99 protein-coding genes and 1 tRNA gene (2 of these 100 cut by a window edge) are annotated in these 115,343 nt (G+C 45.0%); 65 read left to right on the top strand and 35 right to left on the bottom strand.

The features are described from left to right. The 4 genes in view from BEL05_RS07700 to BEL05_RS07685 are tightly spaced (each overlapping or abutting the next) and all read right to left on the bottom strand, a layout consistent with a single transcriptional unit that may run on beyond the window. A protein-coding gene (locus BEL05_RS07700) for a hotdog fold thioesterase (protein WP_069670811.1) crosses the window boundary here: on the bottom strand, positions 1-1,949 show its beginning. Its footprint begins 3,826 nt before the window's first position; only the first 1,949 of its 5,775 coding nucleotides appear in the window; its start codon is at positions 1,947-1,949; its stop codon lies beyond the left edge, outside the window. Beyond that, the gene (locus BEL05_RS07695; RefSeq protein WP_051413151.1) at positions 1,949-4,048 is read right to left on the bottom strand and encodes a PfaB family protein; all 2,100 of its coding nucleotides are present in this window, start codon (positions 4,046-4,048) and stop codon (positions 1,949-1,951) included. Before BEL05_RS07695 ends, BEL05_RS07700 begins: the two co-directional genes overlap by 1 nt. Next, complete coding sequence (locus BEL05_RS07690; RefSeq protein WP_069670810.1) at positions 4,045-11,826, bottom strand: type I polyketide synthase; 7,782 nt, start codon at positions 11,824-11,826, stop codon at positions 4,045-4,047. The genes BEL05_RS07695 and BEL05_RS07690 overlap by 4 nt, the downstream gene beginning before the upstream one ends. Then, positions 11,826-12,689 (bottom strand): helix-turn-helix domain-containing protein, encoded by an 864-nt coding sequence (locus tag BEL05_RS07685; RefSeq protein ID WP_069670809.1) that lies wholly within the window; start codon positions 12,687-12,689, stop codon positions 11,826-11,828. The genes BEL05_RS07690 and BEL05_RS07685 overlap by 1 nt, the downstream gene beginning before the upstream one ends. A gap of 413 nt (positions 12,690-13,102) precedes the next feature. Here BEL05_RS07685 and fusA point away from each other — a divergent pair, with 413 nt between their 5' ends. Then, a complete protein-coding gene (gene fusA / locus BEL05_RS07680) occupies positions 13,103-15,151 on the top strand; it encodes an elongation factor G (protein ID WP_028765272.1) in 2,049 nt (682 codons plus the stop codon). A gap of 115 nt (positions 15,152-15,266) precedes the next feature. Here the strand turns inward: fusA and BEL05_RS07675 are convergent, their stop codons facing one another. Then, complete coding sequence (locus tag BEL05_RS07675; RefSeq protein ID WP_069670808.1) at positions 15,267-16,085, bottom strand: GGDEF domain-containing protein; 819 nt, start codon at positions 16,083-16,085, stop codon at positions 15,267-15,269. A gap of 287 nt (positions 16,086-16,372) precedes the next feature. After that, positions 16,373-17,227 (bottom strand): PA4780 family RIO1-like protein kinase, encoded by an 855-nt coding sequence (locus tag BEL05_RS07670; protein ID WP_028765270.1) that lies wholly within the window; start codon positions 17,225-17,227, stop codon positions 16,373-16,375. A gap of 377 nt (positions 17,228-17,604) precedes the next feature. Here BEL05_RS07670 and BEL05_RS07665 point away from each other — a divergent pair, with 377 nt between their 5' ends. From BEL05_RS07665 to BEL05_RS07645, 5 genes are all read left to right on the top strand, one after another. After that, positions 17,605-19,761: a TonB-dependent siderophore receptor gene (locus BEL05_RS07665; protein ID WP_069670807.1), complete on the top strand. Its 2,157-nt coding sequence runs from the start codon at positions 17,605-17,607 to the stop codon at positions 19,759-19,761. A gap of 104 nt (positions 19,762-19,865) precedes the next feature. Further along, positions 19,866-20,978 (top strand): PepSY-associated TM helix domain-containing protein, encoded by a 1,113-nt coding sequence (locus BEL05_RS07660; RefSeq protein ID WP_069670806.1) that lies wholly within the window; start codon positions 19,866-19,868, stop codon positions 20,976-20,978. 1,042 nt (positions 20,979-22,020) lie between these two features. Next, positions 22,021-23,649 carry a malate synthase A gene (gene aceB / locus BEL05_RS07655; RefSeq protein ID WP_069670805.1) on the top strand — a complete coding sequence of 543 codons (1,629 nt, stop codon included), beginning with the start codon at positions 22,021-22,023 and terminating at the stop codon, positions 23,647-23,649. 127 nt (positions 23,650-23,776) lie between these two features. After that, a complete protein-coding gene (gene aceA / locus BEL05_RS07650) occupies positions 23,777-25,102 on the top strand; it encodes an isocitrate lyase (protein ID WP_028765266.1) in 1,326 nt (441 codons plus the stop codon). A gap of 405 nt (positions 25,103-25,507) precedes the next feature. Further along, positions 25,508-26,962 carry an HDOD domain-containing protein gene (locus BEL05_RS07645; protein ID WP_069670804.1) on the top strand — a complete coding sequence of 485 codons (1,455 nt, stop codon included), beginning with the start codon at positions 25,508-25,510 and terminating at the stop codon, positions 26,960-26,962. A 20-nt stretch (positions 26,963-26,982) separates the two neighbouring features. Here the strand turns inward: BEL05_RS07645 and BEL05_RS07640 are convergent, their stop codons facing one another. From BEL05_RS07640 to BEL05_RS07625, 4 genes are all read right to left on the bottom strand, one after another. Continuing rightward, positions 26,983-27,462, bottom strand: coding sequence for a nuclear transport factor 2 family protein (locus tag BEL05_RS07640; RefSeq protein ID WP_069670803.1), 480 nt, complete (start codon positions 27,460-27,462; stop codon positions 26,983-26,985). 14 nt (positions 27,463-27,476) lie between these two features. Beyond that, on the bottom strand, positions 27,477-28,301 hold the full coding sequence (locus BEL05_RS07635) for a M90 family metallopeptidase (RefSeq protein WP_069670802.1): 825 nt from the start codon (positions 28,299-28,301) through the stop codon (positions 27,477-27,479). Between the two features lie 220 nt (positions 28,302-28,521). Continuing rightward, a complete protein-coding gene (locus BEL05_RS07630; protein ID WP_069670801.1) occupies positions 28,522-28,950 on the bottom strand; it encodes a CopG family transcriptional regulator in 429 nt (142 codons plus the stop codon). Next, positions 28,910-29,653 (bottom strand): AAA family ATPase, encoded by a 744-nt coding sequence (locus BEL05_RS07625; protein WP_069670800.1) that lies wholly within the window; start codon positions 29,651-29,653, stop codon positions 28,910-28,912. The genes BEL05_RS07630 and BEL05_RS07625 overlap by 41 nt, the downstream gene beginning before the upstream one ends. Before the next feature lie 515 nt (positions 29,654-30,168). Between BEL05_RS07625 and BEL05_RS07620 the strand changes: the two genes are divergently transcribed. From BEL05_RS07620 to BEL05_RS07610, 3 genes are all read left to right on the top strand, one after another. Further along, a complete protein-coding gene (locus tag BEL05_RS07620; RefSeq protein WP_028765260.1) occupies positions 30,169-30,387 on the top strand; it encodes a DUF3820 family protein in 219 nt (72 codons plus the stop codon). A 132-nt stretch (positions 30,388-30,519) separates the two neighbouring features. Beyond that, positions 30,520-30,822, top strand: coding sequence for a hypothetical protein (locus BEL05_RS07615; protein ID WP_028765259.1), 303 nt, complete (start codon positions 30,520-30,522; stop codon positions 30,820-30,822). A 220-nt stretch (positions 30,823-31,042) separates the two neighbouring features. Then, positions 31,043-31,459: a GNAT family N-acetyltransferase gene (locus tag BEL05_RS07610; protein WP_342671957.1), complete on the top strand. Its 417-nt coding sequence runs from the start codon at positions 31,043-31,045 to the stop codon at positions 31,457-31,459. Positions 31,460-31,489: 30 nt separating this feature from the next. Here the strand turns inward: BEL05_RS07610 and BEL05_RS07605 are convergent, their stop codons facing one another. After that, positions 31,490-33,229: a bifunctional metallophosphatase/5'-nucleotidase gene (locus BEL05_RS07605; RefSeq protein WP_069670798.1), complete on the bottom strand. Its 1,740-nt coding sequence runs from the start codon at positions 33,227-33,229 to the stop codon at positions 31,490-31,492. Between the two features lie 92 nt (positions 33,230-33,321). After that, complete coding sequence (locus tag BEL05_RS07600) at positions 33,322-34,440, bottom strand: CNNM domain-containing protein (protein WP_069670797.1); 1,119 nt, start codon at positions 34,438-34,440, stop codon at positions 33,322-33,324. Between the two features lie 145 nt (positions 34,441-34,585). Between BEL05_RS07600 and rlmN the strand changes: the two genes are divergently transcribed. The 8 genes from rlmN to der all read left to right on the top strand — a co-directional run bounded on the left by rlmN (position 34,586) and on the right by der (position 43,466). Next, a complete protein-coding gene (gene rlmN, locus BEL05_RS07595) occupies positions 34,586-35,707 on the top strand; it encodes a dual-specificity RNA methyltransferase RlmN (RefSeq protein ID WP_069670796.1) in 1,122 nt (373 codons plus the stop codon). Between the two features lie 31 nt (positions 35,708-35,738). Further along, positions 35,739-36,527 carry a type IV pilus biogenesis/stability protein PilW gene (gene pilW / locus BEL05_RS07590; RefSeq protein WP_028765255.1) on the top strand — a complete coding sequence of 263 codons (789 nt, stop codon included), beginning with the start codon at positions 35,739-35,741 and terminating at the stop codon, positions 36,525-36,527. Then, positions 36,527-37,504 carry a RodZ domain-containing protein gene (locus BEL05_RS07585; RefSeq protein ID WP_069670795.1) on the top strand — a complete coding sequence of 326 codons (978 nt, stop codon included), beginning with the start codon at positions 36,527-36,529 and terminating at the stop codon, positions 37,502-37,504. Before pilW ends, BEL05_RS07585 begins: the two co-directional genes overlap by 1 nt. A gap of 19 nt (positions 37,505-37,523) precedes the next feature. After that, on the top strand, positions 37,524-38,639 hold the full coding sequence (gene ispG, locus BEL05_RS07580) for a flavodoxin-dependent (E)-4-hydroxy-3-methylbut-2-enyl-diphosphate synthase (RefSeq protein WP_028765253.1): 1,116 nt from the start codon (positions 37,524-37,526) through the stop codon (positions 38,637-38,639). A 153-nt stretch (positions 38,640-38,792) separates the two neighbouring features. After that, on the top strand, positions 38,793-40,064 hold the full coding sequence (hisS, locus tag BEL05_RS07575) for a histidine--tRNA ligase (RefSeq protein WP_028765252.1): 1,272 nt from the start codon (positions 38,793-38,795) through the stop codon (positions 40,062-40,064). Positions 40,065-40,079: 15 nt separating this feature from the next. Further along, positions 40,080-40,703, top strand: a complete 624-nt coding sequence (locus BEL05_RS07570) for a tetratricopeptide repeat protein (RefSeq protein WP_028765251.1) — start codon at positions 40,080-40,082, stop codon at positions 40,701-40,703. A gap of 11 nt (positions 40,704-40,714) precedes the next feature. After that, positions 40,715-41,902: an outer membrane protein assembly factor BamB gene (bamB, locus tag BEL05_RS07565; protein WP_028765250.1), complete on the top strand. Its 1,188-nt coding sequence runs from the start codon at positions 40,715-40,717 to the stop codon at positions 41,900-41,902. 94 nt (positions 41,903-41,996) lie between these two features. Continuing rightward, the gene (gene der / locus BEL05_RS07560) at positions 41,997-43,466 is read left to right on the top strand and encodes a ribosome biogenesis GTPase Der (protein WP_028765249.1); all 1,470 of its coding nucleotides are present in this window, start codon (positions 41,997-41,999) and stop codon (positions 43,464-43,466) included. A gap of 89 nt (positions 43,467-43,555) precedes the next feature. Here the strand turns inward: der and BEL05_RS07555 are convergent, their stop codons facing one another. The 3 genes from BEL05_RS07555 to BEL05_RS07545 all read right to left on the bottom strand — a co-directional run bounded on the left by BEL05_RS07555 (position 43,556) and on the right by BEL05_RS07545 (position 49,922). Beyond that, a complete protein-coding gene (locus BEL05_RS07555) occupies positions 43,556-45,559 on the bottom strand; it encodes a methyl-accepting chemotaxis protein (RefSeq protein ID WP_069670794.1) in 2,004 nt (667 codons plus the stop codon). 170 nt (positions 45,560-45,729) lie between these two features. Continuing rightward, positions 45,730-48,807 carry an efflux RND transporter permease subunit gene (locus tag BEL05_RS07550; protein WP_069670829.1) on the bottom strand — a complete coding sequence of 1,026 codons (3,078 nt, stop codon included), beginning with the start codon at positions 48,805-48,807 and terminating at the stop codon, positions 45,730-45,732. A 2-nt stretch (positions 48,808-48,809) separates the two neighbouring features. Then, positions 48,810-49,922 carry an efflux RND transporter periplasmic adaptor subunit gene (locus BEL05_RS07545; protein ID WP_069670793.1) on the bottom strand — a complete coding sequence of 371 codons (1,113 nt, stop codon included), beginning with the start codon at positions 49,920-49,922 and terminating at the stop codon, positions 48,810-48,812. 143 nt (positions 49,923-50,065) lie between these two features. On the opposite strand from BEL05_RS07545, the gene BEL05_RS07540 reads away from it, so the two are divergent. Together BEL05_RS07540 and BEL05_RS07535 are read left to right on the top strand one after the other, a co-directional pair. Beyond that, positions 50,066-50,680 (top strand): TetR/AcrR family transcriptional regulator, encoded by a 615-nt coding sequence (locus BEL05_RS07540; RefSeq protein ID WP_028765245.1) that lies wholly within the window; start codon positions 50,066-50,068, stop codon positions 50,678-50,680. Between the two features lie 128 nt (positions 50,681-50,808). Next, on the top strand, positions 50,809-51,711 hold the full coding sequence (locus BEL05_RS07535) for a DUF6268 family outer membrane beta-barrel protein (protein WP_028765244.1): 903 nt from the start codon (positions 50,809-50,811) through the stop codon (positions 51,709-51,711). Between the two features lie 64 nt (positions 51,712-51,775). Here BEL05_RS07535 and BEL05_RS07530 read toward each other — a convergent pair whose 3' ends face one another. The 17 genes from BEL05_RS07530 to BEL05_RS07450 form a co-directional block, all read right to left on the bottom strand. Continuing rightward, positions 51,776-52,339, bottom strand: a complete 564-nt coding sequence (locus tag BEL05_RS07530; RefSeq protein WP_069670792.1) for a chalcone isomerase family protein — start codon at positions 52,337-52,339, stop codon at positions 51,776-51,778. 84 nt (positions 52,340-52,423) lie between these two features. Continuing rightward, a complete protein-coding gene (locus BEL05_RS07525) occupies positions 52,424-52,903 on the bottom strand; it encodes a DUF2947 domain-containing protein (RefSeq protein WP_028765242.1) in 480 nt (159 codons plus the stop codon). Between the two features lie 332 nt (positions 52,904-53,235). Further along, positions 53,236-54,411, bottom strand: coding sequence for a flagellin lysine-N-methylase (gene fliB, locus BEL05_RS07520; protein ID WP_069670791.1), 1,176 nt, complete (start codon positions 54,409-54,411; stop codon positions 53,236-53,238). Positions 54,412-54,528: 117 nt separating this feature from the next. After that, positions 54,529-57,024, bottom strand: coding sequence for a 6-hydroxymethylpterin diphosphokinase MptE-like protein (locus BEL05_RS07515; RefSeq protein WP_069670790.1), 2,496 nt, complete (start codon positions 57,022-57,024; stop codon positions 54,529-54,531). 91 nt (positions 57,025-57,115) lie between these two features. Then, positions 57,116-57,655: an acyltransferase gene (locus BEL05_RS07510; RefSeq protein ID WP_069670789.1), complete on the bottom strand. Its 540-nt coding sequence runs from the start codon at positions 57,653-57,655 to the stop codon at positions 57,116-57,118. Between the two features lie 3 nt (positions 57,656-57,658). Continuing rightward, entirely contained in the window at positions 57,659-58,417 is a 759-nt protein-coding gene (locus BEL05_RS07505; protein ID WP_069670788.1) for an oxidoreductase, read from the bottom strand. After that, positions 58,411-59,109 (bottom strand): acylneuraminate cytidylyltransferase family protein, encoded by a 699-nt coding sequence (locus BEL05_RS07500; RefSeq protein ID WP_139151845.1) that lies wholly within the window; start codon positions 59,107-59,109, stop codon positions 58,411-58,413. The genes BEL05_RS07505 and BEL05_RS07500 overlap by 7 nt, the downstream gene beginning before the upstream one ends. After that, entirely contained in the window at positions 59,106-60,086 is a 981-nt protein-coding gene (locus tag BEL05_RS07495) for a Gfo/Idh/MocA family protein (protein ID WP_069670786.1), read from the bottom strand. The genes BEL05_RS07500 and BEL05_RS07495 overlap by 4 nt, the downstream gene beginning before the upstream one ends. Beyond that, positions 60,083-61,141, bottom strand: a complete 1,059-nt coding sequence (locus BEL05_RS07490) for a nucleotidyltransferase family protein (protein ID WP_069670785.1) — start codon at positions 61,139-61,141, stop codon at positions 60,083-60,085. The genes BEL05_RS07495 and BEL05_RS07490 overlap by 4 nt, the downstream gene beginning before the upstream one ends. A gap of 4 nt (positions 61,142-61,145) precedes the next feature. Further along, positions 61,146-61,781, bottom strand: a complete 636-nt coding sequence (locus BEL05_RS07485; RefSeq protein ID WP_069670784.1) for an acetyltransferase — start codon at positions 61,779-61,781, stop codon at positions 61,146-61,148. Further along, the gene (gene neuB / locus BEL05_RS07480; RefSeq protein ID WP_069670783.1) at positions 61,774-62,847 is read right to left on the bottom strand and encodes an N-acetylneuraminate synthase; all 1,074 of its coding nucleotides are present in this window, start codon (positions 62,845-62,847) and stop codon (positions 61,774-61,776) included. Before neuB ends, BEL05_RS07485 begins: the two co-directional genes overlap by 8 nt. Beyond that, positions 62,844-64,010 carry a UDP-N-acetylglucosamine 2-epimerase gene (gene neuC / locus BEL05_RS07475; RefSeq protein ID WP_069670782.1) on the bottom strand — a complete coding sequence of 389 codons (1,167 nt, stop codon included), beginning with the start codon at positions 64,008-64,010 and terminating at the stop codon, positions 62,844-62,846. The genes neuB and neuC overlap by 4 nt, the downstream gene beginning before the upstream one ends. Further along, entirely contained in the window at positions 64,003-65,160 is a 1,158-nt protein-coding gene (locus BEL05_RS07470) for a LegC family aminotransferase (protein ID WP_069670781.1), read from the bottom strand. The genes neuC and BEL05_RS07470 overlap by 8 nt, the downstream gene beginning before the upstream one ends. 30 nt (positions 65,161-65,190) lie before the next feature. Further along, positions 65,191-66,381: a UDP-N-acetylglucosamine 4,6-dehydratase gene (locus tag BEL05_RS07465; protein ID WP_069670780.1), complete on the bottom strand. Its 1,191-nt coding sequence runs from the start codon at positions 66,379-66,381 to the stop codon at positions 65,191-65,193. Positions 66,382-66,774: 393 nt separating this feature from the next. Next, positions 66,775-66,850 (bottom strand) — tRNA-Arg (locus BEL05_RS07460). Positions 66,851-66,928: 78 nt separating this feature from the next. After that, positions 66,929-68,086 (bottom strand): flagellar assembly protein FlgT, encoded by a 1,158-nt coding sequence (locus tag BEL05_RS07455; protein ID WP_069670779.1) that lies wholly within the window; start codon positions 68,084-68,086, stop codon positions 66,929-66,931. A 169-nt stretch (positions 68,087-68,255) separates the two neighbouring features. Beyond that, complete coding sequence (locus BEL05_RS07450; RefSeq protein ID WP_069670778.1) at positions 68,256-70,043, bottom strand: GSCFA domain-containing protein; 1,788 nt, start codon at positions 70,041-70,043, stop codon at positions 68,256-68,258. A gap of 315 nt (positions 70,044-70,358) precedes the next feature. On the opposite strand from BEL05_RS07450, the gene BEL05_RS07445 reads away from it, so the two are divergent. Continuing rightward, on the top strand, positions 70,359-70,985 hold the full coding sequence (locus BEL05_RS07445; protein ID WP_069670777.1) for a FlgO family outer membrane protein: 627 nt from the start codon (positions 70,359-70,361) through the stop codon (positions 70,983-70,985). Further along, positions 70,982-71,428 (top strand): LPP20 family lipoprotein, encoded by a 447-nt coding sequence (locus BEL05_RS07440; RefSeq protein ID WP_028765238.1) that lies wholly within the window; start codon positions 70,982-70,984, stop codon positions 71,426-71,428. The genes BEL05_RS07445 and BEL05_RS07440 overlap by 4 nt, the downstream gene beginning before the upstream one ends. Positions 71,429-71,509: 81 nt before the next feature. Here the strand turns inward: BEL05_RS07440 and BEL05_RS07435 are convergent, their stop codons facing one another. The 3 genes from BEL05_RS07435 to flgA form a co-directional block, all read right to left on the bottom strand. Beyond that, a complete protein-coding gene (locus tag BEL05_RS07435) occupies positions 71,510-71,935 on the bottom strand; it encodes a flagella synthesis protein FlgN (protein WP_028765237.1) in 426 nt (141 codons plus the stop codon). Between the two features lie 6 nt (positions 71,936-71,941). After that, entirely contained in the window at positions 71,942-72,259 is a 318-nt protein-coding gene (gene flgM, locus BEL05_RS07430) for a flagellar biosynthesis anti-sigma factor FlgM (protein WP_028765236.1), read from the bottom strand. Between the two features lie 118 nt (positions 72,260-72,377). Continuing rightward, positions 72,378-73,085 (bottom strand): flagellar basal body P-ring formation chaperone FlgA, encoded by a 708-nt coding sequence (flgA, locus tag BEL05_RS07425; RefSeq protein ID WP_028765235.1) that lies wholly within the window; start codon positions 73,083-73,085, stop codon positions 72,378-72,380. Positions 73,086-73,294: 209 nt separating this feature from the next. Between flgA and BEL05_RS07420 the strand changes: the two genes are divergently transcribed. The 44 genes from BEL05_RS07420 to BEL05_RS07205 all read left to right on the top strand — a co-directional run. Next, on the top strand, positions 73,295-74,215 hold the full coding sequence (locus tag BEL05_RS07420) for a chemotaxis protein CheV (protein ID WP_028765234.1): 921 nt from the start codon (positions 73,295-73,297) through the stop codon (positions 74,213-74,215). Between the two features lie 135 nt (positions 74,216-74,350). Beyond that, the gene (locus BEL05_RS07415) at positions 74,351-75,190 is read left to right on the top strand and encodes a CheR family methyltransferase (RefSeq protein ID WP_028765233.1); all 840 of its coding nucleotides are present in this window, start codon (positions 74,351-74,353) and stop codon (positions 75,188-75,190) included. A 164-nt stretch (positions 75,191-75,354) separates the two neighbouring features. Further along, the gene (flgB, locus tag BEL05_RS07410) at positions 75,355-75,753 is read left to right on the top strand and encodes a flagellar basal body rod protein FlgB (RefSeq protein WP_028765232.1); all 399 of its coding nucleotides are present in this window, start codon (positions 75,355-75,357) and stop codon (positions 75,751-75,753) included. A gap of 2 nt (positions 75,754-75,755) precedes the next feature. Next, positions 75,756-76,175, top strand: a complete 420-nt coding sequence (flgC, locus tag BEL05_RS07405; RefSeq protein ID WP_069670776.1) for a flagellar basal body rod protein FlgC — start codon at positions 75,756-75,758, stop codon at positions 76,173-76,175. 10 nt (positions 76,176-76,185) lie between these two features. Continuing rightward, complete coding sequence (gene flgD / locus BEL05_RS07400; RefSeq protein WP_028765230.1) at positions 76,186-76,989, top strand: flagellar hook assembly protein FlgD; 804 nt, start codon at positions 76,186-76,188, stop codon at positions 76,987-76,989. Positions 76,990-77,049: 60 nt separating this feature from the next. Further along, positions 77,050-78,411: a flagellar hook protein FlgE gene (gene flgE / locus BEL05_RS07395; RefSeq protein WP_069670775.1), complete on the top strand. Its 1,362-nt coding sequence runs from the start codon at positions 77,050-77,052 to the stop codon at positions 78,409-78,411. A 185-nt stretch (positions 78,412-78,596) separates the two neighbouring features. Then, complete coding sequence (gene flgF / locus BEL05_RS07390) at positions 78,597-79,340, top strand: flagellar basal-body rod protein FlgF (RefSeq protein ID WP_028765228.1); 744 nt, start codon at positions 78,597-78,599, stop codon at positions 79,338-79,340. A 10-nt stretch (positions 79,341-79,350) separates the two neighbouring features. Then, positions 79,351-80,139 (top strand): flagellar basal-body rod protein FlgG, encoded by a 789-nt coding sequence (gene flgG / locus BEL05_RS07385; protein ID WP_028765227.1) that lies wholly within the window; start codon positions 79,351-79,353, stop codon positions 80,137-80,139. A 9-nt stretch (positions 80,140-80,148) separates the two neighbouring features. Continuing rightward, complete coding sequence (flgH, locus tag BEL05_RS07380; protein ID WP_028765226.1) at positions 80,149-80,823, top strand: flagellar basal body L-ring protein FlgH; 675 nt, start codon at positions 80,149-80,151, stop codon at positions 80,821-80,823. Positions 80,824-80,833: 10 nt separating this feature from the next. Beyond that, on the top strand, positions 80,834-81,925 hold the full coding sequence (locus BEL05_RS07375; RefSeq protein ID WP_069670774.1) for a flagellar basal body P-ring protein FlgI: 1,092 nt from the start codon (positions 80,834-80,836) through the stop codon (positions 81,923-81,925). A gap of 17 nt (positions 81,926-81,942) precedes the next feature. After that, positions 81,943-82,923, top strand: coding sequence for a flagellar assembly peptidoglycan hydrolase FlgJ (gene flgJ, locus BEL05_RS07370; RefSeq protein WP_069670773.1), 981 nt, complete (start codon positions 81,943-81,945; stop codon positions 82,921-82,923). Between the two features lie 43 nt (positions 82,924-82,966). Beyond that, on the top strand, positions 82,967-84,877 hold the full coding sequence (flgK, locus tag BEL05_RS07365; protein ID WP_069670772.1) for a flagellar hook-associated protein FlgK: 1,911 nt from the start codon (positions 82,967-82,969) through the stop codon (positions 84,875-84,877). 12 nt (positions 84,878-84,889) lie between these two features. Beyond that, on the top strand, positions 84,890-86,080 hold the full coding sequence (flgL, locus tag BEL05_RS07360; protein ID WP_069670771.1) for a flagellar hook-associated protein FlgL: 1,191 nt from the start codon (positions 84,890-84,892) through the stop codon (positions 86,078-86,080). An 87-nt stretch (positions 86,081-86,167) separates the two neighbouring features. Further along, entirely contained in the window at positions 86,168-86,989 is an 822-nt protein-coding gene (locus BEL05_RS07355) for a flagellin N-terminal helical domain-containing protein (RefSeq protein WP_069670770.1), read from the top strand. A 236-nt stretch (positions 86,990-87,225) separates the two neighbouring features. Next, positions 87,226-88,044, top strand: coding sequence for a flagellin N-terminal helical domain-containing protein (locus tag BEL05_RS07350; protein ID WP_069670769.1), 819 nt, complete (start codon positions 87,226-87,228; stop codon positions 88,042-88,044). A 107-nt stretch (positions 88,045-88,151) separates the two neighbouring features. Continuing rightward, a complete protein-coding gene (locus BEL05_RS07345; protein ID WP_069670768.1) occupies positions 88,152-88,550 on the top strand; it encodes a flagellar protein FlaG in 399 nt (132 codons plus the stop codon). A 33-nt stretch (positions 88,551-88,583) separates the two neighbouring features. Beyond that, positions 88,584-89,954, top strand: coding sequence for a flagellar filament capping protein FliD (fliD, locus tag BEL05_RS07340; protein WP_069670767.1), 1,371 nt, complete (start codon positions 88,584-88,586; stop codon positions 89,952-89,954). Positions 89,955-89,983: 29 nt separating this feature from the next. After that, entirely contained in the window at positions 89,984-90,304 is a 321-nt protein-coding gene (locus BEL05_RS07335; RefSeq protein WP_069670766.1) for a hypothetical protein, read from the top strand. 6 nt (positions 90,305-90,310) lie between these two features. Further along, entirely contained in the window at positions 90,311-90,721 is a 411-nt protein-coding gene (fliS, locus tag BEL05_RS07330; RefSeq protein WP_069670765.1) for a flagellar export chaperone FliS, read from the top strand. Between the two features lie 268 nt (positions 90,722-90,989). Next, on the top strand, positions 90,990-92,423 hold the full coding sequence (locus BEL05_RS07325; RefSeq protein WP_069670764.1) for a sigma-54 dependent transcriptional regulator: 1,434 nt from the start codon (positions 90,990-90,992) through the stop codon (positions 92,421-92,423). 144 nt (positions 92,424-92,567) lie between these two features. After that, positions 92,568-93,641: a sensor histidine kinase gene (locus tag BEL05_RS07320; protein ID WP_069670763.1), complete on the top strand. Its 1,074-nt coding sequence runs from the start codon at positions 92,568-92,570 to the stop codon at positions 93,639-93,641. After that, positions 93,634-94,980 (top strand): sigma-54-dependent transcriptional regulator, encoded by a 1,347-nt coding sequence (locus BEL05_RS07315; protein WP_069670762.1) that lies wholly within the window; start codon positions 93,634-93,636, stop codon positions 94,978-94,980. Before BEL05_RS07320 ends, BEL05_RS07315 begins: the two co-directional genes overlap by 8 nt. 192 nt (positions 94,981-95,172) lie before the next feature. Further along, positions 95,173-95,505 carry a flagellar hook-basal body complex protein FliE gene (fliE, locus tag BEL05_RS07310; RefSeq protein WP_028765214.1) on the top strand — a complete coding sequence of 111 codons (333 nt, stop codon included), beginning with the start codon at positions 95,173-95,175 and terminating at the stop codon, positions 95,503-95,505. Positions 95,506-95,576: 71 nt separating this feature from the next. Next, entirely contained in the window at positions 95,577-97,268 is a 1,692-nt protein-coding gene (gene fliF, locus BEL05_RS07305; protein WP_069670761.1) for a flagellar basal-body MS-ring/collar protein FliF, read from the top strand. Continuing rightward, positions 97,261-98,310, top strand: a complete 1,050-nt coding sequence (fliG, locus tag BEL05_RS07300; RefSeq protein WP_028765212.1) for a flagellar motor switch protein FliG — start codon at positions 97,261-97,263, stop codon at positions 98,308-98,310. The genes fliF and fliG overlap by 8 nt, the downstream gene beginning before the upstream one ends. Beyond that, entirely contained in the window at positions 98,310-99,293 is a 984-nt protein-coding gene (fliH, locus tag BEL05_RS07295) for a flagellar assembly protein FliH (protein ID WP_069670760.1), read from the top strand. The genes fliG and fliH overlap by 1 nt, the downstream gene beginning before the upstream one ends. After that, positions 99,262-100,602, top strand: a complete 1,341-nt coding sequence (gene fliI / locus BEL05_RS07290) for a flagellar protein export ATPase FliI (RefSeq protein WP_028765211.1) — start codon at positions 99,262-99,264, stop codon at positions 100,600-100,602. The genes fliH and fliI overlap by 32 nt, the downstream gene beginning before the upstream one ends. Positions 100,603-100,636: 34 nt before the next feature. After that, positions 100,637-101,083, top strand: a complete 447-nt coding sequence (fliJ, locus tag BEL05_RS07285) for a flagellar export protein FliJ (protein WP_069670759.1) — start codon at positions 100,637-100,639, stop codon at positions 101,081-101,083. 169 nt (positions 101,084-101,252) lie between these two features. Continuing rightward, positions 101,253-102,893 (top strand): flagellar hook-length control protein FliK, encoded by a 1,641-nt coding sequence (locus tag BEL05_RS07280; RefSeq protein WP_069670758.1) that lies wholly within the window; start codon positions 101,253-101,255, stop codon positions 102,891-102,893. An 88-nt stretch (positions 102,894-102,981) separates the two neighbouring features. Next, the gene (gene fliL, locus BEL05_RS07275) at positions 102,982-103,503 is read left to right on the top strand and encodes a flagellar basal body-associated protein FliL (RefSeq protein ID WP_069670757.1); all 522 of its coding nucleotides are present in this window, start codon (positions 102,982-102,984) and stop codon (positions 103,501-103,503) included. A 43-nt stretch (positions 103,504-103,546) separates the two neighbouring features. Further along, on the top strand, positions 103,547-104,575 hold the full coding sequence (gene fliM / locus BEL05_RS07270) for a flagellar motor switch protein FliM (protein WP_028765208.1): 1,029 nt from the start codon (positions 103,547-103,549) through the stop codon (positions 104,573-104,575). A gap of 32 nt (positions 104,576-104,607) precedes the next feature. Then, a complete protein-coding gene (gene fliN, locus BEL05_RS07265) occupies positions 104,608-104,991 on the top strand; it encodes a flagellar motor switch protein FliN (protein WP_028765207.1) in 384 nt (127 codons plus the stop codon). A 27-nt stretch (positions 104,992-105,018) separates the two neighbouring features. Next, complete coding sequence (gene fliO / locus BEL05_RS07260; protein WP_037429292.1) at positions 105,019-105,375, top strand: flagellar biosynthetic protein FliO; 357 nt, start codon at positions 105,019-105,021, stop codon at positions 105,373-105,375. Then, entirely contained in the window at positions 105,372-106,118 is a 747-nt protein-coding gene (gene fliP / locus BEL05_RS07255) for a flagellar type III secretion system pore protein FliP (RefSeq protein ID WP_028765205.1), read from the top strand. Before fliO ends, fliP begins: the two co-directional genes overlap by 4 nt. An 8-nt stretch (positions 106,119-106,126) precedes the next feature. Beyond that, on the top strand, positions 106,127-106,396 hold the full coding sequence (locus BEL05_RS07250) for a flagellar biosynthetic protein FliQ (RefSeq protein WP_028765204.1): 270 nt from the start codon (positions 106,127-106,129) through the stop codon (positions 106,394-106,396). A gap of 67 nt (positions 106,397-106,463) precedes the next feature. Beyond that, a complete protein-coding gene (fliR, locus tag BEL05_RS07245; RefSeq protein ID WP_069670755.1) occupies positions 106,464-107,261 on the top strand; it encodes a flagellar biosynthetic protein FliR in 798 nt (265 codons plus the stop codon). After that, positions 107,261-108,394, top strand: coding sequence for a flagellar biosynthesis protein FlhB (gene flhB, locus BEL05_RS07240; protein WP_069670754.1), 1,134 nt, complete (start codon positions 107,261-107,263; stop codon positions 108,392-108,394). Before fliR ends, flhB begins: the two co-directional genes overlap by 1 nt. Before the next feature lie 144 nt (positions 108,395-108,538). After that, entirely contained in the window at positions 108,539-110,638 is a 2,100-nt protein-coding gene (flhA, locus tag BEL05_RS07235; protein ID WP_069670753.1) for a flagellar biosynthesis protein FlhA, read from the top strand. Between the two features lie 11 nt (positions 110,639-110,649). Then, positions 110,650-112,038, top strand: a complete 1,389-nt coding sequence (gene flhF / locus BEL05_RS07230) for a flagellar biosynthesis GTPase FlhF (protein WP_069670752.1) — start codon at positions 110,650-110,652, stop codon at positions 112,036-112,038. Positions 112,039-112,042: 4 nt separating this feature from the next. Then, on the top strand, positions 112,043-112,924 hold the full coding sequence (locus tag BEL05_RS07225; RefSeq protein ID WP_028765199.1) for a MinD/ParA family protein: 882 nt from the start codon (positions 112,043-112,045) through the stop codon (positions 112,922-112,924). Beyond that, positions 112,917-113,636, top strand: coding sequence for an RNA polymerase sigma factor FliA (locus tag BEL05_RS07220; RefSeq protein WP_028765198.1), 720 nt, complete (start codon positions 112,917-112,919; stop codon positions 113,634-113,636). Before BEL05_RS07225 ends, BEL05_RS07220 begins: the two co-directional genes overlap by 8 nt. A gap of 42 nt (positions 113,637-113,678) precedes the next feature. Further along, positions 113,679-114,062, top strand: a complete 384-nt coding sequence (gene cheY / locus BEL05_RS07215; protein ID WP_081730747.1) for a chemotaxis response regulator CheY — start codon at positions 113,679-113,681, stop codon at positions 114,060-114,062. Positions 114,063-114,075: 13 nt separating this feature from the next. Next, on the top strand, positions 114,076-114,813 hold the full coding sequence (locus BEL05_RS07210) for a protein phosphatase CheZ (protein ID WP_028765196.1): 738 nt from the start codon (positions 114,076-114,078) through the stop codon (positions 114,811-114,813). Positions 114,814-114,828: 15 nt separating this feature from the next. Next, positions 114,829-115,343, top strand: partial view of a chemotaxis protein CheA gene (locus BEL05_RS07205; RefSeq protein WP_069670751.1) — the 5' end (the start) only. The gene runs 1,636 nt beyond the window's last position; the window shows 515 of its 2,151 coding nt (coding positions 1-515); the start codon lies at positions 114,829-114,831; the stop codon falls past the right edge of the window.

Raw genomic sequence — 115,343 nt, 5'->3', positions numbered from 1 at the left:
AGGACGCTATCCATGGCGATGGTTTCAAGGGCGTGATATTCACTGTCTGTGAGTGTCACGCCCATGGCTGCGAGGCTCTGTTTTAATTGGGTATGCAGATTGACGCGGCCGCGGAACTGGTGCAGTTCTAGTTCAGTTTCCATCGCCACTAACACCGCGACTTTTTGGCCGGGTTTTAGCTTGGCATCGCGAATGGCTTCGTCGGTCACCTTCATTAACATCAGTTGCTGACAGATCAAGCGATCATCTTCATTAGGTGGGAGTTTAAAGCGTAAAAAATCCAGCTCAAAACTGTCTACATAAGCCCCTTGGGGAATGGTGCTTATACCAAACTTGGCTAATAGCTCTGGGTGCTTGTCGAGTCCTTTCCAGCGCTTCGCAGGAAGGGAAATAAAGGCATTTTCGCCCTGCTGTAGCGCGGTATCGAGTTGATTAATGGTGCTTAACGGACCAATGTGGCTGGCGATACCGCTAATGGCAAATGCGGGAGTTGAGCCGTTACTGCAGGCCTGTGAAGGTGCGCTTGCAGCGCTTGGCTGTTTAGCGGTGTAAGACTCTAATAATAGGTGAGCATTACACCCGCCAAAGCCAAACACCGATACCCCAGCAAGACGCTCTTGGTTACCTGATTTTACAGGCCAAGGAGTGACTTGGTTAGGCAGGGTGTTAGCGCCAAACAGACCATTTGGCGAGCCAATGGCGTCGCTGATATTGATACTTGGGGGGAGTATGCCCTCCTGCATCGCGAAGATCATTTTCATGATCCCCGGCATACCAGCAGCGGTTAACAGATGACCCAAGTTAGATTTGGCCGAACCAATCAGAGGGGCGGCCGAGCCATTGAGACGTGGGGTGAAAAACTGCTCCATTGAGGCCAGTTCAACTTTATCCCCTAACGGTGTGCCGGTGGCATGACATTCGATAACTTCGATGTTTTCAGGGGCAATGTCGCTGCCTCGGTAAGCTCGCTCAAAAGCTTTTACCTGTCCTTTGCTGTTTGGGCTCAGTACAAACTGGCCTTTACCGTCGTTAGACAGACCGATCCCGCTGACTACTGCGTAGATCTTATCACCGTCGCGCTCGGCATCGTCGAGACGTTTGAGCGCTAATACGCCAGCGCCTTCACCGGCAAACAAGCCTTTGCTGTTTTTATCAAAGGGTGCAGAGAATCCATGATCTGGGTAGGCATGGAAAATGGAAAAACCCATATTGATAAAGAATGGATCGGCACCCGATACGGCGCCCGCCAACATTAAATCGGCTTTGCCCGTTGCTAGGTAATCACAGGCTAATTTAAGTGAATAAACTGAGCTGGCGCACGCGGCATCCAGGCTTAACTGGACGCGACCTAGACCCAGTGCGTCGGCCACAATCTTTGAGGCGTTATGGGCGATAGTCCCGTTGGCACAATCAATCGATGCAGTGTGTTGGGTTTGCGCGTTAAAGGATTGCAGGCGGAAATCGCGGCTACCTAATTTGGTTTGCAGCGCCTTCTCTACCACATTGTGATAAAGCGGCAAAAACAGCTCATTTGATTTAGCCGTGGGGAATGACAGCGCGCCCATGATGATGCCAGTGCGTTCAAGCAGCGGCGAGTCAAGAGTTACCCCCGCATCAAGCAGCGCATTGCGGCTGGTGTCCAGTGCCCATAAGAAACTGTCATCGAGACCATTAAGCTGATCCGCGGCAATACGGTAGCCATTAGCGTTGAAGTTAAAATCTTCAATATAGCCACCTTTATCGCAGTAGAAACGGTCAGATTGTCCCTGCACACCTTGATAGTCAGCGCTGTTAGCACCGAGTTTGGCGTCGCTTAATGTGGTGCGTGAGTCGCGTTTATCGAGCAAGTTTTGCCAAAACTGTTTAGGTGTTTTGGCGTCGGGATAGAGGGTGGCTAATCCGACAATTGCTATTTTGCATGGTTGAGAAGGCGCTTCGTTCGAAGGCATTATGCTTCTCCTTGTAATAATGGGTTAGCGTGGTGGCTCGGCGCGCTGTCGTTGGGCAGTTTGTCTAGCTCACGTTTAAGACCAAGTTGCAGCACCGTTAGGCTTACGGGAACTCGGTGACTGATTAACTGGCCAATCGCCTTTAGCAGAGTGCTTGTATCGCTGCCCCCTTTGGCATTGACTGGTACGGTGCAGCAGTGGGTCGTTTGACTGTCGTCTTTGAGGATCTTATCGATCAAGGTGCAGTTCTGGCGGTCGGCGCCAACTTCAACAAACAGCTTGGCACCTTGGCGCTTGGCGCTATGGATAAGCCCTGTAAAATCTAAGGTATTGCAGAACGTATCGGCAATCGACTCGGCAATGCATTGGCTATCCAACTGGCCTGATGTTGCTGCAACGCAGCAATCCTTGCCTTTTCCCGTATCGGCAGCACTGATAAATTTCACTTCATGACTGGTGGCTTCATCGAGCAATGGCTGCCGATAAAATTCGATAACCGCTTGATGTTGCGTTAAGGCGGGGGGAGTGTGCATGGCGGTGACGCGGTTGGCGGCAATGCCGCGCTTACCTAGCTCTTTTAACAGGGCTTGGCAGCTGTGCTGGCATCCGGCGATGACGCAAGTGTCGCCTTGGGTAATGGCTAAGTAGACCCTTGGGTAACGGTCGAGCAGAGCTGTTATCGGCTCTGGTGTGCTACGAACAACAAAACTGTTCCACTCTATAGACTCGTCGTTCGAGAGCTGCCAGGCTTGACGCACTGCGGTTAGGTCACCAGATATGACAGAGGTAAATAGCGGATCGGTTTGTGTTTTGGTGATCAGCTGATGTGGATCACGCCAAACATCTAAGCTCGCCCACATGGCGGCTTCACCCATGGAGTAACCCAAAGCAAACTTCGGTTTAATATCAAACTCATCAACTAACAGTTTTGTCAGCAAATAGCTGGCACCAACGCCTGCGATAGCTAAGGCATCGAGTGACATATTGGCTGCCACTGATTTATCGCTGTGGTAGATAGCATGACTTTGCAACATTGCCTGCAGCTCCCCTTGCTGTTCTAGACGGGCATAGAGCGCTGGGAAGTAGAGGTGAAGCTCGCTGAGCATACCTTGATAAACCGTTCCCACCCCTGGGTAGACAAATGCTAACTGAGACTGTCCCAGTGGGGCGGCACTAAAATAGCTCCCTGCGGGGGTTTTATATTGGCCTTGAGTGCTAAATAGTTTGCTTAACGCATCGCTCATGGCGGCAATCTCTTGCTGCATCGCTGCGATGCCATTGGCTTGTAATACCATGGCAAAACGACCTGCGCGATTTTCAGCAAAATGATTGAGGTTAGTTTGCATCAAGGTGAGCAGTTGCTGAACAGAACTGATGGCATCGAGCTTTGCCGCTAAGGTCCACAGCTGTTGATTGAGCTCTGCTTCACTGGTGCCGGTCAGTGGGAAAAATAGTTGGCTGGCATTTAACAGTGAGCGTGCCTTAATTCGTCCCGTCCCTTGGGTCAGTACCAAGGTCATGTTGGTAACCGCGTCGCGTTGCTGCTCGTCGGTTAGACTCAATGCTGCGACACGCGCTTGGTGAGGAGGATTAAACCAATAATGCTGCTTGTAAGTGTTGTCACCCGATAGGCGACGTAGGTTACGCCGGCCTATGTCATGCACCAGTTGAAATAGTGCGGTAAATTGCGCTTGGCTATCATTGTTGTCAACAGTTAAGTGTTGACCTAATGCAGCAACAGCGCGTTTTGCTTGTGCCATCGCCATGTTGAGTGACGTCTGTGCCGTACTGGCAAATTGCAGCCCCGCCATGTAAGCATGAGGGTGCAATTTGCGCTTAGCCGCATCGATAGCGGGTAACAGTAATAGTGAGTCTGAGGGTGACTTTAGCCAAACCATCTCGCCAATGGTGACCAGATCGATGGCTTTTTCAAGGGTTGGACCAAACTGCTCCAGCAAGAGCTCAATGGGCTGCTCTTGAGCTAACTCAAGCGGCAAGCCCTCGCCATGATGCAGTGCCAAGGTGGCGATGCGCAGTGGCATCGCTCCCTTGTTTTGTGCTGGAGTGTTGGTTACCGACAATGAAGAGGGGCTATTCACACATTGCCCTCTTTAATTTGGTCGGCAACAAATGCACTGTTTAGGTTTTTACTAATGGTCACTTTTGCTGATGTCATCGAGCAGCTGAGCTCACCATTTTGATGATACAGGGCGACATCAGCGACGAGCTGTCGACCACTGGCTTTTACAACGGTTAGTTCGATATAGCCCTGCTCGCCAAAGCCCATAGGTAGCACACTGACGAACTCGCCAATGGTGGAGGGTAGGCTGGCCACGCCATAGGTTAATCTTGCCCAAACTAGCATCGCTTGCAGTAGCAGATCTTCCGCAAAAGGCTGACACCCTTTAGCCGTTAAGCTTGGGGTAAAGTCACCACAATCTTGCTTGGCCACATTAGGCAGCTGACAGCTAACCACTAAGCCGTGCTCATTAAAGCGCAGCACCTTATCTAAGCCTTGTAAACGCGGACCATGGAACAGGGTGCCGTCGCTGTAAAGCCTGGATTTATCAGTTACAGGCACGACTTGGCTGAGCTCATCAAACTGCTTAGTGCTATGTTGCACGTCGCCTGCTTTGACTAATAGTGCCTGATACTGAGGCCGACCTTCACAGCTGATCAACGCCTTAATGCCTTTGAGTGCCCCCGCTTCATATTGCGGGGTTAAGATCATCATTAAGGTTTGGCTCTCGCCTGAGTCGAACACTATGCCTTTGAGTAACTTGTAGTCTTGCACCATGAGCGTTAGCCCATACTGCTCAAGCGCCGCTTCGCGCATCCATTGGATAGCACAGACCGTTGGCAATACGGGATTGCCACCAATGCGGTGATCTTGAACAAAGGCCAATGCCTCAGGCTTTAGCACTCGCTTAAGTGTCACTTCAGTCAATGCGGTGACGTCACGCTGCGGGCGCTGTGCAACTTGCACCTCACCCGCATTAAGCTTTTTTACAGTTGCTTCCTTAGCGGCGGTGTTACTTTTACTATTTCCCTGCATATCGGTGCCGACGAGCAGTTGTACACCACTCTCTGTGAGTAGTTGGGTTGCAAATAACTCAGCGCCAGCTTGCAGTGGGATCACGTACACGCCTCGGTCAGTAAACATCTTTTTCAGCGCCGGGTTAACCATGCCGCCATCCCAAGGTCCCCAGTTAAAGCTCATCACTTTGGCACTTGGGTGCTTTGCCGACAGTTGCAGTGCCGCTTTGTTAAGGATGTCGTTCGACATGGCATAGTCGCTTTGGCCTGTATTGCCATAGAAACCCGCCGCCGAGGAGAACATGGCAACCAGTTTTAGCTGGCTGGTATCAATGACAGAAAGCAGCGCCTTGAGTCCGTTGACTTTAGTGCCATAAACCCGTGCCAGTTCATCTAACGTTTTGTCTTGGATATGTTTGTCAGCCAAGACACCTGCACCATGGATAAGGCCTGTGATTGGCGTTATCTGAGTGATAGCGCTCAGTGCGCTGTTAACCGAGTCTGTATTGCTCACATCCATGCTGATGTATTCGGCGCTCGCGCCTACGGCGTTAAACGCATCCAGCGCGGCATTGATCTCTAAACTGCTCTGTACCGGCCACACTAAGGCGTCCACTTGCTTAGGTGTTGGTTTTTCACCCGAGGCAATAATGTGGGCAATAGCGGCTGATTTGAGCTCAGAGGCAGATTTACCTTGAGCCCAGCTTGGCAGATTATTGAGGGTCACATGTTGGCTACGACCCGCCAAGATAAAGTGAGATTGACAACGCTTAGCTAGGGCTAGGGCACACTCAAAGGTTACGCCTTTTGCACCCCCGGTCACCAGTATTTTATCTGCGCTGTTCAGCTCACTTTTTGCTGTTTTTATGCTCGCATCGCCTGCAATCAGGGCTGTGCGCTGCAGTTGACCTTGCTCATTGAGGCTTAAACCTACTTCGTTCAATGTTGCATTGCTATCAAACAGCTCGTTGGCGATGGCATCACTTAAGCGGCTGGCATCCAATGCTGGTGCGATGTCTAATGCACGGCAAAATACGCTTGGCCACTCGTGACTTAATGTCTTGGTGAGACCAGCCAGTGCGGCTTGGTTGAGCTCTGCAGTTTTTAACTGTTCAAGGTCTAAATAACCGAAGCCACCGTCAATACGACTGACGCTGATGAATGCGCGTCGCGCACCGGTATCTTGGGTTAATTTAGCTTGCAACAACTTGGCCCACAAGAAGGCTTGGCTCAAGTGATTGAAGCTGTCGTCGCTAAGCTGCACGCTGCTATTATCTGTTGCTTGCGCCTCTTGCGGGTGCAAGTGAACAAAGCCGCTGATAGTGCCTAACTGCTTTTCAATCTGGGCAATTACAGCAGCGATGCCAGTTTCATCTACACTGTCAGCTTGAAAGCTTTTGATATCACTGTTTAGCGGTGACTGTGGTTGACCTTTCGGTAAACGCACTACAGCCACGTTTAAGCCCTGTTTAACCAGTTTCTCGGCTAGCACACCTGCATTATGGCCATCATCATTGATCACAACGTGAGTGTTAGCGGCGAAACAGTTGTTAACTAACTCCGCCGCATCAAGCTTTTTTAGCGCTACCTCGCTGTGAGGTGGCAGTTCAACACTCGGCTCGCTTGAGATCGCAGCAGGCTTATCATTTAAGGGCTCAGCCTTTACAGGCGCAGCGATTGATGAAGCGCCGAGCTTACTGTTCATATAGCTAACAATTTCACCTAAGGTACGACACTCGGCTAAATCTTCTGGGTTTAACTCAGGTAGACCCAGTAGCTGGTCTTGCACTGTGCCTAAAATTTCAACGCGCTTGATAGAGTCGATACCTAAATCGGCTTCCATATCCATCTCTAGGGCGAGCATCTCTGTTGGGTAACCGGTTTTCTCGGCCACCACGTTCATCATGGTGTTGTGCACTTGCTCGTTAGTCAGGCCGCCTTGAACAGGCGCAGCAGTCGTGGCAGGAGTGAGGGCAACAGGCGCAGCGGCTATCGCTGGTAACTTGCTGTTCATATAGGCAACAATTTCACCTAAGGTACGACACTCGGCTAAATCTTCTGGGTTTAACTCAGGTAGCCCTGGTAGCTCGTCTTGCACTGTGCCCAAAATTTCAACGCGCTTGATAGAGTCGATGCCTAAATCAGCTTCCATATCCATCTCTAGGGCGAGCATCTCTGTTGGGTAACCGGTTTTCTCGGCCACCACGTTCATCATGGTGTTGTGCACTTGCTCGTTAGTCAGGCCGCCTTGAACAGGCGCAGCAGTCGTGGCAGGAGTGAGGGCAGCTGGCGCATTTGCAGCAGCGGGCGCAGCGGCTGTCGCTGGTAACTTGCTGTTCATATAGGCCACGATTTCGCCTAAGGTACGACATTCAGCTAAATCTTCTGGGCTGAGCTCTGGTAGCCCTGGTAGCTCGTCTTGCACTGTGCCTAAAATTTCAACGCGCTTGATAGAGTCGATGCCTAAATCGGCTTCCATATCCATCTCTAGGGCGAGCATCTCAGTTGGGTAACCGGTTTTCTCGGCCACGACACTCATCATGGTGCTATGCACTTGCTCGTTAGTTAGACCGCTTGGAGCCGACGCGCTTGTTGTAACGGGTGCACTGCCAACGGCTGGCAGTTTACTGTTCATGTAAGCAACGATTTCACCTAAGGTGCGACACTCGGCTAAGTCTTCTGGGCTGAGCTCTGGTAGCCCTGGTAGCTCATCTTGCACTGTGCCTAAAATTTCGACGCGCTTGATAGAGTCGATGCCTAAGTCAGCTTCCATATCCATCTCAAGCTCAAGCATCTCAGTTGGGTAACCGGTTTTCTCGGCTACCACGTTCATCATGGTGCTATGCACTTGCTCGTTAGTTAGACCGCTTGGAGCCGACGCGCTTGTTGTAACGGGTGCACTGCCAACGGCTGGCAGTTTACTGTTCATGTAAGCAACGATTTCACCTAAGGTGCGACACTCAGCTAAGTCTTCTGGGCTGAGCTCTGGCAAACCTGGTAGCTCATCTTGCACAGTGCCTAAAATTTCAACGCGCTTGATAGAGTCGATGCCTAAGTCGGCTTCCATATCCATCTCAAGTTCAAGCATCTCGGTTGGGTAACCGGTTTTTTCAGCCACTACCGACATCATGGTCGCTTGCACTTTATCAGCAGAAAGCGCGTTGCTTGGCGCTGGTTCAATGACTGGGCTTGCAACAACTGGCGTTATAACGGCTGGTGCAGTAACTGCCACGACAGGTGCGCTAACGGCAGGCGCTACAGCTTTTGGTGCTACCGCAGGGGCAACGGTAGGTGCTGCCTTTGTCATTGAGGTTGCCGCAGTGCTAGCCAATGGTGCAGCGGTAACGACTGTGGCTGACTGGGTTGGCGCTGCTTGTACTGGCGTTGGCGGAGTTGTAGCGATTGCACCATGATTTAACAGTTCAAGCGCAGCAGTATTGCTTTGTGCTTGCAGTTCAAGGAACTGTGTATGGCTTTGCAGCGTTTGCGCCTGATGCTGATGGAACTGCTCCATTGAGCGTTGCAGACTTTCTGGAATAGTCATTCCAGAGGCTGCCATCTGTGCTTGCGCGGTCATCAAACTAGTGAAGGTTTCACCATATTGCTGAGGAATGGATAAGAACTGCTGATGCAATGCCGCCGCTTGGTTTTGCGCGGCAAAGAACTGGCTTAGGGCATCGTTGCTCACTGGCGTGGGCGTGGTGGTAGCCATTTGGGGCGCAGCCGCTTGTGCTGGGGTATTGTTTACAGGCGAACGGTTTACCGCACCGTTGTTTTCTACGACTTTTTCTACAACTTTCTCAACTTCCACAATCTTCTCTACTTCTACAATTTTCTCGACTTCGACCACTTTCTCAACTTCAACTAATTTTTCAACTATTTGACTCGAGATCGCACCTGTTTGTAACGATTTGGCCATCTTAGCCTGAGTTGCTGGGCTAATATGGTTGGTCGCTGTCAGCTTAATGTTCATTGCCGATGGCTGCTCTTCGGCCGCTATTGGCGCCGCATAAGGATCAAGGTTTTCTAATGCAATGCCATTAACAGCAAGTTGAACTGCCGCTTGACGCAGTTGCAGATCGCTATTGCCTTTAGGGTTTGGGTTGATGCTGACAGTGCACAGTTCGCTCATCTTGTCGCTAAGGGTGTTTTCAACCAGTTTTTGTAAGATGTTTTTAGGACCGAACTCAACAAATACACGGGCACCCGCATCATACATGGCTTGCAACTGCTCGCTAAAACGAACCGATTGCAGCATATGTTGCTTAAACTCGCTCTTAATGGTCTTCGCGGCCGAGTTATACTGTTGGCCTGTGGCATTTGAGTAGATCGGGCGTTGTGGCTTAGTGAATTTCGCCGCATCGATAGCCTTAGCAAACGGAGCTTGAGCATGGCCAACCAATGGCGTATGGAACGCCCCCGAAACCGGCAGTGAGATCGCTTTAAAGCCGATGTCACTTAAGGCTTTTGCTGCCTCTGAAGTTGCGGCAGTCGGTCCGGCAATCACTAGCTGAGTTGGCGCGTTGTAGTTTGCCACTTTTACGTCATCAAATTTGGCGATAGTTGATTCAAGTAATTCAAGATCACTGGCAGCTTTGGTGATAATGGCATACATTGCGCCGCTATCCACACCGTCATCAAGCTTAGTCGCCATGGCATCGCCGCGGGCAAAGGTGAGCTTGTAGTAATCGTCACTGCTGATAACCCCTGCGGCACAAAGCGCACTGAGTTCACCAAAGCTGTGGCCAGCGACCATGTCAGCTTCAAAACCTGCGGCGGTCAATAACGCGTATTGGCCCATTGAGATGGCACCAATCGCACTTTGTGCGTTAGCTGTGTTGGTTAATAGTGCTTCTTGTGCTTTTTTAGCCTCAGTGCTAAACACTGGAATAGGGTAAACAACCTGAGACAATGGTGTCTTGTTGTGGGCATCAAACACCTTGTCAGCGCGTACAAATTGCTGGCGTATCTCTGGGAAGTGGCAAGCGAGTTCACGGCCCATATTGAGGTACTGTGAGCCTTGGCCTGCAAAGAGGGCGGCCACTTTACCCTCTGTCATTGCTGTGGCGCGGTAATGAATACCACCTGGCAGTGACCAGTGAACCTCATCACTATTTTGTAGTTTAGTCAGCGCTTGATTAATCAGCTTGATGAGTTCGTCATTGCTGCTAGCAACCAATCCGAGCCGCGGTGCATTCGATTCAAGTTTACGAACGTCATAATCGCTGGCGATGTCAGTTAAGCGAGTGCCATTATTCGCTGCGCTGAGGGCGCTATTGAGGCTTGCGATTAACTCAGCGTTATTCGCGCCACTAAAGAGCAGGCTTTGAGCAACGCTGCGCTGACGGTATTGGGTTAGCTTGCTATCAGTGCGTGCATGGTCACTGTTGTACTCTTCCAATACAAAGTGGAAGTTAGTGCCACCAAAACCAAATGAGCTGATCCCAGCGCGGCGCGGCGTGCCATCGGGACGAGGCAGCCATGGGCGGGTTTCAGTATTGAGATAAAACGGCGAATTTTCGATATCCAGCTTTGGATTTGGCTCGCTGACGTTAATGGTTGCTGGCAACACTTTGTGGTGAAGCGCTAGCGCCGCTTTGATCAATCCAGCAGTCCCTGCGGTTGATTTAGTGTGACCAATTTGCGATTTCACCGAACCCAGCGCGATATGTTGTTTACTGTCGTTCTCTTCTGAAAACACAGAGCTTAAGCCTCTAAATTCAGCCGCATCACCCGCCGCAGTACCGGTACCGTGGGCTTCGATGAGTCCTAGGGTGTGGGGTGCAAAGCCTGCATCATCATAGGCGCGTTTTAGTGCTTTAGCTTGACCTTCAGGGCGCGGCGCATAGATAGATTTAAATTTACCATCAGATGAAGAGCCGATACCTTTTATGACAGAGTAGATACGATCGCCATCACGCTCCGCATCCTCAAGACGCTTAAGCGCTATCATGCCGATGCCTTCGCCAATCATCATCCCTTTAGAGTCGATATCAAAGGGCTGAATGGTTTCATTGGTGGTAAAGGCGGGGGTCTTTGAGAAGCTCATATACATCGAAGGAGAGTTGTCGGTACAGACACCACCAGTGATCATCATCTCTGAGCGGCCTTCAACGAGCTCGCTTAGTGCCATACGCATAGCGGCTAATGAACCAGCACACGCGGCGTCGACAACACAGTTCATACCACCTAGGTCGAAACGGTTGGCAATACGGCCTGCAATCACGTTACCTAAAGAGCCAGGGAATGAGTTTTCTTCCCAATGGATGTATTGGTCTTGGAACTTCTTAATCAGCATCTCGCTGTCAGCATCGCTGATACCGCTGCTCTTAAAGACTTTCTTTAGCACTGGATACTGTAGACGTGAATTAAGGCTTTGGCTGATCTTCTGACCGCCACCGACACCTAGCGTAATACCGATTTTGTCACGGTCATAATCAGCCGGTAGGTTGGCATCGGCTAACACTTCTTTGGCGACAATCAGCGATAGCAGTTGTGAGGTATCGGTCAGCTCCAAGATATTTGGCGGCAGGCCAAACTCCATTGGGTTAAAGTTAACTTCTGGCATAAAACCACCGCGTTTGCAGTAGCTTTTATCTGGCGCACTTTTGTTGCTATCAAAGTAATCTTCGGTATTCCAATGGGTGTCTGGTACTTCAGTAATGGCGTCGATTTTTTCGCTGATTAAATCCCAAAACTTATTCAGGTAGCGAGAGTTAGCAAAGATACTGGCCATGCCAACGATAGCAACAGGCATATCTTTAAGTCGCTTATTTAGACGGGTGTCGCTCTGCGTCTGGTCGGCGGCTTGTTTAGCGGTAGGTTTAGAGGTCTGGCTCATTATGAGTCTCCAGTGGATGCCTGATTATCAGGCGTCTTGTTGTTAGTGTCAGCGTCTGCTTGTGTGCCATGAGTAAGCTTGGCACCAGGGAATCGCTGTAAAAAAGTGTGATAGTTACGAACGAGCAACTTACGTAAATGAAACGGCCCATGCTTTAACACATGGGTGATATAACGGCTTGTGGCTTGGGTGTTGCCATCTTGATATATATCTAAATAGATCCAGTCACTGTGAGGATCTATGCCCAGCAATACCGAACTTGGGGTAGCGTCGGTCAGTTGCGGTGGAATGGTTAGTGATGCCACTTGGACCACTGTGTCACCATCGGCTTGCGGCAGCGCCAAGGTGTTGGCCAAAGTTTTGGGGTTGAGCGTGTAGGTCGCAATATGACTCCCTTGGGCGATAGGCAACTGATTAAAGTAGCGCTCAGGGACGTTAGGGCTTTCAATATCGCTAACACGGGAAACACCGTAACGTTTAAGGCAACGCGCCAGTCCAGAGCGGGACACATGGGGATTGATAAAGATTTGAGTGACCTGCAATAGCCTGTCTAGAGGCATCTTAAGCTGATACCTTAGCCCAACCACGACATACTCTTGCATTGGCGTGAGCGTTGTATTGAGGTGATGGGGGGTATTAGGCGTATTGTTGACAGAGTCGCGCTTACGCCACTTGCGCACAGTGGCTTCACTGATGTTGAGTACCTTGGAGAGTTGGCTGACCGGAAGGTCTGATTCTTGGATGAATCGGCGCATCTCAGGGGTTGTGGTGGCATTTTTATGCCTAGACTCGGTGACACTTTGCGTACAGTCATCCGGCTTGTCACTATTTTCGCGAGCATTACCGCTCTGAGGCTCAACCATAGATATTGCAAGTTTCCATGAATAATCTACTGGGACATTGCCGCTGTATATCGGCCCTTTTGAGCTGCAGACTCATCAGGTATAAAGGCAATGTGACAGTGATTTATAGCTATTTGCCCAGCAGACTACAGTAGGTTTGGGGTCAATACAATCACCTGGGACTTAAAACTGCCTGTTTAGACCAGTTTAAGCGTACGCTTGTACGCTAATTGTTTGGGTGTTGTATAAAAAATGCTAGTGATTTTAAACCGTGATCTCGATCAATTGTTCATCACAATTACAAGCCTATACTGGTCATTAATAAACCGATAACAACTCTCTCTTCTTATTCGCAGCACACACGGTTTTGTTTGCAGTGTAGCCAAATCGTAACGCTGTTATGTATTGGACAACATAAAATGAAGGAGGCCAAAATGGCTGAGTTTACAACTGAGCAGATAAGGAATCTGGCGGTGCTCGGGCACACAGGTGCGGGTAAATCCTCACTGCTAGAGGCGTTACTGTTCCAAGGTAAGGCGATCACGCAAAAAGGCAGGGTGGATAAGGGCACAAATCATGCCGATTTCACTGCCCAAGAAAAAGATCATCGCCATAGCTTAGAACCTTCCTTTCTTAATCTCGACGTCGACAACCACCACATCAACTTTATCGATACTCCTGGGCTACCTGACTTCTTTGGTCGTGCCTTGTTGCCGCTTCCTGGAGTGGAAACTGTGTTGTTGGTGATTAACGCGACCACAGGGATTGAAACCATCACTCAACGAGCGTTTGAAGCCGCTAGAGCCCAAGGAAAAGTGGTATTAATTGCCGTTAACCATATCGATGGCAATGCCGACTCTTTGCCTCGATTGCTCGATGATATTCAAACCAAATTTGGCCATCGTTGTTTGCCGGTTAATTTACCAAATGCTGCGCTCGATGATGTGATTGATTGTTATCTGCATCCACAGCCTCAATTGCAGGGCGATGCGCTCTTTCATGATATCGCCAGCGCTCGCGATGAACTGGTTGATACCGTACTGGAAGAAGATGACGATTTGATGGCACTCTATTTAGAACAGGGAGAGTCACTTAATCCAGAGCAATTACATGCGCCGCTCGAAGCCGCCTTACGCATGGGACACTTGGTGCCTGTTTGCTTTACCAGTGCCGAAACTCAGGTGGGTATTGCAGCCTTGCTCGAATGCATTATTAAGCTATGTCCTAATCCGCTAGAGGCAAATCCGCCGCAGTTTTTAAAAGGCGAAGGCGACAGTGCGTTGCCAGTGGATGTGACGCAAGGGGCTGATGATCACGTACTCGCTCATGTCTTTAGGGTGGGTATTGATCCCTTCTTTGGACGTATGGGCGTGTTCCGTGTCCATCAGGGAACCATTAATCTTGGTATGAAACTCTTTATTGGTGATGGCCGTAAGCCCTTTAAGGTGACCAATTTATTTAAGTTGCAAGGGGATAAACAGCTGTCCGTCACCTCAGCTGTACCGGGGGATATCTGTGCGGTATCTAAAGTTGATGAGCTAAGTGTTGGTGCTGTGCTTCATGATAGTCATGATGAAGATGAGTTTAGGCTACCTGCGTTAACACTACCACAACCTATATTTGGCCTCGCAGTATCGGCTAAGCGCCGTGGCGATGAGCAAAAAATTGCCGAGGTGCTCAATAAACTGGTGGTTGAAGATCCGAGCTTACAGATAGCTAAGAATGAGGCTGAAGGTCAGACGATATTACAAGGCCAAGGAGATTTGCATCTGCAAATAGCCCTGGAAAAAGCCCATGACATGTTTAATGTCGATATGGATACCGACGTGCCTGCAGTGGCTTATCGTGAAACCATCACTGCAGCAGCGACGGCACGTTATCGCCATAAGAAGCAGTCTGGTGGGTCTGGTCAGTTTGGTGAGGTTGAGCTAACCGTTGAACCCTTGCCACGGGGCGCGGGTTTTGAGTTTATCAGCAAAGTTGTTGGGGGCTCGGTGCCCAGTCAATATATTCCAGCGGTAGAGAAAGGCATTAAAGAAGCGATGAGCGGCGGAGCGCTTGCAGGTTACCCCATGCAGGATGTGCGGGTATCTTTGCTCGATGGCAAGCATCATAGTGTCGACTCCAAAGAGATCGCCTTTGTGATGGCGGGCAAAAAAGCTTTCTTAGATGCGGTACATCAAGCCCAAGCGGTTATCTTAGAGCCGATAGTTGAGATGCAGGTGCGCGTAGCGCAAGAGCATGTCGGTGATATTACGGGTGATATCAGTGCCAATCGCGGCATTATCTGTGGTACGCAAGCACTGGGCAATAGCAAAGTGGAGGTTGAAGTGGAAGCACCACTGGCCACCGTTGATGATTATTCTACGCGGCTTAAATCGATGACGGGCGGTGATGGTCAATTCTCAATGGCATTTAGCCGCTACGATATTGTGCCTGAATCGGTACAGCGCGAATTAATGGCTGCAGCGAAGCGTGAATAATAAAGGTCACGGGTTTTATCGCTGAGTACATAACTATTACGCAGAGTTATTGAGGCTAAAGCGTCGGATAGACTGAAAAGGAGAACTGCGGTTCTCCTTTTTAATGGGCTATTTTTTAGGTTGGATTGATGTCAATGTTCTGTTGGTCCAGTTCGCTGGTGGAGTACCTCACTTGGCCGGTACCAGAGCGTTTTGCTTGATACATAGCCGTATCGGCGGCAATAAGTAAGTCTTTACTGCTGGTGGCGTTTGAGGGAAAGAGGGCGACGCCTATGCTAAAATTGGTGGTTAGCGATCGGCCCGCTATGTCAAAGTGTCGATGCTGGCATTGCTGAATCGAGTTAATTAAACGGGTTAACTCACTACTTTGTCGTTGTGGTTCAATAATGAGCAAAAACTCATCTCCGCCTATGCGAGCAAGCATACCTGTATCATAGATACATTCACTTAACCTATCGCTGACTTGCTTGATGAGCGCATCGCCGACGTCATGGCCATAGGTATCATTAACGTCTTTAAAGTTATCAAAATCTAAAAAGATCACCGCTAGCTCACTGTTGTTGGCCCGCGCCTTTTCCAGCATATCCTCGAGGTAACTCATGGCGAAATTTCGATTAGGTTGCCCAGTCAAAGTGTCGTAGTAGGCACTGTAGGCAATCTCTCTGTTAAGGGCTTTAATATCAGTGATACGGCGAAGGCCGTAAACTGTGGCGACAATGGCAAGCCAAAAGAAGGCGAAGATGATTTCGTCGAGCTCCCAGTCTTCATGACTGCGGGTAAATAGGTAGATATTTTCGACCAGCTCCATATCTGAAACTGTGGTGATGATGGTCAGCAAACTCACGATAATGATACCAATAATGAGATCAAATAAAGCGCGTTTTCTCATTTTGATACTGGTTGGTGTATTCATGAATTTTTTAGGTTTTTTCACAGTGTCTCTCTATGTGAGTCTGTTAGCTAAATCACTTAACACCTTAAATTTAGCTGACATTTGGCTGTGCTGCTTTGATTTTTATACGGGATGTTATAGCAGACTAAAATAGTGTCATGCTTGATAGCCTATGCGCTGTTTTTATTGATAAGAAACGAAAATACATATAGGCGGTGACTGCAGAATCTCATGGCTAACTTGTGAGGAGGGAGGGAGATAGATGGAGGTTGCCCTTATTGGACACTCCATCAATATTACTGGCTGATTACTATAATCTGGGGCTTATATCATAACTCATTTGCTTCATTGATTCGTTCACGGCGTTCTTGTTCTTCATCAAATGCAGCCTGGATCTCTTCGAGTATCGATACAACATCGGCGCTCGTTGTATCTTCGATAAACTCACCTGTGAGTTCGGTCTCGGGAAAGAGCTTACCTTTTTCATACAGACTCCACATCTCTTTTGCATAGTGAGTCTGTTTTAGCTCTGGAGCAAATTGCGCATAGTAATGGGTCATATTATTCACATCCCGCGCGAGCATCGCTTTGGCATTGTTGTTGGCTGAGGCATCGACGGCTTGGGGAAGGTCGATAATGACAGGGCCATTTTCATCGAGTAGTACATTAAACTCAGACAGATCGCCATGAACAATACCGACGCAAAGCATTTTTGTTATAGACCGCATCATAGTGGCGTGATCAGCTAGGGCTTGTTCGGCGCTCAGTTCGATATCATTTAGCCGCGGTGCGACATCACCTTGGCTGTCTGTGATCAGCTCCATCAGCAGAACGCCATCAAAGCAGCCAAAGGGAGTAGGGACTCGGATCCCCGCATTGGCGCACTTGTACAGGGCGTCAACTTCAGCATTTTGCCAAGCGTGTTCTTGCTGCTCACGGCCGTAACTTGAGCCTTTTTCCATAGCGCGACTGCGACGACTATTGCGGCTTTTTCTACCTTCTTGATATTGCGCCGCTTTTTTGAAGCTACGTTTAATTGCCTCTTTATACACTTTGGCACAGCGGATCTCATTGCCGCTGCGAACCATGTAGACGGTAGCTTCTTTGCCACTCATGAGCTGGCTAATCACTTCGTCAATGAGACCATCATCAACCAGTGGTTGTATACGTTTGGGAGTTTTCATTGCGCCGTTATACCTTACTTGGCCGCAGGATGGTACCTATTGCAGGGCAAAATTTAACTTTATCGCAATCAGTATAACCGTGTGGTCGTGCTGTGAGCGTTTAGGTTGGCATGAAAACACCTTGCCCTATCATTGACCGAGTACCACCTCTATCTCGATGACTTTGCTCGTCTCTGCACTTGATGATGGAGAGGGGATGTTACTTATCTCCATATCGGTCTCAACATTTACATTACAACAAATGTAAATGATATCTATTCTCATTTACATTTGTTGTGTTTTATTTATTATCCATAGCAGATATTAACCCCTGTGTTCACAGCACTTCTAATGGTCGTAGGCCGTTGAGGCTTACCTTGGCTTTAAAGATGATGAATATGAAAACCGTAAAACTTAGCCCAATCTGCGTAGCATTATTATGCTCACTAAATATCAATAACAAGGTTTTAGCCGAGTCTGATACCAATATTATTGAGTCTGAACGTGCTCAAAAAATAGAAACCATTGAGGTGAGAGGTCGTTATATTGACGGCTATAATGCCCATTCAGTAAGCGGCGCATCTCGTTTAGATTTAGCTATTAGTGATATTCCTCAGTCGGTCTCAGTGATCACTGATGCTCAGCTACGAGACTTTCAACTAACGGATATCAATGCGGCACTAGACAGTGCTACCGGTATCAATGTTGAGCGTATTGAAACCGACCGTACTTATTATACCGCCCGTGGTTTTGACGTGACTAACTTCCAAGTGGATGGTATTGGCTTGCCGCTAACATCGGGAAATAATCACGCTGATGAGGATACCGCTATTTACGACCGCATTGAGGTCATTCGCGGGGCTAACGGCCTGATGACAGGGGTAGGAAACCCCTCAGCCACGGTCAACTTTATTCGTAAACGACCAATGGCCAGCAACGCGCTAAGTCTGAATGCTAGTTACGGTAGTTTTGATAATATGCGCTTACAAGCCGACGGAACAGCGCGTATCAATGACACCTTTGCCGCGAGGGCTGTGGCTGTCACTCAGCGCAAAGACGCATACTTAGACAGATATTCGACAGATAAGAATGTGTTTTACCTGTTTGTTGAGGCTAATTTAACTGACGAAACCAGCTTATCACTCAGCCATAGCTACATTAATAACGACGCCAAAGGCAATAACTGGGGCGCTTTGCCACTCTTTTATACTGATGGTAGCGCGACTGACTACGACCGCAGTACCAATACATCAGCTGATTGGTCCAACTGGAAAGTGGTAAAAAACAACACAGTGCTTGAATTAAGCCATTACTTTGCCGATGACTGGCGACTGCGTGCAACCTACTCCCATAAGACTACCGATGAAGATACCGAACTTTTCTATGTTTACGGTACGCCAGACAGAGCAACAGGCCTAGGGACTACAGGTTATGGCAGCGAATATGATCTTGATGATAAGCATGACTTGGCTGATCTCTACATCAACGGTGACTTCGAGTTGTTTGGCCGCGAACATCAAATCGTGACGGGCGTTAATTATGCCAAATTACGCTATACCGACAGCTCTTTGTATGACAACACGACAGGTAATGGCTTTCCTGCAATGCCGGATCTTAAACTGTGGGATGGCAACACCCCTAAACCCATCTTTAAAGATGGATTACGCGGCAGCGATGTAGAACGTGAACAAAAGGCAGCCTACGTTACAGGGCGATTTAATCTAGTCGATGATCTGCATGTCATTGCGGGGGGACGGTACAACCATTGGCAGGCAAAAGGGGAGTCCTATGGTAAGGAGCAAGATGTTGAGGATAGCCAGTTTATCCCCTATTTAGGAATGGTCTATCGTCTGATGCCAGAGTTGGTCGCCTATGCAAGCTACACCGAAACCTTTTTGGCACAAAAAGAGTTGGATATTAATGACAATATGCTTAATCCCGTCACTGGCGAAAGTCGTGAGGTGGGCATTAAGAGTGAGCTATTTGACGGCAGGTTGCTGGCTAGTTTGGCCTATTTTGACATACAACAGACCAACCTTGCCAAACCTGACCCGCGTACCAGTGAATTACCGCCCACAGAACAGCGTTATATTGGGGCGGAGGGGATTAGTAGCCAAGGGTTTGAAATTGATATTGCAGGTGAGCTCTATCCCGGCCTAAATGCCAGCATTGGTTACACCGATTTCGATATAGAAGGGGATGACAAGGTGGCAGCCTATACACCGAATAAACTGTTTAAACTGGCGGCGACCTATGATTTTAGAGCTATCGATGGCTTCAGTGTTGGGGTCAATATGCGCTGGCAAGACAGTATCTCTCGCGAACAAGGTGTGGTTGGCGATGGATTTGCCCATGCTGGTGAAACCATAGTCACCGAGCAAAAGGCCTATGGGATTATTGATCTGATGGCTAAGTACCAGTTTAACGAAAACCTTGGTGTGAGTGTTAACGCCAACAATGTGACCGATGAGAAATACCTCACCAGTTTATATTGGGCTCAGGGCTTCTATGGCGCACCAGCTAATTATAGCGCCACGATTACCTTGAAGATGTAACACATTGACTTGATAGCACTGTGACCTGCCTCTGGGGAGCAGTGCTAGCAAAGGATTAGTTAATTTTAGGTCAGCGATTATGGCTGTTTGCAGATGAAAAAATAATGAGAAAGAGACTAATAAAATGGCATTCATATAGTGCCTTAATTGCCATGTTGCCATTGATGCTAATATCTATTACTGGCAGCATTTTAGTGTTCAAGGTGGAGCTAGATAGTTGGCTTAGGCCTGAACATATGCAAGTGGATGTCGTTTCGCAAGCCCCTCGATTGGCCTTAGATACCTTGATGCACGCTACACTTAACGCCAATAGCGAGTTTGAGCTAGGAGGGTGGGAGCTGTTTGATGATAAACAGCGATCAGATGCCGCTTACTTAATTCAGCGTGGGACTGATGATTGGTACAAGGTTTATATCAATCAGTACTCAGCAGAGCTGCTATCTTCGCCAGTGCCGATGGGGCACTACTTAACAGATTGGCTACTAGAACTTCATTACTCATTTTTATGGCATGTAAAGGGGGCCACCATAGGTTTCGTTAGTGCGTTAATCATGTTGTTTCTTGGGGTGAGTGGGATCATTTTATATCGTAAGTTTTGGCGTAAGCTCTTTACTTTGCGACTTCACGCCGCTAAACGAGTGTTGTTCAGTGATTTGCATAAGTTAGTTGGTATCGTTAGTTCGCCAGTGCTCATTATAGTGTCATTTACGGGCGCTTATTGGAATATAGCCGGCATACTACATGAAATGGATGCGCACGGTGACGGCGAGCATTACCTGATCAGTGCACCGTTATATCGTCCAGATATCTCCTTTGAAGTTTTGCGTCAACAAGCATCACTCGAAATAGACGGTTTTCAGGCTGGCTATTTAGCGATGCCCCATGAGCCTGAGCGAGATATTACTTTTTATGGCCAGGTACAGAGTAGTAACCCGCTGCACAGCGAATATGCCAGTATGGTAAGTTTCGATAAGACCAACGGACTGATGATACAGAAACAAGATATTCGTGATGCTGATTGGTTGACGGTATTCTTAGACAGCTTTCGAAAACTTCACTTTGGTTATTTTGGTGGGCTGTTAACGCGTATTCTATGGTGCTTGCTGGGACTGATGCCGCTATTGTTAGCACTAACTGGTGGATATCTTTACTGGTTTCGCCGTCGGCAATCTAGGCGTACTCCCAATTCTGAGCGTCGCTCGCTATTGTTCAGATGATCTGTCCCCCAATTGTTTTACCCATAGGTTTATAGCGGGGATAACTGGGTCGATCACCTTTTAAGACTGATGGACATAGATATCTCAACAGCTTCTCTGCTAGGGCTATTCTAGGGCACGACGCGATGATATCCCTAGCAGCTGCCTCTTATACTGCTTACTGCCATTCTATTTACTGTTGAACTTACAAAGGCTCCGACCCCTCGGTTGTCGATCACCGCTGTTCATTCGATGCTAGCTGGCGACACTCTGACCGATTTCTGTTATTTGATAGCGCGCTGATGACTGCTTTAGTCGCTAGTGCGTTAATTTTGGCTGTGATATCCAAAATGCGTTTCAAACCAAGAAATTTGCTGTTTTGCAGTTACCTATGCAAATAAAACGATTTTTTTTCATTTATTTTTGCTTATAACCAATATTTTTTGTGATGTTGATCGAGATACGTTACCGATTTGTTACTCAGCCTTTTGGTATAGCGGCCTTACCTTTACGTAAAGGTAAAATTAAAACAGTTGTTTGAAAGTGATGTTTGTTGAGGTACTTATAATGCATTGTATTTTAAACAATTAATAGCTTTACGTGGAGCGTCAATCGAAACGTAAGCTTGAGTTTACTAGATATCAAAAGACAGTTTTTACTGTAACTTTTAGTTTACGTGGTGTAATTAAATATCGTTATAAATTACACGTCAAGTTATTTGGTCAATTTGTCTGACAACTTTGATATTCCATCCTTGGTTATCAGCTTGGTTTGCATTTAAACAGTTTGAATTCAATTATTTATTATGTGTTTTATATGTTGGTATTACCAATTTCTTCTGTGGTTTTCAGCTGTTTGTTGGCGAGTGTTTAACCAGTTGGATTGTTGCAAATACAATCTTTTGTTAGTAGGTTTTGTTCAAAACGTACATCTGAACGCTTAGCGATATGGCATGCAAGCATCAGCAGTACCGCAGAGACAAACCAACACTCAGTCTTAGTGGTTAATGAGCAACTAAGACGGAATCGATACATTACGTAGGAAAGCCTTGGGGGTTATCAGGATGACTGAACAAGTACTAAATAAGGACCAGACTGATACTGGTATTCGCATAACAGGTGAATATATTGCTGGCCAAGATATTGTGCTGAATGAAGGTGCGCTCAGCTTACTGGATGTCTTATGTCGTGAGTTCGCACATGAAGTCCCAAGTCTACTAGAGGCTCGTAAGGCAAAGCAGGCATTGATTGATGCTGGCGCATTGCCTGACTTTTTACCACAGACCAGAGCAATTAGAGATGGTGATTGGCAAATTCGTGGCATTCCTGAGGATTTAACCGATAGGCGTGTAGAGATAACCGGTCCGGTTGATCGCAAGATGATCATCAATGCACTTAACGCCAATGTAAAAGTGTTTATGGCTGACTTTGAAGATTCTTTAGCGCCAAGCTGGGAAAAAGTGATCGAAGGCCAAAATAACCTACGTGACGCTGTACGTGGCGACATTGAGTTTACGGCACCTGGGACGGGTAAGCACTACGCGCTTAACGAGGACCCAGCGGTGTTGATTGCACGGGTTCGTGGATTGCATCTTATAGAGAAGCACGTTGAGTTTAATGGTGAAACGATACCTGGCGCACTGTTCGATTTTTGTATCTATTTTTACCATAACTATCGCCAGCTGCTTGCCAAAGGCAGTGGACCTTATTTTTATATTCCCAAGTTAGAGAGCCATATTGAAGCGCGCTGGTGGGCAAGGGTGTTTGCTTTTGTGGAAGAGCGTTTTTGTCTAACCCCTGGCACGATTAAATGTACCTGCTTGATTGAGACGTTGCCTGCAGTATTTGAGATGGAGGAGATCCTCTATGAATTACGCTCAAATATCGTCGCGCTTAACTGTGGTCGCTGGGATTATATCTTTAGCTATATCAAAACTTTGAAAAAGCATAACGACAGAATCTTACCTGATAGGCAAGCGGTTACCATGGATAAGCCATTTTTGAGTGCCTATTCACGCTTATTAGTGAAGACCTGTCACAAGCGCGGTGCGTTAGCCATGGGCGGAATGGCGGCCTTTATTCCGGCTAAAGACGCGGCGCAGAACGAAGCGGTATTGACCAAAGTACGCGGTGATAAGGAACTTGAAGCGCGTAATGGACATGATGGTACTTGGGTGGCTCATCCAGGCCTTGCCGACACGGCAATGGGAATTTTTAACGAGTATATCGGTGAGGACCATGTCAATCAGTTGCATATCACTCGTGATGTTGATGCGCCGATACTGGCTCGAGATCTGCTGATGCCTTGTGAAGGTGAGCGCACTGAATCGGGCATGCGACTGAATATCCGTATTGCGCTGCAGTATATCGAGGCATGGATTAACGGCAATGGCTGCGTACCGATTTATGGCTTGATGGAAGATGCCGCGACCGCTGAGATCTCACGAACGTCTATCTGGCAGTGGATACAGCATGAACAGAAGCTTTCAAATGGTAAATTGGTCACTAAAGCCTTGTTTAAAGAGATGTTGGTTGAAGAACTTGCCAACGTGAAGCTTGAGGTAGGTCCAGACAGGTTTACCCATGGAAGTTACACCCGAGCAGCAGTCTTGCTTGAGCAGATCACCACCTCTGATGAGCTGGTTGACTTCCTGACCTTACCTGGGTACGAGATTTTAACTCAGGCAGATTAATCCCAGTATTGAACAACTACACCTATTGATTTTTAAGGGTAAAGGTTTACCCACAGTAAAATTTGGTGTCCTTAATGACGTGCGGTAATTAGGGACGCCGAATCCTAACACACAGATGGAGATGATTATGACTAAGGCAACTACACAAATTTCACGTCAAGAGCAGATTGATGCGATTAAGAAGGATTGGGCTGAGAATCCACGTTGGGCTGGCGTTCGCCGTCCATACTCGGCAGAAGAAGTAGTCGCCTTACGCGGTTCAATTGTGCCTGAGAATACGATTGCCACCAAAGGTGCTGCAAAGTTATGGGAATTAGTGAATGGTGGCGCTAAAAAAGGCTATGTTAACTCCCTAGGCGCGCTAACTGGTGGTCAAGCGGTACAGCAAGCTAAAGCCGGTATCGAAGCTGTGTACCTATCAGGATGGCAGGTGGCAGCAGACGCGAACCTTGCTGGCACCATGTACCCCGATCAGTCGCTTTACCCTGCCAACTCAGTTCCAGCGGTTGTGCAGCGCATTAACAACTCATTCCGTCGTGCAGACCAAATTCAGTGGAGTAATGAAGTCAATCCTGAAGATGAGGGTTACACTGATTATTTCCTGCCAATCGTTGCCGATGCTGAAGCGGGCTTTGGTGGCGTATTGAATGCCTATGAGCTAATGAAAAATATGATTGACGCTGGTGCTGCAGGTGTTCACTTTGAAGACCAGCTTGCGTCGGTTAAGAAGTGTGGCCATATGGGCGGTAAAGTACTTGTACCAACACAAGAAGCGGTTCAGAAGTTGGTCTCGGCGCGTCTTGCGGCAGACGTCAGTGGTGTTGAAACCTTAGTGATTGCACGTACCGATGCGAACGCAGCTGACCTACTGACATCTGATTGTGATCCATATGACCGTGACTTTGTTACCGGAGAGCGCACTTCAGAAGGCTTCTACCGTGTTAACGCTGGTCTAGACCAAGCCATCTCTCGCGGCCTAGCTTACGCGCCATATGCGGATCTTATCTGGTGTGAAACGGCTAAGCCTGACCTAGAAGAAGCGCGTCGCTTTGCTGAAGCTATCCACGCTCAGTACCCAGATCAGTTATTAGCATATAACTGCTCACCTTCATTTAACTGGAAGAAGAACTTGGACGATGCGACGATTGCACGCTTCCAGCAAGCTTTGTCTGACATGGGCTACAAGTACCAGTTCATCACCTTAGCGGGTATTCACAACATGTGGTACAACATGTTCGATTTGGCTTACGACTATGCTCGCGGCGAAGGTATGAAGCATTATGTCGAGAAAGTTCAAGAAGTTGAGTTTGCTGCTGCCAAGAAAGGATATACCTTTGTGGCGCACCAGCAAGAGGTGGGTACAGGTTACTTCGATAAGGTAACTAATGTGATTCAAGGCGGTGAATCATCAGTGACTGCACTGACTGGTTCAACCGAAGAAGAGCAGTTTTAATCCACCGTTTTGTTTGCTACCAATCACATGAGTTAGCTGATGATGTGACTTAGGTGATTGGTAAAACCCTTTCGACTTGCTGCGTGTTGGCAGCGGTTGTTCCTCGCATTGTGTTCCTACGTGCAATGCGAGGTTTTTCTTTCCTTTTAGCGTTATTATCAATTTTGCTTGTCTTAGCGGCCCTCTTGAGCCGCTTTTTTTTGTTTAGTATTTGCTAACGACGCCGATAGCATAGCTATTCCTTGGCGTCAAAAATGCTGCTAATCGCTTTCTCTTTGGTTTTAATTTTGAGCATAGAGCGAACTTTAGATTATGTAGCCGAATTTTCTGCCTATACTACAGCTAAAGTGTGGCGTTATAATCTTGACGTCTAACAACATTTTGTCATTAAGAGTAAAGAATAATTTGAAGGCTGCAAATCAGGCTAAGGGCGCAGATTACTGGACTAAACGGATCAGTGAACAGGAGATGCCCGCATTAAGCTCAACGGTTAAGTCACTGGAAAAGCTGGCTAAGGACGACGTGTCATCCTTAGCCATATTAGGCCGCAGTGTTATGCACGATAATGCGCTCACCTCTCGTATTCTTAAAGTGGCTAACAGTGCCATTTATAACAAAGGCATTTCACAGGTCACTACCGTCAGCCGCGCAGCGGTTGTGTTAGGTTTTGATACCATTCGTAATATCTGTATTACTGCAAAACTGTTAAGTAGCCTACTTGAAAATAAAGGGTTGTCTGAAAGCGTTTATCATCGACTGCTGACGCTTATGGCAAGGGCGTTTCAAGCGGCGATGTTAGCCAAGATGATGCTGAAAGATCATGATGAAGATTTGCAAGAAGAGGTCTTCATCGCGGCTTTACTCTATCACCTAGGAGAAAGTGCTTTTTGGAGTATGGGCGGCGAGGCAACAGAACAACTCGATGCCCGCTTACGGGAAGATAATGGTAAAGATGGCAATAGTGTTATTCGTGAACAGTTAGGGGCTTCTTTTACCCAGTTAACTATGGGTATTGCACGCAGCTGGGGCTTAGGTGATGTACTGGTCAAATCCCTGTCTAACCCGAATGAGCGAACACCAGAGATCCGTTCAATATTTTTGGCCAACAAAATTAGTGAACTGATGGTGCAAGAGCCCTGTGATGTGGTGGAGCTTAATCATCGGATAAAACAAGCCGCAGATATGTTGGGCCTTGAGGTTGATGAATTCAAAGGGCAGATGATCCGCTGTAGTAAGGCAACGAAAGCACTTGCCGACACCTATGGTGCTAAAGTATTGGTGTCATTTCTTCCAAGTACTGAAAAACTGACGCTGGAGGTTGCCCCTGAAGAGGTTGTTGCCATACGTAGCCCTAATGTCACTTTGCAACTTAAAAAACTCAGAGACTTAACGGATTGCGCCATTAAGCGGGCTAATTTCAATGAGGTGATCACCATTACATTAGAGGGGGTGCTTGATGGAATCGGCATGGACCGCTGCGGTGTGATGTTGTTATCACCTAATCGTAAACGCTTGCAGCCTAGGGTTGTGTTAGGCGATAACGGTGAAATAATGAAAAACGAGTTTATTGTCGAGCTACAATCGGCCAAGACTGTATTTTCTGAAGCCATAGAGCTTAGACAGCCACTCTTTATTGAAAAACCAAGTTCTGAAAAGTGGCGTCTATATTTGGATAGCGATATCGTAAAATATACCTCATCAACTGGGTTTATGCTGGCGCCGCTGATTATTGAAAACAAGGTTATCGGCGTACTCTACGCCGATAGACATAGCTCAGAGCGAGTCATTAGTGCAGATGACTTTGAGCGATTCACCCATTTCTCTCAGTTAACGAATGTTTGCCTCTCTGTGAGTCATTGATTGAGATGGGTAGACGCCTGTTATGGTTTGTCTTTTTTTACGGCTTTAATCTGATTAGTGATCTTTTTTGCAATCTTATTGGGGATCGGAAAGCTCAGGTGATATTGAGCTATCTTCCAGCCCTGTTCAGTTAGCAATAATGTGCCCGTCCCCCGACTCACCCCATATGCACGATTGTCTAGCAGTTCGTCGAACACGATGACATTGCCATGCTGGACGATTTTTCGATCTACTAGCTCATATCTCCACCCTTTGGTGGGGCGAGAGTAGGCTTCAAATTGCGTCATATCCCAGTATTCGGTGGCATCGGTACCAATGAAAATGGCATCTTCTGTATAGAGTGCAAAATAGTTATCCCAATCCGCAACAGCAGCGTATTGATGCAGGTTGTCGAGTACTTGAGCCGCGGGTGCTTGCTCGTCTGCATGTACACTAGAGAGACCCAACAGCATGGTTACGACGATGGCAGTGAACCATTTTTTAATTATTAATCCTGACATGAAAACTCCTCATTTTATTGCCAGTTTACTGGATCTAGTTTAAAAAAGTGACTCATCTGCTGGTAGAGCGCTTGGTGGTGCTCATAGAATTGATGTGGTTTTTCAAAAAAAGTTTCGGTGATCACGGCAAAAAATTCGGCTGGGTTGGTGGCGCCATAGTAGTTAAAGATTGATGGCAGTTGCTGCCTGGCGCAGGCTTGAAGTGCGGCAAACTCTTGGTTCATCACGGCTGACCAAGCGGCATAGTCCTTATGATTCTCTAAAATAGGAGCACCATTCGAGTGGCCATCTTCTTGGTCGAGTTGATGGGCAAACTCATGAATGACGACATTGTGACCGTCGTAAGGCTCTGCGGCATCTTCGACGGCGGTGTGCCAAGACAAAACCACTTTACCATATTCCCATGATTCACCGGATAACAGATGCTGGCGTTCCCAAATCACACCATCAGCATTCTGTTGTTGGTTGTTAACAATAAATAGTGATGGATAGACCAAAATCTGTTTGAGCTTGGGGTAATAGTTGGTGTGGCGATTGAGTAGTAGCAAACACGCTTGCGCCGCGATGGTGACCCTGATCTCATCGGTAATCGTTAATCCTTGGCAACCGATAAACTGCTTTTCGGCTAGGAATATCTTTATCTGCTTTTTTAGTTGCAGTTGTAGATCGGTTGGTAGTGCGCGAAAGAAGGGCATGCGCCGCTTTAAGATTTGACGCCACTGGCTTGGAAAGGCTTGCTTGGCAATCTGTCGACGTTTGTATTGCACATAGCGAGGTTTAAAGCCGATATAGGCAATGGCTATAAGGCTTACTAAGGTTACGATGAAAATAGCCAGCATAGGGTGCTCCTCTTTATATTTTATATGAGGGGACGCGAGTTCTTTTTCAACTCAATAGTGTGATTATTATCACAGATGAAAGAGGTTAGGGAGTGATAGAAAAAATCTGGCAGCGAAAAATAAAGGGAAAACGGTCAATCTGCTGCCAGTAAAAGGGTGGGAGAAAGGGTGTTGATAATGTGAACGCGATAGTGGGGATATCACTACCGCGCATATAGGTTTAATCCACTAAAATTGAGCGTTCCTTCTGTGATCGTTCAGCATCAGACAGCGAGTAGTGATGCTCAATTAAAAACCTGATCAATTTTGATTTAGCAATATCGCAACCACTGGCCAACTCAGCTAAATGAGCGATAGCAGACTCACTGAGGGTAAAGGTGGCCTTGCGATAAGGCATATTTCCTTTGGGTACCACTTTTTGTTGCGCCTTAACAGGCGTACTTTCTTTATCGAACAGGCCAGAAAATCCTGTTTCCAGTTCGATAACCTGTGCCATTCTTTGCACCTGCTCAGATTGACCCGCTGCATAGTGGGTAGCATCATCGATAAAGTCTTCGATCAGCGCATCGAGCGACATTTGCAGCGGTCGTTGGCCGCTGCGTTGTGCGCTAGACTGCGTAGAGTTTTTCTTGAGATCGGCCAGTCCCATAATTACCCCTTAGCTGATTCATCTGTTTTTCGGCAAGACGATTACGAATTTCTGTGGCATTTGCAGCTTGGAGCAGTTCACAGGCGATATTACGCATCTCTTCTGCGGCTTTCCCTTTGGGCTGGATTTCAATCACTGATAAACCCGACTCTTCACTGTCATCGTAGATGTTACGGCTATAAGTGATGGCATCGAGTACATTGATATCGTAGGTTCTGCATACCTCTTTTGCTTCAATGATACGGTTGACCTGATTGGGCAAGCTTGGGCATTGAGTAATCACAAAAGATGCGCGCATTTTTGGATTAATCATCATACAGGTTGCAACAATATCATCCATGTGGCTGACCGTTTTTAGGTCGCGACGCTTAGGCCTAAGCGGCATCAATACGTGTGAGGCGACTGACATGGTTGCACGCAGAGCGAGATTATCTTGGCCACCACAATCAACAATCACATAGTCGTAATGCTGTTCTAGACTTAAAAGGTCATTGCGGATTTTTCCGTAAAGCTGCACACAGTTAATACCTGCGAGTGCGCTGTTGTTATTACGAGCTTGAATCCAATCTGACGTGGTACGTTGTGGGTCGCAGTCGACCATGATCACCGATGCTCCAGACTCGATAGTCAAGAATACTGCTATGTTTTGAGCCAGACAGCTTTTACCACTGCCCCCTTTTTCACCGCCAACTAGAATGATCATTGTTATTCCTCTCGACTGTAGTGATTGCCGATGTTATCTATTCGATCTTTTTGGGCAGAAAGTTTTGTGTAATACCGCCGAAACTTTTCACCCGATATAGGTCATAGCTTCAATTTAGGTGTTTATTATATGTCAGTCAACCGTATGAATTTTGACGTTTTTTTGTATTGTGGCACTTGTCATTTTATTGACTTCTTGCCCAGTTTGGCAGATTGTTGACGCTAGAGGCTATCTTGTGAGGCTTAAGTTGTTATTGCCTTGTTAATCATGGGTTTAGGTTTGGTGATTTAGTTTTTTATGATGAGTTAGGTGGATTAGGCTTGTCATCAATTAGGTTTTATCACTATTTATATTTACTTTGGGTATATATTTGTTTTTTTATATTTCAATTACGTATATATATTTATTGTTCATCAGCCACTGACGCTTTGGGAGTGTGAATGACTAGGCTTGATTTTTACTTTATGTTTCAATAGTCGCCTTAAGGTGAGTGCCTAGATTAATTGGATAATGCAATGGATGAAAAACTCTTGGTTGAGGCTATTAATCAAACGATGCCGTTTGGTAAATATGCCGGTCGTAAGCTGTTAGAACTTCCTGAACCCTATTTAGTTTGGTTTCATAGCAAAGGGTTTCCGCAGGGAAAGTTGGGTCAGCAACTTGCATTGATGTACGAGATAAAGCTTAACGGGCTAGAAGGGATGCTAAAACCATTATTAGTTCCCAAGGGTTAGCGGAGAAACTCAGTTATGAGAGCTTGATCTAACTCTGCTTCATTGGTTGCAGATTTACTGATATTCATTGAAGATTTATTGTCGATCACATGGTTTAATGGTCTGGTAATGTTAAATACTTAAGGATTTGCAATGTTAGCTAAACTTGTTCGCTTGGCCGCTGTTGCCACATTAGCGCTAGGTATCTCTAGTGCATGGGCTGCTGGTGTTGTTCATGAGGGTACTGTTGTCGATACGATGAACGGTGGTGGGTACACTTATGTTCAAATCAAAGAGTCAGATAAGACATTTTGGGCTGCTGGCCCACAAGTGGAAGTGAAAAAAGGCGATACGGTTGTTGTTCAAGAGCAGATGTGGATGAACGATTTTACCAGCAAGACACTCGATCGTACTTTCGATGAGCTACTATTTGTTGGTCGTATCGATAAGAAGTAATCGATTTAATAACTGCTACTCTCCTGTTAGTCTTTTTAACGGTAAGAGTAAAGTTAGATGTAGCGTTGATAAGTCATTATCAGCGCTATTTTAGTTTTTGGGCTTGGTAACCACCTAAGGAAAGTGCATCAGCATATTATCAGTCATCCCATATGAGTCAAAGTTTGCAGCGCAGGTAAGCCTGATATTTCATCATGCTATTGAGCATATTCCCGAGACTATGTATCCCATTGAGCAGAAGCAAGCTTGGTCATTTGCACCTCGCTCAGCGTATCATTGGCATAAGCGCATGAGCCGCACTCAAGCTTGGTTAGTCGTTGATGATTCTCTGTCGCTAAATGGCCTTGATAAATGTGTCGGCTTCATTAATCTCGAGACGCATTTCCAACATAGAGGCTATATCGATAGCCTCTATGTATTGCCTGCCTATCAAGGCAAAAGGGTAGCTACATCGCTTTATTTAACGATGGAGGCGTGGGCACAAAAGCAGGGTATATCGCACCTCTATGTTGATGCCTCCAAGCTGTCAAAATCACTTTTTTTAACTCATGGCTTTACCCTCAAGCATAAGAGCTATCAGGAGAAACGAGGCCAAATTCTTCAGAGTTTCTACCTGACTAAAGCGCTTGTCGATTAAGCGATGATACTATCAGCCACTGAAAGCTGATTAATATAAGTGACTGGTATAACTTACTTGTGGCTCAATATCGCCCATCAGTCCCTGCTCTCGCTCCATAAAACGAATAAACGCCTGTGGGAGTGTTAGCGTGGCAATAGCGGTCTGCCAATCGGCTTGCTGTAGCGCTTGATAACCCTCTTTTCCTGATGCTGTATATGCTGAAGATACACCAAAATAGTGCTTTTCTAACTCAACGTGTTGCCAAACTTCTGTACCAGACTGGTGCGATAGGACCTCGAGTTTTATCACTCGCTTGCCGACACTTTGACGGCCATCATAGTAATATTTAAGCCCGTAGGTATAGGGGAAACTGCCTGCACCTGTACCTGTGATACTGTTATTGGTCGCTGAGTTGATGGCTGATTCAATGGCCTGGTATAGGTGTTTACCTTTGATACGATATTTCACCAAAGGCAGATCAAACGGTAGCAGTCGCCCTAATACATCGGCCATCGTCAGTGGTCCTTTGTTTAATGACTGACGCACGCCGCCAGCGTTGTGCAGGGCAAAATCAACCTTATCATGCAAGCGTTTAGTTTCGTGGTAAATGCTTTTACACACCCAAGGGGCTATCTCGCTACCGTGTGGTAGCGCTTTGCTTGGCAAGCGTGTATGTACTAAGTTTTTAGGAATAAAGGCCAAGACTTGATGTTCTAAGGCCTTGATAGCTGGATGATATTTATGTTCGATAACCTGTGCAATTGTTTCATCGTGCTCATCGCCAAGTATGCCTTTATGGGCATGTATCGCTTGGGTTAATGCCTGGTAGGTTGCCGCATCAATTGGCTCATTAGTTTCAATCAGCAGGTGTTGGTCGAGCATAAAGTAGTTGTGACCATCAAGCGAAATAAGCTTGCCATCTGCGGTAAACTCAAGGTTACACAGCCCTATGGTTTCGGCATATTTGCCTGCATGTAAAATCGGTGTCCCATTGACCGCTTCACCATAGGGGAGGGCACTCATGCCTAGGTGATTGAATTCACCTTGCAGTGTGTGTGAATGCCCGCCAACGATGACGCTGATACCAGACACTTGCTGGGCCAGTTGTTTGTCCATCTCCCAACCTAGGTGACTGAGTACCACTATATGTCTAACGCCTTGCTGGTGCAGGGCCTGGATGGTATTGGCAGTCGTGGTCACTGCATTGACAAAATGAGTGTCATCATCAGGGCGTGCAATCTCTTTCATCTGCTCTAAGGTGATACCAATAATCGCTAAGGGTTTATCACCGATAGACTTTATCAATACCTTTGCCGTTTGAGTGTCACTGTTGTAATCGAGAAGATTATGGTGTCCAGCTAGTCTTCCTGGCTTGTTGGCAATCTCTTGACTGAGATCCATATTGCCCGCTAGTAGCGGAAAACCGATATTGTCGAGAAAGTTTTTAACCGGTTCATTGCCTGCATCTATCTCATGATTACCTAATACCATAGCGTCAGGCTTTAAACGGTTAAGGAGGTCTGCATTCGCTGCGCCTTTGAACTCGCTGAAGTAAAGCGTCCCTTGAAAGCTGTCGCCACCATGGAGAAACAGAAATGATTGCCCATTTTGAGCGGCTTCTGCCCGCGCTTGTTCTACCTGGTAACTGATACGCGCATAACCCCCACTGTGACTATTAATGTCATAGGTTTTACCTTGATGCTGGAGCTTAAATTGAACGCGTGTCGGCTCGAAGTGTGAGTGGGTATCGTTAATGTGAGCAAGTTTTAAGGTATATCTGACTGTCATGTAGGCCTCTTTCGTCGACCGAGGAGTATAGCATTGGTAGCCAGAAATGAAAAAGGGAAGCCGACGCTTCCCTTTTAATCGCATTCCATCACCTATTTGATGTGTGACTCACTCGATTGGCTGACACTTCCAGGGATTGGTAAGTCAGTTTCGTCATCACCCGAACCTTCATCAGAAAGACGAATCCCTTTGTGCGTCATGCGTCGCTGCCATAACTTACGGGCCAGCTGCTGCATATCGGTGACAGGGTCGTTACTGTCTACAATTTCGAGTCCAAGTAAGGACTCAATGATATCTTCAAGGGTCACAACGCCTTGATTACTACCGTATTCGTCAACCACCATGGCGATCTTGGTGTTGCGCTTAATCATCAATTGAAACAGGGGTAATATTTTTGCTGTTTCGGGGACGATAACTAAGTTACGTTTAAGCTTGAGGATCGGCTCTAACGGCGTATTACGTTCGGCTAGCAAGATATCATTACGGTTGATGTAACCGATTATGTTATCGCGATCTTGCTCGAAAATCGGAATTCGGGTGAAGGGAGTGCCCTTATGTTTATTAGCAAACTCTTCTTGAGTTAATTCACAAGGCAAGCTAAACATGACCGTTCTCGGTGTCATGATGGCCGTTACGGGCATCTCTTTTACCGATAACATCTGCGTTAGAATCTTAGATTCTTGCTCATCAAGTTCGCCAGATTCATGACCTATTTTTGCCATAGCACTCAGCTCTTGGCGAATATATTGGCCTTCATCCCCTTTGCCTAACTTTTTGGTTACCTGTTGTGACATCCAGATTAATGGCTTAGTAAGACGCTCCATCCACATTAGTGCAACCGATACGGTTGGGGCGAGGCTACGCCAGTAATTTGCACCGAGTGTTTTCGGAATAATTTCCGAGAAGAATAGGATTAAGAAAGTTAAAACACCGGAGAATAGTCCCAACATATCATCACCAAACACTTTGGCGGCTTGCGCACCAGCAACGGCGGCACCGACAGTATGAGCGATGGTATTAAGGGTAAGAATTGACACCAAAGGTGATTCAACATTCTCTTTTTGTCGACTCAGGCGATCTGCTGCAGCTGGATTAGTTTCTTGTAAATTAGCGATATAGCTTGGAGTGACCGATAGAAGTACGGCTTCAAACACACTACACAGGAACGAGACACCAATAGAGACTAGGATAATAACAATAAGGGTTATCATGGGGGAGGTAAAATAACTCCGAGTAACGAGCCAACATTAGCTCGGGAGGAATTCTACCATAGTCTATTTCGTTGCTGGCTAAAATTTATTGATATCTGTATAATTCGCCGCCCTGTAGCAGGATTTGGTGTTGAGGTTAGTCAAAATGAGTGAGAAAAAGATCAATTTATTGGATCTAGACCGTAAAGGGTTAAGAGCGCTATTTTCCGAAATGGGTGAAAAGCCATTTCGTGCCGATCAATTGATGAAGTGGCTTTACCATTTTGGCGTAAGTGACTTTGAACAGATGACAAATATAAACAAAGCATTGCGAGCTAAACTTGCGGCGCGTTGTGAAATTGTCGCGCCAGAGATTTCCAGCTATCAAAAGTCTACCGACGGCACCATTAAGTTCGCGATTAATGTCGGCCAAGGGCAAGAAGTTGAAACGGTTTATATTCCTGAAGAAGATAGAGCCACTTTGTGTGTCTCATCGCAAGTGGGTTGTGCGCTGGAATGTACCTTCTGCTCTACGGCGCAGCAAGGCTTTAACCGCAACCTAACGGTATCTGAGATTGTCGGCCAAATATGGCGCGTCTCTCATTTTCTTGGATTTCAAAAAGAGACTGGCGATCGTCCAATCACCAATGTGGTGATGATGGGGATGGGTGAGCCTCTGCTGAATCTAAAGAATGTGATTCCCGCTATCGATATCATGTTGGATGATTTTGGTTTTAGTCTATCGAAACGCCGCGTAACTGTGTCTACCTCTGGGGTTGTGCCAGCACTAGATATTTTAGGTGACAGTTTAGATGTGGCCTTAGCGGTCAGTATCCATGCGCCAAATGATGAACTGCGTGATGTCTTGGTTCCAGTAAACAAGAAATACCCGCTTGAAGATTTCTTGGCTGGCATACGTCGTTATATTGCGAAGTCTAACGCTAACCGTGGCCGGGTAACGGTTGAGTACGTGATGCTTGACCACATCAACGACAGTACTGATCAGGCGCATGAGTTGGCTAAGCTGATGAAAGACACACCCTGCAAGGTTAATCTTATCCCGTTTAATCCATACCCAGGTTCACCATACGGGCGTTCATCTAATTCGCGTATCGACAGATTCTCTAAAGTGTTGATGGAATATGGCCTTACAGTGATAGTGCGTAAGACTCGTGGTGATGATATCGATGCCGCCTGTGGCCAGTTAGCAGGGGATATCCGTGACAGAACAAAACGTTTAGCGAAAAAACGCATGCAAGATAGCCAGATTTCAGTCACAATAAAGTAACTTATTGTATCTGCTACGAGATAGGCTTGCCATGATGCACCAAAAGCCAAAATTTTCGATTCTTTTAATCCTGACATCAATCATGGTGTCGGGGTGTGTTACCGAGCGAACATACAGTGGCACCGATGTGCCTGTGACCGAGCGTGCCTTCGATAATGTTACCGCTGCCCGTCAGCGAGTACAGCTTGGTTTGACCTATTTGAAAAAAGGTAACAGTGAGCAGGCAAAGTACAACCTTGATAAGGCATTGGAATTTGCGCCAAATCTTGAAGATGTACATGTCGCATTAGCTTATTATTATCAATCTGTTGGCGAAATAGAGCTAACAGAGAAATCCTACCGTGATGCGATTAATGCCAGTGATGCCACTGGCGATTCCATGAATAATTTTGGTGTGTTTTTGTGTCAACAAGAAAAGTATGACCAAGCCGAAGAGATGTTTCTTAAAGCGGTTAAGATGCCTAAATACACCCGCTCAGCATCGAGCTATGAAAACCTAGGTATTTGTAGCCGTAAATCGGGCGACTTACAAAAAGCACAACGCTATTTTGGTATGGCCCTCAATTATGACCCTCGACGGGCGACTTCATTAATTGAGATCTCTGAGATTGAACTTGAACTGGGTAACTATTCGGCAGCCAAAGCTGGCCTGGCACGTTATCACAGAGTGGTGCCTGAATCAGCCCAAAGTTTAGCGTTGGGAATTAAAATTGAGCAAGGTCTTAATGATAGTGATGCAGTAAGAAAGTTTGGCATATTGTTACTCGCCAAGTTTCCTGCTTCATACGAGGCTAAGCAATATCGAGCAAGTATGCACTAATGACTGAAAATCAAACCGATATGCTCAAGGATGAAGCATCAAGTAACAAGGATGAGGCACCTACACCTAAATTAGGTCAGTTACTCAAAGACGCTCGCGAGCAGCGGGGAAGTAGTATTGCGCAGATCGCTGAGCAACTGCACCTGCGTCCATCCATTATTGAAGATATTGAAGCCGACAACTTTGAAAATATTGCCTCAGCCACCTACGTCAAAGGTTATATCAAAAATTATGCCCGTGTTGTGGAGCTAGATAAGGCGATTGTAGAGCGGTGTTTGACCGAGTATTTTCCGGTGGCAAGTTCACCCACCATGCAGAGTTTTTCGCGTAAAACGACGCGTCAGGCGCGTGATGGTCGATTAATGATGGTGACTTATTTCATCGTCTTCACTTTGCTTGCTTTACTGGTGTTGTGGTGGGTTCAGAAGTCTGAGTTGATGTCGGGGATTGACTTGTCGACATTGACAGTGGAAGAGGTGGCTGACATTTCTTCGGATGTGGACGTCAATGCCGGCGACCCTAATGCTGCAATCCATAGCGCAGATGCGCAGGCTGCGACGGGTATTGAACCTGTGTCACGTGCCAATGTAAACCCTTCAGTATTATCATTAATTGATACCGACAGTGCGCCGCAGGATAGTACTACAACAGAACTTCCCGAGGCAAGATTAGCGCAAGTCTCCGCTACTGATACCGAGGTTACAACTGAGGATACTGCCGCGGCGCAAACAGCCATTGCTATCCGGTTAAGCAGCGACTGCTGGATAAAGGTCACAGATGCGGACGGCAAGACCTTAGTGAATGGGTTAAAGGTGGCTGGTAAAGAGCTCAATGTCTTTGGTCAGGAGCCATTTAAGGTTATATTGGGAGCACCTCAATCCGTCGCGTTGTCTATCAATGGCCAAGATGTCGATTTAGGTAAGTATCCCAGCGGCAAAGTCGCCAGACTGACACTATCAAGTCCAGTCAATCTTTGAAGTAGAAGAGTGAATTAAGATGTACAACGAGTCCCCCATTATTAGACGTCCATCGACCCGTATTTATGTAGGTGATGTGCCCATTGGCGATGGCGCACCGATTGCGGTGCAATCGATGACGAATACTCGCACTACTGATGTTGAAGCGACCGTTGCGCAGATCCGCGCTTTAGAAAAGGTCGGTGCCGATCTTGTGCGTGTATCGGTACCAACGATGGATGCAGCAGAAGCGTTTAAACTGATTAAACAGCAAACCAATATTCCCCTGATTGCCGATATCCATTTTGACTACCGTATTGCCCTTAAAGTGGCTGAATATGGGGTGGATTGTTTACGGATTAACCCAGGTAATATTGGTAATGAAGAGCGTATCCGTAGTGTGGTCGAGTGTGCTCGTGATAACAATATCCCGATCCGTATTGGGGTTAACGGTGGTTCATTAGAGAAAGAACTAATGGACAAATATAAGGAACCTACGCCAGAGGCTTTGTTAGAGTCTGCAATGCGTCATGTGGATATTCTTGACCGTTTGAACTTCGATCAATTCAAAGTGAGCGTTAAGGCATCGGATGTCTTTTTAGCGGTCGAATCCTATCGTTTGCTAGCGAAACAGATTAAGCAACCGCTGCACTTGGGGATCACTGAAGCTGGTGGCGCGCGTGCGGGCTCGGTTAAGTCAGCTGTAGGATTGGGCATGTTATTGGCTGAAGGGATTGGTGACACACTGCGCATCTCGCTAGCCGCCGATCCTGTCGAAGAGATTAAAGTGGGTTTTGATATCTTAAAGTCGCTACGTATTCGTTCTCGTGGGATTAACTTTATCGCTTGCCCATCATGCTCGCGCCAAGAGTTCGATGTGATCTCAACGGTAAATGAACTTGAGCAACGATTAGAAGATGTTGTGACCCCGATGGATGTATCGATTATTGGTTGTGTCGTCAATGGTCCCGGTGAAGCCTTAGTGTCAGATATCGGCCTTACAGGCGGCAACCGTAAGAGTGGTTACTATGATGATGGCGTGCGCCAAAAAGCACGCTTCGATAATGAACATATTGTTGAACAGCTCGAAGCCAGAATCCGCGCAAAGGTGGCGGTGATGGAAGCGAGAATCCCAAGCAAAGATATTACAAAGTAAAAGGGTGAACCACTGCGCCATTTCAACTGGTTAATAAGCCAAGTTGTGGTGCAGTTCACTGGCGCTAATCGTCAGTTTTGCGTTTATTCTTGTTGCGCCTATAATGCGAGGCGCTTTTTTTATTTTTATACCTAATTCGAATGAGTTGACACAGTGGCAAAACAGATCCAAGCAATACGCGGAATGAACGACATTCTGCCAACCCAAAGCCCTTTATGGCAAAAATTAGAAGCAGTCCTACGTGATACCGTTGCCGCTTATGGATACAGCGAAATTCGCACGCCGATTGTTGAAAGCACGGATCTATTTAAACGCTCTATTGGTGAAGTCACCGATATCGTTGAAAAAGAGATGTACACTTTTGCCGATCGCAATGGTGACTTGTTGACGCTGCGCCCAGAGGGCACTGCATCAACGGTACGTGCTGGTAACGAACATGGTTTGCTCTATAACCAGGAGCAGCGTTTGTGGTACATGGGACCTATGTTTCGCCATGAACGTCCACAAAAAGGCCGCTACCGTCAATTCCACCAGTTTGGTGTTGAGGTTTACGGTATCGGCAGCGCCGATGTCGATGCTGAAGTGCTAATGATGTCAGCACGTTTGTGGCAAAAGCTTGGGATCACTGAGCATGTCAAACTTGAGCTAAACACCTTAGGTGACCCTGCTGAACGTGCAAATTACCGTGATGCCCTTATTGCGTTTTTAGAGCAGTTTAAAGAGCAGCTTGATGAAGATTCTCAGCGCCGCATGTACACTAACCCGCTGCGTGTATTAGACACCAAAAACCCAGACGTACAGGCATTGTTAGCTGACGCGCCAGAGTTAATGGATTACTTAGGTGATGAGAGTAAGGCGCATTTTTCACATTTATGTGAACTACTTGACGCTGTGGGTATCCAATACACGGTTAACCCTCGCTTAGTGCGTGGTTTAGATTATTATAACCGTACCGTTTTCGAGTGGGTGACAGACAGTCTCGGTGCACAAGGCACGGTATTGGCCGGTGGTCGTTATGATGGCCTTGTGGGTCAGCTTGGCGGTAAAGATACGCCTGCTGTTGGTTTTGCCATGGGGCTTGAGCGTATCGTATTAATGCTAGAAACCTTAGCGTTAACCGAAGATGTTGCCGGCGCTGTAGACATCTATGTCACAGCTATGGGAGACTCTTGTCGCGTTGAAGCGATTAAGATTGCTCAAACTTTACGTGACGTGCCAGGACTTAAGGTCATGAGTCACTGCGGTGGCGGTAACTTTAAAAAGCAGATGAAGCGTGCCGATAAGAGCGGAGCAAAACTTGCTATCGTTATTGGCGAAAATGAACTGGCTAATAACCAAGTTGCTTTAAAGTATCTGCGTGAAGATAAAGAACAAGAATTGGTTGCACGTGATTCATTAGCAACTTACATTGCGGAACTGATTTAAAGAGGAAGAATTACAGTGGAAATTTATAGCACAGAAGAACAACAAGTTGATGCTATCAAACAGTTTTGGAAAGACTATGGCAGCTCTATCGTTATTGGTGCCGTCGTCGGCTTAGGTGGTTTATATAGCTGGAACTACTATTCAGATTATAAAGTCGCGCAATCGGAAGCGGCCTCTGAAAGTTTTCAAGCCATGAGCAATTCAGTTAAATCTGATACCAGCATGTTAGCGGCAGCTGAGAGTTTTGCTAAAGATCATGGCAGCCAGCAAGGTTATCAAGCACTGCTTGAACTTATCGTGGCTAAAGCGGCTGTTGAAAGCGGTGATCTCGCTAAAGCAGAGCAAGCGTTGACCAGCGTTATTGCTGCCAAAGCCGATGAAGGATTAGTTGCGGTAGCCACATTGCGTCTAGCTCGTGTTCAAGCTGAGCAAGGGCAATTTGCCACAGCAATAGCGACATTAGATCAAATCACTGTGCCAGCATTTAATGTGCAACGTGATGAACTAAAAGGTGACTTCTTAGTGCGCCAAGGCGAGGCTGATAAGGCCAAGAGTGCCTACCAATCAGCCATTGAAAATGGTGGCGCTACGGCTAGCCCAGCACTTCAAATGAAGCTTGATAATTTGAATAAGGCATAAGGATGCTGCCCATGAAGTCTTGGTGCAAAACGTTACTCGCATGTGGATTGAGCATTGGTTTGCTGTCGGCGTGTTCTTCTAGTGATGTAGAGGAAGAACCGATTAGTCCGTTGCCGCAAATTGAGGCAAGTGTCTTTCCACAAGTAAGCTGGAGTGCCAATGTCGGTAGCGGAGTGGGTGATTATTACTCAGGTCTGCGTCCTACTGTGCGCTACGGTAAGCTTTATGTTGTCGATCGTTATGGCGAGATCATCGCGTTTGACGAAGAAACCGGCAAAGAAGTTTGGAAAAAAGACATCAGTGGCGAGTTTAAACAGAGTTTACTGTCTAAAAACAAAGGTGCCCGTTTAGCTGCTGGTGTGACAGCGGCGCGTAACATGGTCTTTGTTGGTGGCGAAAGTGGCTTGTTTGGCGCGTTAGATGCTGAAACTGGCGAAGCCAAGTGGCATGTTGTAGCGGGAGGCGAGTTGTTATCTTCGCCTACTGTGGGTGAAGATGTGGTGGTGGTCAATACCAGTGCCGGTAACTTAGAAGCCTACAGTGTGGAAGACGGCGAGAAGCTATGGACTTATGAGAGTAAGCTACCGACGCTAACACTGCGAGGTACAGGCTCTGCCGTATATGAAGCTGGTGGCTTCTTCGTGGGTACTGCTGACGGTAAAGTGGCTGTTGTGATTAAGAGCAATGGTCAAGCTGCCTGGGAGCAAGCGATTTACACTCCAACCGGTGGCAATGAGTTTACGCGTATGGCCGACGTCGATATGCAACCGTTGATCATTGGTGAAAACCTTTATGCGGTGAGTTACAACGGTAACTTAGTGTCGATGGAACTGCGCAGCGGCCGTGTCGTTTGGACCCGTAAATACTCTAGCTTTAATGAGTTAGCGTCATCAGGGTTAAACCTGTTCTTAGTCGATGACCACAGCCGAATCTACTCAGTAGATCGCCGCAGTGGTTTAGAGTCTTGGAGCAATGGTGACCTGACCAATCGTAACCTTACTTCACCCGCGGTATATAAAGATTATATTGTTGTCGGTGACTTTGAAGGTTATCTGCACTTTATTAATCGTGCAGATGGTAAGATAGCTGGGCGTGTTCAAGTGGATAGTTCAGGATTATTTAGCCAGCCGCTAGTAATAGATGATAAAATCTATGTACAGACGCGTGGTGGCAAGGTCGCTAGAATAACGCTTCCATAAGGCGCACTAAATAGTTTATAGAGCCCCTGGACGTTAGTGCTGGGGGCTTTTTATTTTAGATTTTCAGAAAGATTTGTAGATTAGAGGCAAGAAAATGATTCCAGTAGTGGCCCTCGTTGGCCGACCAAACGTAGGTAAGTCGACCCTATTCAATCGTCTTACGCGCACCAGAGATGCCTTGGTAGCTGACTACCCAGGATTGACTCGGGATCGTAAGTACGGCCGTGCACACCTTTCTGGTTATGAGTTTATCGTGGTTGATACCGGTGGTATTGATGGCAGCGAAGAGGGTATCGAAACACGCATGGCTGAGCAGTCGCTGGCGGCGATTGAAGAAGCCGATGTGGTACTGTTTTTGACCGATGCTCGTGCAGGATTAACCTCAGCCGATGAAGCGATTGCAGCGCATTTACGTCGCCGTGAAAAAACCACTTTTGTGGTGGCTAACAAAGTTGATGGTATCGATGCCGATTCTGCTTGTGGCGAGTTTTGGGCCCTTGGCTTAGGCGAAGTGTATCAGATGGCTGCGTCGCAAGGTCGTGGTGTCACCAACATGATTGAATATGCATTAGCACCTTATGCCGAAGCTCTCGGTTTAACTCGTGATGGTGAAGAGGGCGAGCCTGAAGAGGAGCGTGAATACACCGAAGAGGAAGCGGAAGCTGAGCAGAAGCGCCTACAAGATCTACCGATCAAACTGGCGATTATTGGTAAGCCGAACGTGGGTAAGTCAACATTGACTAACCGCATCTTAGGTGAAGAGCGAGTGGTGGTTTATGATGAGCCAGGTACCACCCGTGACAGTATCTATATTCCCCTTGAGCGTGATGGTCAAGAGTATGTGATTATTGATACCGCTGGTGTTCGTCGTCGCAGCAAAGTGCATGAAACCGTCGAGAAGTTCTCGGTGATTAAGACATTGAAAGCGGTAGAAGATGCTAACGTGGTACTGCTTATTGTTGATGCCCGTGAAGGTATTGCAGAGCAAGATTTAGGGCTATTAGGTTTTGCCCTCAACGCTGGTCGTGCGTTGGTGATTGCCGTGAACAAATGGGATGGTATCGACCAAGAGGTGAAAGATCGTGTTAAGAGCGAACTAGACCGCCGTCTTGGTTTTATCGACTTTGCGCGTATTCACTTTATCTCAGCATTACACGGTACGGGTGTTGGTCACCTGTTTGAGTCAGTGCAAGAAGCCTATGAGAGTGCAACCCGTCGCGTCAGCACCTCGATGCTGACCCGTATCATGCAGATGGCGCAAGACGATCATCAACCGCCATTGGTTAATGGTCGCCGTGTTAAGCTTAAATATGCTCATGCGGGTGGTTACAACCCACCAATTGTTGTGGTGCATGGTAACCAGGTTAAGAAACTGCCTGATTCATACAAGCGCTTTATGATGAACTACTACCGTCGTTCACTAAAAGTGATGGGAACGCCAATTCAGGTGCGTTTCCAAGAGGGTGGCAACCCGTTTGAGGGTATGAACAGTAAGAAGCTAACGGTAAGCCAAGAGCGTCGCCGTAAGCGTATGATGACTCATATTAAAGATACTAAGAAATAATTTTATTTCGACTATCTGTCCCAAAAGGCCAGCGATGTAAATCGCTGGCCTTTTTTGTGTTTGGCTTATTGTTGCTTAGCTAGTAGCTATTAAGCTCTAAATACGCCAATTTGTTGTTTTATCTCTGCGGCTAAGTCAGAGAGTCCTTGCGCCGCATCAACGGTATCGGTGGCGCGCTGTTCACCATCACGTGCCAGCTCAGTGATTTGATGCAAGTTACGGGTGATCTCGTCGGCTACAGCACTTTGCTGTTCTGTGGCACTGGCAATGCTGCTCGACGCAATGGCTAACTCACCAATGCTGATAGTGATTTGATTGAGTTGCGTAGCGGCTTCCTCTCCTTGGTCTGCGGAGGCCGCACCGAGTTGATGGCTTTGTCCCATCTGCTCTGCGGTAATTTTAATCTGTGACTGCAGCTCAGTGATGGTTTGACCAATCTCAGAGATTGATGTTTGAGTGCGCTGGGCAAGGGTGCGCACTTCGTCTGCAACAACTGCAAACCCTCGGCCTTGTTCACCCGCTCTCGCCGCCTCAATGGCCGCATTGAGTGCCAGTAAGTTGGTTTGCTCTGCAATACTATTAATGACTTCGGTCACTTGGCTAATTGCTTCGCTTTGCTTGCTAACGCTTTCGACACTGACATGGCTGGCATCTAGCTGCTGGCTGAGTGTCGCTAGCCCTTTGACCACATTGTCTAAGGTTTGGTGACCCTCGCGCGATGCAATGTCTACTTGCTGGCTTTTTTGGGCACCATCACCTGCATGGGTCGCTACATCCCGAATTGAGGTAGACATCTCCTCTATCGCGGTGGCGATTTGGTCGGTTTGCGCCATCAGTGCTTGCGCTTCATCGCCGTTGAGCCGTGCAATTTCCTGGGCGCTTCGGGCTTGATTCTCTAATGTGTTGACCGAACTTTGTAGTGCGTGAATTAAGGCTTTTAAACTGTCAGCCATTTGTGAGGCACTAATCGTGATTTTATCGACTTCATTATCGCTGTTTTCGCTTGGCATAATGAACTGCTGGCTGAGGTCTCCTTGACCAAGTTGGGTTAGCTGTAGTTGTAATGCGCGCAGCGGCTTAAGGGTTCTAAGCAGTACAAAAGAGAGCAGCAGTGTAATAACGAATACGCCAATGGTGGCCACAGCGGCATTGATACTTAGTAGCTTTAAACTCTCCTCGTTAAGCTCACGCATTTTGGCTTGACCCAGTAAGGTCCATTTCCAACCCGGAATAGTGAGTGTATAGGCATACATTGGCTCTTTATTGTCGTTAAGGTATTCCCATGAACCTTTGTCTTGTTTTACCTGAATCAACGAAAGGCCATCGAGTTGTTGTTCGGTAAGTTGGGTGCCAGGCGCTTGGTGTGGATTGGCGATAATGCTGTTATCGATGTTGCGTATCAGAGTAAAGAAGCCTGACTCTTCAAGGCGAAGTTGATTCATCGAGCGTTGCAGTTCGGTGAGTGAGTCGGAGATATCAAAACCGATATAGAGAATACCGATCGTGTCGCCTTGAGGCCCTTCGATTGGGCGGTAAACGGTCATGTAATCGCGACCAAACAGGTTTGCGTAACCTTCATACTCCTTGCCATTGATGAGTGCGTTATATCCAGGGTGTGATTTACCTAGGTACGTGCCAAGCGCTCGTTTGCCGTCGGCTTTTTTTAACGAGGTGGAGATACGGATAAAGTCATCACCATCACGAACAAAAACCGTTGCATTGCCGCCAGTTAAGTTTGAATAGCGATCGACCTTACTCTTAGAAGCGTTAATCTGCTCTTTTTCATGCACCAGTGCAGGGGTGGGTTTCCCTAAGACTCTGACCGTCTTGTCAGGCTTAAAAAACTGTCCCGGATACATGGCGCGTAACACATCGGCGTTGCGCCTTGCTAGCATCAGCAGACTATTGTATTGCAGTTCGATAAGATCAGCGGTGCTTTGCATCTGTGCTTGCATAGCTGTCTTACCTTTCTCTTCGAGGACCTTGGCGGCGGTAATGTAGGATACGCTGCTTAAAATACCAAAGACAAAAACGGTGAGGACAAAGGCTAGCACACCAATCTGTTTTGCGATTGGCCAATGTTTATAATTCATCTTATTAGTCCATCTCATTATTATAGTTGGCTTAATCTAGCGAAATAGAAAGATGAAAGTTTTGATATAGGTCTAATTCAAATTAATAAGTTAGAAACTAGTAGGTTATTTGTTTGTGTTTGAGAACAGACGCTCATCACTCATGGGATAAGTGATGAGCATAGCAAGGATTATGCTGAAACCTGTGTGGGTTGCAACGCATTATCTTTGGGGGCAGCCTTCATGACTAATTGATACATAGTGGGGACCCAAATGAGTGATAGTAGAGTGGTCAATAGGGTGCCGCCAGCGATGGCGATGGCGAACGGAGGCCAGAAACCGCCCCCTGCAATGATCAGTGGGAGAAAACCACCGATAGTGGTGATGGTGGTTGAGCCAATATGGCGCCCACAACTGCTGACCACTCGGACTATTTGCTCGGTGGTCTCAGCGCGAGCGTTAGGCATATCTTCCAGTTCGGCCAAAATCACGATGGCTGCATTAATGGCTAACCCCATGAGTCCTAATAAACCAATGATCACGGTAAAGCCGAATGGATAACCAAACAGATAGACGGCTAATAGCCCCAAACCTGCTGATTGTAATGCGCTGAGCAGAATTATCCCTGTCAGCCTAAAGGAGTTGAATGATAGCACCACGGTTGCCAGTAACAGGGTGACGACCAAGACGATATTTGACAGTAAATTCCCTACAGCTTCATTGCGTTTTGCGCTCTCACCGCCTACTTCAATCTGATAGCCTGCAGGTAACTTAATGGCGTCAATTCTGGCTTTGGCATCGTTGAGCACTTGTTGAGGCAATACGCCGCTAGTGAGGTAGGCCTCGACAGTATTGACTCGTTGACCATCTCGTCTAGGAATCGCCCCTAAACTGACATCGATTCGGCTGCTTGATAGCGCTGATAGCGGAATGCCATTGCCCGTAGGTGACAAGAGGTTTATCTCAGAAAGTTTAGACTGTTGCTCTCGGTTAATATCTTGGGTGCGGACTCGGATGGGCAGCGACTCGGCTTGTTCGAGTATACTGCCGCCATTAATGCCCGTTGTGGCCATTTGGATCTGGTTGGCAATATCGGTGAGTGATAGGCCACTCATTAAACTGGCATCCTCATTTAATTGAAACCAGACTTTCGGTGCTCCAGCACTTAAGGTTGCGCGGGTATGGATCACATCATGGGTGGTGATCAGTACCCGGCGAACCTCATCACCTAGTTCACGCAACTTATCTAAATTGGGCCCATAAATTCTCAATTCGACAGGGGCATTAAAAGGCGGGCCTTGTTCCAGTTTTCTAACTAAAATTTGGGCTTCGGTAAAGGTCTCATCAAACTGGCGCTGCAATCGAGGGATCAACATGTTGGCGGTGTCAAAATCCGCCACTTTGACCATTGCTTGGGCGTAGTTACTCGCACCTTGCTGACGTTGTAAAAGGTTGTAGTAAAAGGAGGGAGTATTACCGCCGATCACCCAGTCAAGTCGTTCAATCTTGCCCGTATGTCTAAGTTCAGCGTCGATGCGTTCAACCAATTTTCGAGTGTAGTGAATACTTGACTGTGGTGGTAGATGTACCTCTATTTGAAACATATCTCTGTCAGAAGGCGGGAAAAACTGCTCGGTCATTTGCCCTGCAGCCATAAATCCTGAAATTGGCAATATACCTATAATAAGTCCCGCGAGAAGAGGGCGTTTAAGTGCTTGATGTAAAGTGAATGTAAATGCCTGACTGAGCGCAGGAAAACTGATGCCTTTTTGATACCACTTACTAGCCGTACCTGTAGAGCCAAATCGACCTGCGAGCCCTGCAATAAGGGTATGGGAGATAAGGTAAGACCCTAACAACGCAAACATCACAGAGATAGCGATACCGCCAACAAACTCCCCAGCAGCGCCAGGCATGAGTACAATAGGCGCAAAGGCGAGCATGGTGGTAATGGTTGAGCCTGCTAAGGGTAACCACAGGTGCTTAAGTGTGTCGGCGACCGCAGTGAGCTTATCAATGCCTTGTTGGCGGCGCTGAGCAATAGCATCGACAATAACAATCGCATTGTCGACCATGATCCCCAAGGCAACCACTAGCCCAGTTACTGACATTTGGTGTATTGGTAAGCCAATGTATTTCATACAGGCAAGGGTGAATAGCGCCGTTAATGGCAGTGACAGTGACACAATTACTGCATTGCGAAGCCCTAAGGTAAGCATTAATACGGCAAGAATAATAACAAAACCTAGCAATAGGCTACCGATTAGATCACTTAAGCGCTGAGTGGTATACCCCTCTTGGTCAAAAAGCCACTCAATTTTTATATTTGACGATAGTTCACCATTCATCTGCTCAACCACTTTGTGCACCCGCTGTAGCCATAAGTCGACACGAGTATTATTAAGCATTCTTGCAGAGACCATTACCCCTTGTTGTTGGTTGATTAAGGCAATACTGCTCTCTGGGGTTTTGGGTTGGCGCAATACCTTAGCGACTTCAGATAAACGCACTATTTGGCCTGAGGCGTCCACTTTTAGCGGGACTTGCTTAATGCGAGTTACCGAGTCGAGTTCACCTGAAACTTCAACCAAGGCGCGAAAATTCTCATTATTGATTTCGCCAGCGGAGACTTTAGTGTCAGCATTGGCAAGAATTTGTGCAATAGCAGCAGAAGTCAGCCCTAATTGATTAACGCGATTACCGTCCAGTTGCACTAAAATCTCTTCAGTGGGGGCACCGTAGAGTTTGACAAAGTCGGTACCGCTTACAAGGCGTAATTGGCTTTGCAGCTCTTTTGCATAACGATTGATGATATCTAGCCGAGGCTTGCCACTGCCTGCCCATACTAAACCAAGGATGGCAGTGTTGGCATAGCCAAGTTGATCATCAAGCAAGGAATTTTGTGCACTCAGTGGCAGTTTGGCTTTGGCGTCACTGACTAAGTCGCGTGCACGAGACCACACGGGATCGGTTTCTGTTACGCTGTCTTTTAGCTCAAGTTGAATGACTGAAATTCCTGGGCGTGACGTTGATTGAATAAGCTTTAGCTCCTCTAAACGTCGCAATTGGTTTTCTAAAACTTCAGTTACCAAGGCTTCAACACGTTCGGCCGATGCGCCTGGATAGTGGGTGACTACCGAGGCGAAACGGTTGGTAATGTTGGGGTCTTCCATGCGAGGAAGACTATTTATCGCACCCAGCCCTGCGACAATCAGCAGGGCGATGACAAGGCTGGCTAAGCGTCCATTTTCTACCAGAGCTTTAATCATCATTACCTCGATGCCACATCTGTATTAAGTGTCACGACTTCACCGACCACTAGCTTATGTAATCCATGGGTCACATACATTTCGTTGTTCCTGACAGCCCCGGTGATGTAAGCCTGCTCGCCGCGAGTGTAGAGGATCTCAATGTCACGACGTTCTATGCGGTATTGGCCTTTCTCCTCTTCAACCAATACGTAAATGTTCCAAAGTCCACGCAGGCCGTCTGTTAATGAAGATAGTGGGATCCAATAACCTGACTGTTCGATACGCTTACCATAGTTAAGGTACGCCAACTCACCATTGATTACCGGAGCGTCAGTAGGCAGGGTAAAACGCACAGGTACGGTACGCGTGACTGGGTTGACTTCTGCCCCTATACCGGCAACGGTGGCGCTATAGTTAGTATCGTTAACGCGCAGTGGCAGCTTTTGGCCATCGTTAAGAGCTTGAGCAATATTCACTGGTACGCCAATAATGGCTTGTGGATTGTTCAGTTGGATAAGGGTAAATAGTGGGGAGCCAAGTGCTACCACTTCGCCTAAGTTGTTATTACGTTTTGCGATGACGCCATCAAACGGGGCGATGAGTGTTGATTTTTCTATACGTAGTTGATTAGCGGCAATCGATGCCCTGAGTCGTTGCCTTGCCGCTTTCAAACTGTTGAGCTGTCCTTTTAGCTCATCTAAAGTTTGCTCTGAGGTGTAACCTTGTTTTTTGAGTTCCAGACTGCGGTTAAGCGTGCTTTTGGCTAAATCAAGATCGGCACTGTTTTGCGCTAAGCTCGCTTCAAGTTCTTGTTTTTCAGCTAAGAGTAACGATGTATCTAACTGGGCGAGGAGTTGGCCCTGTTTGACGCTGTTACCGCTATCAACGGCTAATTGATTAATTTTACCTGCGAGTTCAAAACCGATGGCGGTGGTGTTTCCTGATCGAATGTTACCAGTAAATTGTTGTTCGATTTCATAAGCGCTTGCTTCGATCAGGGTGTTGCTGGCCACTTTGGTAATTTGAATCTGTCCAACGTCGGTAACGGGCCCTGGTTGACACGCACTCAAGGTACCAGTGATTAAGACGAGTAGGGCGGCGCGACGACGTGATGCGACGTTAAACATTTTCATTCTGATACGCTTCCATGGTTAACAGTAGGTAATAAAATCGTTAAACTAGACTTGGTAGTCTAATTTGCGTGAACTAGACTGTCTAGTCTAGTTTGTGTAAAAATATGTCGATATTAACAAATCACTTAATGTGTGGAGAGTAAATGGTCCAGTCATCAATTAGCCGAAGCGAACAGAAAAAAGCGCAGATTTTGACCGCGGCAATCGACCTGTTTTGTGGCCAAGGTTTTCCTAACACGAGTATGGATGAGGTGGCTAAAAAGGCGGGAGTGTCTAAGCAGACGGTCTACTCGCACTTTGGCAGTAAAGACGATCTGTTTATTGCATCGATAGAGTCTAAGTGTGTTGTACACCAAGTGACCGATGAGTTATTTACAAATCCTGATGATCCCGTGTCGGCATTAATGCAGTTTGGTAGCTATTTTGGTGAGATGATTATTTCGCCCGAGGCATTAGACGTATTTAAAACGTGCGTAGCGCAGTCAGATTCACATCCTGAGATCTCTCAGTTATTTTTTAACGCAGGCCCACAACATTTACTCGGTTTACTAGAGCGCTATTTTATTGAAGTGGAACAACGCCACACCTATCGTTTTGGTGATTGCCGTGATGCTGGTGTGCGACTGTGCTTGATGCTGTTTGGTGAAATGCGACTAAAGTTAGAGTTGGGTTTGCCTGTGGATGATCTGGTGGCTAACAGAGAAACCTATATTCGTGACACTGTTGCGATGTTTTTACGTGCCTACCGTTGTGATTAATTTAGCTAGAGAGTGATCGTAAAGTTAAAAGCAAGCGTATTAGGTCTCTGATAATCAATATAAAGCTTTCAAAGTTGCTATGATGTTCATAGTATAAAATGTCATTAACTGTTGCTAATGGAGTTGGCATGAAAATTCGTACACAGCCCAATTTACTGTCTCTATCTTTGCTGCTTGCAGGCCTTGCGCTGGTGCCAGCCTCCCATGCTGCGAGTAAACCGTATTCCCCCTTTAGTGTTAGCGTTTCTCGTATAAGTACAGGTGATGCCGACATAGGTGATAGCAACTTGCAACTACAACGTGACACATGGTTGTTTGGGGCCAAAGCCTCAATCCCGTTAAACCGTGAGTGGTCAATGAGTATGAGTGCAAGTTATGACAAGCTAGATTATGACTGGGGAACACGTGGCGGCAGCTTGTTTGGTAATGGTGTCACCACATGGCCTTCAGTTGACCGTTATAGCGCTAGCATAGGCGTTAGTTACCGACCTAACAAACAGTGGATGTTTCTCTTTGCGCCAAAGATTCAGTATGCGTATGCCGACGGAACTTCATCTTCTAATGCCCAAAGTTATGGTGTGGTCGCCTCGGGGATGTATCGCTTCGAAAACGGCAATATGTTGGGACTAGGTGTTGCTTACTTAAATGATATTTCAGAGGTTCGAACCGTTCCCTATTTGGCCGTTAGCTGGCAAGTGACGGAAAACCTAAAGTTAAGCAATCCATTTTCAGCAGGCTTTAGTGGTCCTGCGGGCTTGGAGCTAAGTTATCAATTAACGGATGATGTGGATGTCGGTATTGGCACCTCAAAACGCACACAGCGTTTTTTAGTCAAAGATGATGAAACCACCATGGAAATAGATGAGTGGGTCAGTTTTCTGCGAGCGGGTTGGACTGCAACCTCATCCTTGTCATTTAATGGGTATGCTGGGTACTACTTTAATGGCGAACTGGAACTCAGTGACCCCAATAGCAGTGAGCAGATTGATAACCAGATGGCGCTGGCATTTGCTGCCGAATACAAATTTTAATAGTGGATAGCAAAAGGCCAAATCATCGTGACTTGGCCTTTTATTTTAATCTGTACTTTTGTATTTATGATTGACCAAGCATCGCTTTCTTTAAGCTTTTTTGAGCAGGTTTATCTCCCAACCAAATCTTAAGCAGTGCTTGGCGAAATAGCTCCCCTTCAATGGTGGGCTGCTGTTGACCATTTTTATAGGCGGTAACGCCAAACGCTTTTGTGGCTGCAAAGGTAAACTGGTCACCCTCTGCTATCTCATCGGAAAATAGCGCCATAAAGGTATCGATTTGTGCTTGGATGTCGGCGACATTTCCGTCAGTCGCATCATCAAATCCGTCGTTGATGGCATCGCTCATCTTGTCTGAAGTGATCATTCCAGAAGTCATATTGAGACGAATAACAACGATTGGTGCGTTAAGGATGTTATCAATGTTTGTGGTGCGTTGCGGCAGGTAAAGGCTACCAACGTAAAGGTCCATGAAAAATTTGCTGCGAACACCTGCACCATTTAAGTTCAGCGTATGCTCAGAGATAGAAATTGACTCGGCAATATCGACATCGGAGATGACCCTGGCTTGAGCTTGAGCACTCATGAGAAATAAAATGACAAACGCTATCTTAGTGAGGGACTTCATAAAACCTCTTTGTTTTAGCCGAATCTGTTGACCGTTAATATTGAGTTTGATGATGAATTAATTAACTTGCCGCGCAAAGATTGACTAGCCACGGTTACCTATTTGGTATTCGCCACTTTGATGAAAAAATGCTGCTTGTTTTTTCTTGGCAGAGATCAAGAGTGGACCGTCGTCAAAAAATAGAAAGCACTTCCAGTTGCGCACAAAAACGTCCCAACGTGTCTCAATGACGAGGTATTTTTCGTAGCAGAAATAGACTATCGTGTCGTCGGGCCAATCGAAATGGCTCGTCATCATCTCAGGTAGTGCGTCGTCTTCGCTGTCCCAAGCACTCTGCCAGTCTTGGAGCTCACTCCACACATCACCTTTAGCGGCCCAATCCCCTTTGGCAAACTGTTCTGCGCGGCTACTCTTGTTGCTTATCCACTTGTTCCACACTTCCATTGATGACTTTTGGTCTAAAGGCTTAACGAGTGCCTTGTCATCATCGGTCACAGGGAGATCTTTATGGTTAAAAATCCATTTGCGTTTGTATTGTTCCAGTGGAATGTAAGTATGTGCCACAAGGCCTCGCTATTGGGGAATGAATTATACGGCGCTTATTATACGGTTTGATAGGCAACAAAGGAAACTGCGCTAGCCGATAAAATTATCGTAAGGGCGCATAGTGGCACCTGTAAGCGACAACCTGTTAAAGATAACAGGTGAACTTTCAAAAATAATTGCTACTGAAGCTTAGAATTTTTTGTAAGTTAATCACCAGAGAGACTCTGGGTCGAAAAACCGCGATATGTGGATATTTGTAAGCAAAGCTCTGGTAAGCCTGTACCTGAGCTTTGTAGAGAGCATGACATAAGCATCAAACTTCATTACCAATATTTATGCTTATATGGGGATTACTTTGTTTTTAACAGGCTTATTACAGCTGGTATGCTTTTAAGATCTAAATCCTGCATTATTTCGTCAATAATATCAGTGAATGTAGATCGATGTTGGCGTACCACTTGATATACTTGAAAGCACAAGATGATATCACTTTCAGATAGCTCCCCATACTTGTAGGCTATGGCTGATAAATAACACCTGATAATTAGGCAATCCAGTACTAGTAGTCGAAAAGCCTTTAGTGGACCATCTTTTCCTAACATTGGAAAATGGTTATGATAAATAGAATAAAGTATATATCGTTCAAATATATCTGGAGACTTCCCTAATGACGGTAAAACGATTTCATGCCATGCATTGTTTAATGAATTAACACTGTATTGGTTATCTTCATTACATATTTTATTGACAGCTTCGTTTAGTCTTGTAAAGCGAGGCCTGCTTGCTCGAGAGTGTATTTTACATAGCTTTGAGTGAATAGAAACAAAGGCACTCGTTTGTACGCTAGGCGTATAGGGTATCTGTTTATACTGTTCTGTTAATAGGCCTGCCTGAACAAAACTCTGTAACTGATTCAGCCTTATATCTAGAGAAGAAAGGGGCTCAATACCTTTAGCTACATTGTCGCTGGTTTTGATAAGTAGCCCTATTGCAAGCAAAGACTCCTCCCAATCTAAGCCTAAATTAACTAGCAACTCTAAGCTGTAATCATAACTTTTTTCTTGCCATTCAGGAATTGGAGTTGCTGATTTATTACCACTAAATTGAGCATCAAACTGAAACGCTTCAGGCTCGAATAACACTATTCGTGTAACTTCAGGGCAAGATAGACTAAGGCTATTGTATCTGTTCCCCGCAATATGATTGCTTACTTTGGGATAGGTTTTACAAGTATCGCTTAGCGCGTCTTCTCCAGCCTTATCGTGTATTTTGCATAGTTTTTTTTCATTGAGGAACCTACAAGCTCCCTGTTCATCAAGTTCGATTACTGCCCAACTATCGTTATTTGTTTTAATTTCCTTAAACGCTATTTTGGCCAGAGAGGAGAAATCAGGGTGCTTAGCAATCTTTTTATAGGTTTTCTTGTCAAAATAAATCCCCCAGTCGTTGCAACAACTATCTTCACATTTTGGGCCAATGCAAGAAAACAAATTTACATAGTTTGGTGTTATAACAATATTCTTCATAGAGTAAATTCGATGGGATACTTTAATTTAAGATAGCAAATATTTTGACTTAGACACAAGAAAATATTTGTTTTCACGGTATTAATGAATAAATACATTATCCATCAATACCGTCACTTACAAACGGCTGATATAGTCTTGCGCAACAGCATTGTTGGGATCAGCTTGGAGTGCATGATAAAAGGCTGCCTTTGCACTTTCTGGTTGATCAATTTCAATCATAAATGAGCCGAGTTTGAGCCATATCGTTACATCCTCTGGGTATTTATCTAAATAGTTCAAGTATAGATTAATTGAAGCCTGCAGTTTTCCTTGGAGCTTCAATATGTGAGCATGTTGAGGAATGTATTCATCAATATTTTCAGATAATTTAGATAACGCATATTCAGCTGCGTCTATGTTTCCAAGTTTTAAAGCCAGTAGGCATATCTGTTTTAATTCTACTTCACTTTGTAAATGTTCATCTAATGCTAGTAGCACTTTGAGTGCTTGGCTTTGTTTATGCTCTAAGAGTAACTGATGACTATAGGCTAGATGGTAAAGCCGTCTGGCTGATTCATCTTCTTTAGCGATATCTTTAAGATTAGATGCCATTTTTATCAAACCAGTGTGATCATTGTCCCTAATTAACACTATTATTTTTTCAAAAACATTATCCATAGATGCTGATTTTTTTACAGTGTCTATGTATTCCTTTGGTTTAATGGAAAGCTGTTCTTGATATTCATGGGAAATTGAAATTAAAGCTTTATTATAATCTTCCAATTTTTTTGAGTTATTTTTAATCGTACTATATGTTTGCCAATCTGCATGATTATTGAGCCATATATTGACACGACCTTGATGCTGCTCGTTTCGCCAATAGCTAACTAGCTCTTCGAGATCGGCATCTTGAGATAGTTCACTTAGTCTATGGGTTAATCTTTCTTGTGCATCTTCTGCTAGTAATAGCAGTTTTTTTGAGACTTTCTTAAATGCAACATAGTAATTGACTGTCATCTGCAACATATGTTTAGGATCCCAGTCACCAGTCTTTTTTGTTGTCAAAAAAGCCGCAAATTCAGGAAAACCATAGGTTTTGATTAACGTTGCTACACTTGAATAATTTTGATTTATTTTTTTGTCTATTACTTCAATTTTGTAAATGTTTTTCTGTGCTTTATTTTGGGTGGCCTTTTCATCTTCTATTTGTCTACTTAAATCCAATGCCTCTTCTGACAGCTTGATTATGTCTGTAAGGGTGGCTATAAGTCGTTTGATCTCTTTCTTCGATGTAAGATTATCTTGTTTTCTATCTTCGCTACTTAGCTCTGGAATTAAACTGAGCAATTGTGAAGGAGAGTAATCGCTTGGAGAAAGAATAATCTGCTCGATATTTTTGTAATGTATACCATCAACCTTCGCAGCGTTTAACGATAGATTAAAAAATTCAATTTTAGGGTTGGCTTTCGCTTCTCCTGCTAATGCTTCCATTGCAAACTTTAGCTGAGTAACTGTTTCTGCTTTTTCACCACTGTAGGTCTCTACCCACTCACCCATAATCCCTAAATTAGGGCCAAGTGTCGATTCAACTGAATCTTTTGTATGGGTGAACCCCGTATTTGTGAAGCAAAGATCTACTCCAGTAAGTAAAATATTAGAGAAGCCCATTTTTGTCGCTAAATGGACTGATGCATTGGTTACTGTAGGTCCTAATGTCTTTATGTTTTGAGTATTTTCTAGTTGCCATGGATACTTATTATCCATAAAAAGGCTTTTTCCAGGCCATTGGCCTAGCAACCTAGAGCTCACATGAAATGAGTTAACGAATAAGCTCGAATCGGCCAAGGACATCATGCCTCGGTTAACTTCAAAGCTAAAGTCATATGGATCAACAGAAACAATGATGTGTGGTGTAATCCCTTCTTTGTATAACTTGCCGGCGATACGTGATACCGCAATAATAAATAAACTTTGGCTGTTTCGTCGAATCCAATCTATGTTGTCATCTAAGGAGGGGCCACCTGCAACAACAAGGCAAGTGTGTCCGATAAACTTATTGGCGAGTAAAGATGCTGGGAGCACGTTTTCGGAAATGTTTTTGAATTGCTCTTCAAAATACTTTTGCTGAGATGAGTTTAAATTTTGTTCAAGATGTTCAGCTTCCAAGGATTTAATTATTTGGGTATTTAGAATGCTGTACTCTGGAAGATGACTTGATGTGGCACCTAAGCTTCGATGATGCTTGAAATTATTTTTAAGAATATAAATCCCATAGGTTACTGAAGGAAATATTTTTGTAAATTCATCATAGTTATAAATAAATAAATTATCTTTTAAGTCTGTAGGAATGTCGATATTTAGGAGTTTTAGTACTGCATCTAGTTCAATGAAAATAAAGATACTTCCTTTCGGAATACCTTGTTCAATTAAATAGTTGACGAGTAAACCAGAATCTAAGCCGACAATCACTTGTAGCATATCTTCTTTGGCAAAGTCCTCTTTGAATTTCTTGTCGTATTGAGTTTTAGAATCAATCGACTCGAACATACTCCGATTAACGCTAGGGAGGTAGTATTCATTAAATCGACTGATAGAGAAGGTACTTTGTATGTTGGATTCAGCTAAATGCATTCGTTCTCCAATAGGTTCGATTAGTCAAGATTGATGTCTAGCAGTCTCAGTATGTTGTCACTAAATCATCGATGAGATCGCATATATAAGTTTACTTTAATTGCTTAATAATCTTTGCCGGTTGTCCTGCAACAACGACATAAGGTGGAACATCTTTGGTGACGACAGAACCCGCCGCGATGACACTGTTTTTGCCGACTGTGACGCCAGGTAAAACAATGGCATTAGCTCCAATCCATACACCGCTGCAAATAACGACTGGTTCTACAGGTTTATGCCCTTGAAAAAAAATGGGTAGATTAGGGTCGTTAAATTCATGGTTGGAAGTATAAATATGGACGCCAGAACCAATCAAAACAAAATCCTCAATAGTGATATTGACCGATTTATCTCCATGTTCTGATCCGAAAAGCATGGTTCCCGGCCTTAGAACGACCTCATCACCGATAGCAATATGGTCACAACATATCGCATAGCTGCCAGGTCTCATCGCACTATTTTTGCCAAACTTAGCATATTTTCGATGACACAACCATCTGCCAAGTCGCTTAGAATGTAGCAGGATATGAGTCAGCGGAATATCTGGCCCTATGCGTTTTACTTTAAACCAATAGCTGAGTTTTTTAAGCATAATTTATAGTGTGAACCCATCATCGATGATTATATTCTGTCCAGTAACATATTGAGATTGCTGTGATAGTAAAAAAATAATAGAACCCGTTAGATCACTCGGTGAAAGCATTCCATGTCCGTGGGTAGACTGTCTATATGCCTCAAGGAATGGACTTGGCTGGTGATCAAATATCCCGCCAGGACTAATACTGTTGACTCTGAAACGGCTATCTTTTACGAATGCCGCGACATATTTATTAAGGTGGAGTAATGCCGATTTAATCGCTGCATATTCAATGGGCATTGTCATAGATGTGCCCTCATATAGCGAGAATTGTGGTGCTACTACGCCATAAATAGATGAAACATTTACCACTGACATCGGTGTTTTTTGTCGGGTAAATAGTGCCGCACATTGCTGCATGAATAGAAAAGAAGAGCCTAAATGCAATGAAATATTTTCGTTGAAGCTATCCAAGCTTACATCTAAAAACGCAGTGCCATACTGAGCATTCCGTGGATAGGTGCAATTAACTGCGCCTGACAGTTCATTTTGCTTTAAAAAAAATTGCTTTACGTCAACTTCATTTGTGACATCTAATGCGACTAAACTTAATGAATCTAAATGGGTTTCAATTAGCTCTGTAAACTTCGTCTTCATTGCAGCCACTGATAAGTCTGCGGCAATGACTTTTGCTCCTTGTGCGAGTATTGCCGCCGTTACTTGAGAGCCTAAAAGGCCTCCTGCGCCAGTTATAAGAATCGTTTGTCCAGTTAGCATAGTTGCCCTTTACTGCTTAGAATCACTTCGGCTAATTTAAAGTCATAAATATCATCGATATCTATGGCTCTTTCCTTAGGAACAGTGATATGAGTTACTTGTCCGTCGAAAAGACTGTTGTTTTTTAGAATATAGTTCGGTTTGGCAACATAAACAACAGTAGTAATATCATACACCTGAGGAGCATCTTGACGTCGAAAGACGCTCGTTGAATTAGTGTTGACTAGTTCAACATTACCCGTTGCAGTTTCCTTAATCATATTGAAGTATGGACTACGGTTGGCCGGGGTTGTCGAGATACAGATATCTGCTGAACTGCGATTAAGTTTTTCCATAGCAGATTCGACATCTTGCACACTCCTTAATGGGCTAGTTGCTGGTAAGCTAATAAATTGTTCAAACTCACCATATTTGCTAGTTACCCAATTGATAGCATGTTGCCAAGAAAGCCATTCTGGAGATTCATCGGTGGCTAAGTGTTTCGGTCGCTCTATCACCTCAGCGTCAGCAGCTAAAGCAATTGCAGCAATTTCAGGATCATCGGTTGAGACAAATACCTTATCTATATTCACAACGTTAAGTGCAGTCTCAATGGAGTAAACGATAAGGGGTGTACCGAGTAAATTTTTGCAGTTCTTTCTTGGAAGCCCCTTCGATCCTCCTCTAGCAAAAATAAAGGCGTATTGGGTCACAGTTTGATCCCCCATTCTGCTTTTTGCTTAATTTTGGCGATTAAAGCTATGGTTTTGTATGCGTCTTCTAGTGTTGAGTGTGAACATTCTTCGCCTTGAATCCGACATATGAATGCCGTGACCATGTTTAGATACATCTGGTTCTTGTCCCATTCGGGTTGCGAGTATACGATTTCTGTACCTTCATCATTGTGGTGAGTTACTGTATTAGTAATTAAATTCCAATGCAGTCTGCCTTTTGACCCTATAAAGGTACATTCTCGTTGTGCTTGCTTTTGGATGAAATCCATGTGGATGTAACAGACTGCGCCTTTTTGACTTGTTAATACAAGGTCTGCAATCTCTTCAACTTCTAGTTCAAGCTCTTTTGTTGATCGTAGTTGAGCATAATTCAGCTTTAACGGGCCTAATAACCAATGCAAGTAATCCAGCTCATGGCTTAATTCTAACAGGGCACCACCGCCAAGAGATTCTTGAGCTGAGACACAAGTTGTGTAATGTTTGTTGGGGCGCCAGTCAGGTAAATATTGGCCCACCGTTGCCGAACAGTTATAGATTTCACCGATAAAGTTTTTTGATATGAGTTGTTTAATGATGACTGCTGAGCTCAAGTGTCGTAAGCAATACCCAATCTCTACGTGACTAGAATATTGTTTAATTAGTTCTAAAATACGTTGTGCACTTTCTGGCTCAGAAGCTAATGGTTTTTCGATGAGAACCGGAATATTTTTTTTAATCAAAGCACTGGCATGAGCCTCATGAAAAGGGGAGGGCGATGCGATGATGACGAGCTCAGGGCTACTTTCGATAAGTTCGCTCATATCAGATAATACAAGATCGGCAAAATCTACAGGCTCATTTACACTTCTTCCGCTGGCTGACATTGCAACAATACTTGCTTTGGGAAAGAGTAACTTTAGGTTTTGTCTATGTCGCCTAGCAATGTTGCCTAGCCCAATCACTGCAACGGTATTCATTCTTCAAAACCGATAGCACAAATGTCAACTTGAGCTTGTTTAAAGTCATCCATACGACCGATATCTAGCCAATATTCATGGATTGGAAACATGAGGACTTGCCCTTCATCCGCAATTTTTTGCTCTAATAATGTGGGCATATCGATATAGGTATTGGCTGAAACACTTTTTATAATATCTTGGTTAATAACATAAATTCCCGCATTAACAAAGAACCGCTGCACAGGTTTTTCTACCATGTTTGTGATGCGGTTTCCTGTGCCACTGATCACACCATAAGGGATTTGATAGTCGTATTCTCGAACGCACATAGTTGCATCAGCATTATTTTCATGATGAAATTTAAGCAGAAGCTGAAAGTCGACTTTCGTTAAAATATCACCATTCATCACAATTGCCGGCAACTGTGGCAGATCTTTGGGGAGTAATCCTACTGCTCCACCAGTTCCTAATGGTTCATTTTCATGGACGTAAGTAATGTTGACATTCCATTGACTACCATCACCAAAATGCGACTTAATTTGTTCTGGCATATAGTGGGTTGAAATATAAAAATTAGTAAAACCTGCTTGAATAAAATTAGACAGAGCAATTTCTAAAAGCGGCCTATTGCCAACTTTCAACATAGGCTTGGGGCATTTATCTGTTAGCGGTTTGAGACGAGTCCCAAAACCGCCAGCCATTATCAGCACGGGATTCTCATAGTGAGATTGTTGTTGAGCACTCTTTAACGTCTCTAGACCGACAAGGACCTGATTTTTAACGAGTGGAATAGACAAAATACTGTGTTGTTTCATCAATTGAAGCAGTTGCTTTTTCGATGTCGAAGGAGAAGCTGTTTTGGGGTTAATGTTCATCACTTCTGTCACTTTGGCATCAAGTGATAGATTACTGAGCAAGCCTCTGCGAATGTCACCGTCGGTGATAATACCTAATAAACGTTGATTGTTATCGGTAACTAGAGCAACTTGAAGTGCCTGTGAGTTTATTAGCTGTAGGGCATCTCGAAGAGTTTTGTCTGGTGATATTGTCACATTACTCAATATTTGGCTCATATTATTACCTTTTTTCTACCTTGCTTCGATAGCCATAAGCAATCGAATTATCTGGCATATCTTTAGTAATTGTGGCGCCTGCCGAGACAACGCAATTTTTACCAATCGAGATGCCCTGTATAATATTGGCACCCGTTGCGATATGAGAGTATTCACCTACGTGCACGCCACCACAAATTGTTGCTCCAGGAGCTATATGACAGTGAATACCGATATGGCAATCATGCTCGATTATTGCGCCTGAATTAATGATTGTTCCATTGCCCACGACACAGCCTGTTTGGACAATTGCCCCAGCTAAAATTTGTACTCCGGTACCAAGGGTAGAATATTGTGACAGCATAGAATACGGCGATACGATTGATTCAAATTGGTATTTAAGCTGGGTAAAGCGGTCAAAAAGCTGATGACGTAAATGTTGTCCGGGTAAAGCGCCTAATCCATTGACTAATTTAACCTCATCATTAGAGAATTGTAAAATATCATCATCAGAATCAAAATGTTGTACACAACTAAATAGAGCGCTTTCACCTCTATTAGGGCTAACGACTGCGATTAACGTGTAATTGAGTTGCTGCATAATATCGGCTAAAACCGCCGCATGCCCACCCGATCCAAGCATGATGATTGGTTTAGTCATTTAGCACCTCACCAGCTCTGTAATCGCGACCTGCCAATGTATTGAGCTTTTGCCAATATTGATATGGGCTGATACCTTCACCAGGACGTTTAATCGCTAGGTTATGCTTCGAAAATTGCTCTCCTTTCTTTATATTGTCAGTGGTGACAATACTTTTCCTTGCAAGGGGCAGGTTTTTCAGTTCGGCAGGCTGAGGAGCTTTAATACCACTACCTATTGCAAGTTCAACAGTGCGAATCGCAGTCACCATATTTTTTAATTCGCAGGGTTCTAGGGAAGCTTTATGATCTGGCCCTGGTAACTGTTTATCTAACGTAAAGTGCTTCTCAATGACGCACGCACCACGAGCCGCAGCAGCGATAGGTATAGTGATTCCTTGGCTGTGGTCTGAATATCCAGTCCGTAAAGAGAAAGCTGTCGCTAACGTATCCATTGCCTTTAGATTAATTTGATCGAATGGAGCTGGGTACTCTGTAGTGCAATGTAATAAGGTTAACTTAGCTTGCAGCGCCTGTTGCCCCTCTTTTGAGGCGTAGGCGGCTTGGAACGCTTCTATACTCGGAGGTTTATGATCCGGTGCCGTTAAGCCAAATGCAATGACGCCTAAAGCGGATTCAACTTCTGCTAACGTTGACATGCCTGTCGATAAGATGAGGTCACATCCTGTACGAGCATGCTCAAGCAAAAATGGCGCATTGGTTATTTCACCCGAAGCAATTTTTAATGTTTGGAGTTTAAGTGTATCGACAATAAACCGTAAACTTTCAGAGTCAAATGCAGTGGATAGAAACTGTATTCCAATTTTTTGGCAATAACTTATTAAGCGCAGATGAGCCTCATAACTTAACTCTAAGCGACTTAACATTGAAAGCTGTGACTCTTGTTTTTTAGTATTAGCAATTTGATAATTTGCTTGTTTAGCTTCATGGGTGACTAAATTTTTCGCGTTAAAAGTCTGAAACTTTACAATGTCAGCTCCTGAATCATATGCTGCATCAATTAAGCTAATTGCCAACGCTTCACTACCATTATGATTTACGCCAGCCTCTGCAATAATTAGAGTCATTTAATGTATGCCTTAATATCGTAAAAATACTTTACTGGTTTTTGAACCATTGACCTCAATATACTAATAATAGCGGGACTTGCTTGGCCTTGACTATAGGGGTTCTCTACCTTACAGCGCTTGAGTTCTGGTAATTTAATAAGAGCCTGATTTATCGCATCTGTTAACGATTTGGTATTGGGTTGGCATGTGATAACACTACTTGCTGCAAGGCGTCCACGTTGTCGTGCGCCTATGTTAACGGTTGGGATGTTAAAAGAGGGGACTTCTATAATACCGCTAGAAGAGTTACCGATAACCGCAGCAGCATGTTTTACCGCACTTAGGTATCTTGTTTGCCCTAATGAGGGGATTGTTAAGACCCTTCCGTTTGACTCTCGACTATATTCCTCAATCATAGAAATGACGGCCCTAGAGCCATTGTCTGCATTTGGGTAAGTTAGAATCACTTGATGTGATGGGTACTTATCTAAGCTTGACAGTAAAGACTGAAATGTGGCGTCTGCTGGCTCATCAATCAGTGTCACCGGATGATATGTGACTAAAAAGTATGGAGTATTTAAATTGAAGTTCAGTGATGCCGAAAGTTCATCTATCGTCATCAAATTACTGCGATGGATGTGATCTAACCCTATAGCACCAACATTATGTACACTATCGGGCATCTCCCCCATTTGGATAACGCGTTGCCTGTAAGCTTCTGTTGAGGTGCAATGAACATGGCTGAGCTTCGTGATAGCATGTCGAAATGCATCATCGTAGGCCCCTTCAGTAATTTCGCCACCATGTATATGTAATATAGTTATGCCAAGAATAGTCGCTGTTTGTGCAATAGCTAATGCTTCATACCGATCACCCAATATTATTAATACATCAGGTTTTAATCTGTCTAGCGCTTCAGCATAACTAATCATACCGAGTCCCGCGCTTTTAGCTATTCCGACTCGGGAGTTGGATGAAAGTAACATCTCAACTCTTTCATCAATTTTAAATCCATCCGTTTCTATTTGTTCGAATGTATTTCCAAATTCAGGTGAAAGATGGCTACCAGAAACAACTAATTGAAGAACGAGCTCTTCCTCAGCTTTAATGTCTGTAAGTAACCAATAGAGCAATCCATAATCAGCCCTTGTACCTGTAAATACTGCAATTTTTTTAGGCATAAGTTGATTCCAGGTTTGTTGGAAAACTCGGCAGATTAATCAGATGAGATTCGATAAGCTCCGAATTCGTCAGCGGGCCTCGCATTGCATCTTTAAACATGGGTAATCTATGCATTAATTGCCATACAGGACGGGTCATTACTCCGGCATCATTGGTGGCTTTTAATATTTCATTTCGATAGCGTAAATCTGGACAGATAACAGCATTTAACCAATAGTTCGAGGTGGCATAATCTGGCTCTGTAACGAACTCAAGATCGCTTTTTTCAAAGAAAGTTTGATAGTGCTTTGCTAATGCCCGCTTTTGTTCAATAAAGAGGGGAAGGCTTTCCATTTGCGCACAACCTAGTGCAGCATTTAAATTAGGCATTCGATAATTAAAGCCGGCTTCATCATGGTAAAACTCGTATGGATGAGAGACCTTAGCGGTTGTCGTGATATGTTTAGCACGATCACCATTAACGATATCGTTAGCCAACAATATACCTCCGCCTCCTGTAGTAATGATCTTGTTGCCATTAAAACTGAGCGCAGCAAACTCACCTAGGGTGCCTGTATGCTTATTTTTGTAGAAAGACCCTAAACTTTCAGCGGCATCTTCAATTAAAATTAGATTCCATTGCTGGCAAATTAGTTTAAGTTCATCGAGCTCTACAGGATGTCCGAACGTATGCATTGGCATAATAGCTTTAATGATCTGGCCAGTTTCTTTATGAGTACATAACCCAAGTTCATCGACTACGGCATATTCTTCAAGGTATGCTTGTACGGCTATAGGGCTTAAACCTAAGCTTCTCGTTGAAACGTCGACAAAAACAGGCTCTGCACCCATGTGATATAAAGTGTTGCAGGTAGCGACAAAAGTAAGAGCTTGGGTGATGACCAGATCGCCGCTCTTGACGCCAGCCATGTATAGAGCTGTATGCAAGGCGCTGGTGCCACTTGAGGTGGCGACGGCTTTGGGAGACTTTGTAAAATCTTCAATTTTACGTTCGAATTCGTTTACAAATCGCCCTACGCTAGAGACAAAAGTGCTCTCAATAGTCTCTGCGACATATGTTTGCTCATTTCCTGGGAATGTAGGTGCATGCAACGGAATAAACTTATTGGTTTGATAAGTTTCGCGAATAAATTCAATCAATGAATACATTAGTTTAATACCTTGAAAAATTCAGTTGATTTACATTTTTTCATCGAGAGACTTCCCTGTTTCCTTATGACCAAACTCGGGCAATATTAAAGAAAAAAGGTCAACCAATTGCTTCTTACTCCATGTTTTCTCAAATAACATTGATTGAATTTTTTGCTCGAATAGTTCAACTAACCCTAAGTCATACTCCAATTTATTCTTGATAACACCTAATTCGGCAAAGCTTCCCATATCGAGAACCTCCTTATTAGTAAAGAACTCTTCGAAATCTTTCTCTCCAGATGTATCACTTACAGTGAAATAGCATGGCCACAAGCCTTTAGCGGGCAGAGTCAATGATAGCTCCCTCGCTTCTTCTTCTGAGTGACAAACATAAGCTTCATAGCCTCTATCTGCGAGATAGCGAGTTGCAATGTCGGCGAAGGATATAAGGTGAGTTGATTCATCTAGTTTAGGAAAGTAAATGTCTCTATTTTCGCCGAATATACAAGACATTAAACAAAGCTCACCAGACTCTTGGGGAGTAACAAAATAGCGTTTTACGTCAGTCGGGGCGACGATTGGTTGTTGTTTTAAAATGCGTTGGTTAAAACTATGTAGTAAAGAACCATCAGAAAAGGCGACGTTAGCAAAACGGGCTGTGGAGATAGAAATCTGTTCACTGCGTCGCATCAAGAACATTTCCATGATCCGTTTTGACGCGCCCATCATATTCACCGGATTAGCAGCTTTATCAGTTGAAACACAAAAATATTTTTTAACACCCTTGGCGATAGATTGCTTTATGGTTTTGTCGGTATTAAAAACATTCACATTGATCATGCGCATCAAGGTGAAAGGGTCTTTTTCACTTCTTACATGCTTCAGTGCAGAGAGGTTTAGTACGTAGTCATATTTTCCATCTTGATCGATGAAGGCATCGTATTCAATTGAGTTGATATCTAGTGCAAACGTTTGAAAGTCGCCAGCAATATAGCCAAAAGAGCTACGGATATCTCTGACCAATTCGGTTAAATTATTTTCACTGAGATCAACGATATGGAGTTTTAAAGGAGAACGCTTAAAGATCTCTTTAACAACCGCTTGACCAATAGATCCAGCTCCCCCCAAAACTAAAAAACGAGAACGATTGATCTCTTCATTCAGCATAGAGGTGTGATGTCTGATGTCTGATGCGAAAAGGGCTTTTTCTCTTCCAATCAATCTCAACATGTTCGTCATTGTGCTACCAAATAGGAATAAATACTTTAACTAAATTATAGTTAGTAATCTTAAGTGACTATAAGTCATAACGAAAGCTTACCTTGTATACGTAGTTCAATATTTTAGGGTTAAATTTAACAAGCAAAAATTGAGCCAAGAAAATGGACTGTTAATGACTGGGCATTCCGATTGATATTAATGAGGTTAAGAAAGCCAGCTAGATTAAGTTTATGATTTTAAAGTAATAATTTTTATGACGGATTGGCGACCACTCATGAGTGCTAATTAGCACACAATAATTACGGCAAAAACCTGACACTTATCAAGCTAAAAAGAGATTATAAGGAAGTTTGTAAGAATATCTATCGACAGTAATCAGTATTTAAATCATCTAAAACTATAAAGTAAAGCTGGTCTCCCCACAGGGACTCGAACCCCGATCGATCGCTTAGGAGGCGACTGCTCTATCCTGTTGAGCTATAGGGAGACGTCAGTGATTATACTGTTTTTCATCTCGATGAAAAGGCTTTAGATTTAGTTGCTTAAATAGTGCACTAAATGTCTGTTATATTTTGATCGCAATGTCGTTAATTTGTATATTAAGCGCTGCATTTGCGCCTTCTAGCACTGCAGTGGCACTCTCTTGTGTGACCTGATCAATCTTAATCGTTGCCCGGCTTTTTCCTGCAACGGCTCTCATATTGTCGAGTCTATCAGGCAGATTTTGTTGCAGCACTAATTGGAAACTATCACCGACTTTAATGCCATTGTTACGGCCAAGATTGATGATCACTCTATTGTTTTGCCGAGAGACGATTTGTCCAAGCAGTGGGCGGCAATTTAGGACGTTATCGATATCTTCACTAGCCTGCATCAATACACTATCGATGTTTTTACCGTAACTGGAAGCCCAAAAGCGATTGCTGTGCGCTGGTACGGTTATTTGCTTCTCAAACTCCCACAATGCTGGTGAATTGTAGTATTCGCTCCAAATCTGCTCGCCACTAATGCCATGATAAAGTGATAAGCGAAGTTGAAATTGACGTTGTGGGTAGCTGTCCCATAAACCAAACATACTAGCTTCGATGGGATCTGTTGAAATATCAATGATTTCAGGTAACAACACATATTGGCTGTCTGTTATTTCACTCAACCAGCTGGGGAGGCGATAACCTCGAATATCGACCAAGGACTGCTCAATGTCTAGCCGTTCATTAGCATGAACATTTGGGAAGCTGGCTTTGGCTTGGCTACGCATGATGAAGCCGAGTCGCTCTGACATCGCTTTTTGTAAGTTTCCAAGGTTGCCATAACGTAATTGGGCTCTATCGCTAATTTGAGCCTGAGGTACTAATATGGCGGCTTTCAACGGGTCTAAATGGCACTTTTCATCTGTTGACGTAATAATATCTACACGAAGGTTGACGGTAAGAGTTTGTTTTTCTATGCGCTCATTAAGCAATTCAACGTGAGAAACCTGAGTTTGATTAGACATTGAAAACTTATCTTGGGTAAGTCTACCATTTTGTGTTTGTTGTTCGCTTGAGAAACTACCACCAGAGCGTAACGCAACGTAGCTTAACGCTTGTTCAATGGCATCTTCTCGAGCTTGTGTGATATTGCCATTGATGATTTTTGCTTGGCCTGTTGCCTCAATCCATTGCGCGCTAACGTTAAAATGCATTAACGCAGTAATGATGATCAGTAGGTGTAGTGGCTTCATGGTTCTGTCTCAATCGTTGTTATCTATGGCGCTAAGTTATGTTGAGGTGCCAAAATGATGGCGTTAGGCCATCACATTTAGACATCGCGCTAGCTCTCTAATGCATAAGCAATAAGTGTGCCTAAACAAATCAGTGAGTATAACGTTAGACACTTTTAACCGGCACTATTTAGGCTTCTGTCTCTTGCTTTATTAGGGTTGATAATTTGTCTGCTAGCCAAGCATAATATTTTTCATTGCCGTGAATCCAATCATGCTGGTTGTCTGCGTATTTGACTGTCGATAAATAATTTTCAGGATCTGTTATTTCTTCATCGAAAGCTCTTGCTGCATTGAAGAAGGTAATACCGAATTCAGTCCATATGTATTCCATTGCATTAAAATAAGCATAAATAATGTTTTTCATACCTTTAGATTCTTCGAAATACTGGCTAAAAGGTGGGTCGGATACCACAACAACTTTGTGACCATTTTCGTGAAGCTTCAATATGATAGAAAGCTGCTCAGTGAGATCGTCATAGAAGTAATCAACGAACTCTTTTAGCGTTATTTCGGCTATTCCTTGTGGATAAGAATTCTGGAGCCAAGTGGTAAACCTAGAGACGTTTTGATGAGTTTGTAGCCCTAAGTTGGTTATAATAGTTGAAGTTAGTGGAGGGCTTTGTTGTTCATGGCGACTTAAGTTACTAAATATCACCGACCACAATTTTCTTGACATGGCATTCTCTAGGGGAACGAAGTACTCGGTGTCACACAAGGAAAATTTCTTTTGAGAAAAACCAGAGCCATTCATCACCATGCCGCCGCAGTGTGTCATGTTGATGTTATCAAATGCAGTTGATAGTTTGCCCATATGACTATCTCCAAAGAGCGTCAGATCAATTCTTGGCTCATCTAAAGAGTGTTCTGTAAGTTTTTTAACGGACTCGAGAAACTCTTCGTCACATTCGACTTCTTCTGTATCAGTTGTTTTCTGAGTAACACCTGAAAATTCGTTATTTAGATTGGCGTTTGAAATGTGGCCCTCAGCACGTTGCAATACAGATCCGAAGTGGCCCATTACATAGTTTACCGCTTCGGGTGTAACAGTTCGCCGATTAGTTTCAAACCTAAAGTCATTATCTGATGGAGCTGTAATGAGTTCAAAGGAGGGGAAATATTCGAAATTGTCATAATTGTCACACATGAAACTGGCCGCTGTGCGAAGTAGTGATTTTGAGTGCTGATTGGCAACTAATATATGTTTGTTTGTCATTGTTGCCGTTAATGGCACTGGTGATACGGTTAGTATAATGTTGATCTTGGGATTTATTGAGGTAAGACGTGATTTTAGTTGTTGTAAATCGGAGCAAATTTCATCATATGTGAAGTTGTGAAACAGATATTTTGTTTCGTTAAACTCTCCTGATATGACGCCTGGGCAGCTTGGATAGAAAACATTGTTTTGATCTTTCCAAGATTCTGTTAGGCCTAGTGTGAAAATGAGTAGATCAGTGTTTTTAAGTGTCTGATACATCTCTTTGGCTGCTAATACTCTGGCCTCGACTAAATCTTCTTTCCTATCGAAACCATTGGGATAAATACTCGGTCTTAACAAGTCATAGTAACGGTTTTTTTCAAAATGTATCGCACATTCAGCATCAAAACCTTTGTTTTCATCGATAATATCAAACCATTGCAGAAAGCATCTTGGCGTATATATGTTACCAAAAGCAAAACTTGAAACTTGACTTGTTTCAATTGTGCTTTGATGGAAGGAATACCCTTGTTTATTAAGCCATCGACCAACATGCTGGGCAAAACAGGAGCCAACTGACGATATTTTTGGATTTTCGGTATGTAATCTTATTTGCGTTAACTTGTCGAATGTCTGCTGGCCAAGCTTGATAGATGCAACGGCACTACGCCAAAAGAAAATTTCATCTCTATTGTTATAGGGAGTTTTGCTGTTTTGCATAAGATTTTTCCTAAATTTGTCCGAAATATCATAGAAAGTAAGGCTAACGACATTTATATGACACATTTGAATCTGTTATGTTTTAAAGCAAATATTATGCCTGCTATGTACTAAATAGGTATTAGATTAAAGTTCTTCTTCGTTTTGCCGATGGAACGAATTGTAGACTGTCCTTACGAAGAACGGCTTGAAAATTGCTAGTTCATCTTACAACTAACCAATTTTTGACATTGAGTTTTGTGATTCTATTTGTGTTTCTTTTGATTTGATAACGTATAAATAATACGTTATCAATTGTATTTTATAGGAATTGTTATGCGAAGTTTACTTTTTATGTCGGTTGCATTGCTGTTGGGAGCATGTTCGACTTTTGACGACAGTGATTCGCAAACTTTAGCTAGCGGCAATAGTTTGCCGTCTAATTCTGCTGTGAATTATTTAACACAGCAGATTGCTAACGAACTCGTCAGACAAAACGATCAACTTACCTCAAAGCAAGCGCTGTTGGTGGCAACGCCAGTGTTGTTAGATGACTTGACCACGACCAACCCTTTGGGGTTGCAGATACAACAAGGGCTTATTACCGCGATGCACGATCATCAATTCAATTTGGTTGATCTCAATGTGGGTGAAAATGTCAGCGTAACCAATGAAGGGGAGTTGTTGTTGACCCGAGATTGGCGCAAGCTACCTGCAGACTTGCCTGTTGAGCACGTGCTGGTATCGACCATGAGTCTGTCGATGGACATGCTAGTTGTTAATAGTCGAATTGTGAATGTGACCAATAATCGAGTGGTGTCCGCGGCGGCGTCAAGTGTGGGTGTTGCCCAACTACCAGGTTACCTCAGAATGGCTGAAAAAGTGACCTCGAAGGATGGTAAGTTACATCGAAATAGTCAGCCTGGACAGGCGGATATCCAAATAATAGGAGCGAACCAATGAAGACGTGGGTTTTAGCTATCGGTCTCTTGTTAGTGGGCTGTGCCTCGCAAGATAGATATATACAGTGGGAAACCGAAGCGCCAGAGTCATTTCCAAAGCTGACAGCCATTGGGTATGCACCACTCGATACACAGCCGGCCAAAGAGCAATCGCAACGGGTGTTAATGGCTATGCAAGCCTCTAAGATTGCTGCTTATCGAGAGTTAGCAGAGCAGGTTTATGGTCAGCAGTTATCGGCATCAAGCCAAGTACGCGACTGGATGCTGTCCGATGATAGTATTCAAGCGTCGGTATCAGGTGTCATTAGAGGGGCTAAGGTAGTCAAAAGCTATCCAGCAGGTGAGCACTATGTGACTGAGTTAGAACTGGACTTTTCTCAGGTTTGGGCGCTGTATCAGCAACAAAATCGGCCACAGAAAGTGAAAGAAGTGACCTATTTTTAAGCTTTATCTAATGAATAAGGTTGGTCTAACAAAAAAAGCCGCGATTAAGCGGCTTTTTTATTCGTTATTTTTAGTCAGTCGTTAGGCTTTTAAGTTATTACCTAGCGTTGAAATAGTCGAGGTTTTACCCTTTTGGTCATAGGTGAGGCTCGAGGCGTTACGACTGGCTTGCAGTGCTTGTGAAAAACGATTTAGGCTGGCCATACTGTGCTCTATCAGTTTGCCATTTAACGCATTGAGCGTTTTACACTCTTCAAGTAGATTGGTTGCGTTTTCGACCTGTTTGACTATGTCGGCATTGGTTTTCAGTTCAGCGTTATCAGGATGAGCCGATAAACTTTCATCGTTTAATTTGATCTCATTTAGCAATTTGGCTTTATTGCTAGCTAGGCCAAGCAACCGATCGGCATCTTGTTCGATCAAGGCGGCTTTCTCTGCTTCAATAACCTCTTTTAGGTTAATAAGTAGGTTATGTTGATTAACGATGATATCGGCTATTGAATTCATAAACGCTTAATTGAGATCCCTTAATTCATTTTCAAACTGTTCGATGTTACTTGCCAGCTTTTCTGCGTCGATTTTGTAACGACCTTCAGCAATGGCAGCTTTAATTTCTTCTACCTTTTTGATATCTACTTCTGGGATATCATTGAGCTTAGCTTGAGCACTTTGAAGTTGCTGCGCTTGAGACGTGATTGAAACTGAATCACCTTTAACCGTTTGAGCCGCTGCACCAGCTGCTTGGCTTGAGCTCTGCTGTGATTTATTAGCTGAAGAGGTGCCAACTCTATTATGTGTGCCCGTATTTACGTGCTTAATATCAATAGCCATTTTGTATTCCAATTTGAGTAAATGAGATCAACATACTTGTGTATCGGCACTTATTCTTAAAGCTTTAGACAAAAAATTTAAATTAGTATAGATTTTCCTGCAATTAAAATCACCTATCTTACATTCTAACTTCCACACTGCCCACGCCAACGACGATGGCATCTATAGTTTTATGTGAGCTACTGTTTTTTATTTGAATTCTATCGCCCAAATTACCGTCTCTGATCGCTTCCCCTGTGGTTTTTATCTCAAAGTTACCTGAGCGCGCGTAGATTGAAACCATGTCACCAGCACACACAAAGCAGAGGTTGCTGCTAAAGATGGGTTGGTTTGGCGCTATTCTGCGTTTAACGCGGGTGCCAGTGACGTTGTCAACCGCATCAAATTGTTGTCCTCTAAGGGTGCTTTGCTCAACGTAAGCTAATGTCACCTGGTCTGCGCTGATAAGATCACCTGGACCTAGTGTATCTGTGGCTACCACTACAGGAAATAATATATCGACTCGGACAGAAATAAATATTTGCCATGGGTATTGCAAGCTGGCGGTATCACAACTAATTTTGACTGTGTTATTGCGACTAATCGCTCTATCACTGGCTATTTCGGCAGTGAGGGGAGAATTACAAAGCGGTGGTGATAGCCTATTGTCTAGGCTTTGGGGGCTAATTTTAACCTTTGCATTACTGGGTGCGGTTATCTTTTCCTCGACAACCGCTATAGCTAAACGTGAGATGGTCGATAAAGAAGGCACACTCGCTTCTTCTGCGGCGATGACTGGCGCAATGGAGAGTGAAACGATTAAGAAGCATATTAATTTTACTTTCATATTGAATAGACTAGCTTGATTAGCCAGATTACGCCTATACTTTGTGGGCGACCTGAATCTTTGACATTTTTTGATAGAAATTAGTGTCATAAATTTGACAAATTTGAGGTCTGGTTGTCATATAGGTAGATAAAGCAATTAGTATGCCTATACTCATTAATATGGATGAGTGCAGGTAAGCATTCACAGGGCAACAAGGCAAAGGCATTATGTCGAGTATTCTTGAATCAGTTAACAAACGTACCCAACTTGTTGGACAAAACCGCTTAGAACTTTTGTTGTTTAAGTTAAATGGGCGGCAAAGGTTCGGTATTAACGTATTCAAAGTAAAAGAAGTATTACAATGTCCACCATTAACAGGACTTCCTAAGCTAAACCCATTTGTTCGCGGTGTGGCTCATATCCGTGGACAAACAATATCGGTAATTGATTTAAGTGCCGCGACTGGTGGCCGTCCAATAGAAGATACCGCGAATTGTTTTATCATCATTTCCGAGTACAACCGAAGTGTTCAGGGCTTCCTTGTTAAGTCTGTTGAGCGCATTATTAACATGAACTGGGAAGCGATATTGCCACCGCCTCAAGGGGCTGGGCGTTACTCTTACTTGACTGCGGTCACTGAAATTGAAGGCGAACTAGTTGAAATCTTGGATGTTGAGAAGATCCTTGATGAAATCTCTCCGGTTAAGACTAAGATAAGTCAGGAAGTTGATGAGAAACTGACTATAGATAGAGAGCGTCATTTCCATATTATGGTTATTGACGACTCGGCGGTGGCGCGCAAGCAGATTATTCGTGCGCTTGAATCGTTAAGTTTGCAGATTGACACTGCTAAAGATGGCAGAGAAGCATTAGAAAAGTTGAAAAGTGTAGCGGCTGAGATGGATAATGTAGCGACCGAGATTCCGTTGATTATCTCGGATATTGAGATGCCTGAAATGGATGGCTACACACTCACCGCAGAGATCAGAGATAATCCGAAACTCAAGGATATTAAAGTCGTGTTGCATACATCATTGAGTGGTGTATTTAATCAGGCCATGGTCGAAAAGGTCGGCGCCAATGATTTTATTGCCAAGTTTAATCCAGATGAGCTAGCAGCTGCAGTGAATAAGCACTTAAGTCTTTAGTTTGAAGTCATTGTTATTTCGGACTAGTTTTGAAGAGTTTGGGTTGTATCAATGAGTTAGCTCATGTATAACGCACAGCTCTTTAACGCTTGCTATAGTGTAACTTGTAGCGTGTTTTCTTTTTGATATTGGGATATCAGGGTGCCGAATAAATCACTTGCTGAAGCAGAGTACAATCAATTTAGGCTTTTTCTTGAACAGCACAGCGGTATCGTGCTGGGAGACAATAAGCAATATTTGGTTCGCAGTCGCCTTGCCCCATTAATGGGGAAATACAATCTACCCTCATTGTCAGAGGTGGTAAAGCATTCGATGAAGCCCACTGAGCGTCAGTTAAGGGCTGAAGTCATCGATGCCATGACCACCAATGAAACATTGTGGTTTAGGGACCGTTATCCGTTTGAGTTATTATCCAATACCTTGTTGCCTGAATACTCTCGGCTTGGTCGTCCCATAAAAATTTGGTCGGCGGCCTGCTCGTCTGGTCAAGAGCCATATTCTTTGGCAATGACCATATTAGAGTATCAACAGCGCAAACCGGGGGCCTTGCCTGGCAGCGCGTCGATTTTGGCGACCGATCTGTCACCGTCAATGCTAGAACGCTGTAAAACGGCTGAGTATGATAATTTGGCTCTCGGTCGCGGACTATCAGATGAGCGTAAGCGGCAGTTTTTTGAATCGACTGGCAGTGGAACTATGATGGTCAAGCCAAACGTTAAGCGCTTCGTTAATTTTAGGGCCCACAATTTGCTTGAGAGTTATACCTTGCTGGGTAAGTTTGACATTATCTTTTGCCGTAATGTACTGATCTATTTTGCGCCTGAGGCAAAGGCGAAAATACTGCGGCAATTTGCTGCCGCACTTAACCCTAAAGGGATCCTGTTTTTGGGCGCATCAGAGTCAATCGCTGGCTTAACCGAAGAGTTTGACATGGTACGGTGTAATCCAGGCATCTATTACCAAAAGCGTACCTAATTACATAGTTTTATACATTTTATCTTTGATTTTTCGTCGTATATGCCAGTAATTTACTGGCATTTTTTATGGCTGAATATTCCTCCTTCATCATAATGCTCACCTAATACTTTTTTGGCATGACTATTGCTTTATTTATTGCATCTGTATGAGGAGGCAATTTTATGGCGATTAATTTTGATAAGGCATTAGGGGTGCATCAGTATACGTTAGGTATACGTTCTGCCCGTGCTCAAGTGATCTCGTCCAATATCGCTAATGCCGATACACCTCACTACAAAGCCAAAGATCTGGATTTTGACAAAGCGCTTCAGGCAGCAAGGACCACTCAAGGCGGCCTCTCCATGAGCAAAAGTGATAGTAAACATTTCGATTTGGCAGCGTTGTCGCAGCAACATATTAGTTATCGCGTACCCAATCAGCCCGACACGGGCGATGGTAATACGGTTGATATTCAACAAGAGCAATCTGAGTTTATGCAAAATGCGCTTGAGTATCAGATGTCTTTGGGTTTTCTAGACAGCAAATTTGCTGGCATGAAAAAAGCACTTAAAGGAAATTAGTGATGAGCTTATTTAATATCTTTAATGTTGCAGGTTCAGGTATGTCGGCGCAGTCGATACGTCTGAATACTACTGCCAGTAATATCGCTAATGCTGATTCAGTGTCCAGCAGCATAGATCAAACCTATCGCGCCCGCCACCCAGTGTTTGAAGCAGAGATGGCCAAAGCAAGCCATCAGCAACAAACATCACAGTCGGTAAAAGTTGCCGGTGTTGTAGAAAGTGATAAACCATTACAAAAAGAGTATTCGCCAGATCATCCATTGGCGGATGCAGATGGGTTTATTTATAAGCCCAATGTGAATGTGATGGAGGAGATGGCAAATATGATCTCTGCATCACGTTCTTATCAAATGAACGTACAAGTAGCTGAAGCGGCGAAATCTATGCTTCAGCAGACTTTACGAATTGGCAAATCCTAGGAGGTAGGTAGTGAGCCTCATTAACCCACTAAGCAGCCAGTCCCCTTTAAGTACTCAAGGTACAAGTGGACAAGGGATAGCACCTGCATCGTCAAGCGGGGCGTCTGCAAACAGCAGTACGACGACGCAGACACAGACGACAGGCAATCCGTTTCTTGATGGTATTCGTTTGCCAGAAGAATCAAGTATTCCTGAAGCCAAAAGCCAAGAGCTGACCCAAGAGGATTTCTTTTCATTATTGAGTCAGCAGTTGTCAATGCAAGACCCATTTAAACCCGTCGACAATGATCAAATGATTGCACAAATGGCATCATTTTCAACGGTCGATGGCATTACCAAGCTTAATGAAGAGATTGTTAATCTTAATACTGTGATGACCTCTAGCCAGGCATTGCAAGCTTCGGGGCTTGTGGGGCAGAAAGTCCTGATTCCTTCAGATACCGGGCATATATCGGCTGAAGATCCATCGCTTAAGGGGATCATCAGCACCCCAGAGGCTATCGACACCATTACGGTACGTATTGAGGATGAAAAAGGGCAATTAGTTAAAACCTATACTGTCGATGGCAGTGCCGGAGGCAATATTGATATTGCCTGGGACGGTCTAGATAAAAATGGTGAGCCTGTTACCAGCGGTAATTATTCAATTAAGGCGAGCGGACGAGTAGATGGTGAGAGTCAAGACTTGGCCGTTTCAACCTATGCACATGTAACGAGTGTTTCATTGGGTACCGCTAGCACTGGGGCGATATTAAACCTCAGAGGCATTGGTGGTATTAAACTTGGTGATGTACTTGCTGTGTCTGAAACATAGATAAGCAACAGTTAGGGCATAAGGTCCAACACGATTTTTTAAATTTTAAAGAGGTGATTTATGTCATTTAACATTGCATTGAGTGGTATTTCAGCATCACAGAAAGATCTCAATACCACGGCAAATAACATTGCTAACGTTAATACTGTCGGTTTTAAAGAATCCCGTGCGGAATTTGCCGATGTATACGCTAATTCAATCTTTGCTAACAGCAAAACGACTGTTGGTGGTGGTGTGACGACGGCACAGGTGGCGCAGCAGTTCCAGCAGGGCAGTTTGCAGTTTACCAATAATGCACTCGACATGGCGATTAACGGCGGTGGTTTTTTTGTGACCTCTTCTGAAGTGGGCTCTCAAGACCTTTCGTATACACGTGCAGGCGCATTTAAAGTTGATGCAAACAGTTACTTAGTTAACTCAGCGGGTAATTTCTTACAAACTTTCCCAGTTGATAAAGACGGTAATTCGACATCGGTGAGTTTGACGACCACTCAGCCTGTTAAGATTCCTGACACGGCGGGCAGCCCACAAAAAACCGAAAACATCGGCATTCAGATGAACCTGAATGCGGGTGAAGCGACGCTAGATCCAGCCGCATTTGATCCCAACAATCCAGACACCTTTAATAACTCAACCTCAGTGACTATGTATGATTCATTGGGTGAGCCTCATATCTTAACCTCCTATTTCGTTCGACCACCAGAAGCTGCCTACACTGGCGAAAGTAACTGGGTTGCCTTCTACGCAGTGGATGGGAAACAGGTCGACTTAGCGGGCGCTGCTGGTACTTACGGTCGTGACACAACTGGTGATGGCGTGGCTGATGCTACCGGCACAGCGGTTAATGCCAGCGGTTGGAAGGGGTCAACGATTTCATTCAATGATACCGGTGCCTATACTGGGAGCGATCCAGCGATTATTACCACAGAGCAACTGGGCGTTGGTGGAGCGAACGTACTCGGTCCTGGTACCGATGGTACACAGACGTTAACGCTTAACTTTAACAACCCGACACAATACTCGTCACCATTTGAGGTCACTGAGTTGACACAAGACGGGACGACAGTGGGTCGTTTGACTAACGTAGAAGTCGGTGCAGATGGTTTGATTAACGCAAGTTATAGTAATGGTTCAACAGTGCCTTTAGCACGTGTTGCGCTGGCGCGTTTCTCTAATGAGCAAGGTTTAACACAGGCAGGTAATACCTCTTGGAAAGAGAGCCTTGACTCTGGTCCTGCGCTGGCGGGTGAAGCTAATAGTGGTACCTTTGGTAGTATTCGCTCATCTGCACTTGAGCAGTCGAACGTTGACTTGACCACAGAGCTTGTTGACCTAATTTCGGCGCAGCGTAATTTCCAGGCAAACTCAAGAACCCTAGAAGTGAACAATACGCTACAGCAAACAGTGCTACAGATCCGCTAATTGCTTAGTTAACATAATGGAATGTGTTGCCGCCACGGCAACACATTTCCGCTTTTTCATTTATCCCTTCCTCTATTCCTTCTATCTGCTTGTATTTAACCGTTAGACGATAACCTTTGTTGGCATGATGTTTGCTTTGTACTGTTATTAGACAGTTTTTAGTTGAAACATTGACGGAGCAGCAAGTGGATAAATTACTCTATGTCGCCATGAGTGGCGCCAAGCAGAATATGAATTCGCTGGCAGTGCGAGCTAACAACCTTGCAAATGCCAATACCGACGGCTTTAAGTCGGATTTAGAGCAAGCGCGCTCTATGCAGGCTTTTGGTGAAGGTCTGCCGACCCGTGTGTTTTCTATGACAGAAAGTCCGTCAGCTAATTTTGGCCATGGTCCGATTAAAACCACTGGTCGGGATTTGGATATCGCCGTGAAAGGTGATGGCTGGCTCGCGGTACAGGGTGCTGACGGCGGCGAAGCTTATACGCGTTCAGGTAGCTTAAGTTTTGACTCCACTGGTTTACTTCGCAATGACCGTGGCAACCCTATTATGGGTGACGCGGGTCCAATTGTATTACCGCTTCCTATTGAAAAAATTGAGATTGCCCAAGATGGCGTGATCTCTGTCCGTCCATTGGGTTCAACTGCTGAAGTGATTGAAGAGGTGGGCAGAATTAAACTGGTTAATCCGGGCAATCAAAACCTGATGAGAGGTGAAGACGGACTGTTTCGTCAAATCTCTGGCGAAGTTGCCGCAGCCAATCCTTTTGTATCGATAGAGAGTGGTGCAATAGAAGGCAGTAATGTTAACGCTGTCGACGAGATGGTGTCTTTGATTGATTTGCAACGCCAATTTGAGATGCAAGTCAAAATGATGAAAACCGCCGAAGAGATGGATCAAGCCTCTTCGTCATTAATGCGCATTAGTTAGGAGATAGATTATGCATCCCGCGTTATGGATTAGTAAGACTGGCTTAGATGCCCAGCAAACAGATATCTCGGTGATCTCCAACAATGTGGCAAATGCTAGCACTGTTGGTTACAAGAAAAGCCGTGCCGTATTTGAAGATCTGTTATATCAGACTGTTAACCAAGCCGGTGGTATAAGTGCTTCTAATACCAAACTGCCGAACGGTTTAAATATTGGTGCTGGTACCAAAGTGGTCGCCACCCAGAAGATGTTTACCCAAGGCAATATGCTGACCACCGATAATTCGCTGGACTTGATGATTGAAGGTCCAGGATTTTTTGAAGTGCAGATGCCAGATGGTACAGCGGCTTATACTCGAAACGGCCAGTTCACTTTGGATGATACAGGGCAAATCGTAACGCCTGGTTCAGGTTATGTGCTGCAACCTGCGATCACCATTCCCGATGATGCCATCAGTATCACCGTATCATCAGAAGGGGAAGTCTCGGTTAAAACACCGGGCACAGCTGAAAACCAAGTGGTTGGTCAGCTGCAGATGTCTGATTTTATTAATCCAAGCGGCTTAGATCCTATGGGACAGAACCTCTACACAGAGACCGGAGCCAGTGGTACACCTATTCAGGGAACAGCTTCACTTGACGGTATGGGGGCTATTCGCCAAGGGGCGTTGGAAACTTCAAACGTGAATGTTACCGAAGAGCTTGTAAACCTTATTGAAAGCCAACGCATTTATGAAATGAACTCAAAAGTGATTTCGGCCGTCGATCAGATGTTGTCTTATGTTAATCAGAATTTGTAGAGGCTTATTATGACTAAGTACCTCATTTTCGCCGCTGCAGTTATCTTGGTAGGTTGTAATTCTACCAATAATAAGCCAATAGCGGATGATCCTTATTACGCGCCGGTTTATCCAGAGGCGCCGCCAACGAAAATCGCGGCCACTGGGTCTATGTATCAAGATAGTCAGGCATCGAGTCTCTACTCAGATATTAAGGCGCTCAAGGTCGGCGACATCATTACGGTGATTTTACAAGAATCAACCCAAGCATCAAAAAGTGCCAATAATGAAATTAAGAAGGGCTCTGACTTAACACTCGATCCTATTTATGCGGGCGGTGGCAACGTCACCATTGGCGGGCAACCGATTGACCTGCGTTATAAAGATAGCATGAATACTAAGCGTGAGTCTGATTCGGATCAGAGTAACAGCCTATCGGGCAGTATCTCAGCAAATGTGATGCAGGTGCTCAATAATGGCAATTTAGTCATTCGTGGCGAAAAGTGGATAACCATTAATAATGGCGATGAATTTGTCCGCGTCACAGGAATTGTCCGCTCTCAAGATATTCGACCTGATAACACCATTGACTCCCAGCGCGTCGCCAATGCTCGTATTCAATACAGCGGCACTGGCACATTTGCTGATGCTCAAAAAGTGGGTTGGTTAAGTCAGTTTTTCATGAGTAGTTGGTGGCCTTTCTAAGGAGTATGTCATGAAAATGAAGATGATTTTGGCGGTAGTACTCGTGCTGTTTTCAGCCGGTAGTGCTGCCCAGCGAATTAAAGATATTGCCAATGTACAAGGGGTACGTAGCAACCAACTGATTGGCTATGGCCTAGTGGTTGGTTTGCCGGGAACGGGTGAAAAAACCCGTTACACTGAGCAGACATTTAAGACGATGCTGAAAAATTTCGGTATCAACCTCCCTGATAACTTTAGGCCTAAAGTTAAAAACGTTGCAGTTGTTGCTGTGCATACCGATATGCCCGCTTTTATTAAGCCTGGGCAAACGTTAGATGTGACTGTGTCGAGCCTAGGTGAGGCAAAGAGCCTTCGTGGTGGAACATTACTGCAAACCTTCCTCAAAGGGGTAGATGGTAATGTATATGCTATCGCACAGGGCAGTATGGTGGTGAGTGGTTTTAGTGCTGAAGGCTTAGATGGTTCTAAAGTCATTCAAAATACACCTACGGTTGGCCGTATTCCTAACGGTGCCATTGTTGAGCGAACAGTCGCAACGCCATTTTCTACTGGCGATCACCTGACGTTTAATTTACGCCGTGCTGATTTCTCTACTGCCAAGCGATTAGCCGATGCAATCAATGAACTACTCGGTCCTGGCATGGCGCGTCCCTTAGATGCGGCATCAGTGCAGGTGAGTGCACCGCGAGATGTCTCTCAACGCGTGTCATTTTTAGCAACGCTTGAAAATATCGAAGTGGAGCCAGCTTCTGAATCTGCCAAAGTGATTGTGAATTCTCGCACTGGCACGATTGTCGTCGGTAAAGATGTTCGCTTGCTGCCAGCTGCTGTGACTCATGGTGGACTAACGGTGACAATTGCTGAGGCAACCCAAGTTTCACAGCCAAACCCATTTGCTGGTGGTAATACGGTTGTGACCAGTGACAGTACTCTCGATGTATCTGAAGAAGATAATCGTATGTTCCTCTTTAATCCAGGCACCACACTTGATGAGCTCGTCAGAGCGGTCAATTTAGTGGGCGCTGCGCCTTCTGATGTCCTTGCAATCCTTGAAGCCTTAAAGGTGGCAGGAGCTTTGCATGGTGAACTTATCATCATCTAATTTCTGTCGGACTGACTATGGATAAGCTGTCAAACTCATCACACTTTTTGGACATAGGGGGCCTAGACTCCCTACGTGCCAAAGCGCAAAAAGATGACCAGGCAGCCCTGAAAGAAGTTGCACAGCAGTTTGAGGGGATCTTTGTGCAGATGCTGATGAAAAGCATGCGAGATGCCAATGCAGTGTTTGAGTCTGACAGCCCGATGAACAGTCAATACACCAAGTTTTACGAGCAGATGCACGATCAGCAGATGTCAGTGAACCTGTCTGATAAAGGGATGTTAGGCCTAGCGGACTTAATGGTGCAACAACTCTCTCCCGAGACCAGTGCCATGACCCCCGCCTCGGTACTCAGAGGCAATATTCCAAATACATCGGGCGTCAATATGATGTCACCGAGCCTTGACCAACTAACAATGGCTAAACGAGCCGAGCCAAGGGCCAATCATGTCATTGATGATGTGGTGAGCGGCAAAGTGTTGCCATCGCAAGCGAGCAACAAGGGATTTGAGAGTCGAGAGGCGTTTATTACTGCGCTATATCCTCATGCACAGGAAGCGGCTAAAGCAATAGGGACGACGCCAGAAGTGCTCATTGCACAATCGGCACTGGAAACGGGCTGGGGGCAAAAGATGATCCGCCGCGCCGATGGCGAGCCCAGCAATAACCTTTTTAATATTAAAGCAGACCGTCGTTGGCAGGGTGATAAAGCGGGTGTGAGCACATTGGAGTTTGAGCAAGGTGTTGCGGTTAAGCAGCGTGCAGATTTTCGCGTATATGAGGATTTCAAACAGAGCTTTGATGACTTTGTTTCTTTTATTAAAGAGGGACCAAGGTATCAAGAGGCCGTTAAGCAGGCTGCAAACCCTGAGCGTTTTATTAAAGGGTTACAAGATGCTGGGTATGCGACAGATCCTAAGTACGCAGACAAAGTAATGAAAGTATTGCAGTCGGTGACCAAAGATATTAAAGCGGCTGTGTCGGAGGTGACGCCATGATGTGCCATGCAATAACGGGTGATAATTTAAGGAGTGTTGGCTAATGTCAATGGATCTACTCAACATCGCGCGCACCGGGGTATTAGCCTCGCAGTCTCAATTGGCTGTGACGAGTAATAATATCACCAATGCCAATACTCAAGGTTATCATCGTCAGGTCGCAGAGCAATCTAGCTTAGAGTCACAGCGTTTTGGCAACAGTTTTTATGGTGCTGGCACCTATATTACCGATGTTAAACGCATCTATAACGATTATGCTGCGCGCGAGCTTCGGATTGGGCAAACCGCTGTCAGCCAAGCTGAAACGACTCAAGTTAAGATGGGCGAGCTTGACCAACTGTTTTCGCAAATTGGTAAGGCTGTTCCTCAAGGACTAAATGATCTGTTTGCGGGCCTCAATAGCCTTGCTGATTTACCCGATGATATCGGTATTCGCGGTACCGTATTAGGTAATGCCGGCCAATTGGCCACAGCCCTTAACCAGATGCAATCTCATCTTGATGGTCAGATGAAGCAAACAAACGATCAGATTTCGGCGATCACCGATCGGATTAATGAGATCAGTAACGAGCTTGGCCACCTCAACCAAGAGTTAATGAAATCCCAGGGTAATGATTCACAGTTACTCGACAAGCAAGATGCACTCATTCAAGAGTTAAGCGAATATTCACAAGTTAATGTAATCCCACTGGAATCAGGTGCAAAAAGTATCATGCTTGGCGGCGCGGTAATGTTAGTGTCTGGCGAAGTATCTATGCAGATGGGGTCTACCACAGGTGACCCCTATCCAGGTGAATTGCGGATTACCACATCAGCGGGTGCTCAAAGTTTAGTGATTGATCCTGCCAAAATGGGCGGCAGTTTAGGGGCGTTGTTTGAGTTCAGAGACGAAACATTGATCCCTGCGCAACTGGAGCTTGGTCAACTGGCCTTAGGGGTTGCGGATGCATTTAACGAAGCCCAATCGCAAGGTTTTGATCTCAATGGCCAAGTTGGATCAGATTTGTTTTTAGATATCAATGACCCAAAAGTGACTGTGGGACGAGTGGGTGACTTTGCCAATAACACAGGTAACGCGGCGCTTAGGGTAAATATCGATGACGTGAGTGCGTTAACAGGTGAAAGCTATGAACTTAGTTTTACGGCTCCTGCAACCTATGAATTAACAGACAATCACGGCAACGTAACGCCACTAACACTAAATGGCACTGAACTTAGTGGGGGTGACGGCTTTACAATTAACATTGATTCAGGGGCGTTTGCGTCTGGTGACCGATTTGAAATTCGCCCAACTTCTGGTGCGGCAGCAGGAATATCTGTGGTGATGACCGACCCTAAAGGTATTGCGGCAGCAGGGCCTACCATTACGGCTGATTCAACTAATTCAGGTAATACTGCGATCACATTGAACGCAATGGATGCATCTGCCCCAGGATTTCCTGGCGTTGGTGCTCAAATTACCTTTGAAATAGATACGACGACCAACAGTTATGAAGCATTTGATGTAGCAGGCACTTCATTAGGAACTGGAACCTATACAGCGCCAACGATCGATGCATTTGGAATGAACTTTGATGTGCAAAGTAGCGCAGGCGCTTTGGCAGACCGTTTTACCTTTGACCTTTCCGCTGCTGAGGGCAATAACAGTAATGCTGTTGCCATGGCCAAATTGAATGAAGCTAAATTAATGGCTGGTGGTAGCGCAACACTTTCAGATGTTTATGAGAACACCAAATTACAAGTGGGTGGTAAATCTAAGGCTGCCCAGGTCGCACTAGGTAGTGCGGAAGCGGTTTTCTCTCAGGCGTACAGCCGAGTTCAGAGTGAGTCAGGGGTTAACTTAGATGAAGAAGCTGCCAACTTAATGCGCTTTCAACAGGCTTATCAAGCCTCGGCGCGCATCATGACCACAGCCAATGAAATATTTAATACGTTATTTAGTTCGGTGAGATAGGAGTAAGACGATATGAGAATCTCAACGGCGCAGATGTTTAATCAGAGCATTAATAGTGTTTTAGATAGACAAACATCGACCAGTAAAATTTTAGACCAACTTTCTAGCGGTAAACGTGTCAATACCGCAGGCGATGATCCCGTGGCTGCTATCGGCATTGATAATCTCAATCAGCAAAATGCTTTGGTCGATCAATTTATGAAGAATATCGATTACGCCAATAATCGTTTGTCATTAACAGAAAGTAAGCTCGGAAGTGCAGAAACGCTAACTGGATCGGTAAGGGAGCAAGTCTTACGTGCAATTAATGGCGGCCTATCTGATTCTGAGCGGCAAATGATTGCCGATGAGCTACGCGGTACGCTTGAAGAACTGCTTGCTGTAGCCAATACCAAGGATGAATCGGGTAATTTCATGTTTGCTGGCTATGAGACGGGTAAGCAACCCTTTGCATTTGATGCCTCGGGTAACGTGGTTTATAGCGGCGATAGCGGTACTCGTGATGCAATCGTAGGCTCAGGAGTCATGGTTGCAACCAATATCCCAGGCGATAAAGCCTTTATGAATGCACCATCAGGACTTGGTGATTTTAGTGCCAATTATTTGTCGACTCAAGTTGGCGACTTCAATGTTCAAAGTGCTTCGATCGCCGATCCGCTGACGTATGTGGAAGATACTTATACCTTTACCATGGTTGGCACCAATCTGGAAGTAAGAGATTCCAGCGCTGCGCTAGTGACGACAGTGCCTGCTTTTGATGCGACTAATCCTGTTAGCTTTAATGGTATAGAGGTCAAACTTCAGGGCCAACCTGCTGCGGGAGACAGTTTTAGTATTACGCCGCAAAGTGAAGTGAGCATTTTCGACACAATCAACCAGGCAATATCCTTAGTTGAAGATTCCAGTAAAGTGGATACCCCACAGGGGATGTCGGAATTGGCACAGATATTGAATAACTTAGATAGTGGCGTCAATCAGATAAGTATCGCGCGCGGTCAAGCTGGTAACAGTTTAAAAAGTGTAGAGAGTTACAGTGCTACCCATACAGAAGAAAAATTAGTGAACAGTTCGGCGTTATCACTGTTAGAGGATTTAGATTATGCCTCGGCGATAACAGAGTTAGAGAAGCAGCAACTCGCTTTAAACGCGGTCTCTAGTGTTTTTAGTCAAGTTGGCTCAACAACACTATTTGATTATATCTAAATAATGCGATCCATGAAGGGTCAACCAAATACGAATTTTTAGCCAAGCTCGAAGTCTTGGCAGTGCAACCAAGAAGAGGAAAACACAATGGCTATTACCGTTAATACTAACGTGACATCGATGAAAGCTCAGAAGAACCTAAACGTATCTAGTGGTGGTTTAGCTCAATCAATGGAGCGTTTATCCAGTGGTTTGAAAATTAATAGTGCCAAAGATGATGCCGCAGGCCTTGCGATCTCTAACCGCTTGAACTCACAGGTACGTGGTCTCGAAGTGGGTATGCGTAATGCAAACGATGCGATTTCGATAGCGCAAATTGCTGAGGGTGCGATGCAAGAGCAAACTAATATGCTTCAGCGTATGCGCGACCTGACCATTCAATCGGAAAATGGTGCTAACAGTACAGAGGATTTAGCAGCGATTAAAGCTGAAATGGATCAGTTAGTGACTGAAATTGATAATATTGGTACCAGTACAGCATTTGGTAATACTAAGTTGTTACAAGGCGGATTTTCCGCAGGTAAAGCTTTCCAAGTCGGCCATCAAGATGGTGAAGATGTTACGGTTAAAGTGAAGAAAACAGATAAGACTACGTTGTCAGTGGCAGCGCTTAATAATGCGACTTCTGCAAATCGTGCATCAGCTTTAACAGCGATTGATAAGGCGATTAAAACAATTGATACGCAGCGTGCAGATCTGGGTGCGATACAAAACCGTTTAGCACATAACATTAGTAACAGCGCGAATACCCAAGCAAACGTTGCCGATGCAAAGAGTCGAATTGTTGATGTCGACTTTGCCAAAGAGACATCAACCATGACCAAAAACCAAGTATTACAACAAACGGGCTCTGCAATGTTGGCACAGGCCAACCAGTTACCTCAAGTTGCTCTTTCACTATTGGGCTAATATCTGGTATTTAGCTCGACAACAAAGTGATGCATGGTCTCTCTAGTGCATCACTTTGTTGTTTTCGAAAAAGTTAAGGTGTTGAAATAATAGCTAATAAATATTTTTTAATGTTTTTTTTAAAAATATCCTAAAGATCGAAAAACCTCAGCCGTTACATATACTGTAACCAATAAGCTCAGCCTGGCTCAATCAGACAGGCAAGTGATTAAGTCAGGTATAAAGAGGAAACGATTATGGCTATTACAGTAAACACCAACGTTACATCGATGAAAGCTCAAAAGAACTTGAATCATTCTAGTGGTAACCTAGCGACCTCTATGGAGCGTCTATCAAGTGGTCTTCGCATTAACAGTGCAAAAGATGATGCGGCAGGTTTAGCGATTTCTAACCGTTTGAACTCTCAGGTTCGTGGTCTAGAAGTGGGTATGCGTAACGCTAACGATGCAATCTCTATTGCGCAGATTGCTGAAGGTGCGATGCAAGAGCAAACAAACATGCTGCAGCGTATGCGTGACTTGACTATTCAGGCTGAAAACGGTGCAAACAGTGCAGACGACATCTCAGCACTTAAGGCTGAAATGGATCAATTGGTCAATGAAATTGACGCGATTGGTACTACTACAGCTTTTGGTAACACAAAGTTGATGACTGGTGGGTTCTCTGCAGGTAAGAATTTCCAAGTTGGTCACCAAGATGGCGAAGATATCAAAGTAACAGTTAAAAAGACTGATAAAGCAACTCTGTCAGTAAATGGTTTGGCTTTAGCAACTTCTGCAAACCGTGCTTCTGCACTAGGTGCAATTGATAAAGCGATTAAGACTATTGATACTCAGCGTGCAGATTTAGGTGCGATTCAAAACCGTCTATCACATAATATTAGTAACAGTGCTAACACTCAGGCTAACGTGGCAGATGCTAAGAGTCGTATCGTTGATGTCGATTTCGCGAAAGAAACCTCAGCCATGACTAAGAACCAAGTGTTACAACAAACTGGTTCAGCTATGTTAGCTCAAGCTAACCAGCTTCCTCAGGTAGCACTATCATTACTATAATTAGTAATGAGTTAGTCTAAGTATGGATACTAATTAGGGAGGTTCGGTGACGAATCTCCCTTTCGTGGTTTTAGGGATAAAGAGAAATCAGAGTAGAGGTGAATGTGATGGATATCAACACAGTCAACGCATCTAGTGCCACAACTGCTAAAATTGATATAGGTTTTACTCCAGTTAAACTTGGTGCAGCAAAGGATGTAGAGCTGGATAACCGTGCTTCAATTAAAGCGGTTGAAGAAGCTGAAAAGGCGCAAGCGGAACAGTCAAAACCTGAAGAGCAAGATAAACAAGAGTTACAAAATTTAGTCGATGAGCTTTCTGATATGATGTCGGTAATGCGAAAAGGACTAGCGTTTAAAATTGACGAAGATTCTGGCACAAATATTGTTAGTGTTTTGGATATTGATTCAGGTGATATTATCCGTCAAATCCCTAACGAAGAAGCATTGAAGCTGGCGCAAAAACTGTCTGAAGTGACAGGTCTATTAATGAAAACGGAAGCGTAATGCTTTCTGTGATCGTATTTAAGTGAGGTTTTTATGGCATTAACAGCAACGGGAATAGGCTCAGGGCTTGATATCAACACTATTGTCGGTGTGCTGGTTGATGCAGAAAAAGTGCCCAAAGAAGCGATATTTAATAAAACTGAAGATACTATCGATGCCAAGGTGTCAGCGATAGGCTCACTTAAGAGCGCTTTGTCTACATTCCAAGATGCCTTAGACAAATTAAAAGATGGTGATGCGTTAAACCAACGTAGCGTTTCCACGGGGGATAGCAATTACTTTACAGCGTCCGCTGATAAAAATGCCCAAACTGGTAGTTACAATATTTCCGTCGAACAGTTGGCTCAACGACATAAAGTTGCTGGCGCGTTTACTGCTGATGTGAGTGCCCCCGTAGGAGAGGGGAGTTTAGGTTTTACCGTTAATGGAGAGACGTTTTCTGTTGGGGTTGAACCGGGTGACTCCTTAAGTGCTATTGCCGATAAAATTAACAATGCCGATGATAATGTGGGCGTCACAGCAACAATCGTGACGACTGACGGCGGAAGTCGTTTGGTGATTAGTTCTGATACCGAGGGACCGGCTAGTAATGTGAGTGTTACGGCTTCGGATACAGTTGGCACAGGGCTGAATGACATGTTCGGTGTGGGCAACCTCTCTGAAGTTCAAGCAGCAAAAGAGTCCATTATTTATATCGACGGTCAGAAGTTACAATCTGAAACTAATGAGATCAAAAATGCCATTTCAGGTGTGACGTTAAATTTGACTGATGCCGATCTCAATAAAACATCAGTGCTTAAAATAGAGCTTGATGAAGAGGCAGTGAAAGAGAATGTTCAGGGGTTTGTCGATGCTTACAACAGCCTTGTAGGCACTATTGAGTCAATTTCATCCTATGACTCTGAAAAAAAGAAAGCATCAGCGCTTCAGGGAGACTCGATGATCCGCTCAATTGAGTCTCAGTTGCGCAATATGATCTCGACCCGTGTCGATGACGGTGGTGGGTCTGTTGCACTATATGATATCGGAATTGAAGCAGACAGGTACGGTAAACTCAGTGTTAATAGCACTAAGCTCGATAAAGCCATAAGTGAAGATATGGGTAGTATAGAGAACCTTTTTGCAACTGATACAACGGGTCTCGCCACTAGGCTTGATACCTTAGTCGAAGGTTATGTGAAATCTGGCGGCCTAATTGATTCACGAAATAATGCATATACAAATGATAAACAGCGTTTAGAAGATCAACGAGAAGCTTTTTCGCTTAAGATGGAGCAATTGCAAGCGAGGTTGTTTAAGCAGTTTAATGCGATGGACTTGGTTGTTGGTAAGTTGAACCAACAAGCATCTGGCATTGTGAATGGTCTAAATTCACTCCCAGGTGTTATTAAACAACAAGGTTAGCGATGTCTAAGCAATAAGGTGATATCAAGTTGCAATCATTGGATAAATTAAATCAAGACATTGTTAGTGCTATACAGCATTTGCAAAAAGTTCCAGCTGAAGAACTTGCTGCCGATGAGTTGGTATCAAAATTGCTTGAGTTGGTAGAGCAGCGTCAACTTTTACTCGATAATGCGCTGCAAGCACCTAAAGATGAAGACAAATCATTTTTAGAGGCACAATTAGCGCTCACGAATCAGTTCACTAATGCAGCGGTTTCGCTATTAAAAGACCGCCAAGAACTTCTTCATTTAGGACGTAAAAGCCAGCGCCAACTTAATGTTTATAAGTCTATAGATTCGAATAGGTAGGTATTTATGAGAAAGTCACTTCAATCATATCGCAAAGTGTCAGTAGAAAGTGAAATCTCTGTGGCCTCGCCACATCGCATTATTCAGATGATGTTTGAGGGTGCGCTGCAACGCCTTGCTCAAAGCCGTTATGCCATTGAGCATAATGATATTCAAAACAAAGGTATCTACATAGGTAAGGCCATAGGCTTGGTTACTGGTCTAAACAACAGTTTAAACATGGATGCTGGCGGAGATATCGCAAATAATTTAAGCGATTTGTATGATTTCATGTTGCGTAAGATATCTGAAGCAAATGTGAATAATGATGTTCAGGCAATTGATGATGTGTGTGAGATTATTCGCACGATTAAAGAGGGCTGGGACGCAATTCCTCAAGAGCAACACCATATAGCCTCTCATACAGAAGCGGTTTAACCAGTATATACTGTAATGACTTAACCGTTCAAAATATTGGCAGGCGTCAACTGTTTGACGTTTGCCGCTTGATACGTTGAGAATTTGTTCTAAAATCAGATGAGTTAGTCAGAAAATGAATCTGATACTTGCTAATATGTCGCTGATAATACACTATTCCTCTTGATAGTTATTTTATGGAAATGTATTAAAACAATTATCTCGCTTTCGAAGCAACTAACACTAATAATTAATGCGAATAACACTGAGCGCTTTACGGCCTTCTTAAATGATGCAAACAGATCAACGAATTCTACTTGTCGGTAATCAATCAGAGCGAATTAATCGCTTATCGTGTGTATTCGAGTTTCTCGGTGAACAAGTTGAACTGCTTGCCGTTGATAAGCTTGAAGCACGAATTTCTAATACCCGATTTAGAGCGCTAGTCATTGCTCAAGAATCGCAATCGAAAGAACTCCTACTATCTATTGCTGCAAAGCTGCCATGGCAGCCCATTTTACTGCTTGGTGAACTGGGCGAGGGCAATGCGTCTAATATTTTAGGTCATATTGAGGAGCCACTCAATTATCCGCAATTGACCGAGTTATTGCACTTTTGCCAAGTATATGTTCAGGCAAAACGACCTGATGTACCTACCAGCGGTAACCAGACCAAACTGTTTAGAAGCCTTGTTGGCCGTAGTGATGGTATTGCTCAAGTCCGTCACCTTATCAACCAAGTTGCGACGTCAGATGCAACAGTTTTGGTATTGGGACAATCAGGAACGGGTAAAGAGGTTGTGGCAAGAAATATTCACTATATTTCAGAGCGCCGTGATGGACCTTTTATTCCGGTCAACTGTGGCGCAATTCCGGCAGAGCTGTTAGAAAGTGAACTCTTTGGTCATGAAAAAGGGTCGTTTACGGGAGCGATTAGTGCGCGTAAAGGACGTTTTGAACTCGCCGAAGGCGGTACGCTGTTTCTCGATGAGATCGGTGATATGCCTCTGCAGATGCAAGTTAAATTACTACGAGTATTGCAAGAGCGTGTCTTTGAGCGCGTTGGCGGTAGTAAAGCGATAAAAACCGACGTTCGTGTAATTGCTGCGACGCACCGAGAACTAGAAACCATGATCGCCGATGGTGAGTTTCGTGAAGATCTGTTTTATCGGTTGAATGTGTTTCCGATTGAAATGCCTGCGCTATGCGAGCGAAAAGATGATATTCCACTGTTGCTTCAAGAACTGGTCAGTCGCGTTTATAACGAAGGACGTGGCAAGGTTCGTTTTACCCAGAGAGCGATAGAGTCTCTTAAAGAACACTCATGGTCTGGCAATGTGCGTGAACTCTCTAATTTAGTTGAACGACTCACCATTCTTTATCCGGGTGGGCTGGTTGACGTTAATGATTTACCAATAAAATATCGCCATATTGATGTGCCTGAATATCAGGTACAAGTTAGTGAAGAGGAGCTTGAGCGAGACGCATTGGCTTCTATTTTTAGTGATGAAGTTCAAGTGGATATTCCTGAAAGTCGATTCCCGAGCGAATTGCCACCTGAAGGGGTTAACCTGAAGGATCTGCTTGCAGAACTTGAGATTGATATGATCAGGCAAGCGCTAGATCAACAAGATAACGTGGTTGCTAGAGCCGCTGAAATGTTGGGGATTCGCCGAACTACCTTGGTAGAGAAAATGCGTAAATATGGCATGAGTAAAGATTAACCGCGATATAATAGACTTTCTATGTGGCTCTATGGACAGAGCCTGTACCCACCAAATTAACTCATCTTACTGTTTTAAAATAGATAATTTTTGGCATTAAACCTGCATTGACTCCGTTAGCAGCAATTTATTGACGGAGTGGATATGTCCGCTAACCCCAAACTACATTTTCCTGATTTTGTGTCAGCTCAGCCTTTGGCAACCAACTCGGTCGCTAATGACGCGATGACGAGCAGAATGGAACACATTTTACAGGCAATGCCATCTGGCGTAGTGATCATCAATGGGGATGGTATTGTGACTGAAGCCAACCCAGTAGCCGTGCAACTGCTTGGCCAGCCATTGGCCGGTATGCGCTGGCTACAGATCATCAATCGTGCATTTTCTCCCCAGGATGATGATGGGCACGAAGTCTCTTTAAAGAATGGTCGCCGAGTTAAGTTGGCGATAACACCACTTACTCCAGAACCTGGACAGTTGATTGTGTTAACCGATCTGACAGAAACACGGTTATTGCAAAAGAATTTGTCACACCTACAACGTCTATCTGCACTGGGGAAAATGGTGGCAAGTCTTGCTCATCAAGTTCGAACACCATTAACCGCTGCGCTGCTATATGCTTCAAATCTTGGCAGCCCCAAGCTCTCTGGTGATGCACGCCAGCGCTTTCAAGGTAAACTCGTCGATCGGCTAAATGAGCTGTCAAGCCAAGTCGATGACATGCTTTTGATGGCTAAAGGACGACAGCAAGCTTTGTGTGATGTCGTTACCATGACTGATGTCATCAATACAGTGCAGGCCAATTGCGACCCCATTGCTTTGCAAAAAAAATGTCAGTTAACAATACAAAATAGTTCAACATTACCTTTTAAAGCTAACAGCGCAGCCTTGAGTTCAGCCATTAATAATCTGGTGATTAACAGTATGGAAGCAGGGGCTACTCAGGTATGGATATGTGCTAAAGATGATAGTCAGCAAATATGTTTTGAAGTGATTGATAACGGTAAAGGGTTAGACAAGGCGATGCAGGAGCAGGTACTTGAACCGTTTTTTACCACCAAAGCACAAGGAACGGGCCTTGGACTTGCCGTGGTGCAAACAGTTGTCGCTAATCATCATGGCAAGTTACAGCTAAATTGTATTAAAGGTAGAGGTTGCCGCGCATCATTTACATTGCCTGCGCTGGACGAAAACGTGATGGAGGTGTCCCATGTCTGAAGCAAAGCTACTGTTAGTTGAAGATGATGCTGCGCTGCGTGAGGCGTTGGTTGATACCTTGCTATTAGCCCAATATGAGTGTGTTGACGTTAACTCTGCCGAAGCCGCGATTATTGCACTTAAAGAGCATCAATTTGATATGGTGATCAGTGATGTGCAGATGGAGGGTATTGGTGGGCTCGGGCTTGTCAATTACCTACAGCAACATCATAGCCAACTGCCGATATTATTGATGACGGCATTTGCAACAATAGATAATGCAGTAAGCGCCATAAAACTGGGCGCGGTTGATTATTTAGCCAAGCCGTTTGCACCTGAAGTATTATTAAATCAGGTTTCACGTTATCTAAAACCCAAGTTGGTTCAGAACCAACCTATTGTAGCCGATGATAAGAGTTTGGCTTTATTGGGTCTTGCACAAAAGGTTGCAGCATCAGATGCATCAGTAATGATCCTAGGGCCAAGTGGTTCAGGTAAAGAGGTGTTAGCGCGTTATATTCATCAAAACAGCAGTCGAATTGATGGCCCATTTGTTGCCATAAACTGTGCTGCTATTCCTGAAAATATGCTTGAAGCGACGCTTTTTGGTTATGAAAAAGGTGCATTTACTGGGGCTTACCAAGCTTGCCCTGGGAAATTTGAACAGGCGCAAGGCGGAACATTATTACTCGATGAAATATCTGAAATGGATTTAGGTTTGCAAGCCAAGCTATTGCGGGTACTTCAAGAGCGAGAAGTTGAAAGGTTAGGTGGTCGAAAAACCATTAAGCTGGATGTGAGGGTGCTTGCGACATCGAATCGAGACTTGAAAGCGATAGTGTCGCAAGGAGAGTTTAGAGAAGATCTTTATTACCGTATTAACGTATTCCCGCTCACTTGGCCTGCACTTTATCAACGACCTGCAGATATTCTGCCGCTTGCACGTCACCTTGTTTTGCGTCATGCAGAGACGTCTGGGATGGCATCATCACCATTAATTGATGAGTCAGCCTGTCGACGTCTATTGACCCATCGCTGGCCAGGTAATGTACGTGAATTGGATAATGTGATTCAACGCGCACTCATTTTACAAACGGGCGAGTCGATTACTGCTAGTGATATTATTATCGATGCGCAGGATGTGATTTTAGATAAGGATTTATTGACCGAGGCTCAGCCTCCAGAGATGGATGGTTTGGGTGATGAACTTAAAGCCCAAGAGCATGTGATTATTCTTGAAACCTTGTCCCAATGTAACGGCAGTCGAAAGTTGGTCGCTGAGAAATTGGGGATCAGTGCGCGAACTCTTAGATACAAAATGGCTCGCATGCGTGACATTGGCATACAGATCCCTGCTTAGGGGCGATGAACACCAGATATGGTGCTCACCTCAACATTAGGGCGAATGGTTAATACCGTTCGCCGCTCTTTTTTACCTATCTAGACATCCCCAAAGTATTCCTCTCATTGATACAGTCAATTTGGCAAACATTTTGCATTACCCTATTTAACGAGTGAATTTCGTCAAATATTCGGCGACAGAGAGGTTAGTATGCAGATTGGTGCCAACTCATTATTACAAGAGATGCAAACGCTTAGCGGCGAAATAAAGCCTAATGGGCTCACATCTGGCATAACGCAGCAGGTCGCCAATACCAGTGGTAGTGATTTCGGCCAGTTGCTTTCCCAAGCCGTTGGCAGTGTCAATTCACTGCAAGCAAACTCTTCGTCTATGCAAACCAGACTCGATATGGGCGATACGCGAGTGACCCTGTCTGATACGGTCATTGCGCGTGAAAAAGCCAGTGTAGCATTTGAAGCGACAGTGCAGGTGCGTAACAAGCTGGTTGAAGCTTACAAAGAGATTATGAGTATGCCAGTTTAAGGCATGCCATTTTCAATGATTTTTAATGACACCATGATCAAGAAAAGCAGGTATCTATAGTGAGCACAGATATGGTAGTTGGAACAAATTCCACTGCAGGTGATATGTTAGCCGGTGGGGTTCAAGAGGAGCATAAGCCAAGAGGTAGTGCCTTTGGTGGTGTCGATATGCTACGCCAAGTGACTATGATATTGGCCTTAGCTATCTGTTTAGCCTTAGCGGTGTTCGTCATGTTGTGGGCACAAGAACCAGAGTATCGCCCATTAGGCAAGATGGATACGCAAGAGATGGTGCAAGTGCTCGACGTACTTGATAAAAACAAAGTGAAGTATCAAATTGAAGTTGATGTGCTCAAAGTACCCGAAGATCAATATCAACAAGTTAAAATGATGTTGAGTCGCGCTGGTATAGATAACAGTGCCGCCAAAAATGACTTCCTTACCCAAGATAGTGGCTTTGGTGTGAGTCAACGTATGGAGTCGGCGAGACTCAAACATAGCCAAGAGCAAAACTTGGCTCGTACCATAGAAGAGCTTAATAGTGTTAGTCGCGCTAAAGTTATTCTCGCCATCCCTAAAGAAAATGTGTTTGCTAGAAATCGTTCTAAGCCTAGTGCAACTGTGGTTATCAACACCCGCCGTGGTGGGTTAGGACAAGAAGAGGTCGATTCCATTGTCGATATTGTTGCATCGGCAGTCCATGGTTTAGAACCCACACGTGTGACGGTCACAGACTCAAATGGTCGTTTATTAAATTCTGGCAGTCAGGATGGTGTGTCGGCTAGAGCAAGACGTGAATTAGAACTTGTTCAACAAAAAGAAGCAGAGTACCGCAGCAAGATAGATTCCATTTTAATGCCAATCCTTGGGCCAGAGAATTTTACAGCCCAAGTTGATGTCAACATGGACTTCACCGCTGTTGAGCAAACAGCAAAGCGCTATAATCCCGATCTTCCAGCAGTGCGCAGTGAAATGACGGTGGAAAATAATTCTACGGGTTCATCGACTGGTGGTATTCCTGGGGCATTGAGCAATCAACCGCCAATGGAAGCCAACATCCCGCAAAATGCTACTGAAAACCAAGAAGCCAATACGAATCCAGGCTCCAGTCATAAAGAGGCGACTCGTAACTATGAACTGGATACTACAATTAGTCATACGCGCCAACAAATTGGTGTGGTCAGACGGGTGAGTGTCTCAGTGGCCGTTGATTTTAAAACGGGGGCCGCAGGTGAAGACGGTCAAGTATCACGTGTGGCGAGAACCGAACAAGAGATGGCAAATATACGCCGTTTATTAGAGGGGGCAGTTGGATTTAACACCCAACGTGGTGACATGATTGAAGTGGTCACTGTGCCATTTATGGACCAACTTATCGAGGAAGCGCCCGCCCCAGAACTTTGGGAACAGCCATGGTTCTGGCGAGCGATTAAGTTAGTCATGGGTGGTATTATTATCTTAGCGCTGATTATTTTTGTGGTGAGACCAATGCTTAAACGCTTGATTTACCCTGATGCGCATAACATGCCAGATGAGCCATCACTGGGTGATGAGCTCGCCGAGATTGAAGATCAGTACGCTGCCGATACACTGGGGATGCTTAATCGACCCGATGCAGAGTACAGTTATGCCGATGATGGTTCAATTTTGATCCCCGATCTGCATAAAGACGATGATATGATCAAAGCTATTCGTGCGTTAGTGGCTAATGAGCCTGAACTTTCCACGCAAGTCGTTAAGGGTTGGTTACAAGACAATGAGTGATGAAAAGAGTGTAGTCGCCACCGGCGCATCGGGTGAATTTAATGTCGATGACCTAACGGGTATCGAGAAAACCGCGATTTTGTTGTTGAGCTTGAGTGAGGCGGATGCAGCGTCAATTTTAAAGCATCTAGAACCCAAGCAAGTGCAAAAGGTGGGTATGTCGATGGCCGCCATGAAGGACTTTGGTCAAAACAAAGTGATTGGTGTGCATAAGCTGTTTCTTGAAGAGGTCCAAAAGTACTCATCTATTGGTTTTAATAGTGAAGAGTTTGTCAGAAAGGCATTAACTGCCGCCTTAGGTGAAGATAAGGCGGGTAATCTGATTGAACAGATCATTATGGGCGGTGGGGCTAAGGGTCTAGAATCGTTGAAATGGATGGATGCAAGACAAGTTGCGACCATCATTCAAAACGAGCACCCTCAGATCCAAACTATTGTTTTGTCCTACTTGGAGCCAGATCAAGCTGCAGAAATTTTTGCACAGGCGCCAGAAAATACCCGTCTCGATTTAATGATGCGTATTGCAAATCTAGAAGAGGTTCAGCCAGCTGCACTGCAAGAGCTTAATGACATCATGGAAAAACAGTTTGCCGGTCAAGGCGGTGCGCAAGCCGCTAAGATGGGTGGTCTGAAGGCAGCAGCTAACATTATGAACTACCTAGATACCGGGGTAGAAAGTCAGCTAATGGAAACTATGCGCGAATCTGATGAAGAGATGGCACAGCAGATCCAAGATCTGATGTTTGTATTTGAAAACCTCTCTGATGTGGACGATATGGGCATACAAACCTTACTACGCGAAGTACAACAAGACGTACTGATGAAGGCGTTGAAAGGGGCTGACGATCTGCTTAAAGATAAGATTCTACGTAACATGTCTAAACGTGCGGCAGAACTACTTAAAGATGATTTAGAGGCAATGGGTCCAATTCGCATCAGCGAAGTTGAAGTGGCTCAAAAAGAGATCTTGTCTATTGCTAGACGCCTTAGTGATGCGGGTGAAATCATCCTTGGCGGCGGTGGCGGAGAAGAGTTCTTATAATGACAAATCCAGACGATCAAGCTGATAAAACTGCGGCGCATGAGGAGAGTCAAACAGGCTTTAGCCATTGGCAGTTGCCCGATGTTACGCCTGTGGTCGATACGTCGGCAGAAAACATGTTTGGTCGTAAGGCGGCTCAACGCGAACCTGTGGAAGTTGAGCAACGTATTTTACCGCCGACGTTGGCTGAAATAGAAGAGATTAGAGCCGAGGCGGAAACCGAAGGTTTTTCCCAAGGGCAACAGCAAGGTTATCAAGAGGGATTAGAGAAGGGGCGTTTAGCTGGTCTTGAGCAAGGGCATCAAGAGGGCTTTAGCCAAGGCCATGAGCAAGGCTTGGAAGAGGGGTTAGCGCAAGCCGCTGAAAAAATCGCTCAGTTTGATACATTACTGGCGCAGTTCAGTGCACCGCTTTCGTTGCTGGATACTGAGATAGAGCAATCGTTGGTTAAATTAAGCATGTCGCTGGCAAAGTGTGTCATTGGTCATGAACTGAACACTCATCCTGAACATATTCTCACTGCATTGCGTCAAGGCATTGATGCGTTACCGCTTAAAGAGCAGGGTATCAATGTGCGCTTACATCCAGAGGATTTGGCATTAGTTCATCAACTCTACGGCAAAGAACAACTTGAGAAAAATCGTTGGCAACTCGAAAGTGATCCGTCATTACGTCAAGGTGAGTGTGTCGTCAGCAATGTTCGCAGCCGCGTAGACATGGGGTTAGAACACCGCATTGCAGCCGTGTTTGAGGGATTAGTGCAGAGCGATAATCGGCTGGAGCAGCAAAAAGTGCAACAGCAACAGGCGATAGAGCAACAGTTGACTGCGGATAAGTCCACTACAGCGTCGATAGACGAGATGGCTGGAGGCGATGAGTCTGCATCGGTCAACCCTACAACAGCCAGTCCCGTCGCCGATAACCCCCAAACTGACTTGAGTGAACAATCCCATGACGACCCGTCAACACCAACTGCTCAATAAACTTAATCTACATGAGCAGCAAGTTAACGCTTTCTTGCCAGATGCCAGCGGTCAGCTGGTACGAGTGGTAGGGTTAACCCTCGAAGCCACCGGTTGTCGAGCACCTGTTGGAAGCCTATGCAGTATAGAAACCATGGCGGGCGACCTCATTGCTGAAGTCGTCGGCTTTGACGATGAATTACTCTATTTGATGCCGATTGAAGAACTTAGAGGTGTAATGCCTGGTGCAAGAGTCACGCCGCTTGGAGAGCAAACAGGCCTTAATGTTGGTCTGGCATTACTCGGTCGAGTCTTAGACGGTAATGGCGTGCCGCTTGATGGATTAGGTGATTTGCATACCGACCAGAAAGCATCCCGTCATGCACCTATGATTAACCCGCTGGCTAGAAGGGCCATCACAGAACCGCTAGACGTAGGTGTGCGCTCTATTAACGCCATGCTAACGGTTGGTAAAGGTCAGCGTATGGGCCTTTTTGCCGGTTCGGGCGTGGGTAAAAGTGTGCTATTAGGTATGATGACCCGTGGCACAACCGCAGATGTGATTGTGGTTGGGTTGGTGGGCGAACGTGGTCGCGAGGTGAAAGAATTTATCGAAGAGATCCTCGGCGATGAAGGCCGAGCGCGCTCGGTTGTGGTTGCCGCGCCGGCTGACACATCGCCGCTTATGCGCTTACGAGCCTGTGAAACCTCAACTCGTATTGCCGAATACTTTCGGGACCTGGGTTACAATGTTTTGCTTTTGATGGACAGCCTAACTCGTTATGCTCAGGCGCAGCGTGAAATAGCCCTCGCGGTGGGCGAACCGCCTGCAACCAAAGGCTATCCGCCTTCAGTTTTTGCGAAGTTACCCAAACTCGTTGAACGCGCCGGAAATGGCGGTGTTGGTCAAGGGTCGATTACCGCTTTTTATACGGTGTTAACCGAAGGGGATGACTTGCAAGATCCTATTGCGGATGCAGCACGCGCGATTTTAGATGGTCATATCGTGCTATCAAGGACACTCGCTGATTCTGGGCACTATCCTGCTATTGACGTCGAGGCATCAATCAGTCGTGTAGCACCTATGGTTATTAGTGAGGCCCACCTTGAAGCAACACGCAGAGTGAAGCAGATGTACTCTGTTTTCCAGCAAAATCGCGATCTAATCTCTATCGGAGCATATACCCAAGGCAGTGATCCACGTATTGACAATGCCATTAGATTGCAGCCTGCAATGAACGCATTTTTACGTCAAACGATGAAAGAAGCGATCTCATTCGATAGCAGCGCTTTGATGCTTGGGCAGTTAAGTGCGCAATGCCAAGTCTGATGACACACACTATTTTAGATAAGAAGTGGATGTAATGGCTAAACATGATCCCTTAGATACGGTATTAAAACTGGCTTTAGAGGCAGAAGAAAAAGCGGCATTGCAACTGAAGTCGGTTCAAATCACGCTTAAAAAGTGCTTGGATCAACAGCAGGCGTTGCAAAACTATCGCCTTGACTATATGAAGCAGATGGAGCAACAACAAGGTAGCGTGATCTCGGCCAGCAACTATCATCAGTTTCATCAATTTATTCGGCAGATTGATGACGCAATCTCTCAACAGGTCATTGCTGTGTCACAAGCTGAAGTGCAAAAAAGTCATAGTCAGCAAAATTGGCAAGCTAAGCAGCAGAAACGTAAAGCCGTTGAGCTACTGCTAGAGCACAAAGCGGAGCAAAGAGCGTTGCTAGCGCGAAAGCAAGAGCAGAAAATGACTGATGAATTTGCGTCTCAGCAGTTTTTTAGGCAGCCACGTCGTTAGTCTGTGCCTGCAACTCACTGATCACTCCCCATAAAAAACATAACTACCATACACTTGGCATTTTTTTTGCTTTAATTTGTAATATTAGTTAGGACTCATAGCAGTTAATTGACGCTTGCTGCCAGAATTGAAGTTGAGGCTCGTCGTCTCAATCGGGGTTGGAGGAAATATGCCACAAATGACCAATGTACTATTAGCCAATGTGGACGTTACTGGTGATAAAGTATCACGAGTGTCTGCTAGCTCGGCGGCTAAAGGCACTGAAAATAGTGAGTTTTCTATCGCCTTGGAACAAGCATCGGTGAATACGAAACAAGAGGCTGCATCCTCAGGTAATGCTGAGCCAATGCCTGCTACCCATACCTCCTTTGACACTGAAGTTGAGCCCAAAGAGGCTAAAAATAGCGATGAGGTGTCTCATGTATTGGCGCAAATTAACCTGGCGACACAATTAGCTGAGGAAGAGACGCTTGCCGTTGGCGGCGCAAATTTGCCGCTTCCAGTGGGGGAGATGTCTAATATCGCTAATTTGCAAGATGTTGATAACACCGCGGAAGCGACTTCAGTGGTAGAAGTCATTAGTGATAAAGTGAATACAGAGCTTAATTCCAGCTTGATTAGTGATAGCGATGACAATGCGGTGCTTGCTCCAGCCGTATCAGATAGTGATGACAATGTGGCGCTTGGGGAGCAAGAGATTGAGTTGCAACTTAACCAACTGACATCATCGCAAATTAACAGCTTAGTCACCCAAAGTGGCTTATCTGAGCAGCAATTGTCTGCGCTACCGCCACAAGCACTCAATGAGATACTTATTGCGATAGAAAGCGATGACCCTTTAAAGCTGCAACAAGCTGTCACGGAAGCTAAGGGAATTCTCGGTCTATTAGCAACTGCAGACCTTAACGGTGCAGAGACAACTATTGCCAATTCGGGTAAGCATGGTGCAGAAGTCGCCCCTGTAACGGTGAACCCAAATAGCAAAGTTGATGTGAATGCAATGGTGAATAGCGAGAATAAACCGACCATGACGGAGGGGAAATCATCAGTATTACCATCGTCAGAGTCGCTTTCTGAACGTGGTAGTATTTTAGGTGAAGCTAAACAAAAAGACACTGAAAGCCAGTATATTAAGGTAGCAAAAACTGAGGTGAACCAAGGGAATGTGCCAACGGTGGATCTTAAGCAGGCTAAACTTGAAGTCACAATGCAAAAGATCCTTGTTTCCCAGCCAGCTGGACAAGAGTTCGCCGATACCTCCAGTAGTGAATCAAAGTTAGCCTCAGCAACGTTATCGCCAATACCAACACCAACATCTATGGCAAGGGGCGAGGCTTTGCCTCAATATCAGGTGTCAATCAAACCGACCGGTGAACCTGCGCAACAGATGCAAGAGATGATTGCTAAGTTTTCTCCCGTCATGCGTCAACAATTAGTCGCGATGGTAAGCCAAGGTGTTCAGCATGCGGAAATTCGACTCGATCCCCCTGAGCTTGGACAGATGATGGTGCGAATTCAAGTACAAGGCGACCAAACACAAGTTCAGTTTCATGTGATGCAGAATCAAACGAAAGATATTGTTGAACAAGCGCTACCTCGTTTGCGAGAGATGTTAGCAGAACAAGGAATGCAGTTAACTGACAGTAATGTTTCTCATGGTGGTGGAGGGCAAGGGCAAGGCGATACTGATTCTAGCGACAGCCAAGGTGATCGCTTGCAGTCTGAAATGGATGAATTATCAGCAGAAGAGAGTCTCCTTGTCTCAAATAGCTCAACAAGTTACCGCTCAGGTATAGATTATTATGCATAAGCAGGTAACCTATAGGGTTAGATGATTGCTCAATTCTATGGGAAGCGCCAAATATCAAAAAGGTATAGTCGCGCGATAGGGATTAAAGATGGCTGAAGAAGAAACACTAGAACTAGAAGAGAACGTCGAGCCTAAAAGTAAAAAGAAGCTGATTATATTTGGCGCAGTTGGTGTCGTGGTTTTATTGATCGTCGCTGGCGTGTTGTGGTTTGTTATGGGATCGAGTGAGTCCACTGCTACCACTGAAGATGGTGAAACACCGACAGAACAAACAGAAGCGGTTAATTCTGGTGAAGCCTTTTATGTAGGCATGCCAAGGCCGTTTCTGTTTAATCTTCCAGGGCAAAATCGCTCCAGATTGGTGGAGATTAAGGTACAGTTGATGGTTCGCGGTCCTGATGATGACGTTTTGATAAAGAAACATATTCCGCTGATTGAGGATGCGCTATTGACTACATTCAGTAGTGCCGACGTTCAAAAACTAAGCTCTCTTGCCGGTAAAGATGAGCTTCGTCAACTGGCACTGCTAAATGTTCAGAATACACTGCAGCCGGTAACAGGTAGAAAAGTCGTTGAAAAAGTGTTGTTTACAGGGTTTGTCATGCAATAAGCATGGTAGATTTTTGAGGTTAAATAATGAATAGGGCGATATTGTGAGTGATCTATTAAGCCAAGACGAAATTGATGCGTTACTGCATGGTGTCGATGACGTTGAAGAGGATGATATAGGTGATGCTGGCTTAGATGCTCGCTCCTATGATTTCTCATCTCAAGATCGTATCGTCCGTGGGCGTATGCCGACGCTTGAAATTGTGAACGAGCGATTTGCACGCCATTTGCGTATCAGTATGTTTAATATGATGCGTCGTGCTGCTGAAGTGTCAATTAACGGCGTGCAGATGCTAAAGTTTGGTGAGTATGTTCACACGTTGTTTGTCCCGACCAGTTTAAACATGGTGAGGTTTAGCCCGTTAAAAGGGACTGCATTGATCACCATGGAAGCTCGTTTGGTGTTTATTCTGGTTGATAACTTTTTTGGTGGAGATGGACGTTTTCACGCCAAAATTGAGGGTCGTGAGTTTACCCCGACAGAGCGCCGGATCGTGCAATTATTGCTGAAGATCATTTTTGAAGATTACAAAGATGCATGGGCGCCGGTGATGGATGTTGAGTTTGATTATCTGGATTCAGAAGTCAACCCTGCTATGGCAAACATCGTTAGCCCAACAGAAGTCGTGGTGGTGAGTTCGTTTCATATCGAGGTCGATGGCGGTGGTGGTGATTTCCATATCACTATGCCTTATTCGATGATTGAGCCAATTCGTGAACTGCTGGATGCTGGTGTTCAAAGTGATACGCAAGACACGGATATGCGTTGGTCGCAAGCATTAAAAGATGAAATTATGGATGTGCAAGTAGGTATTGATGCGACCATAGTGGAGAAAGAGATCTCTTTAAAACAGGTGATGAATTTTAAAGCTGGCGATATTATTCCGGTCGAGATGCCTGAGCATATTGTTATGCGTGTCGAAGATCTGCCTACATACCGTTGTAAGCTGGGCCGGTCGAGAGAGAACTTGGCGCTGAATATCAGAGAGAAGATCCCAAGACCCGAGACCGTAAAATCTGAATTGCAGCTAGTAACCAAGAAAGGTAAGGCTCGCGAAATAACCAATATTTAGATTTCGATTAATTGAGTGTAAAGGTATAAGTAATGAGCACAGAAGATACTGGTGATGATTGGGCTGCAGCAATGGCTGAGCAAGCAATAGAAGAAGCGCAAGTTGCCGAGTTAGATGAGCTTGCAGATAGCTCGAAGCCGTTAACTGAAGAGGAAGCGGCTAAGCTTGATACAATTATGGATATCCCGGTAACCATCTCTATGGAAGTGGGACGTAGTTTTATTAATATTCGTAATTTATTGCAGCTTAACCAAGGCTCGGTGGTTGAACTTGACAGAGTGGCCGGCGAACCTTTGGATGTGATGGTCAATGGCACCTTGATTGCCCATGGCGAAGTGGTTGTTGTTAATGATAAGTTTGGTATTCGCCTTACTGACGTTATCAGCCAAACTGAGCGTATTAAAAAGCTTAAATGAGGTAGTTCAGTGACAATATCATCGCTAATGGTAACGGCTGTAGCCAGTACAACGACTCAGGTCACCGAGCGTGAACCTGCGTTAACGACGATGGCGAATATGTTAGGCGGCCTGATTATTGTTCTGGCGGTGATATTCTTGTTAGCTTACCTTGTTAGGCGTCTCAAGCTTGTTCCAAGTAACCAAGGTGTGTTGAAAACGCTGGCGGTCACGCCGTTAGGACAGCGGGAAAAAATGGTACTAGTTGAGGTGGATGGACAGCAATACTTACTGGGCGTGACATCGGCTCAAGTTACGCTGATTGATAAACTCGACACTCCAATCACAATCGCGCAAGACTCCTTTGCGAGTCGATTGCGTCAAGCGAAGTCATCACAATCATGAAATGGATTATTCTGCTAGTCACCCTAGTTTCAATGCTTTTGCCTGAAGTTGCTTGGGCGCAGGACGGTATTTTGCCCGCAGTGACCGTAACGACCGGTCCAGATGGTTCGACCCAGTACTCAGTCACCATGCAGATCCTATTGCTGATGACAGCACTGAGTTTTTTGCCTGCCATGGTCATCATGTTGACCTCCTTTACGCGGATCATCGTGGTACTGTCAATTTTGCGTCAAGCCATTGGTTTACAACAGACGCCATCAAACCAAGTGTTGATTGGTATGAGTTTGTTTATGACCTTTTTTATTATGGCGCCAGTGTTCGATAGAATTTATGCCGACGCTGTAAAACCCTATATTGATGAATCACTCACCATTGAGCAGGCATTTGATACTGGCAAAGGCCCACTTAAAGAGTTTATGTTGGCACAAACTCGAATCACGGATCTGCAGACTTTTATCGAAATTTCCGGTTACCAGAATATTCAATCACCAGAAGCTGCGCCGATGAGTGTGCTGATCCCAGCGTTTATTACCAGCGAGCTCAAGACCGCATTTCAAATTGGTTTTATGTTGTTCGTTCCCTTTTTGGTGTTGGATTTAGTGGTGGCGAGTATTTTGATGGCCATGGGTATGATGATGCTGTCACCTATGATTGTGTCATTACCTTTTAAAATTATGCTGTTTGTCCTCGTTGACGGCTGGAGCCTCGTGATGGGGACCTTGGCCAATAGTTTCGGGATTTAGGGGGCGCTATGTCACCAGAAGCTCTCATTGATATTTTTCGAGAAGCGCTCTCTGTGATCGTCACCATTGTGTCGATGATTATTGTCCCAGGGTTGGTAATTGGTCTGGTGGTAGCGGTTTTTCAGGCGGCTACCTCTATTAACGAACAGACGCTAAGTTTTCTGCCTCGCTTATTAACCACTCTATTTGCTTTAATGTTTCTAGGCCATCTTTTGGTGCAAATCATGATGGAGTTTTTCCTAGAAATGGTAAATATGATCCCACAAGTTATAGGTTAATGATGAGGCTATTTAACTTAGATAAAATAGCCTGTTGTCTGACCAAATTTAAAATGAGGAAGTAGATATGGAGGTGTTGTTATCGACGATGATGCAGACTCTATCTGCTTATATGTGGCCGCTTTATCGCGTTTCTGCCATGTTGATGGTGATGGCCGTTTTTGGTGCAAATACCACACCTGTTCGCGTGCGCTTACTGCTTTCAGTGGCAATCACTTTTGCTATCGCCCCTGTTTTGCCCGTTAATACTGACGTGGAACTGTTTTCGCTTGGCGCCGTATTTGTGTCATTTCAACAAATTCTTATCGGCGTTGCTATGGGGTTTGTCACCTTACTTATCATGCAAACCTTTGTATTAACAGGACAGATTATTGGTATGCAGACCAGTTTGGGGTTCGCATCGATGGTCGATCCTAGCTCCGGCCAACAAACACCGGTGATCGGTAATTTCTTTTTGCTATTAACAACCATGATATTTCTTGCCGTCGATGGTCATCTAGTGCTGATCCGCATGCTGGTTGCCAGTTTTGATACCATACCCGTTTCGATGCAAGGGATCTCTATTCAAAGCTATCGTAAGTTAGCTGAGTGGGGCGCTTATATGTTTGGTGCCGCACTCACTATGTCTATTTCGGCGATTGTCGCGCTACTGCTGATCAACCTCTCTTTTGGTGTGATGACCCGCGCTTCACCTCAGCTAAATATTTTCGCTATCGGTTTCCCGGTAACCATGGTGAGTGGTCTGATCATTTTATGGTTAACCCTTACGCCTATTATGGCCCACTTTGATGAAGTGTGGACGTCGGCGCAGTTGTTGTTGTGTGATGTGCTCTACTTGCAATGTAACACCGATGGGAGCTTCTAGTGGCTGAGAATGATTCAAGTCAAGAGAAAACCGAAGAGGCCACACCCAGGCGAAAGTCACAGGCGAGAGAAAAAGGCCAAGTTGCTCGGTCAAAGGAGTTAGGAACATCAGCGGTATTAATGTCTGCGGCTGTTGGCTTTGCCATGGTTGGGCCCAGCTTAGGCCGTGCACTGCAGACTTTAATGGGAAATCTATTCGATATGGATAGAGCCGAAATATACGATACCAACACCATGTTCAATGTGTGGCAGGTGGTGTTTAGTGAGTTGGCAATCCCTTTAGCGGGCTTGATACTGTTTTTAGCTTTTGTGGCGTTTTTAGGCAATATTGTCATTGGGGGCATCACCTTCTCAGTCAAAGCCTTTATGCCAAAAGGCAGTAAGATGAACCCTATTAGTGGATTTAAGCGCATGTTTGGTGTGCAAGCACTGGTTGAGCTGACTAAGGGGATCGCCAAGTTCTCTGTTGTCGCGTTGATGGCGTATTTCCTGCTGAGCTACTATTTTTTTGATATTTTGACTCTCTCTCAAGGGCATTTACCGAGTAACGTCTACAACGCATTGGATCTTTTGGTGTGGATGTTTATTGTGCTCTGTTCATCTACCGTTATTATTGTGGTAATCGATGTGCCGTTTCAAATTTGGAACCACAATAAGCAGCTGCGGATGACCAAGCAGGAGATTAAAGATGAGTATAAAGACACGGAAGGACAGCCAGAAGTAAAAGGGCGCGTTAGGCAGATGCAGCGTGAAATGGCGCAACGACGCATGATGGCAGAAGTGCCTAATGCCGATGTTATTGTGGTTAATCCTGAACACTATGCGGTGGCGGTAAAGTACGATGTGATGAAGGCATCAGCTCCTTATGTATTGGCTAAAGGGGTCGATGATGTTGCCTTTAAAATACGAGAAATTGCTCGCGAACATGATGTTGCTATTGTATCTGCGCCGCCGTTAGCCCGAGCGATTTACCATACCACCAAAGTGGATCAAGAGATCCCTGAAGGGCTCTTTACGGCGGTAGCTCAAGTGCTCGCCTATGTGTTTCAGTTACGTCAATATCAAGAGAAAGGCGGAAAAAGACCCACCCCTATTCCACTCAATCAACCCATTCCCGATGAGCTAAAACATTAAAAGCTGAACATCACAGCTCTTGTTATCATGCCAATCGTATGCTCAAGGATGTCGATGTTTTAGTCACTTAAAAGTCACTGAGTCTAGGTTGGCGTAGTTCTTGCTGATACCTGTATTAGATGTCAAAGTTCAGGCGCTATATTGATGGATTTTAAAGCAACCTTAGGTCAAATAAAGCAAGTTAGGCCCGCAAATTTTAAAGGGGTAGGGACTCCTGTACTCGTTTTGGCGGCCCTCGCCATGATTGTACTGCCGATACCGGCCTTTTTACTCGACATTTTATTCTCATTTAATATTGCGCTAGCCTTGGTTGTGTTATTGGTCGCTATCTACACCAATAGGCCGCTCGATTTTGCTGCATTTCCTACCGTACTCTTAGTTGCAACCCTATTAAGGTTGGCGTTGAACGTTGCCTCCACACGTATTGTATTGCTTGAAGGCCATAATGGTGGAGATGCCGCTGGTAAGGTAATTGAAGCCTTTGGTTCTGTTGTCATAGGTGGTAACTATGCGGTCGGTTTAGTGGTGTTCCTTATCTTAATTATCATCAACTTTGCCGTGGTCACCAAAGGTGCTGGACGTATTTCAGAAGTTAGTGCCCGCTTTACTCTCGATGCAATGCCTGGCAAGCAGATGGCGATTGATGCCGATTTAAATGCCGGCGTTCTAAATCAAGATCAAGCTCGTATTAGACGCGCCGAAGTGACTAAAGAGGCAGATTTTTACGGTGCGATGGATGGTGCCTCTAAGTTTGTTAAAGGTGATGCGATAGCCGGCATCATGATTTTGGTTATCAACATTTTAGGCGGTTTTGTTATTGGTATGGCACAGCACGGCTTAGACTTCTCCTCCGCCGTAGAAATCTATACCCTACTGACGATTGGTGATGGTTTGGTTGCGCAGATCCCCGGTCTATTGCTCTCTATTGCCGCAGCGCTAATGGTGACCAGACAGAACGAATCGGGTGATATGGGCCAGATGGTAATGAGTCAGATGTTTGATAGCCCTAAGTCGTTGGCTATTGCATCTGGTGTGCTGCTTATTATGGGTATCGTTCCTGGTATGCCGCATTTAGCTTTTCTCTCATTTGGTTTTATCACCGCTGGTGGCGCGTACTTTATTCACCGTAAAAAAGAGATGGATCGCCAACAAGCGCTTGAGCTTGCCAAAACATCTCCTGCTACGCCAGGTGACGCGAAACCTAAAGAACTTAGTTGGGATGATGTTCAACATGTTGATACCATTGGCTTGGAGGTTGGCTATCGCTTAATCCCGTTAGTGGATAAAGGCCAAGGTGGTGAGCTATTAGGCAGGATTAAAGGTGTGCGTAAGAAGCTCTCGCAGGAGCTAGGTTTCTTAGTTCCTGCAGTGCACATTCGCGATAATTTGGATTTGTCACCGAATACTTATCGTATTTCTTTGATGGGGGTGGCATCCGGCGAGGCGGAAATACGTCACGATTGCGAGCTGGCGATTAACCCGGGCCAGGTATACGGTAAGCTGGATGGTGTGGAAACCACCGACCCTGCATTTGGCCTAGAAGCGGTATGGATTGCTCCAGAGCTGCGTGAACATGCGCAGACAATGGGCTATACGGTTGTCGACGCCGCAACGGTGGTGGCTACCCACTTGAGTCAATTGTTAACCAATAACGCCTCTAAATTGCTCGGTTACGAAGAGGTGCAGCAGCTTATGGATATGCTGGCTAAGCATTCACCTAAGCTTGTGGGGGGCTTTATTCCCGATGTTATGCCGCTCGGAACTGTGGTGAAAGTGATGCAGAACCTGCTGAATGAAGGGGTGTCGATTCGTGATCTTAAGACGATTGTTCAAACCTTGCTTGAGTACGGGCCTAAGAGTAATGATACCGAAGTGCTTACTGCTGCTGTGCGTATTGCACTAAAACGTATGATCGTGCAGGAAATTAGTGGTCCAGAACTCGAAATTCCCGTCATTACTTTGGCGCCAGAGTTGGAACAGATGTTGCATCAGTCAATGCAGGCGACAGGCGGAGAAGGTCCTAATATAGAGCCAAGTCTAGCTGAACGTATGCAGCAATCGTTACTCGATGCATCGCAGCGCCAAGAGATGGTCGGTCAGCCAGCCATCTTATTAACATCAGGTATGTTGCGGTCGACCTTGTCTCGATTTGTTAAACATACGATTCCAAATTTACGGGTGATCTCTTATCAAGAGGTGCCAGATGAAAAGCAAATACGCATCGTATCAGCGGTTGGTCAGTAGAGGGTATTTAGGTGAAAATTAAACGTTTTTTAGCAAAAGATATGCGCTCTGCTCTGGCTCAAGTTAAAGAGACTTTAGGCTCTGATGCGGTGATCATGTCTAATAAAAAAGTGACCGGTGGCATTGAGATCGTTGCGGCGGTGGATTATGACGAGCCTAAATCTAAAGGCGAGCCCGTTTCACCAGTGTCTCAACCCTCTTTTCTCAACCTTGCCGAAGAGAAGGTCTCTATTGGACGCCAACCGATAAAGACTGAATCAAAAAGAAATCCTGCACCCGTTGCAGACTCTTTACAGGCACTATTGGAACGTCAACAGGGCCGTGTTGATCAACAGATGAGTCAGACGAACGATGACCTAGACATGCCTGAATGGGCTAAAGGGTTACAGGCATCTAAAAGTGAGCCGGCAAAGCCTCGCTTGGATGAGACCAGAACTGCGCAGATGCCAAAGCGTGACAAGGGCCGTGAACAGAGTGCTGAAATCGAATTAATGCGTGAAGAGCTCGCCTCGCTACGCAATTTGTTAACTCATCAAGTGACTTCCTTGATTACCGAGCAGAAAACCAGAGTCGATCCTGTTGGTGCCATGTTAGAGAGTCGCTTGCTCGATGCGGAGTTTTCTCCCGAAGTTGCAGCTAAGCTTTCTAGTCTCAGTGAACATTATCCGCCGGCAGAATTGGTTAAGACACTGCCAAGAAGTTTAGCGAATATGCTCGATAATCAAGGCGATGATATCGTTCGTCAAGGTGGCGTGGTAGCATTTGTTGGGCCAACTGGTGTTGGTAAAACCACAAGTGTTGCAAAATTAGCCGCGAGATTTGCTGCTCATCATGGTTCAGATCAAGTTGCATTGATAACAACCGATCATTATCGCATTGGAGCCTTTGAGCAATTGGCAACCTATGGCAAAATAATGGGATGTCCGGTTAAGCAAGCTCATGATCTGAATGAGTTGGAACAAATACTTTATCAGTTTCGTAATCGCAAGCTAGTATTGATAGATACGGCTGGAATGGGACAGCGAGATGTGCGATTGTTTCAGCAACTAGATAATTTAACTGCAAATAGCAGATTACCTATACGCAGTTATCTGGTACTGTCATCTACAAGCCAGAGAAGAGTGCTAGAAGATGCAGTGAAACAGTTCACCAGAATACCTTTGTCTGGTGCAATTTTGACCAAACTAGATGAGTCAGTTGCATTAGCACCAGCATTAAGCGTATTGATCCAAAGTGGGTTACCATTAAGTTATGTCACTGATGGTCAAAGAGTTCCAGAAGATATGCAAGTGGCCGATACGTTAGCGTTGGCAAACAAAGCCCTTTCGGTACTAGAAAAGAAAGAGCAACCAATACAAAACACTGAAAGGTCGTATGAACAGGCCTATGCATTTGAGTAAAATAATGAGTCGGGATCAAGCAAGCGGTTTACGTATGATGAATCAACCATATAACGAAAAAGTAAAAGTAATTGCCGTATCAGGTGGTAAAGGTGGCGTTGGTAAAACTAGCGTATCAATCAATACCGCGGTCTCGTTGGCGGAAAAGGGCAAGCGTGTGCTTGTGCTCGACGCTGACCTTGGCTTAGCTAATGTCGATGTGATGTTAGGCTTAAGGGCTGAACGTAATCTTTCTCATGTACTTTCTGGTGATGCAGACCTTGACGATATTATTGTCAGAGGCCCAAAAGGTATCGGGATTATACCTGCTACATCAGGTACGCAAGCCATGGTAGAGCTGACACAAGCACAGCATGCTGGACTGATTCGTGCTTTTAGTGAGATGCGCACACAGTTTGATATATTAATTGTCGACACGGCTGCAGGTATCTCTGATATGGTGCTGAGCTTTTCTCGTGCGTCACAAGATGTGTTGATCGTTGTGTGCGATGAACCGACATCGATCACCGATGCGTATGCGTTGATCAAGATCCTAAGTCGCGAGCATGGGGTGTTCCGTTTCAAAATTGTTGCAAATATGGTGAGAAGTCTACGCGAAGGTATGGAATTGTTTGCTAAACTAAGCAAAGTAACCGATCGTTTTCTCGATGTCGCACTTGAACTCGTTGCAACGATTCCATTTGATGAAAACCTCAGAAAATCAGTTCGTAAACAAAAATTGATAGTAGAAGCGTTCCCTAAATCGCCAGCATCAATTGCATATCATGGATTGGCCAATAAAATCATTAGTTGGCCAGTACCGCAACAACCTGGTGGGCATTTAGAGTTCTTTGTAGAAAGGTTGGTCCAACGTCCAGAGTACCAAGAGGATCGTGCGAGTGAGTAAAGCCTCAGCGTATACTTGTTTAGATAATAAAGCTTCTATCGTTGAACAGTATGCACCGTTGGTTAAAAGGATTGCTCATCATTTGTTAGCGCGGTTGCCCGCTTCTGTTCAATTGGATGACCTGTTACAGGCTGGCATGATGGGATTGTTAGAAGCCTCATCAAAATTTGACGGCAGTAAAGGTGCAAAGTTTGAAACGTTTGCAGGCATACGTATTCGAGGCTCAATGCTCGATGAAATACGCCGCGGAGACTGGGTTCCACGCTCTGTACATCGCAATCAACGTCGTGTCGCACAAGTGATAGATGAGCTAGAACAGGAGTTAGGTCGTGATGCAAAAGACAATGAAATTGCAGACCGACTTGATATGACACTGGATGAGTACCATCATATTCTTAATGATGTATCGGTTGGAAAAGTAGTTGGGATTGAAGATCTTGGGGTTTCGGTCGATGTAATAAGACATGATGAAGAATCCCAAGATGATGCATTCGAGGCGCTTGCTGAAACTCAGTTTCATGAAGCCTTGGTAGAAGCCATCAAACTTTTACCAGAAAGAGATGGTTTAGTTTTGTCGTTATATTATGACGAAGCATTAAATTTAAAAGAGATTGGTGCAGTACTTGATGTTAGCGAGTCTCGAGTTAGCCAGATACATAGTCAGGCAATGCTCAGGCTAAAGGCTAAACTTAAGCATTGGACCAAAATATAACGATTACATGAGCAAAATAAAAACAGCTCCGCGGAGGAAACCTTGGACAAGAATATGAAGATTCTCGTTGTTGACGACTTTTCGACAATGAGGCGTATCATCAAGAACTTGTTAAGAGACTTGGGTTTTAACAATACTCAGGAAGCAGATGACGGGTCAACGGCGTTGCCGATGTTGCAAAAAGGCGATTTTGACTTTGTTGTTACCGATTGGAACATGCCTGGTATGCAGGGGATCGATCTATTGAAAGCGATCCGTGCCGATGACGAACTTAAGCACATACCTGTATTGATGGTAACTGCGGAAGCGAAAAGGGAACAGATCATTGCAGCAGCCCAAGCTGGTGTAAATGGTTATGTGGTTAAACCTTTTACTGCAGCGACATTGAAAGAGAAGTTAGACAAAATTTTCGAACGACTCGGTTAATCAAGGTTAAGCTATGCAGGCAGAAACTTCAGGGCTGATTAGTTTAGCGCAAGCAAAGCAACTCGTAGAGTTGCTTCAAGCTAATGAGCAAGAACAAGCTGACGAGATAGTTAGAGAACTCGCCACCCCTATTCAAAAAGAGCTTTTTGATGAGGTCGGCCGTCTAACACGTCAACTTCATAGCGCTATCGTTGACTTTCAGGTTGATGGTCGCTTAGTCGAGTTGGCTAATAGCGAAATACCAGATGCCAAAGAACGGCTTAACTATGTTATTGATATGACAGAACAAGCTGCAAATAAGACGATGGATGCGGTCGAAGAGTCTCTGCCATTGGCGGATGCGTTAACAGCCAATGTACAAGCCGTCAAACCATCTTGGGACAGGTTAATGAAGCGAGATCTACAGCTTCATGAATTTAAAGCCCTGTGCCACGATGTCCAGCAATTTATCGAGCGAAGCGAGTCTGACTCGAATCGCTTAAAAGAATTACTCAATAATATTTTACTTGCTCAAGACTTCCAAGATTTGACGGGACAAATGATCCGTCGAGTGATTGAGTTAGTCCGTGAAGTTGAAAACAATCTCGTTTCAATGTTGACCGTATTCGGTGAACAGCCCGTATCAGAGAAGCCGCTTGAGCTAGATAAGAGCGTGGAAGCAGAAGGTCCTATTATGAACGCAGAATTGCGTGATGATGTCGTGACGGGACAAGATGAAGTCGATGACTTACTTTCGAGTCTGGGTTTCTAAGTAGGAGTCATATTAATGTCCTTTGATGTTGATGAAGAGATACTGCAGGACTTTTTGATTGAAGCAGGAGAGATCCTAGAGCTTCTATCTGAACAGCTTGTCGCCCTGGAAAATAATCCAGATGACACTGAACTGCTGAATGCTATTTTCAGAGGGTTCCATACCGTTAAAGGTGGCGCTGGATTTCTCAGCTTGACCCCAATGGTTGATGTTTGCCACGAGGCAGAAAATACCTTTGATTTGCTGCGCACGGGTAAACGAAGTGTATCGGCTGAGCTGATGGATATTATTTTGCAAGCCGTTGATGCGATCAACTCGATGTTTGCAGAGACTCAAGCAGGACAGCAACAAAGTCCTGCTGATGCTGAGCTCCTGGCGTGCCTAAAATTACTGAGTTCTGGTGGTTTATTACCATCAGAGGGCGGTGCCACTGCAGAGCCAGAAGCGGTTGTAGAGCCCGTTATCGAAGAACCCCCAGTCATTGAAAGTGTCTCTGAGCCTGTTGTTGAGCAGGCCGTTGGTGATATCGA

Origin of the sequence: Shewanella colwelliana, assembly GCF_001735525.1 — a bacterium.
GTDB classification, from domain to species: domain Bacteria; phylum Pseudomonadota; class Gammaproteobacteria; order Enterobacterales; family Shewanellaceae; genus Shewanella; species Shewanella colwelliana.
The sequence above is the reverse complement of the archived record's forward strand: the minus strand, read 5'-3'. Positions and strand labels throughout refer to the sequence as shown.

Bases quoted from the DNA above. Each gene is read 5' to 3' on its own strand.
- BEL05_RS07690 (WP_069670810.1), bottom strand. From the start codon at position 11,826: ATGAGCCAGACCTCTAAACCTACCGCTAAACAAGCCGCCGACCAGACG.
- BEL05_RS07685 (WP_069670809.1), bottom strand. From the start codon at position 12,689: ATGGTTGAGCCTCAGAGCGGTAATGCTCGCGAAAATAGTGACAAGCCG.
- fusA (WP_028765272.1), top strand. From the start codon at position 13,103: ATGGCTGAGTTTACAACTGAGCAGATAAGGAATCTGGCGGTGCTCGGG.
- BEL05_RS07670 (WP_028765270.1), bottom strand. From the start codon at position 17,227: ATGAAAACTCCCAAACGTATACAACCACTGGTTGATGATGGTCTCATT.
- BEL05_RS07665 (WP_069670807.1), top strand. From the start codon at position 17,605: ATGAAAACCGTAAAACTTAGCCCAATCTGCGTAGCATTATTATGCTCA.
- BEL05_RS07660 (WP_069670806.1), top strand. From the start codon at position 19,866: ATGAGAAAGAGACTAATAAAATGGCATTCATATAGTGCCTTAATTGCC.
- aceB (WP_069670805.1), top strand. From the start codon at position 22,021: ATGACTGAACAAGTACTAAATAAGGACCAGACTGATACTGGTATTCGC.
- aceA (WP_028765266.1), top strand. From the start codon at position 23,777: ATGACTAAGGCAACTACACAAATTTCACGTCAAGAGCAGATTGATGCG.
- BEL05_RS07640 (WP_069670803.1), bottom strand. From the start codon at position 27,462: ATGTCAGGATTAATAATTAAAAAATGGTTCACTGCCATCGTCGTAACC.
- BEL05_RS07635 (WP_069670802.1), bottom strand. From the start codon at position 28,301: ATGCTGGCTATTTTCATCGTAACCTTAGTAAGCCTTATAGCCATTGCC.
- BEL05_RS07630 (WP_069670801.1), bottom strand. From the start codon at position 28,950: ATGGGACTGGCCGATCTCAAGAAAAACTCTACGCAGTCTAGCGCACAA.
- BEL05_RS07625 (WP_069670800.1), bottom strand. From the start codon at position 29,653: ATGATCATTCTAGTTGGCGGTGAAAAAGGGGGCAGTGGTAAAAGCTGT.
- BEL05_RS07620 (WP_028765260.1), top strand. From the start codon at position 30,169: ATGGATGAAAAACTCTTGGTTGAGGCTATTAATCAAACGATGCCGTTT.
- BEL05_RS07615 (WP_028765259.1), top strand. From the start codon at position 30,520: ATGTTAGCTAAACTTGTTCGCTTGGCCGCTGTTGCCACATTAGCGCTA.
- BEL05_RS07610 (WP_342671957.1), top strand. From the start codon at position 31,043: ATGTATCCCATTGAGCAGAAGCAAGCTTGGTCATTTGCACCTCGCTCA.
- BEL05_RS07605 (WP_069670798.1), bottom strand. From the start codon at position 33,229: ATGACAGTCAGATATACCTTAAAACTTGCTCACATTAACGATACCCAC.
- BEL05_RS07600 (WP_069670797.1), bottom strand. From the start codon at position 34,440: ATGATAACCCTTATTGTTATTATCCTAGTCTCTATTGGTGTCTCGTTC.
- rlmN (WP_069670796.1), top strand. From the start codon at position 34,586: ATGAGTGAGAAAAAGATCAATTTATTGGATCTAGACCGTAAAGGGTTA.
- pilW (WP_028765255.1), top strand. From the start codon at position 35,739: ATGATGCACCAAAAGCCAAAATTTTCGATTCTTTTAATCCTGACATCA.
- BEL05_RS07585 (WP_069670795.1), top strand. From the start codon at position 36,527: ATGACTGAAAATCAAACCGATATGCTCAAGGATGAAGCATCAAGTAAC.
- ispG (WP_028765253.1), top strand. From the start codon at position 37,524: ATGTACAACGAGTCCCCCATTATTAGACGTCCATCGACCCGTATTTAT.
- bamB (WP_028765250.1), top strand. From the start codon at position 40,715: ATGAAGTCTTGGTGCAAAACGTTACTCGCATGTGGATTGAGCATTGGT.
- der (WP_028765249.1), top strand. From the start codon at position 41,997: ATGATTCCAGTAGTGGCCCTCGTTGGCCGACCAAACGTAGGTAAGTCG.
- BEL05_RS07555 (WP_069670794.1), bottom strand. From the start codon at position 45,559: ATGAATTATAAACATTGGCCAATCGCAAAACAGATTGGTGTGCTAGCC.
- BEL05_RS07550 (WP_069670829.1), bottom strand. From the start codon at position 48,807: ATGATTAAAGCTCTGGTAGAAAATGGACGCTTAGCCAGCCTTGTCATC.
- BEL05_RS07545 (WP_069670793.1), bottom strand. From the start codon at position 49,922: ATGAAAATGTTTAACGTCGCATCACGTCGTCGCGCCGCCCTACTCGTC.
- BEL05_RS07540 (WP_028765245.1), top strand. From the start codon at position 50,066: ATGGTCCAGTCATCAATTAGCCGAAGCGAACAGAAAAAAGCGCAGATT.
- BEL05_RS07535 (WP_028765244.1), top strand. From the start codon at position 50,809: ATGAAAATTCGTACACAGCCCAATTTACTGTCTCTATCTTTGCTGCTT.
- BEL05_RS07530 (WP_069670792.1), bottom strand. From the start codon at position 52,339: ATGAAGTCCCTCACTAAGATAGCGTTTGTCATTTTATTTCTCATGAGT.
- fliB (WP_069670791.1), bottom strand. From the start codon at position 54,411: ATGAAGAATATTGTTATAACACCAAACTATGTAAATTTGTTTTCTTGC.
- BEL05_RS07515 (WP_069670790.1), bottom strand. From the start codon at position 57,024: ATGCATTTAGCTGAATCCAACATACAAAGTACCTTCTCTATCAGTCGA.
- BEL05_RS07510 (WP_069670789.1), bottom strand. From the start codon at position 57,655: ATGCTTAAAAAACTCAGCTATTGGTTTAAAGTAAAACGCATAGGGCCA.
- BEL05_RS07505 (WP_069670788.1), bottom strand. From the start codon at position 58,417: ATGCTAACTGGACAAACGATTCTTATAACTGGCGCAGGAGGCCTTTTA.
- BEL05_RS07495 (WP_069670786.1), bottom strand. From the start codon at position 60,086: ATGAATACCGTTGCAGTGATTGGGCTAGGCAACATTGCTAGGCGACAT.
- BEL05_RS07490 (WP_069670785.1), bottom strand. From the start codon at position 61,141: ATGAGCCAAATATTGAGTAATGTGACAATATCACCAGACAAAACTCTT.
- BEL05_RS07485 (WP_069670784.1), bottom strand. From the start codon at position 61,781: ATGACTAAACCAATCATCATGCTTGGATCGGGTGGGCATGCGGCGGTT.
- neuB (WP_069670783.1), bottom strand. From the start codon at position 62,847: ATGACTCTAATTATTGCAGAGGCTGGCGTAAATCATAATGGTAGTGAA.
- neuC (WP_069670782.1), bottom strand. From the start codon at position 64,010: ATGCCTAAAAAAATTGCAGTATTTACAGGTACAAGGGCTGATTATGGA.
- BEL05_RS07470 (WP_069670781.1), bottom strand. From the start codon at position 65,160: ATGTATTCATTGATTGAATTTATTCGCGAAACTTATCAAACCAATAAG.
- BEL05_RS07465 (WP_069670780.1), bottom strand. From the start codon at position 66,381: ATGACGAACATGTTGAGATTGATTGGAAGAGAAAAAGCCCTTTTCGCA.
- BEL05_RS07455 (WP_069670779.1), bottom strand. From the start codon at position 68,086: ATGAAGCCACTACACCTACTGATCATCATTACTGCGTTAATGCATTTT.
- BEL05_RS07450 (WP_069670778.1), bottom strand. From the start codon at position 70,043: ATGCAAAACAGCAAAACTCCCTATAACAATAGAGATGAAATTTTCTTT.
- BEL05_RS07445 (WP_069670777.1), top strand. From the start codon at position 70,359: ATGCGAAGTTTACTTTTTATGTCGGTTGCATTGCTGTTGGGAGCATGT.
- BEL05_RS07440 (WP_028765238.1), top strand. From the start codon at position 70,982: ATGAAGACGTGGGTTTTAGCTATCGGTCTCTTGTTAGTGGGCTGTGCC.
- BEL05_RS07435 (WP_028765237.1), bottom strand. From the start codon at position 71,935: ATGAATTCAATAGCCGATATCATCGTTAATCAACATAACCTACTTATT.
- flgM (WP_028765236.1), bottom strand. From the start codon at position 72,259: ATGGCTATTGATATTAAGCACGTAAATACGGGCACACATAATAGAGTT.
- flgA (WP_028765235.1), bottom strand. From the start codon at position 73,085: ATGAAAGTAAAATTAATATGCTTCTTAATCGTTTCACTCTCCATTGCG.
- BEL05_RS07420 (WP_028765234.1), top strand. From the start codon at position 73,295: ATGTCGAGTATTCTTGAATCAGTTAACAAACGTACCCAACTTGTTGGA.
- flgB (WP_028765232.1), top strand. From the start codon at position 75,355: ATGGCGATTAATTTTGATAAGGCATTAGGGGTGCATCAGTATACGTTA.
- flgC (WP_069670776.1), top strand. From the start codon at position 75,756: ATGAGCTTATTTAATATCTTTAATGTTGCAGGTTCAGGTATGTCGGCG.
- flgE (WP_069670775.1), top strand. From the start codon at position 77,050: ATGTCATTTAACATTGCATTGAGTGGTATTTCAGCATCACAGAAAGAT.
- flgG (WP_028765227.1), top strand. From the start codon at position 79,351: ATGCATCCCGCGTTATGGATTAGTAAGACTGGCTTAGATGCCCAGCAA.
- flgH (WP_028765226.1), top strand. From the start codon at position 80,149: ATGACTAAGTACCTCATTTTCGCCGCTGCAGTTATCTTGGTAGGTTGT.
- BEL05_RS07375 (WP_069670774.1), top strand. From the start codon at position 80,834: ATGAAAATGAAGATGATTTTGGCGGTAGTACTCGTGCTGTTTTCAGCC.
- flgJ (WP_069670773.1), top strand. From the start codon at position 81,943: ATGGATAAGCTGTCAAACTCATCACACTTTTTGGACATAGGGGGCCTA.
- flgK (WP_069670772.1), top strand. From the start codon at position 82,967: ATGTCAATGGATCTACTCAACATCGCGCGCACCGGGGTATTAGCCTCG.
- flgL (WP_069670771.1), top strand. From the start codon at position 84,890: ATGAGAATCTCAACGGCGCAGATGTTTAATCAGAGCATTAATAGTGTT.
- BEL05_RS07355 (WP_069670770.1), top strand. From the start codon at position 86,168: ATGGCTATTACCGTTAATACTAACGTGACATCGATGAAAGCTCAGAAG.
- BEL05_RS07350 (WP_069670769.1), top strand. From the start codon at position 87,226: ATGGCTATTACAGTAAACACCAACGTTACATCGATGAAAGCTCAAAAG.
- BEL05_RS07345 (WP_069670768.1), top strand. From the start codon at position 88,152: ATGGATATCAACACAGTCAACGCATCTAGTGCCACAACTGCTAAAATT.
- fliD (WP_069670767.1), top strand. From the start codon at position 88,584: ATGGCATTAACAGCAACGGGAATAGGCTCAGGGCTTGATATCAACACT.
- fliS (WP_069670765.1), top strand. From the start codon at position 90,311: ATGAGAAAGTCACTTCAATCATATCGCAAAGTGTCAGTAGAAAGTGAA.
- BEL05_RS07325 (WP_069670764.1), top strand. From the start codon at position 90,990: ATGATGCAAACAGATCAACGAATTCTACTTGTCGGTAATCAATCAGAG.
- BEL05_RS07320 (WP_069670763.1), top strand. From the start codon at position 92,568: ATGTCCGCTAACCCCAAACTACATTTTCCTGATTTTGTGTCAGCTCAG.
- BEL05_RS07315 (WP_069670762.1), top strand. From the start codon at position 93,634: ATGTCTGAAGCAAAGCTACTGTTAGTTGAAGATGATGCTGCGCTGCGT.
- fliE (WP_028765214.1), top strand. From the start codon at position 95,173: ATGCAGATTGGTGCCAACTCATTATTACAAGAGATGCAAACGCTTAGC.
- fliF (WP_069670761.1), top strand. From the start codon at position 95,577: ATGGTAGTTGGAACAAATTCCACTGCAGGTGATATGTTAGCCGGTGGG.
- fliG (WP_028765212.1), top strand. From the start codon at position 97,261: ATGAGTGATGAAAAGAGTGTAGTCGCCACCGGCGCATCGGGTGAATTT.
- fliH (WP_069670760.1), top strand. From the start codon at position 98,310: ATGACAAATCCAGACGATCAAGCTGATAAAACTGCGGCGCATGAGGAG.
- fliI (WP_028765211.1), top strand. From the start codon at position 99,262: ATGACGACCCGTCAACACCAACTGCTCAATAAACTTAATCTACATGAG.
- fliJ (WP_069670759.1), top strand. From the start codon at position 100,637: ATGGCTAAACATGATCCCTTAGATACGGTATTAAAACTGGCTTTAGAG.
- BEL05_RS07280 (WP_069670758.1), top strand. From the start codon at position 101,253: ATGCCACAAATGACCAATGTACTATTAGCCAATGTGGACGTTACTGGT.
- fliL (WP_069670757.1), top strand. From the start codon at position 102,982: ATGGCTGAAGAAGAAACACTAGAACTAGAAGAGAACGTCGAGCCTAAA.
- fliN (WP_028765207.1), top strand. From the start codon at position 104,608: ATGAGCACAGAAGATACTGGTGATGATTGGGCTGCAGCAATGGCTGAG.
- fliO (WP_037429292.1), top strand. From the start codon at position 105,019: ATGGTAACGGCTGTAGCCAGTACAACGACTCAGGTCACCGAGCGTGAA.
- fliP (WP_028765205.1), top strand. From the start codon at position 105,372: ATGAAATGGATTATTCTGCTAGTCACCCTAGTTTCAATGCTTTTGCCT.
- BEL05_RS07250 (WP_028765204.1), top strand. From the start codon at position 106,127: ATGTCACCAGAAGCTCTCATTGATATTTTTCGAGAAGCGCTCTCTGTG.
- fliR (WP_069670755.1), top strand. From the start codon at position 106,464: ATGGAGGTGTTGTTATCGACGATGATGCAGACTCTATCTGCTTATATG.
- flhA (WP_069670753.1), top strand. From the start codon at position 108,539: ATGGATTTTAAAGCAACCTTAGGTCAAATAAAGCAAGTTAGGCCCGCA.
- BEL05_RS07225 (WP_028765199.1), top strand. From the start codon at position 112,043: ATGAGTCGGGATCAAGCAAGCGGTTTACGTATGATGAATCAACCATAT.
- BEL05_RS07210 (WP_028765196.1), top strand. From the start codon at position 114,076: ATGCAGGCAGAAACTTCAGGGCTGATTAGTTTAGCGCAAGCAAAGCAA.